A 110,214-nucleotide genomic window follows, 5' to 3' on the forward strand; every position below is an offset into this window, starting at 1 on the left:
TCGCCGAGTTCGTCGTGGCGGTCGCGGAGTTCGTGATAGATGTCCCAGAGGTACTCCGCGCGGTCGATGTAGGAGAGTTCGCGCCACTCTTCGAAGGCGGCGTCGGCCTCGGCCATCGCGCGGTCGATGTCGGCTGGGGTGCCGCGCTGGAACTCGCCGAGGCTCTCGCCCGTCGCCGGGTTCTCGCTTTCGAACGTCTCTGTGCCCTTGCCGTCCGTCCACTCTCCGCCGATGTAGTGGCGGTGAACCTGCTCGCTTGACTGTTGGCTCATGCTTGGCAAATATTGGAACATCCACAATTATAAAATCATCTAGTTCGACCGGAGGTGAGTCGACGGCGACGGAGGGATCGACCGCGGTCGTTATTTTCGACAGTCGGAACTCCTTCGTGGACTTCCCCTCACTGTCCTAACCGCGTCACGGAACGCCGACCGTCTCCTGTTCGAACCCGAGCGAACAGACATGCCGACAGAGGACTGTCAGCCGTCGAAACATCAGCCACAAGGCAAATGGTCGTGGGTCGCATCCGTATCGCTGATACGATTGCCAGGGACGCCACTCGACATATCGCCTGTTGCCGACGGCAATATCAACGTCCTGATCACGGGGACAGAGAGCGACACCGAAGTGGTGTCCTCTCTCGAACGGCGGGGAGACGGTATCACCGTTCGCGCGGCATCAACCGCCGCTACCGGGCGAGAACTGCTGTCGTCCGGCGGGATCAACTGCGTCGTCGTCGTCGGTCCGGTACTCCCGGCCGCCGCCGTGACGGAATTCCTGCGGAAGGTCCGGGACCGGCATCCCCGTCTCCCTCTACTACTGCTCGGCGGAGACGACGATCTCGTCGGCGAGGCGTTCTCTATCGGCGTTACGGGCTATATACCGAGCGCAGTCGTCCGAGACCGTCCCGGTGTCCTTGCTACCCGGGTCGAACGTGCCGTGCGGACGGCCACACGGCGCGGCGCGGAGCGTCGACGGGGGGAACTGTTCGCGAAGGCTCAAGACATCGCGGACGTCGGCGCCTGGGAGTACAACGCCGAGACTGAGACGCTGTGGTGGAGCGAGCAGGTCCGACGCATTCACGGCCTGTCGGCCGACACCCAACCGACCGTCGCGGAGAGTTTCGATCTCTACGACCCCGAGGGGCGGAAGACGATCGAAGCGGCGTTCGACCAGGCGCTACGCGACGGCGTCCAGTACGACGTCGAACTCAAACTCGACGGCTCGGACGACGAGAAGCGGTGGATCCGAACGCGGGGCGAACCGGTGTTCGAGGACGGCGAAGTCGTTTACATCCGTGGGAGTTACCAGGACATCACTGACCTGAAGCGCCGCGAGTTGCAGTTCGAGTCCCTCCACGACGCGAGCAGGGAACTGATGGAGGCGAAGACCCGGATGGACGTGGCCCGGATCGTCTCCGACGCCTCGAAGAACATCCTCGGCTACGTCATGACGACCGTCCGCCTCGCCGACGAAGACGAGGAGATGCTGCGAACGTTCGTGGCAACCGACCAGACCGTCACCGAGGCGGGCAAGCGACCGGGGTACCGGATCGATGGCGATACGCCCGCTGCACGCACTTACCGCGAGGGCGAACCGGAGATATTCGACGACCTCGACCGGACTGACGACGAGTACGACCGAGGTGCTCTGCGCTCGGGGGTCTACGTCCCCATCGGCGACCACGGCGTCCTCAGTACGGGCGATACGGAGCCATACGCGTTCGACGAACCCGACGTGGAGATCCTCGGCGTGCTGACGAAGTTGGCGACCGGCGCGCTCACCCGGATCCGTTCGGAGCAGGAACTCCAGCGACAGAACGAGCGACTGGAGGAGTTCGCCAGCATCGTCGCACACGACCTCCGCAACCCGCTGAACGTCGCTCGCGGGGAGTTGACCTTGATGGAGTCGGCGTCGGCCGACCGCATCGAATCGATCGACGCCTGTCTCGACCGCATGGAGTCGCTCATCGAGGACATCCTCTCGCTCGCGCGTCAGGGTGAACTCGTCGGTGACGCGACGAACGTCTCGCTCGACGCCGTCGTTCGGCAGGCGTGGACGAACGTCGAGACGAGGTCGGCGACACTGACGGTCGAAGACGAGGGCATCGATGTCCTCGCCGACGAGTTCCGCCTGCAGGAACTGTTCGAGAACCTGTTCCGCAACGCCGTTGAACACGTCGGCGACGGCGTCACGGTCACCGTCGGCCCCCTGTGGGACGGCGGCCGGACCTCGGACGAGCAGCGCGCCGTCGGCTTCTTCGTCGAGGACGACGGCCCGGGGATCCCCCGGAACCGAAAGGAGAGCGTACTGGAGGCCGGGTCAACGACCGCGACGGACGGCACCGGGTACGGGCTGTACATCGTCTCGGAAATCGCCGCCGCTCACGACTGGGGCCTCGAGGTCGATGACGGCCGCGACGGCGGTGCGCGGTTCGAGATCACGGGCGTCGAGACCGTCGACGGCTAGACGGCCGGTTCCAGTTCGTCGTCGCTCATGTACTCGTCCAGTTTCTGCGCCATCGCCAGCGCGAACTCCCCGTCGTTGACGTGTGTGTCCATCTCGACGAGGTCGACGTCGCCGTCGATGCTGGTCCGGAGCGCATCGAACAGCGCCTCGTCGGCGTCGGGGTCGTGGAGCGGTTCGCCGTCGACGCCGAGCATGGAGAGGCCGGCCGTCGGGAGCGCCAGCGCCGTGGGTCCCGTCGCGGCGTTTAGCTTCTCCGCGACGGTCGCACCGAGTTCCGCGCTCTCGTCGGCGTTCGTCCGCACTACCGTTACGTGCGGGTTGTGGACGTGCAGCGGCCGGTCGCGGAACTCCTCGGGAACGGTCTTTTCCGGGCCGAAGTTCACTAGATCGAGCGCGCCCACGGAGACGACCTGTGGGATCCCCGCCTCCGCGGCGGCGCTGAGGCGGTCCGGGCCCGCGCTCAGGATGCCGCCGACCAGTTCGTCCGCCAGTTCGGTGGTCGTGACGTCGAGGACGCCGTCTATCACGCCCTCGGCGACGAGGTGTTCCATCGCCCGTCCACCGGATCCGGTCGCGTGGAACACGACCGTCTCGTACCCTTGCTCTTCGAGGTATTCGCGGGCGGTCTTCACGCAGGGCGTCGTCACGCCGAACATGCTGATCCCGACAGTCGGACGGTCGTCAGCCGCGGCGTCGACGTCATTTGTCGCCATCCCGACGAGGCCGAGCGCCGCGTTAGAGATGACCGTCCGCGTGATCTGGTTCAGCCCCTCGATGTCCCCGACGGAGTACATCATCGTGACGTCGGAGATGCCGACGTACGGTTCCGTGTCGCCGGATGCCATCGTCGAGACCATCATCTTCGGCACGCCGACGGGGAGCGCCCGCATCGCCGCCGTCGCGATCGAGGTGTTGCCGGAGCCGCCGAGTCCGAGGACGCCGTCCAAAGAACCGCCTTCGTAGAGATCGGTCACGACTGCCGCCGCGCCCTCCCCCATCGCCTCGATCGCCTTCCCGCGGTCCCGCTCCTCGCGGTGACGTTCCAGGGTCGTCCCCCCGGCGGCCGCGACCTCGTCGGCCGGCGTGTCGGGGTCGAAGTCCGGTTCACCGAGCACTCCCGCGTCGACGATGTGGGTGTCCGCTCTGTGGTCCTCGATGACCTCACGAGCGAACGCGACCTCCTCTCCTTTCGTGTCTAACGTCCCGACGATAACAATTGCCATCGTGACGGAGTCGTTACGCGATGGTCGGCTTAGCCGTTCTGGCCGGTTCGCTTTCCGCTCACGCCGCGATCTTCTCGATCTCGCCTTTCAGGCGCTCGGCGTCGAAGTCGTGGTCGGGCCGGACGTTGACGAAATCGAGGAACGCGCGGGCGTCGAGGAGTTCGCTCGGGGAGTAGAACTCGCGGGCGACGGAGATGACCGTTCGGGTGCCGATAACCGGTTCGAGCGTGGCCAGCGCCGAGGCCAGGTCGTAGGCGCGGGCGTCGGCGATGCCCTCCTCGTCGACGCTTGTGGCGTCGATGAAGTAGATCTCCCCGTGGAAAACGAGGACGTTCTCACCGCGCAGGTCGCCGTGAGCCAGGCCGTCGTCGTGGAGCCGCCGGAGGCTTTCGAACAGGTCCGGTGCGAGCGTGCGGACTTCGTCCGGGGATACGTCGTCAAGCGTTCGGAAGTCGTCGAGAAACTCGAAGACGAGCACGCCCAGGCCGTCGACTTCGAAGGCCTCGATCGGTTCCGGAGCGTTCACCCCGATCTCGCGCATCCGTTCCGCGGCGTCGAGTTCTCGTTCGGCCATCTCGACGGGACTGCCGCAGTGGTCGAAAAACCCCTCCCGGCCGCTCGTGACCGCGCCGAGGTTTCTCCCCGTGGTAAACAGCGCGTGGACGATCGAGTTCTGCTGGGAGATGATCTTGACGAACCACTCGTCGTCGACCACGCAGGGCGTCGAGAGCCAGTTATCCGCGTCCAGAAACGTGACGCGGACCGCGTCGCGACCGGTCCGGTCCGCGATCTCCCGGGCAACGGCCTCCGTCTCGTCCCACCCGACGGTCCCTCGAACCAGGTCGCGTACTTCCATGTTGTTTAAGAGACAGACGCACGAGCATAAATGCCTTGGCGGCATGTGACCCGCTGCCCGCCGCCGATCGTGTGTTTCGTTCGAGCTAAATTGTGCTTGTGCCGCTGGCCTTATCGGTTCGACGGCCACGACAGTGACCGTTACCGCGCCCCTGCCTCAGTCGGCACCGCGTCCCTTGCCCCGACCCTTATCGTGTCCTTTTCCACGGCCGTTACCGCGCCCACTGCCTCGACCCTTACCGTGTCCTTTGTCGCGGCCATTTCCGTTACCCCGTCCCGGCGGGTCCGCCGCGCCGTCGTACGCGCGAAACACGTCGAACCGCCGGTTGAACGCGGTCGTGGTCGGGACGGATGGATCGTCGTTCACGTTCGCCGCTTCGTCGCGCACGCCGCCGCCGCCGACGCGGAGGTCGGTCCCGAGGCCGGCCGCGAGTGCGTTCAGGTTCTCCCGGGCGTCGGTCGGCGCGGCGGAACTGCCCAGCAAGACAACGGCACCCCCGTCCGCCGCGAACGAGCGGAGTTCGCCGACCGTCTCGTCGTCGAACGAGTCGGCGGGCGTAGTGACCACGATGGCACGGGCATCGTCGAGGCGGTCGCCGGTGATATCGTTCACCTGCTCGAAGCCGATCCCGACGCCTTCGAGATAGCGCTGGTAGTAGGCGGCGTCCTCGTTCGAGAGGGCGTAGTCCGAAGCGAACTGGCCGCGACCCCCGTCGATGAGTACCTCGTCGTCCGTCCGGTCGGCGAGCGCGTCGATCAGGTTCGTGAGGAAGACGAAGTTCTCGAACCCGGCGGTATCGACGTCGTACCCCTCCGCGGCCTCGTACGACTCGTCGATCAGGGGGCCGGCGACGAGGCCGACGCGTGACCGTTCGTCGACGGCTGCAAGGGGGATCCGGCCGTTCGTCACAGCGGTCGCACCCTCTGCGCTGTCCTCCGCGAAGACGGGGACGCGGTTGGGTGTCAGGTGTCGGCCGGTCGTCGAGATAGTGACCGGATCCGGAACGAACAGGTCGTCTACGTCGCGGTTTCGGATCTGGTCGCTGTTCTCCGGGGTGCTCTCGGCCCAGAGTCCGACGTCGTCGGCACGGGCCTCGGCCTCCGCTCGCCAGAACTCGTCGTGCCTGTCGAGCCCTGACCCGTACACGCGAGCGAGACCCCGCTCGATCAGTTCACGGTTGTACGTGGTTGCCCTGTCGCCGTCGCCGTTCGCGTCGTATCTGACGTAGCCGAGAACGCGGTTGAACTCGTCGCGGACACCCTCGTTCTCGTCGAACGAGAGTTCGACTGTCTCGCCAAGCAGCGCCTCGCGAGCGAAATCGCTCCCCTGGTCGGCCCACTCCTGTAGATACTCGATATCTTCGATCCCCTCCCACTCTTCGAGGCGCTCGGCGGCGCTGTTCGTCGCCGTCTCCGGGGTGTCGACGCCGAGGATCCGGATGCTCTCTTCGTGGCCGTCGTCGAACGTGACAGTGACCGTGTCGCCGTCCGCGACATCGACCACGTCGACCGCGTACGTTTCCTCGGGGTCGATCTCGAAGCCGATTCCGTCGCGCTCCTCGAAGTAGGGGAAGTCGTCGTTGAACTCGCCCGTCACGGGTGCGAACTCCGAGCCGAGATTGTTCTCGGGATCCATCACCTGGTCGTCGTTGAACCGGAACGACAGATCCAGCGCCGTCGCGAGCGCGTTCAGATTCGCCGTCTCGTCGAAGTCGTTGAAATCGGACTGGTCGATGAGAAACAGCGCGCCGCCGTCGTCGAGGAACTCCGAAAGCGCCGCCGTCTCGTCGTCGTCGAACGCCCGGCTAGGGGACGTGACGACGACACCGTCGGCGTCCGTCAGGGCGTCTTCGAGCGAGTCCGTCCCCTCGACCGCGTAGCCGTTTTCTTCGGCGTACTCCGTGAACACGTCGTACGCCGAGAGGTCGTAGAACTGGTCGTGTCCCTCGTCCCAGACGACGCGGTCGCCGTCGACGTGTTCGTCCCAGAGGTTGAGCACGAACTCCTCGTTACCGAGGTCGAAGTTCGCGTCGTCGTTCGCCAACGGCGCGCCGTAGCCCACGACATCGCCGTCGACTGCCACCAGCGGTATCTCGACGTCGTCCGGATAGTCGACCGCGTCGCCGTTGCCGTCCTCGTCGACGTTGTACGCGGTCGGTTCGGCCCACACTGCGACGGTCCCGCCGGCGGTCAGCGGGGTCCCGTCGGCGGCGAGGAGACTCGCCGTCGAGTAGAACCCGATATCGTCGATCCGTGACGACTGTTGGAAGGGGCTACTCGTGGCGGCGCTACGGCGTGTCGCGACGCTGGTTCCGGCGGCCGCAGTTACCAGCGTTGCGAGGAAGTTTCGGCGTCGCACGACAGGCCCCACACCGTCTCCCGGGATAAAATTATCTAGAATTGTTACACATACAACTGTTGACGTACCGAGGTCTCGGAAATAACAGGGTGTTTTTAGGAGCTAGGCGGTCGATTGATGGCGGACAGAGAGCCGCGGCGAACGGCGGACGATCCGCCGTGGGATAGATTCCCGTATTTTTATCTTCGAGTTCGGCAATTATTGCGTATGGAGTTCACCCTGTCCGACGAACACCGGATGATCCGGGACAGCGTTCGGGAGTTCTGCGAGGAGGAGATCGCCCCGATCGCCCAGGACATCGAAGACGAACACCGATTTCCCGCGGAGATATTCGACCAACTCGCGCAACTGGACGTGATGGGCGTCCCCATCGCCGAGGAGTACGGCGGACTCGGCGGTGATCAGTTGATGTACGCGCTGGTCACGGAGGAACTCGGCCGGGTGTCCGGATCCGTCGGACTCTCGTACGCGGCCCACGTAAGTCTCGCCAGCAAGCCCCTCGAACTGTTCGGCACGGACGAGCAGAAAGAGCGCTGGCTCCGACCGCTCGCGGAAGGCGACTACGTCGGCGGCTGGGCGCTCACTGAGCCGGAAAGCGGGAGCGACGCCAGCGACATGAACACGACCGCAGAGAAAGACGGGGACGAGTGGGTTCTCGACGGCACCAAGCAGTTCATCACCAACGCCAGCGAGGCCGGGTCCGTCCTCGTCAAGGCGGTTACGGACCCCGACGCGGGGTACGACGGCATCTCGACGTTCATCGTCGACCCCCGAGAGGACGACGGCTTCGAAGTGACGACGATCTGGGACAAGATGGGCCTGAACGCCTCGCCCACCTGCGAGATCCAGCTAGACGACGTCAGACTCCCCGAGGACCGCCTGCTCGGCGAGGAGGGCGACGGCTGGGACCAGACCAAGAAGACGCTCGACGGCGGACGGATCTCCATCGCGGCGCTCTCAGTGGGCCTGGCCCAGGGCGCATACGAGGCCGCGAAAGGGTACTCGAAAGAGCGCGAGCAGTTCGGCCAGCCCATCTCCAAGTTCGACGCGGTCCGCGACAAGGTGGTCGCGATGGAGCGCAAGACCGAACGCGCGCGTCTGCTCACCCACAAGGCCGCCTGGAAGTACGACCGGGGCGAGTCCGTTACGAAAGAGAGCGCGATAGCCAAACTCGACGCCAGCGAGGCCGCCCGCGAGGTAGCCGAGGAGGCCGTCCAGACTCTCGGCGGATACGGCTACACGACGGACTTCGCGCCGCAGCGGTTCTACCGCGACGCCAAGCTCATGGAGATCGGCGAGGGAACGAGCGAGATTCAGCATCTCGTCATCGGCCGAGAGCTCGGGCTGTAGAAACGGCTTCGTCGGAGGCGTTCAGCGCCCGCTACCGCAGGACCGCACCCGCAGCGACTTCACGTTCGGTTTCCAGCGTCGCCGCGAAAACCCAGTGTTACCGTGGGATGGCATTCAGCCGCCAGTCAACCGGTCCCAGAGAGACTTCAGTTCGGAGCCCTCGGAGAGCCCTTCCAGTTTCCGCAACGTCTCTTTTTCCTCTTCGAGGTTGTCTTGCAGCGGGTTCGTCACCTCGCTCCCGAGGTCGAGTTTGTCCGCAGTCGTCAGAAGCGACTGGTAACTGCTGATCTCTATCCGTTCGGTCTTCATCGCAGCACCGAGGAAATAGAGGTTTTTCAGGTCGTCGTCCCGGACCATCCCCTCGAACTGCTTGCGGTCTTTCTCGAGCGCGTCGACGAGAGGACAGTCCCGCTGGCGCGGTTCCACGCCGTACGCTTCGAACGCGTCCTCCAGTCGCTCGACCTGCGTCTCCGTCTCGTCGCGGTGCGAGTTGAACCCGCTCTCTAAGTGCCCGTTCGTCGTCGCGAGCGCCATCTCGTCCAGCGCGCTGACGAGTTTCACTTCCATGTTGTAGATCCCTTCGAGTTCGTACTCGAACAATCCCTCTAACGACTCGATGTACTGCTCTGAATCGCTCATTGGTCCACCCCACACGCAGGACGACGAGCGGATGGTTAACTGTGAGGGAGTACAGACGGAGAGCTATCGCCTGCGATCCTCGTGATTACGGCCCGGTGCTGGTTCGAGCGTATTGATACGCGAGAGTGAGGTACTCAGACGATACCACGACTATTGCAACGCGGCCGCGCTGACCTGCGCGAACGAAGTGAGTGCGGTCAGTGGACGGGGAAAGGCAGGCGATCGGAGCGTGTCCGAGCAACCGCGAGGACCACACTAAACTGGCGGGCTTGGAACGAGCGCCTGCGGCGCTTGTTGGCGTCTTCGCGAACGAAGTGAGCGAAGGCTCGGAGGGCACGAAGCGTCCTCCGGCGGACATACAAAGGGCGACGCGAGCGCTGCCAAGCGATCGCGAGGGTTTTTAGTTGATGGTTGTGTGCTCGCTCTCCTCGTTCAGCGCGAGGTTCGCGGCGATCTCGGCGTTCCGCATGGCGAACTCCGCAGTCTGCTGGAGACTGACGAGCACTTCACGGACTTCAAGCAACGATCCGTTTTCCATCTCGGGGAGGTCGGCCAGGATCTCCTGCTGGCGGTCGGCGATGTCGTGGAACAGTTCTCGGGTCTGGATCGTCAGGTCGTAATCGCGTTCGACGGCGGCTTCGACGGCGAGGGCGGTGACTTCGTCGACGTCGTCCGTGAACTCGCGGATGCGTCGCATGGTACCGCTGTCGACGTCCAGACTGTGTCCCTCCGATTCGAGGACGATTTCGGCGATGTCCTCGGCGTTGTCGGCGGTGAGTTCGAGGTTCTTCGCGATAGAGCGGTAGCCGATGAGCGGGAAGCCGTCGCCGAGCCCCACGGCGCGTGCGAGGTTGGGGTTCTGGTAGGCAGTGAAGATGAGACGGAGCAGGAGAACGAAGATCTTGTTCGCTTGTCGCTCGCGGTTCAGGGCGCGCTGGGCGAGGTCGGGATTGCCGTGAGCGAGCGATTTGACCGCTTCGCCGCGCATCGTCGACCCCGTGGATTCTAAGCGTTCGAGCAGGTTGTCGAGGGTGAAGTCCTCCGGGTCGACCGAACAGCGGATCGAGATGCTCTCGGGTGTCTCCTCGATGACTCCGAGACCCATCAGTTGCGTTTCGGCCTTGTAGACGGCGTTGATATGGTCGCTGTCGAGGGCTCCCGAAGACTGTTCGACGCGGATGACTCGACGGCCGAGCACGTACTGTGCGAGGATCGCGCGTTCGACCGCGTCGGCGTCGAGGTCGTCGGCGTGGATAATCGCCTCCGACTCGCCCGTGTTTACGGACTCCGGCATGACGGTCAGCGTCCCCTTCCCGCCCATCCGAAGAGACACCTCGTCGCCCTTCTCGACATCGTGTTCTTGCGCCCACTCCGCCGGCAACGTCATCGCCAGCGTGGACGGACCGAGTCGCTGCACTTTTCGCGTTTCCATACGCCCCTCTTCCGGCTGCGAAGACCTTAACCTTGACTATACACCCATTAATATTCCGAGGCGTATTATAATACGAATGATCGTCAGGTTCACTGCACCTGCATCATACGCTGTTCGACGCGGCCGACTCGAACCTTTCGCCAGCCGCGGAGGTACTCGTCTAGCGCCCGGTCGCCGGTGTCGACGCGAAGCACGCCGGTCGTATCGAGTTTCGCTCGGGACGCGACGACTTCGACCGCCGACTGGCGGATCACCGGCGGGGATATCTGGTCGTTGCCACGGCCGAAAATGAACCCCTGGCCGCCGATAGGGGAGACGACTATCACGGACTCCTCACCGAGAACGTCGAGGATTTCGGACTCGGTCGCGTCCCGGACGAGCAACTCGCCGTCGCGCCAGACATCGACGCCGAGGGGGGAGCCGTCGAACCCGAGTTCGGCTTTGACCGCGCCGACCGTACTCCCGGGTCCGAGGACGTAGGTCACGCCGGCATCGATGTCGGCAGCGAACCCCTCGGCCAGCGCCTCGACGGTCCCGCCGCCGAGTTGCTTGCTCGATTGCATCTCGTCGGCGACGGGGACGGGCCGGACGGCGCGTAGCTCCGTCTCGACATCGCCACCGCGATAGGCGTCCTCGTCGATGTCGTTTATCTCGCGGTCCGCCGTCGCGTCGAAGGTGGCCGCGATACGGCCGGCGTCCGCCGGTGTGACGGCGAACACCGAGGAGTACACCTTGACGCCCGCGGGAATTCCCAGCATCGGAGTGTCGCTCTGGCGCTCGTCGAGGACGTTCGCAACGTCGACTGCGGTGCCGTCACCACCCGCGAAGAGGACCAGATCGGTTCCGCGTTCGACGAACTCCCGGACGGCCTCTCGGGTGTCGGCGGCGTCCGTCTCACTGCCGGGGTCAGTGACGACTACCGGGTCGAACCCAGCCGCGCGCGCCTCGTCAGCGCCCATCGCGGCGCCCGCAGCGAGGATCTCGACGCCGTCAGCCCGCTCGGAGAGCGCGTCGAGCGCTTCCCGAGCGCGGTCCGGTGCGCGGGGTTCAGCGCCGCGTTCTCGCGCCTCGTCGACTTTCCCGTCCGTCCCCTTCAGGCCGACGCGCCCGCCCATGCCGGCGATAGGGTTCACGACCAGTCCGATCCGTCGCATGGCCGGCGGTTCGGGCGGGACGGTCAAAAGCCGACCGACCGTGGTCTCGGCCCGCTACCTGCAATCCGTTCGTCAAGAGTTAAGAGAACGGCACGGAAACGTCACCCCATGACGACGATCCTCGCCGAAACCGTGTTACCGATCGACGCTGTCGGCTACGGCGTCTTCGCAGTGAGCCTCTTGATCACCGCGGCCTGGCTGGCGTACCTGTACCGCTAGTTTTCTACCGGGTCGACGCGGTCCCGAAGCCATCCGGCAGCCGCTTCGACGACCTCCGGATCCGGTCCGGAAATCTTCACGCGTACGTATTCGCCGGGGTAGCTTCCGACGGTCACGTCGAACGTCTCCTGTAGCGCTTCGATCCGGTCAAGCAGGGCGCTCTCGGGTTCGTCCGCTTCGACGACGGTGACGTGTTTCTCGACGCCGCTGAACTCGTCGGCGACAGATTCGAACATCCCTTTCATCTCCGACGGGACTCCCGGGAGAACGTAGACCGAGTCGACGACAGCGCCGGGCGCGACGCCGACCTCGTTGTGGAGAACGCGGGCTCCCTGGGGCAGATGTGCAGTCCCCGTCGCGAGGTCCTCGCGGGTGTACCCGCCGTGTTCAGTGAGCCACGTCAGCGCTTCTTCCTGTTCGACGACCGGCCGTCCGAACGCCGCGGCGACCCCCTTCATCGTCAGGTCGTCGTGTGTCGGGCCGAGACCGCCCGTCACGATCACCGCGTCGTACTCCGCCCGGTACTCGTTGACGACGCGCGCGATGTCGGCCACGCGGTCCGGAACCACGGTGACGCGCTCGACCGAGACGCCTCTCGCGTCGAGTTCGTCGCAGAGCCAGGTCGCGTTCGTGTTCGTCGTGTCTCCCGCCAGAAGTTCGTCGCCGACAGTGACGACCGCAACGTTCATACTGCCGTTAACGGTCGGTCGAGTAAAAACCCGCGGACTACCTCATCCCCGGCGGCGGTTCGTCGTCGAACTCGTCGTCCTCGGTCTCGACGTCAAGCCCCAACTCCTTGCGCTGTGCCTCTAGTTCGCGGATCTGCCGGAGGTAGTAGATCAGTCCGCCGATCATCACTACGCCCAGTATCGCGACGAGGCCGCCGAAGATGTAGATGTCACGCTCGAGGTAGTACCGGACGAAGATGTTCTGGTCGGGGTTGTCCCACCGCAGATGAACGCGGTCATCGACGGACCGCTTCTCCGGGTTGCTGGGACTGACGTGGCTGAAGATGAAGTTCCCCGTCTGATGGTTCGGCGGGAGGACGACCTCGTGAGACCCTTCGACGAGAACGGGCGTTCCGAACTCCTTGGGCCGCGTATCGGCCGTGTACGCGACCGTACCGTTTTCCTGCGGGAGTTCGATGACCGTCTCGCCGCCCTCTTTGGACACGTCGAGTTCGGACCCGTTGACGAACGTCCCGTTGGGATACCGGTACTGGACCGCCCGTACGTTCACCGGTTCGTTGCCGCTGAACCCGCTCTGATACACGGAGAGTTTCGACTGGTCGGATACGTCGTACACCGCTTGGTACTCGGTGTCTTCGATCCGTATCGTGACTGTCGAGTTCGTCTCCCAGTCGTACTCGGCGTCTTCGTCCAGTTCCTCGTCGGAGATGTCGTCCGCGAACGGGCCGAAACTGCAGCCGGCGGTGAGCGCGACCGCGCCGACGAGAACCGTGGCGAGGACCAGCCGACGGTTCATGGAACGACGCAGCGGAGTTCGGCGGGGACGTACTCCCCGATGCTCGCGAGCAGCCCCGGCGGGTCCGTTCCCTCGCCGCAGATGATGCTCTGTTCGAGTAATCCGAGCCGCTCGACGGTGACGATGTCCTGTGCGTGTCCTGCCCGGTTGACCGTCGCGCGTACTTCGGCGCGAGTCGCGCTATTGACGTTGACGCGGCCGGTCCCGCGAGTCCATTCGTACAGCCGGTCGCGCTCCTCGTCGGCGAGACGGTGAGGCTGGTCCTCGGTACCGTACACGAACGTCATCGGAAGGTGCTGGACCAGTCCGAACCGTTCGCGGACCTGGTCGGGCGACCCCGGTCCGAGGTCGATCTCGCTCGTCGGGATACGGATCGCTTCGCCGGCGTCGAGTACGAACCCGTCGTCGTCCCAGCGTTCGAGCGTCCCGACGTACGTCTCACCGGGTTCGAACTTGCCGGTGATCTCGCCCCACTCCTCGCGCAGCAGGTTTCGCGCGACAACGGCGTCGTCGCCCTCCACCGTGATAGACGGGAAGTCGTCGTGGCGGATCCCAACGTCGTACGTGACATCGAGGTCGCCGAGGGTGTTCCCTACGAGCGACCGGAGCGAGTCTAGCGACCGTTCGCGCGCGTCGCCCTCGACGTAGAGTTTTGTTGCGAGTACAACCATTATGCCTCGACGTTTAACTCGTCGCGAAGCGCATCGATGCGTTCGTCCATCGAGTCGACGAGTCGCGTGTTCTCCATCGCTTCCAGCGGCGACCCGCACTCGGGACACTCGAAGCCGAAGTCCATCGCCTCGCCGAACTCGAACCGGATGGAGTCGACCTCGCAGAGGTAGAACTCGTGGTTACGCTCGTACTCGCGGCGGTCGTCGAGCGCGTCGAGCAGGCGGTGCATCTCCTCTTCGAGGTTTTCCGGAATGTTCTCGTACTGGAACGTCCAGAGGTAGGTCAACCACCCCGAATCCTCGTCGCGGAGCCGTCGGTACGTCGCCAGGTCGTTCTCGTAGAGTATAAATAGCGCCCGGCGAACGTCGTTGAGTTCGAGGTCTAGCTCTTCTGACAGCTCCTCGTCCGTAACCTCGCCGTCCGGCGGGGCGGCCGCGACCGGCATCCCCTTCGGTCCGACGAGCTCGTGAAGGTACTTCTGGATGACGGGGTCTTCGAGTAGATCCTCAAAAGCCATTACCAAAGAATCGTAGCGTGAATCGTTTAAACCCTCCGGAATGCTCACTTCGTTCGCATTCCGAGGCTCGCAGACCTGCGGTCTGCTCACCACCGAATCCCTCACTCGTCAGTCGGTTCGACCTTCTTGCCGGTCTCCATCGGAATCACGCGCTGGTCGGCGTCCGCCCACTCTCGGTCGAGTTCGCGACCGTCGAACAGGCGGTCGAGGAAGACGGCCAGCCCCGCGACCTCGGAGTGTGGTTGGTTGGTGACGCCGACGTTCCAGTCCGCCGCCTCATACACGTCGAACGACACCTTCTCCGCGCCGACGACGACGAGGACCGGTTCGTCGTCGTGTGCCGCCCGAACCTCGTCTTCGACGTCTTGGACGCGTTCGCCGTACATCGTCAGGTGGACGACCCGCCCGGGCCAGTCGCGGATCGTCGCCTTCGGCGAGTCGGTCAGTTCGGCCTCGAACGGACCGCCGAAGCGGTCGGTGATGTCCCGGATCGTCTCCCGGGCCTGCGACGACCGAGTGAGAACGACGCGGTCGGCACCGAGCGCACGAGCCGTCAGTCCAACGTGCGTTGTCATCCGTTCGTCGCGTCCTGGCCGGTGGCCGAGCCGCAAAACGGCGACTTCGGGTTCCCCCTGCATGGTCGGACAGTGTCGGAGCGAGGGTTAGGGGGTTTCGCTTCCGCGACGCTCCGGAGCGCTGCGACTGTCTTGTTTCCTCGTGATCCGCTGGGCCGGTCCAATGAATCGGCTCACTGATCGACGGACGACAGTATAGCACTCGGGTGCCTCGGACGACCACGAGTCGACGACATGGACAGTCTACCAGCGGGAGTAGGGACCACAAACTAATGTCCTCCAGCGGTCAAAGGCGAAGCATGGATCTCTCCGGAAAGCGAGTTCTCGTCACGGGCGGTGCCGGCCTCGTCGGCTCACACATGGCTGCGCGACTGGTCGACGACAACGACGTCCTCGTCGCGGACGACCTCTCGAACGGTCACGTCGAGTGGGTCCCCGACGCCGCATCGTTCGCGGAAGTCGACCTCACCGACCCCGAACAGGTCGCCGAAGTCCTGACGCCCGACGTCGACGTGGTCTTTCACTTCGCGGCGTCGAAAAACGTCAACACCGACCGCCCTCGCGCGCAGTTCGAGTCCAACAACGCGATGACGTACAACCTCCTCGAACGGATGGACCAGGTCGGCGTCGACAGCATCGCGTTCACGTCCTCCTCGACGGTGTACGGCGAGGCTCCCCGCCCGACGCCGGAGGACTACGCCCCCCTCGAACCGATAAGCATCTACGGTGCGAGCAAACTCGCCGAGGAGGGCCTCCTCTCCACGTACGCTACCGCCCACGGTCTGACGGTCTGGACGTTCCGTTTCGCAAACATCCCCGGCCCGGCGTTCGACGGGTCCGTCATCCCGGACTTCGTCGAGAAACTCGACGCGAACCCCGAGAAACTCACAATTCTCGGCGACGGACGACAGGAGAAGTCGTACCTCCACGTCGAGGAGTGCGTCGACGCTATTCGCCACGCCGTCGAACACGCCGACGACGCACACAACGTGTACAATCTGGGCACGCGAACGACGACGTCCGTCAACCGAATCGCTGACATCGTCGCCGACGAGATGGGCGTCGATCCGGAGTACGAGTACACCGGCGGCGACCGCGGATGGACCGGCGACGTGCCGAAGATGCGACTCTCCGTCGAGAAACTCTCCGCGCTCGGGTGGGAGCCGCCGCTCTCCAGCGACGAATCGGTCCGGAAGACGGCGCGGCAACTGGTCGACCAGTTGGACTGATTCTGTCGGCTGTACTCCCATGAAGAATTTCGGACCCTCGGGGATCCGAGTATCGCTCCGAAGTGACAGCCGACAGTATGAGATGCCGTTTCTTTGACTCGTCACTGCGCCCGGTTCGGCGTTCACTCCTGATTCGACGCTTCACCACACGTTGATAACGACGAAAGCGACGGTTAGCACCGCGGCGAGGGCGACTGACGTGACCGTCAGGGTGCGACGGTCACCGTCAGAGAGACCGAAGCGCCGACCGGCCCAAACGGTGTTGAAGATGCCCGCAAGCGCGAATGCGACTCCTATGGCGGCGATCCAGGCCCCGCCGAGTAGCGATTGCGGAACGAGCAGGAGTCCGTAGCCGACCACGAACAGTCCGATAAGGACGGCGGTAACGGAGACGTATCCGAACGACCGATCGGATTGGGGGCTAGAAGCAGGATCCATACGAACAGGTACGCGCTGCATAAATATAGCCGTAGTGTGACCAGTAATACACCGTGTTCCGGTCCCGGACGGCTATTCCATATGAGGGCGAACACCGGCCGTTACACCGAAAACTCCGCCCGGGCATCGCACTCCGTCTCGTTCGCTTCGAGCGTCGCTACTGCCGTGTACGACCCCGAGTCCGGGTCGTCCCACGTCGCCTCGTAGGTGGCGGCACCGCCGGGGTCTAACGTCTCCGACCCGAGCATCTGAGCGAACATGCGGCCCTCGCTGAAGCGCCAACGCTCCGACCCGTCGTCGAGGACGGCGAAGTCCGCTTCGAGCGCGTCGGAAAAGGAAAGGTCGACGGGGTCAGCCCCGGAGTTAGTGACGGTGAAGGTGAACTGAACGTCCCGATCCGTAGTCACGTCGAGGGAACTGTCGAGTGACATACGGCGTGGTACCGAGTGGGAGAGTATAGACTTTCTGCAGCAGGGGAAGACGGTGACCCGAAGACGGCGGCCGTCGAACCGGCAGGAGTCGCGGTGGCGATCGTACCGCAACCGATCGAGTGCCAAGCAGTACGCCTTTATTCGGCAGTCGCCTACAGCGAGCCGTGCAGATCGTCGGGTACGATACGGGTGCACCGCCGGACGGGACAGCAGACGCCGAGGGACGGCACCCAGCGTTGCTCGTCGCGACAGACAGAACGGTCCAGCGCGTTGCGCTGACCCCCGGATCGACGCTCGCGTACGCCCTCGGAACCCGCCAGTGCGCCGGCGCAGTCGACGGTACGACCCACTACGCCTGCGAGAACGACGGAGCGCCGTACTGCGACCAGCACGCGAGTACCTGGGTGTGCGCCCGCTGTACCGGTACCTGTCTCAAAGACGAGATGGACTGTTACGAGGAGCACGCGGTGTATCTGGCTGCGTTCGCCCCGACGACGTTCAAGGTCGGCGTCACTCGCTCCTGGCGGCTAGACACCCGCCTCCGAGAACAGGGGGCGGACCGCGCCGCGCACGTCCACACCGTTTCGAACGGGCGGATCGCACGCCAACTGGAGGCAGAGATAGCGAGCGGCGAAGAGGTCTCGGGGCTGGCTGTCGACCTGACCGACCGGGTGCGGGTCCCTCAGAAGGTAAACGGCCTCCACCGGTCAGTCGACGATACGGCCTGGGAGCGCCTCCTCGACGAGTTCGACGCGTTGGACAGGTTCGATTTCGACTACGGCCTCGACCTGGACGCGCGGCCGGTCGTCGAGACGCTGGCCTCGGGGGAGGTCGTCGGCGTCAAGGGGCGCGTCCTGTTGCTGACGAACGCCGGAACGACCTACGCAGTCGACCTGCGCGATCTCGTGGGCTACCACGTCAGTGCGGAGACGGCCGACCGGGATCTCCAGTCTAACCTCGGCGCGTTTACCTGACGATAGTTCGAGACGCTTACCGAACTCTTTTCGGCCCGGCGACGGAAACCCGAGGTATGTCGGACGACGAATCCACCGACCGCGAGGAACCGGGTGCAGAAGGCAACGGCGAGGAGTCGGCGGCTGAAAACAACGGCGGCGAGGAAGAAGAGAAGTCCTTCCGCGAACGCGTCGAGGAGATCCGCGAGAAACGCGCCGAGGAAGGTGAGGGCGGCGAAGGCGGTGAGGGCGGCTCGCGCGAGGAGCGCATGCAGGAGATGATGGGCGGCGGCGGCGGTCCCGGCGGGATGGGTGGCGGCGGCGGCGGGAACCCCTTCGCACAGATGATGAGCGGCATGATGGGCGGTGGCCCGGGTGCCGGTCCGGGCGGTCGCGGCCCCGGCGGTCAGGGCCCCGGCGGTCAGGAGGCCGGAAACGAGGAACTCGTCCGCGAGGTCCGCCAGCTACGCGACGAAGTTCGCGACGCGACGCGGCAGCTTCAGCGGATCGCCGACGCCCTCGAAGACGACTGAGACGCCCCGTTTTTGGCTCCCCGCACGTTTTACCGGATAGCTCCGTCGGCCGTGTCGGTTCTATCGGGTCGATGAAACTGCTGTACGTCTTCGGACCTGAGAACGGCGCTCCGAAGGGCCTCGCGTGCGGCGAAACGGCACGTGTACTCGGGCCGTCAGTATCCTTTTTCTGGGATGGAAACCGCTGAAACGGGCCGTCAATTATAAACCTTTTGCACGTTTGGCTCAACTTGATGTCGCTGACAGCGGTGTTAGTTGCCAAACTGCTCCACGACCTGCCCCGCCGGCACCAGCGAACGGCGCTCAGCCTCGCTCCGTTCGCGTTACTCGGCTACGTAAGCGTCTCGCCCGTCTACGAGACGTCTCCCTGGATGGGCGTCCTGTTGCTCGTCGCGGCGACGCTGCTCGCGACCGGGGTCGTGGTCGCCGTCATGACGGGTCTCGGCGAGTCGTTGCGGTCCTACAACACGCTGTCGTAAACGTCCGCGAGGCGTTCAACCGCCCGGTCTACGCTCACCGTTTCTCGCCGTTCCAAACAGTTCTCCCCGAGGCGCTCACGGTCCGCGAGCGCGTCCTCGATCTTCTCTCGGAACGCCGCGACGTTTCCGGGCGTGAAGTGGTAGCCGGTGACGCCGTCGTCGATAGTCTCCGACAGTGCGCCGCTGTCGACGGCGACGACCGCCGTCCCGCAAGCGTTGGCCTCCAGCGCGACCAGTCCTTGCGTCTCGACGGGACTGGGAAAGGCGAACACGTCGAGCGCAGAGTAGAACGCGGGCATCTCATCGCGGTCGAGGAAGCCGAGAAATCGCACGTCGAGGTCGGTCCGTTCCGCTTGGGCTTCCAAGTCTGCCCTCGCCGGGCCGTCGCCGCCCAGCACGACCGTGATATCGAGTCCCTCAGCCGCTTCGAGCAGGTCCGAGAGTCGCTTCTCGTACCCGTGCCGGCCGGTGTATCCGACGAGAGTCTCTCCTTCGAGCCCGTACTTCTCCCGGAAGGCCGCCGGATCGGTCGGTCGAAACCGCTCAGTGTCTATCCCGTTCGAGACGACTTCTACGTGCGAGTCGATGCCGACGGTATCGAGCAGGTGGTCCCGGATCGGTGCAGTGGGAACCAACACGGCGTCCGCACGGTTGAAAAACCAGCGTTCGTACCCTTCGACGAACCCTTCGAGACCGCTCGCGATGCCGTCAGTCGGTGCGAGATAGTCAGTGTACTCTCCGCCGGGAGTGTGATAGGAGGCGACGAGCGGTGCGTCCGTCCGCCGAGAGAGACGCATCGCACCCAACCCGAGTGCATACGGGGTGTGTGCGTGGACGACATCTACGTTCGAAACCGCAGCGGGGACTTTCGGTGTGCCGAGGCGATACCCGTCGTACCAGGGGAACGCGACACTCCTGACGGGATGTTCCCTGGGGCCGGCGGTGTGGCCGTCTGCCCGGGGGTACACTACATCCATTCGTCCCCCGTTGCGGTTCCACCGCTCGCTCCAGGTCTTTATCGTGTAGGTCACGCCGTTTACCGTCGGGAGGTACGTATCGGTAAAGGCCGCGACCTGATGATCCATTACTTGAGATTTGGTTGGGCAGTGGTTAAAAATCCCGTCATTCAGCGACAGGCGACAGTTTACCGATCACGATCCCATCTTCGTTTTGCAGAATTACGTAGCAACACGTCGCCCTCTCCAGCGGGTCGTTTCTCCCGTATCGTCAGTTCAGCCGTGACACCGTCAGAACAGAATTTGGCGTTCGTTCCGCGCCCTATATAAGATATAATAAACGATGACTGAGACAGGGGAACATTACAGAGTAGAAACAAAAAATATTTCCATTCCACCCCCAGTACATCTCAATGGGGCATTTCAGGATAACACTCTCTCTTGTCCTGATTCGCCCCGGAATCCCCCCACCCCCCATTTCCGATGACGATACCCGAAGAGCGCATTGAGCGCCTCCACTCACTTGCCTACGAGGCGGCGACAGCGTCGAACCAGGACCGAGCACGGGAGTACGTTCGTCTGGCCAGACGCATCGCGGAACGGAACCGCGTCGACCTCCCCCGACGATTCAAGCGGTTCACATGCGACCGCTGCGATAGCTACCTCCGCCCCGGGTCGAACGGGCGCGTTCGACTGCAGGACGGTCACGTCGTCGTCACGTGCGACTGCGGCGAACAGGCGAGGTATCCGTACTGACCGCGACGGGACGACCGTTCAACAACGTTGATACGGCTTCCCCATCTAACTGCTTACATGACCGACGAGGAACTCCGAAAGCGAGCACACGACCTCGACGTTACTCTCTGGGTCGGGAAAAGCGGTATCGGCGCGGTAACTGACGAACTCGACGACCAACTGAAAAACCGCGACCTGGTGAAGGTGAAGTTCCTTCGCGCGGCCCGCGGCGGAACAAGTACGGAAGAACTCGCCGACGAACTGGCCGACGCGGTCGACGCCGACCTGATAGAAACCCGCGGTAACACGGCGGTCCTTCACTGATGGCGTTCGTCGACGACCTCCTCCGGAACGCCGGCCTGCAGGACGCGTACGCGGATCCACTCGGAGCCGTTATCGAGTTCGTCGTCGCGTTCGCCGCCGTCTACGTCGTCGGAAAAACCGTCATCTACCCGCTCGTCAGGCGAGTACTAAACCAGCGGGGGATGGACGCCCACGCGCGCAAGCCCCTGATGAAAGTCACGCAGATACTTGTCCTGTTTCTCGCGCTGTCGGCGGCGTTTGCCTTCGCCGGATTCGGTAGTCTCCTCCAGTCGCTCGCGACTGTCGCGGCCGCGGCGACACTCGCTATCGGCTTCGCGCTGCAGGATGTGATCAAGAACTTCGTCGCCGGGATCTTCATCTTCACTGACAAGCCGTTCCGAATCGGCGACTGGATCGAGTGGGACGGTAACTCCGGGGTTGTCGAAGATATCAGTCTGCGAGTCACTCGCGTGCGAACGTTCGACAACGAACTCCTGACCGTGCCGAACTCCAACCTGACCGACGACGTGATCAAAAACCCCGTCGCCAAGGACAAACTCCGCCTCAAATTCCTGTTCGGCATCGGCTACGGCGACGATATTCAGGCGGCCACAGACATCATTGTCGAGGAGGCCGAGAAGCATCCTGACATCCTCGACGACCCCGCGCCGTCCGTCCGTCTGACGGAACTCGGCGACTCCTCGGTCGGCCTCCAGTCCCGCATCTGGATCGCCGACCCCAGTCGCGCCGACTACGTGGGGATCCGCGGCGATTACGTCACGAACGTCAAACAGCGGTTCGATGAGGAAGGGATCGACATCCCATACCCGAACCGAACTATCGAGGGCGGACTCGAACTGACGAACGTCGCGGACGTGGTGGAGCCAGCGGACGACTGAGAGAGACTGCTGTAAGTCACTATGAGCGGCGCAGTCGCGGTTCGGAGAAGCGTACGAATACAGTGAGCGTTTCACCGCGGGCCCAGCGTCGCTCGGGGGTTTGCGCCAGGATTTTCCTCCGAACTTTTGTAGACTCGACTCCGCTCTACGAGCGCACCGCTCGTCGAAAAAGGTCTCCGCGTATGAATAGGAACGGACGGCCGGGGTTGCCCGGCGTTCCGGACGGGGGAATCCCGGTTGCCTCCTCCACCCCGCGACCCAGCGAGCGACAGCTATCCGACGGTCCGCTGCTCGCTTCCGCGCCTGGCGGAGTGCCGCCGGTTAACCACGGCGGGACATCCCTGCGGATGACCGCCGTGGACTGCTATCCCCGATGGACGAGGCTTCCACGTTGGCTCCCGGGGCCCCGTCCGGTCAGACCGGACGAACCCGGAATTCGGTCCCCGCTAAAGGCCATAGTGCGGGTGGAGAGCAGGGCCTAACTGCCCGACCTAGTCCATCCTATGATAGCCGACCCGGTCTTAAGGTCTTTTCGCATCAGTCGGGGACGGCGGTGAGACGCCAGCGGGAGAAGCGATCAGATCAGACGCAGTTTGCGGGCGTACCAGGCGGCGCTGGCCGGAACGACGAGCGTCGCAGCGAGGAGGAGCCAGCGGTGGTGTTCGAGCCACTCCGCCGTTCCGAGTTGCAGGACGACCGACCTGTCGACTGCAAGCGCCCACTGGAACGCGAGCAGAGCCATCACCACTCCGAGGCCCAGCGTCACCCCAGCGGCCGTCTCCGCCGGAGTTCGGTCCTGTCGACCGGCGGCGAAGACGACGGCAGCGACTACCGCTATCAGAGAAACGCCCCACGGTCCGACGAAGCCGAATCCGTAGTAGACGCCCAGCCCGGAACTCTCCGTCGGCGGGAGTGCAACGAACGGCGCACCAGCGAGGACAACGACGGCCAGCGTCCCGAGCAGTCCGACCGTCGGAGGGACTCTCTCGTCAACCATACGGGAGTGCTGGTCGCGCCCGGAGCATAAGCGCGGCGTTCGAGTCCGAAAAGTCAACACCCCGGGTCGTCTTATCTCGGTCTATGGGACTAGGCAGCACCGCAAAGAAGATCCAGACGGTAGCTGACCGCGCCGAACAGCTGTACAAGCAACTCGTAGACGTCCGAAAACGGGTGATGGAGCTCGAAGAGACGACCACCGACACCAGTGACCGCGTTCGAGATATCGAGACGGAACTGGAGAAACAGCGCGCCGTCCTCGACGCGCTAGCCGAGGAACGTGACATCGACGTCGATCAGGTTCTGGCCGACGCAGCCATCGAAGACGTGGAGCCGTCAGACGCCGCTACTGACGGAGACACACCGAACACGAACGACGGGACGGCCGCCGCGTCCGCGGAAACCGACGAGAGTGCCTGAGTTGTGCCGTCGTGATACCGACCGACGAGCGGCCGGCGACGTGGATCACTGCCGACTGCGTGACGGGAACCAATAAAATATAACGGGCACGGCAACTATTGCCTACCAGATGACTTCCCACCGGGAGCCGTTCGATTCGGTGTTAGACACCGTTGGACAGACGCCACTAGTGCGCGTACAGGCGTCGCCCGACGAGGTCTCCGTGTACGCCAAACTGGAAACGTTCAATCCGGGTGCGAGCGTGAAAGACCGCATCGGCAAGTACATGCTCGAACGCATGGTCGAAGAGGGTGACGTGCCGCCCGGCGGAACGGTTATCGAACCGACCGCCGGCAACACCGGCATCGGTTTCGCTATCGCCGCCGAGCAACTCGGTCTCGACGCTATCTTCGTCGTCCCGGAGCGGTTCAGCGTCGAGAAACAGCAGCTCATGCAGGCACTGGGGGCGGAGATTATCAACACTCCCACCGAGAAGGGGATGGACGGAGCTATCGAGCGCGCACACCAGTTAGCGGACGAGCTAGGCGACGCAGTAGTCCCCCAGCAGTTCGCGAACCCCCTCAACGCCGAGGCCCACTACGAAACCACCGGCCCGGAGATATACGAGGCCCTAGACGGCGAGGTCGGCGCTATCGTCGCCGGCTGTGGCACGGCGGGAACCCTGATGGGGATCGCGCGGTACGCCAGAGAGCAAAACCCCGATACGCACGTCGCCGCTGTCGAACCCGACGGCTCCATGTACGGCACGTTGTTCGGCGATGACAGGGAGGAAGACGAGTACAAAATGGAAGGGATCGGCACGCACGACCCTACGACGAACGAGTTGTTCGACCCCGAGCTAGTCGACGAGGTGATCGACGTTACCGACCGCTCCGCACAGGACGAACTCAAGCGATTAGCGCGCGACGAGGGACACCTCGTCGCGTCGAGCGCCGGCGCAGCGAGCGTCGCGGCACAGCGCGTCGCCGCCGATATCCGCGACGGCGAGATAGAGACGCCGTACGACTCCGTCGTCACGGTGTTTCCCGACTCCAGCGAACGCTACTTGTCGAAGGGAATCTACCGGTCGTTTGAGGAGTGGGACGGCTAACAGAGCCGCTGGTGTTCGACTTTCATGCACCGATCCTGAACGACGTGGCGACCGTCCGCTTCCGCGCGTCGCGCGGCCCCGTCGTCGCGGATGCCCAGTTGGGTCCAGATCACTTTCACGTCCTCGCGTTCCAGCGCCTCGTCGACGATCCCAGCGACCTCTTCGCTCGGACGGAACACGTTGACGACATCTATCGTTTCGTCAACATCGGAGAGGGAGTCGTACGCCGTCTCGCCGAGGATTTCTTCCTCGAACGGGTTGACCGGGATCACCTCGTATCCGTTGTCCTGTAGGTATCTCGGTATCGCGTGCGCGTCTTTCTCGGGCGTGGACGAACAGCCGACGACCGCGATCCGTCGCAGGCCCAGCAACTCACGTAGCTCCGCGTCGCTCTCGACGGGCATTGAGTATCGGTGATGAGACGCGTCCGCTAAAGCCTACTGGTCAGTCCCGGTTACGGATCGATCTGCTCCGGAGGGTGCGGACGACGGCTCGCCGGACCGGATCCGGTGCTTCCGAGTCACGAGACCGAGACGACAGGGACGTTAGTTCGACACCGTCGACACGCCGACGGTCCGAACAGACTGAGTCCCGTCTTCCTCTTTGACCTCGATAACGCCGTCGAACAGCTGTTTAAGTGTGTTTAGTGTCTGCTGTTCGTGCGCCGTTGAATCGATGACGTACAGACCGAGCCCGTCGGCGCTCTGGACGCGCCCCGTAAAGACGTGCAGGAACCGAAACACCGTCTGGACGTTCGAATACATCAACAGCGTCGATACAGAGTGGAGCAAGACCCGGTTCTGTTTGATGTTTCTGGCCTCGTAGAAGTCCTGCAGGAACTCCGAAAGCTGGATCCCGATACCCGTCATATCGACGGGCGAGGAGGCGTATTTGATTCTCGACGAGTCTTCGGCGTTGCCGACGCCGCGCTGTTTCGTCACACAGTCAACGATACCGAACGGGGCGTCGTCGATAGCTGGAACGAGCTGTTCGTACTCCGTGACGAGTTTATCCGCGCTGTCCTTCGTCGTGACGACGATCGCTCCTTCGCCCTGTCGCGTTCCGTTTGCGAGGATCTCTAGGGCGATCCGCCGTTTACCGGTGAGTGGCGGCCCCGATATCAGGAGATTCGTTCCTGGGGAGAGTTCGACGTCCGATAGGACATCAGCCAAGTCATACATGCCGGATCCTCTGTGGGAACAGACGGGAGATTCCGTGCTGTTGTCTGCCCTATCGCGTTCGTATGTTATAAAGATGGCCAAGCGACCTTATACCGTTTCTGATTGATCTACCGGGTCAGATCACTGGGTTCGGGCGGGGAAAGCGGGGAGTGAACTCAGCGGTTACATCGCCAGCCGCCCTACGACGAACGCAACGGCGGCCAGAAACATGCCGTACTTGATCCGGGATTGGCCCGCAGTGGGGTCGTCGAAACTCTCGACCATCGCGTACACCATGATGAAGTCGGCTGGCCCCACTACCGTGAGATACGCCGCGCCGAACGTTCCCAGGAAATACGGGACAGGACTCGCCAGCACGGCCAACGCGAGGAACCCGGCGGCGACGTACAGCGCTCGTTCCGCGCCGATAGCGATCGGAAGAGTGTTCAATCCCTCCTCGCGGTCGCCGTCGATGTCTTCGACGTCCTTGATGATCTCTCGGGTCACCGTCGACAGCGCGGCGAGTACAAATAGAACGACTGTCGCCCGTGGCCGGCCGACCGCGGCACCGCCGAACAGGAACGTGCTCCCGCCAAGGAAGCCGACGACGACGTTTCCGACCCCCGGCAAGCCCTTGAACAGTTCAGTGTAGGCGATCAGCGCCAGCAGATTCACCGCGGCGATGCCGATAGCCAACGGCGGGAGAGCCGCCGCCAGTACCACCGCGCCAGCGAACAACGCCAGGCTAAACACGAGCGCTCCGCGCGGACTGACTGCATCGCGCGGTATCGGCCGGGCCGGTTGGTTGATCGCGTCTATCTCCCGGTCAAAGTAGTCGTTGAGGGCGTTGCCGGCACCGACAGCCAGAGTCGTCGCTCCCGCCGCGACCAGCGTCTGGACTGACGATGCTCCACTCCCGACGGCGACGAACGCTCCGACGAACGTCAGCGCGCCCGCTGCAACGGCGTTGCCCGGCCGCGTCAGTTCGACCAGGCCGCGAACGCGCTCTCCGACACTCATACCGCTCAGTCCCGATGGCTGGCGTATAAATGACGCGGACTCCGGACGTGGAAATCAGTGGGTTTAAACAGTCCCGTCGCTCTATTTTCGGCCGAGGGCGCTTAGCTCAGTCTGGACAGAGTACTTGGCTTCGGACCAAGCTGCCGCGGGTTCAAATCCTGCAGCGCCCATCCCGTCACCGCATTCTGCGAATCCAAGCGACGGCGTACGTGTCCTTAAGAACCAACCCTCATCACGGTTGAAGAGCCCAAGTCCTCGCAACTTCCGCCCCGACCGTGTACGGCGTTCCTGGAGAGCCAAACCATGGACCAACTCACACCCGACGACGCCGTATCGATGTACCTGCAGGACCGCCAAGCAAACGTGAGCGACGCCACGATCCGCAGTCACCGCTCCCGACTCTCACACTTCACCGACTGGTGCGACGGACAGTCAGACATCGAGTACATGAGCGACTTGACCGCCCGGCACTGTCACGAATACCGACTGTGGCGGCGAGACCACGGTGACCCGAACAAGGTCACGATGAAGACACAGATGGACACGTTCCGAGTCCTACTCAAATGGTGCGAGTCCCGCGGAGCGGTGACCGAGAACCTACACGACGCAGTCCTAAGCCCAACACTGTCGAACGGCGATAACGCGCGCGAATCGATGCTCGACCCCGAGGTAGGCGACGCACTCCTCGAACACCTCAATCGGTTCGAGTACGCGAGCCGCAATCACGTCGTCATGCTACTCATCTGGCGCGGACTGTTGCGCCGCGGCGGGGTGCGAGCAATCGACATTGACGACGTCGAACTCTCAGGCGACGACCCCCGCATCCGAATCCGTCACCGACCAGGAACCGACACCCCACTCAAGAACCAAGACGACGGTGAGCGCACGATCGGCATCAGACCAGGCACCGCGCAAGTCATCGAAGATTACATCGACTCAGTCAGGCACGACGTCACAGGAGACCGCGACCCACTGGTAACGACGGCGCACGGACGCCCGCACGCACAGACACTCCAAGCCGACGCGTACGCCGTCACACGCCCATGCGTAGGCCCGAGCGGGGAATGCCCGCACGACCGTGACACGGCGACGTGCGACGCCGCTACGGACCGACAGCAAGCATACGACTGTCCGAGCACCCGCGGACCGCACGACATCCGACGCGGAGCGATAACGAACTGGTTACAGGCGGACGTCCCGGCCGAGATCACTGGGGCGAGAGCGAGCACATCGCCCGGAGTGCTCGAAGAACATTACGACCAACGCACCGAGCGTGAGAAACAGCGACAACGCCGACAGTACCTGGACCGCGTGTAACCCGTCGCGCCGACTGGGGGGTCGAAGAGTTCCGGACACACCCCCTCCCCGAAAATTTGTAGTCTCGTCGCACACCACCATCGAGGCGCGGACCGCGCCGCCGGGCGGTCAAGCCCACCCACCCGGGCGACTGAATAATAACTCCGCGGGTCAATCCCGGTACACCCACCACCCTCTTCGGACGAGTCCGCGTGTATTTACCCAGTGAGTTACCCCCAACGAACGACGCAGACGCCGCGAAAAACTTTTTCGAGCCCGCAGGAACAGTGGCACGAACCCGGGTATCTACCCACCCAGTAACTCCACACCGGAGAAACCCGTCCAGAAAATACCCACCCGGGGTTCTTACCAGCATATCACCGAGTATCGAGTGTAACAATGACACGAACAGTCCTTATCGCGCGAGGCGACACCCACGACGAACGCCAGCGATGCATCGACACGATCTGCAGCTGGATCCGCGACATGCAAGCCGACGTCATCAGTACCGACGACGTCCGCAAACTGTACGAGTACACCGAAGAGAACGCATCGACCGTCGCCACCCTCGAAAGCAAAGACGCGTACCTGTACGTCCGACCGAGCGGCGACATCACGACAGACCGGCAAGGCCCCGACGAACCAGAGTTCGAAGCGCTGAAGAAAGCAGGTGCAGCCGACGGCGGATCGAACCTCATCGTCGGGAGCCTCGCACGCGCACCAGTATCAGACATCGAGACGATCGTCACAGACCACCGCGTCCGCGTGCACGACGCCACGCACGCGATCACCATCCAACCCACCCGCCACGACCGCGACGGATTCGCGCCCGCCACACGCCGCGCGCTCGAAGTGTTGACCGGGACCGCCGAGTCCGCCGACGCACTCCTCGCAGGCGTGGCGTGGCAGGGAGGACGACCACCCTTAGGCTGCACGAGCGACGGCGGGCGACTCGCACCCGACGATGACTACGACCGAGTGTGCAGGGCACTGCAGCGAGTCAAGCGAGGCGACTGGTCGAAGACAAAAGCCTCAGAGAAGCTGGGGTGCGCCAGGAAAACAATCGACAACGCGCTCGAACGACCCGAACTCTACCGGCTCGAATAGGGGCGACCGACTGCAGCGACCGCAGCCCCCGCTCACCCCCGCTGCAGTAAGGATTCCGCAGGCAGCGACGCTCTCCCGGAGGGTATCGATGGGGTCACTGCAGCGAACCGCAGGGACCGCCACACTCAGCCCTCCCACTTGATTCCGTTTTCGAGTGGACCGACTCAATATTCTAAATATCCCGTTCCCTGCAGTGGGAGTATGGAATAAAGCAGTATTGGGGGCTGTACTGCGCGTTTACTGACTGCAGCGGGGGTTCGACCCCTTTCTACTGCTGCAGTGAGATCGTAGGATAAAGTGGCGGTGCGGTGCCTGTGTGAGGACCCGGAGGTTCCGAGTTCCTGTTGGTTGTTTTGCGGTGGGGTGCGTCGCCGTCGTCGTCGCCGTGGGCGTGGCGGCGTTCAATGGTTTGTCGGTTATGGGTGTGGGTTTGGGTTGTTGGTGTGGTCGGGCTTAATCGGTTACTTAAAACTATGCTTACCTGCTGTTGTTTTGTCTATTTCTGCGTGTTTAGGATAAATCCGTGTTCGTGCGTTTCGAGGCGTGTAACGGTGTTTTGCTGTAGTCTCGTCGCAGCGATTCGTTCGTGTTCGACATCGCTGATGTTGTTCGCTCCGCGAGGTTTTATAAGGCCATAGGGGGTACTATGTAGTAACTCGGTAGCACACGACCGCGACGCAGTTTGCACCCGCCGCTCAATCTGACTGGGTGCTAGACAAAGAGGGTAAATCGGCCGCGGCGCGCTGGCACGCGCCGCCCGCGTGTCTCGTGTGCTCCGGGGAGCGGTCATACACACTATGACACGAGACAATTCAGAATACGGTTCGAGCAGTAAAGAAACCCAAGCATCCTACTCACTCAAGCCCGCGGCGGTGACAGTCGAACGGGACGGCGAACAAATCGAAATCGACGCGGTGCATCACTACAGGAACGACCGCGATACGCTCCTGTTCCTGTGCATCGAGGAGCGCGAAGGCGGGTCAGACGTCGTCGTCCCGCTGTGCAGCGACAAGCACGCGTACGCGACGTCCGAAGTCGGGCGCGAAGCGCTCGGCATGGACGGCGGTGAGTGCGAGGCACCGCAGTGCAGTAACCGCACAGACGACGCTGACGCGGTGTATTGCTCGCGTGAGTGCGCTGCAGTCGCGCAAGCTGCGCAGGAGCTCGAAGACGGTGTGAGCGAGTCGGATCTCGCGCGTGCAGGTGTCGCGCGTGACACGATTGACGCCGCAGTCGCCGCGGTGTCAGACGACGACAGCGACGACGACGGTCGTGGTCGATTGATGACGGACGGCGGGCAAGACATCCCCGGCGACGCGGACGGTGACGGGTGGGAATGGGTGAGCGAAGGCCCGCAAAACATCCGACCGCCGAAGAAGTTCGTGCACACGCAATGCGGTGGACGTGCCGCTCGCGGGCACGACGCGCACGGAGAGACGTTCTTCTGGTGCCCCGAGTGCGACGTGACAGAGTCACTGAAGAGCGGGTTCATCCGCATCGAACGCGTGGACGGCGACGACGACGACCGGCGGTTGATGACGGACGGCGGGCAAGACATCCCCGACGCCGACGACGTCACGGAGTCACTGTCAGACATGTTCGACGGGGGTAACAACACGAACAGCGGTGACAGTGACACGCCGGAACCCGCGGAAACACTTCCCGCAGACCTCCGCGACGACGACGATGACGACTACCCGCTCGCCGGCGACCCGGACGGAGCCCGGGTGGACCCGGACGACATCAAGACACCGCGGCCAGTGACGCGGACGATCGGTGCGCGGTCGCTGCACTACGACGGGCACCCGAACGACGTCCTGTACTCGAACCTCCCGGGACGGGCAACGTGCCCGGTGTGCCTGGCAGAGTGGCGCGCTGGGGATCTGGACGAGCACGAGGACGACGGCGACGACGACGACGGTGAGGTCTGGGCGGCGGCACGGTACGGCGACGACGAGGACGAGGACCCCGCGCACCTCGTGCGACGGCGAGCAGTCGCGCAGCACTGCGAGCACGACACGAACAGCGACGGAATTCAATTCGACAAGTCAGCTGCACGGCGACGACGCGTCGCGGACGCGGTCGATTACGACTACGACACTGACGACGACGGCGAAGAAGAACGCGTGTCCCTGTACGGTGTAGTCGTTGCACGGTTCGAGGACGACGGGGAGTTCGACCCGCACCTGTCCGTGAGAATCGCGGACACGACCGGCGTGGTGGACGTGGACCTGCACCCGCGCATGACCCCGCTCGCAGAGTTCGAGCCCGGCGATGAAATCCTTGTAACCGAGTGCCGGCGGCTGGACGGCGACGACAGCGAACCCGCGTTCGGCGTGACCGAGTCATCGTCACTACTCCGCGTCGCATACCGACCCGACCGCGACCCGCGCGAAGCCCTGCAGGAACAGACGCAGCTCACGGAAACACCGCGGAAGTACCAGACGATGGAGAACAAGACCGCGGTGAACAACTGGATCGCGGACGTCCTCGTGGACGAGTGGACGATCGAGACGCCACGCGGCGGTGACGAGATGTACGTGTACATCGATGACAGCGACTCCGAGCGGTACGGTGAGTTCGCCGACGAAGGCAAAACTCGAATCGAAGAGATTGTGGACCAGTACATCCCGCCGGAGAGTAACAACCCGCGGAATAAGAACCAGATCGTCAAGACCGTGCGGCACAGGACGTACGTCCCATCGGACGCGTTCCGCGGCGGTGCACCGGACACGGAAGCCCGCAGGTGGAGTGTCGGCGTGAAGAACGGTGTCATCGACCTGCGCGACGGCGAACTGTACGAACACGACCCGGCGTGGCGCTGCACATCGAAGCTCCCCATCGAGTACAACCCGGAGTACGACGAACTCGGTGACGCGTGGGACCGGTTCTTGGACGACGTGTGCAAGGACGTCGCCGACAGGGAGACGTTGCTGTACATGCTCGGTCACGCGCTCGCACGGCACTACCCGATTGAAGCGCTGTTCGCAATAATCGGCCCGGGTAAGAACGGGAAGACAGTCCTCAACAAGGCCATGTCGCCGCTGTTCGGCGACGCCAAGGGGACGACGGACATCGGGATGATGACGGACCCAGGGTACGAGTTCGGTGCAGGGTCGGTGAAAGGCCTGCACTTAGCGATTGATGACGACGCGACTGACGTCAAGGCGCAGGACATCTCACTCCTCAAGAAGCTCTCGGGTGGTGCGAAAACGCAAATGCACGAGAAGAAAGAGAAGGTCAGCGGTGCAGACTACGATAACTACGGGACGATCGTGTACCTCAGCAACGACCCGCCGTTGCTCGGAGACAAGACGGACGGTGCGACGCGGCGACTGTACCCGGTCATCATGCCGCACAAATTCACGTCGGACCCGACAGACGGTCATAAGGACGCAGTGTCGAAGGATGAACTCCTCGCAGACCTCACGTCCGACGAGGAATTGCAGCGGTTGCTCGCCGTCGCGGTGCAGTACGCGCAGGACATCCACCGTGACTGCGAGGACGAACTCCCGGTCGGTCGGTCGGAAGACGAGCGGTGGAGTTTGTACCAGCAGTACTCGGACTCGGTGCTGCAGTTCTGGACTGAGCTCATGACGCAGGAGACCGGTGCGCGCGTCCCTCGTGCGGTCGTGTACGAGATTTACGTGCAGTGGGCTGCAGAGAACGGTATCGATGCGCTGGCGTCAGGCGGTAAGAACGGGTTCTGGCAACTGTCGGACGAGTGCCCTGCGGTGAGTTACAAGCGGGATGGCGTGTACTCGGATGGTGACCGGGCGGTCGAGCACGTGATGATTACGTCGGACGCGCTCGATTACGCGCCGGAGTGGGTGCGTGACGAGTGGCGTGACGACGTCAGCGAAGACGAGTCAACGCTCGCAAACCGTCTCGACCGCGTCACCCCGATCGAAGACCTGAACAAAGGGTACTCAACGACTGCAGGAACGGTCATCGGGCGCGAGGGCTTCGAGACGAGTGACGGTTCGGCGGTCAGAGTGACGATTGAGGACTTTACGACCGCGATTGACGTGTTCGAGTGGCTCGACAGCGCGGACGCGGACGCGGCGCTCGATGGCGTGGACGTCGGTGACAGGATCACGCTGGAGCGGGCGACGCTCACGTCGGGTAGTGGTGGCGAACCGCAGCTGCAGGTGAAGAACGTGACCGAAGTCACGGTGTCCGAAGCCGGTCCGTTGAAAGACGTAGACGACCGGCATGCCGATGACACCGAGACCACCGACGACGAAGGCGACGCGGACGATGGGGGACTGTCGCAGGAAGACCGCGTTCAAGCGGTGAAGAACGTCATCGGGTCGCTGCAGAACCGCACGGACGTCCGCGGTGCTGGTGTTGATGATGTCATCGACGCCGCGGCGGACCGCGGTATCGACCGCTCGAAAGCCGAGCACGAACTCGATAAACTCCGGCGGAAAGGCGACGTGTACGAACCGCAGACCGGTCGTGTGACGCTCACAAGCGGGGGTGACTGAAATTGGTAAAACACGGCACGGCGATGAAGATACGGGCGCACCGGGCGACGATGACCGAGTTCCCACCATCGGGGCGGCGATGGGCGTGGACGGACGTGGTAGGTGACCGTGACGGCAAGGTAGACCCGAAGGCGGCGCACGCTGCGCTCCCGCTCATCGACCGGCACGAAGACGACGGGACGTACGAGGTGACGCGTCGCCTCGAAGACTACCTCGCAGAGCAGTGGAGTATCGAGTGTACGGGTACAGTCACCGCGCCGGAACAATCGACGCTCCCCGGCACCACGGGCACGGACGGTCGGGCCCGTCGCCGAAGTGACGGCGGGTCGAGTCCACGGGTGACTGGGCAGGCGACGCTCACAGGCCGCACGCTCCGCGCAGACGCGTTCGAAGACCAGGCGGGCAGTGACGCCCGGACAACGTTCGAACGCGTCATGGAGACGCGTGCGGGCGAGGCGCGTGCGCGTGGGGACGTGCCTGACTCGCAGACCACGCTCGCAGAGTACACCCGCCCGGCGTACCGGGTGCGCGAACCCGCGGGTGACGTGTACTCGTCACCGTCGCCGCGAACCGCGTAACACGCCGGCGAACACCCGTTCAAAATTTTTGTAGTTATGTGGTTGCAAAACGGCGGGTAGACCCCTTTCAACCCCCTGTAGACCGGCGTAACTGCACCCCGGGGGGTGTAACGGGGTGTTTAGACGTAGGCGGACGGGTTGAGCGACCACCACCCGCGGACCTCGCAGTGCACGTCAGACATCGACGTCCACGCGTCACTCGAATCGCGCCCGTCCCCCTTAGTCTGCAGCTTATCACCGTTCGCGCTTTCGACGCGGTGCATGACTGTTTTCCCGCGAACATCCACGGACACGATATCGCCGACCTGGACATCGTCGGGCGGCGTGCAGTGTGCGACGACGGGCGACGTCATCGTCCCGTCCATCGAGTCACCCGTCCCCACCCGTAGCCCGGGGTGCGCGGCGACGACGATTGTCGGTGCGAGGAGGACCACGGCGACGGCGACAGCGACGACGTCACCGCGGTCGAGTGTGCTACCAAGCATACTCGATGTTACCCGGCACGCTGGGATATACCCGTCAACCCCCCTGTAGGGGTATTTACCAGCAATCGGCCAAGCCCGGGTAAGGCGCTCGCAGAAATCGCAGCGAGCGCTGTAACGAATTATGGCACGAAACGAAATCGACGTTATCGACGTCGCCGGACTAGTCGCGTACCCCGTTTTCCTCGGGATTGTGCTCGGGATTTTCGGATTCTCGATCAATCTCATGAGCGGGTACGACCTGAGTCAAATCCTGTACTCAGGTGCAGGCGTGGAAGTAACACCAGCTGCAGTCGCCGCGCTCGCAGCCGGTGCGTGGGTAATCACAACGAACGAAATCGACGGGTCGAATTACGAGGACTACGAGTACGGCGCGATCGTCGGGAGTCTCGCATTCCCTGGCTTGTACATGCTCCTCGAACCCGCTCGGGCGCTTGTCGGAACGAGCGAGTTCGTCGCTCTTGCGCTGTGGGTCGCAGGGTCCGCGGTGACAGTGTACGTCGCGTACGCAGAGTAACGCGACCCCGCCCGTTACACTCATCTTTCAAACAATGACACGAACCAACGACGCAGAAAACGAAGTACAAGACACCGCGGACCCGCCCGGACGGGCGAGTCCCGACGGCGAAACACAGGCACAGTTGTACGACACTGTCGGGCCCAGCATGGACCGACGGTCTCTGTTGAAAGGCATCGGTGCAGCGGGAGCTGCAGCGACACTCGGTACCGGGACCGTCGCCGCGGACCACGGGTCCGACGACCCGATCGGTGACGCCGGCAGCGACACCAGCACCAGCGACGGCGACGACGGAGTCGGGACCGGCGAAGCAATCGCGCGCGCCAGCTCAGGCGCTGCAATCGGCGCGATGATCGCCGGACCACCCGGAGCAGTCGTCGGCAGCACCGCAGGAGCGACGACCGCGTACGTCCCAGAACTCGAAAACTGGCTGTTCGGCGACGACGAAAGCCGCCGACTCACACAACTCCAAGCGGACATCTACGCGCACGCGAACACCACGTCGAATCAGAACGCGTGGACGCTGAAAGAGCTCGATAAACGCCTCGCAGTCTCCAAGAACAACTGGATCGCGCAAGCGCAATTCGACGTCATCAACGCCATCAACAACGACGAATCCGAGGCATCCGCGACCGCCGCCGGCGTGGACGGGGTTCTCGAAGCCGCCGCGAACGTCCAGGCGAACCTCCTCGCAATCGAGTCAGCGGCGATCGTCAGGTACGCGTCGTTCGACGCCCGTGAAAACGAGGCCGGGATCACAATGCCCGACCAAGCCGTGCAACCAGTCGGGTCCGCACTCTCCGGCGAAGAAATCGTCGTGAAAGGAGTGAAACCCATCCACGTCAAACTCGTCAACGGCGACACCGCCCAGGGCTGGGCGTTACACGTCCTGCACAAAGGCACCGACGCCGGTGACGTCGAACGCATCATCCACACGCACGCCTACAAGCAACAGTCGATAATCAACACCACCGACACGAACGCACCGGCGCTCCCCATCCCGGAAACAGAGATGTGGGAGTTAGTCGATGAACTGAGTTACAACGACTCAGCCGGGCGCATCGAGTACACCGACCCTGACACCGGAACGACAATCCGAGCGGGCGGCGGGATCCCTGGCGGGAACCGGCCGTTCCACGTGTACGCGCCCGATAACATCGACGGGGTGACCGTGGACACGGCGCTCTTCGAACCAGCGGACATGGGCGAGTTGAGTGGTGTCTCCACTGAGGGGCTGATTGAGTACTGGCGGACGACGGTGTACCCGCTCATCAGTACGCTCGCGTCAGAGATCGAGACGTACGCGTCCGACGTGTACACCGCGGTCGAATCAGGGGAAATCACGACGGACGACCTGATGACGCCAGCGATTTACGCGGAGGAGCTCGCCCGTGACTGGGCGCAGAGCGGTGACACCGGGTACTCGCGCGCGCTCCTGTCGCAGCTCGGAATCGATACGGACCTCGAAACGTCGATGACCGTCACCGTCGCACCGTCAGAGTCGCCGGAAACGACGCTCAACTACGGCGCTATCGGTGAGACTGCGACGTTCGACCACATGCTCAGTAACACTGATTCCGCGTCCGTGACGGTTGTCCTCGACCCGGGTGGTGCGAGCGACGGGTCGGGGACGATGCATGTGCCGGGCGGGACGGCGACGTGTAACGTTCGCGTGCAGGGCTTCAGCGACGACCCATCGAGCCCATCATACGTCGTGCAGGATGTCACGCTCACCACGACCGCAGGCGACACCGTCACCGTCCCCGTCTCAGAGAACCAGAGCCTGGACGGCACGATCGCCAGCGGCGAAGCGTGGTACGACGATCTCGACCCGGACGGTGACGGGTCCGTAACAATCTCGGGCGTGGACGTCACGTACGCAACGCGCAGCACCGCGTCGGACGGGACGACGAGCACGTCGCAGTACACCGAAACAGCCGCGAGTGGTGCGGGCCTGGCGATTGAAATCGACGCGTCAGGTGTCGGGTGGACGTACCAGGACGCAGCAATCGCTACGGACTGGCGGCCGCACGGCGGCGACCCGGACGGCTGGTCCACGGCAGCGCGGAAGAAATGGACGTTCGCCGGCGTAACACTGACCGACACGACGAACAGCGACACGGTGGACGTGACCGCAGGCACCGCGCATGATGGCGAACCTGTGGTGAACGACTCCGCGCCAGACACGTACACCGTCCCGTCGTCACGATCCCTCACGCTGCAGCTCAGCGGGACGCTCACGAACGTGAACTCGGTCAAAGTCACGACCGCCGCCGGTGACACCTACACCGCGACGCCGTCATCAGGAGTCGCGTCAATCCCGCACACCGACATCGCCGCCGCCGGGAGTTCCTACACGATCGACACGATCTCTGTCGAGTACTCGAATTCGAGCGGTGGAACGTCCACGACGACCGCCGGCACCGTCGGCGCAGAGTTCGCCGTGACCGACGTCACCCTCCCCGAGTACGACTTCATGACCGGTCGATGGTATCACACGGACAACAAGGGCTCGGACGACCAGATCGTCATCGCCACGACCGGCGGTGACTGGGTAGACATCGAGACCGGTGACGTGTTCCGAATCGAAAGCGCCACGGACGCGCAAGGGAACTCGCTACAGGGCGTCACACTGTCGGACACGAACCGTCACTCCCTCGATGTGAGCCGGGTCGAAGAAGAGGTGACTCGGGCAATCGAGACGCAGCAAACGATCGAGGATAACACCGAGGACCCGACACCGCCGGGCGGTGGCGGCGGCGGTGCCGGCGGGTCGATGGGGTTACTCGGGGTGATACTCGGCGGTGGTGCGCTCGCGTGGGCGTACCAGCACCTCACCGACGGCGACGGGTAACACGACCCCGTCAAAATTTTTGTAGTTTGTCGTTGTAGTCGGGAACGTGGTACAGGCCTTCTACGCAGTGTTACGCGGCGTTTGAGTCGCGCATTTACTGTGAGTGCGGAGGGACTGGCTGTGAGTCCGTCCACCCCTACCTCGCAGTGTTACGCAGCACCGCCCACACCCCCTTGGCGGGTATTTACCAGCATATCGCCGAGTGTCGAGTATGCCGATACCGATACTGTTGAAAATACTCCCGACCGGGTGGCTTGGCGACGTGTTAGCCGTCGCAATCCTGACTGGAGCAGTCACGATAGTCCTCGAAGCGCTCGGGGTGCCCGTCATCGACCCCGTCATGCAGTGGGTCGATGCAACGCTCATCGACCCGCTCACGAACTGGGCAACGGACACGGTGACACCATGGTAGCGACGCGAACCGTGACTGTAGTCGTCGCAATCGCAGTCCTCGCAGTCACGGCGGGCCCGGTCGCCGCACAAGACAACACCACCACTCCGGCGAACAACACGACGACCACGGACACGGGCGACGACGTCGAATGGGGCGACAACCCCAACTCGAACAACACGACAGAGAACGCGACCGGTCCGAATGAACGCCTCGCGCAACTCGGCGACGTCACAATCACCGGGTGGGAAGACCGCGACGGCGACACCGTCGCAGTACACCTGTACGCAGAGGAACCACGCACAGTGTACATCGCCACGCCGTACGGTCACGACCTCGAAGAACCGGGCGTCGGGAAAGCAGTCCCAGTGTCACTCGATGAACACCGTCTCTCCCGCGGGGAGAACACGATCACGGTCGAAGTCCCGGATATCCGGGATAACGACCGCGTACTGTACGTCCAAGCAAACGGGCAACGATCCCCAATTCTGGTCGAGAAAGGCACCACTGAAACGCCGGTGAACAACCTCGCACCGATGGGCGCGTTACTCCTCGGTGCGTTAGTCGCGCTCACGTCAGCTGGGTACGGCGCGTACCGCGCGATCAAACGAGGGAAGGGCAAGGTTCGACGGGCAAAACCATGACACGGCACGCACCGACGTTCGACTCGAAGCGCGATTACGTAGTGTATCTCATCGGTGAGCACAAGCTCATCGTTGCAGCGACGATCGTATCGACCGGGATTATCGTCGCATTCGGCGGGTTCGACGTCACCGTCCCTGCATGGGCGCTCGCAGTCGTGACCGCGGAACTCCTCCTCGGCATCCCGGCGTACATCCTCGGGTACGGAAGCGGACGGCGGATCGACCCGAATGATTACGTCGAGGTGTACCAGACTAACGCAGCGACCGACGAACGCGGGCTGTACTTCATCGAGCGCGAGCACTGGAAGGAAAACAAGCGCGTGGAAGGCCCACCGCCACGACGGGTCAACGACGAGCAAGACTTCGAAGTCCGCGAGTTCGAAGAAATGGACGACATCGGCGAGATCCGCGTGGAAGGCGCTCGATTCGAGGGAACCATGGACGGGAAACTCGCCACGAGTCAAGCGTACGCCGAAGACATCCACGACTACCTCGAAGACGCGTACGCGCGGTACAGCGACGTCCGACGCAGAGTCTCGCAGATGGGCATGGACGTCAAGAAAGACACTGTGAACACGCTCACGGAAGCGCTCGAACGCGGTGTGCACCCGGAAGACGACTCGGTCGCGGACGCGTGGGAGCGCGCGGAGTCCGACGTCGATTCCATGGTCGATGAAGAAATCCCCGGCTTGACGCACGAACACGTTGAAGAAGACTTGAACAGGTGGGAGAAGACCGCGACGGGCACGGAAACCCCGGGTGAAAACGGTGCAGAAGCCGGTTCCGACGGTCTCGATGGAGGTGAACTGTAACAATGTCAGACTCAGGCGCAAGCGATAACGAAGTGTACGTCCCGTCGCAACTCAGGGAGTGGATGGCCGGTCACGGGCACCGTGACAATCTCGAATCGTTGCTGCACGCTGGCGTGATTAAGGATCCGAAGGTCCGGCACGCGCTCACGCTCATCGCTAACTTCTACGATCCGTACGAGTGCGAGCGACCGGACTTGATGCCGGAGCACCCGGGCGGACTCGAAGTCGTGCAGCGAACCCTCGCAGCGCACGGTACCGAAGCGATCACGGAAGCCGTCTCGACCGGCGACATCCCTACCATGCGGTACCTGATGGGTGACACGACGCAACGCGCGGACATCAGCGGTGTCCGTGCGATCGATGACCTCGATGAACAGGTGGACGTCAACGTACTCGTGTGGTACGTGTACGGGTTCATGGGTCAGGGGAAGAGTTCCTTCGCAATGTTCAGCGGGGAGCGGTGGAAACGCCACAACCCGAACGGACTCATCGGATCGAACATCCGTGATTTCACCGCGAAAGACAAGTGGCTCGATTCCTGGGGGACACTTGACCAGTGGCTCAAGCAGAACCCTGATGCGCCGAAGCTGTTCATCTTCGACGAGGCGAACAGTCACGCCGGCGGACACGGCCGCGACGGGTACGAAGCGAAGACGAAGCTCGGTCCGATGATTTACAAGATCCGGAAGTGGAATGCGAACCTCATCATCATCGGGCACGACGGGAAGGACATCACGCCGTTAGTCCGCGAACTGGCGACGATCGTGCATAAAGAGTCGAAGAAACGCGCGACGTTCTACCGGAGCATCAACAACCGCACCCCTGCCGGTGAAATCGTGTCTCTGGACGGAATCCCGGACACGAAGTGGGACTTTGACGACGAGGAGGCGACTGACTGGTCGTGGGAAGACCACCGCGACAAGGACGATCGTGATGGTGACCCGGACCATACGGATGGACCGACCGCCCGCGAAGCAGCGATTTACACCGTCATTCGAGGGAAAGAACAAGGGCAAACAAACGACGAAGTCGCCGAATTCGTCCCGTACAGTGGTGAATGGGCACGTCAACGATGGAACGAGTATAACGACGACGGCGAACACGCCGAGTTAGTTGCCAAGGTCGAGGACGAAATCAAGTGACGGCGGAGGGACAACCCATTCCAACCAACAACCCCTCCCCCACAATAGTATAGATTCACGCACCGACCGCAGGGAGGTGAGTGTAATTTGTAGTTTTGTCGTTGCAGTGCTTGTACTGTGCGGATACAGAGGAGTCAGTATATAAGACGCGCGACGCGTACGCGTGACGCGAGGTGACCCCTTTCGAAAAATTTGTAGTCTCGTCGCACCCCACGGTTCGGGGTATATCCCAGCGTACCGGTGAGTCCCAGGTACAGCATGACAGTCACACCAGCTTTCGTCGGCGGGTTACCTGGCGGGCCTGAGATGCTCGTCATCGCAGGGATCGCAATACTCCTCTTCGGCGCGGACCGTATCCCCCGACTCGCCAGATCGATCGGACAATCGACCAAGGAGTTCCAACGTGGGCGCGACGAGTTGGAGCAGGAGCTCGAAGACATCGAGGACGACGCCCGTGACACCGTGAGTGAGTCCGGAGGATCGACTGATACGGACACGAACCCTGCCCCTGCAGGTGATGAATAGTGTCGAACCAAACCTCAGGCCGGGCGGATCGCCGGAAAGCCGCCGGCACCGCGGTCGAGCGGCACGTGTGTCGAAAGTATAACCTCGAACCCGACCACTCCGGGCGCGCCGACGCCGCGTACGCCAACGGCACACCGGTGGAAATCAAAGCCGCGCTCCGCGAGAAGAGCGACGGTCGAGGAGGGACAAAGGAGGGAGAGTTCTACGTCTTTGAGGAGCCGCACCAGTGGGTGCGCAGGCACGACGGGTACTACGTATTCGCAGTGTACCGATTCAGGGGGCGAGGTGTGCAGGTGTTGAAGACGAAACGAGTCCACGCAAGCAACCTCCCGCATTTTTCGTTCCATCAGAGCGGGCACCCCGATCGGAATCACGATCGAGAGGCGCGGTTCAAGGTCTCGCAGATATTCTAACGGACACCCTCGAAAAATTTCTGTAGTCGTTACAGACACACCGGCAGGCACACGTCCGCCCGTCAGTAGGGCCGGTCGAGGAGACGGGCGGGCGGACGCCCGTACGAACGCACGGACGGACGGGTGTACGTCGCCGTGTACGTGGCGATGTACGCGCCTGTGGGCGTACCTGTGTACGTACTCGCGTCCGCCGGCATGACCGGCCGGTCGAACATACCCGTCCCGGTATTTACGAGCGTACCTGCGAGTATCGAGTATGTCAGTCACACCTCCCCAGACACCAGCTGAGCACGACGACGAACCCGGCGCGATCCGATGCGCCGAATGCGGCACAGCAGCCTCGCAAGTTCAAGACCGCCCGCCGTGGTGCGTGGTATGCGCACGACCGATCGACCCGCCAGACGAGTAAGTATCCGACCTTTGAAGAGAGTCGCAGCACGTCGACAAGATGCCGCTCGCCCGCGCGGGCGGCGTGTTCCCGAGAGAGAGAGAGAGAGAGAGAGAGTGAACGGGTCACGGTCGTGGTGGATCGTGACCCATCCGCCCGAGAATACATGGTGAGTAACCGATAGGAATACGGTCCATCGGTGAACAACCCGAACTGTGATAAATAACCTCGAATCTGAACTTTCTGACGCCGTACAGTGGTACTGGGAAACCCGATCCGGGCAAGGCGCGGAACAACGCGAATCTGAAGACTCAACGCGCGGGCGGCGTGCAGAGGTGCTCGGCGGGCAGCAAATGGACGGGTTCGCCGGTCTCATCGAGGACATCGTCGTGGAAGCGGGTGTCCCGCGTGAATCCGTGCATCATGACTACCACGCCACTCTCCCCGGTTTCTACAGGCACGAAAAGGAATGGGATACTGCGGTCGTGCACGACGGTGAGCTCCTCGCAGTGGTCGAGTACAAGTCACAAGCATCGAGCTTCGGGAACAATCTGAATAACCGCGCTGAGGAAGCGATCGGAAATAACACGGATATCATCGAGGCGTACGAGGAAGGTGTATTCGCCCCGAGCCCCCAGCCGTTCATCGGGTACCTGATGCTCATGGCTGACAACGAAGAGTCGCGGAACGTCCCGCAGGTGCGCGAGGTGAACTTCGACGTCGATGACGAGTTCCGTGATGCGACGTACGTCGATCGGATGGAGCTCTTATGCCAGCGGATGGTTCGGAAGCGGTTAGTGAACGAGTCGGCATTCATCCTTTCGGACGAGGACGCCGGGATGGACGGTGAGTACTGGGAACCGAACGAAGAACTGCGATTCGAACGGTTCGCCCGGTCGCTCGCGTCGCACGTCGCCGGGCACATCGACATGGAGCAGGATACGTTCGACGTGGACGAGTGAGTTTACAGACATTGAAGTGCGAAGCCGCTCGAATACTGAGTGAATGAAAGGCCACGTCCCCACCCCTGACGAGTTAGCTGAGAAAATGGTTCGGCGAGCGTTCCGTGACGACCCACCGGAACGCGATGATCGAATCTTGTACCCGGGGTGTGGGGACGCACCGTTCGCTGCCGCGGTCGAGACAGTGTGCGACGCGGAAGGCTGGGAGTACCCGGACGGGACCGGTATCGAAAGCAACCCGGAACACCTCACACGGGCCCGAGACCGGGGGTTGACGCACGCAGAATTCGAGGAACGCGACTTCTTAGCCGACGATATGCTCGATGCGGGCGAGTTCGACTACGTCATCGGGAACCCGCCGTACGTCCCCATCGAAGGGTTGAGCGAAGATGAGAAAGACCGGTACAAAGCCGCGTTCAGCACGGCAACCGGCAGGTTCGATCTGTACATTCTGTTCTTCGAGCGGGCCCTTTCGATGCTCGCCGAGGGCGGCGTGTTATCGTTCGTTACCCCGGAGAAATTCGAGTACGTGGACACTGCAGAGCCACTCCGCCGGTTACTGACGAGCGACGGCGTACGGGTCGAAGAAATCGAACACATCCCCGAGGACGCGTTCACGGGCCTCATCACGTTCCCCTGCGTGACGACCGTTCGACGCACCCAGGACGACGGTGACACGGTCGTGAAGCTCCGGGACGGTTCGACGCACACGACGACGCTCCCGGGCGGGGACAGCTGGGCATCGAACGTTCGAGGCGCGGACGTCGAAGACATGCAGACCGGCGCGACACTCGGTGACGTGACCGAGCGCATCAGCCCGGGGTTGGCCACGGGAGCGGACAAAGTATTCGAGATGAAGGCCGATGAAGTCCCGGACTCGATTGACGATCGGTGGGTCAGGCCGACCGTCAGCGGGAGTCAGTTACGGGAGTGCGACGGCCCGCGAACGGATTCAGTGTTCGTGTGCCCGTACAAGTCGGACGGCACGCTCGCCGACGAAGGCGAACTCGGCGGGTTCTACGACTGGTTAGAAGAGCACCGGGAGCGACTGGAGAACCGGTCGTGCGTGGAAGGCGGGAAGACATGGTACGCATGGCACGAGAACCCGCCGATGCAGGACATCCTGCAGCCGAAAATCGTATTCCGCGACATCGCTAAGGAACCCAGGTTCTGGCCCGAAGACCACGGTGACGTCGTCCCCAAACACTCGGTGTACTACGCCGTCCCGAAAGACGGTGTGCCGATGGACGATCTCATCGAGTACCTCAACTCCCCAGAAGCCAGGATGTGGATGGAAGCACACTGCCAGAAAGCGCATAACGGGTATTACCGCCTGCAGTCCCGAGTGTTACGGGACTTGCCGGTCCCGAAGGAATGGGCCGAGAGCTTCCAAGCAACGCTGTAACCCCCTCCCTCTGAAATCACCCAGTCCCCTATTTACGAGCGGCCGCGGGATTATCACATGCGGCGGCGGTGACGACGGGGACTGCTACCACCCCGACACGCTATTCTAACACCGCCGCCCGTGCGCTGGTTTTCATTTGGTATTCGCGCACCCGATGCCCCGGCGTTCCGGGTATTTACGAGCGAACCGGCGAGTATCGAATATGAGCGACACCATCACCGTGTATCGATGCGCGGAGTGCGGTGTGACCGACACATCGATCGGCGGGATCCACGGGCACATCGAGAAGCACCGGCCCGTGACACGCTTTTACAGTATCGGGAATCCCGAGTTCCTATACGAACTCACCGAGCGATATGAAATCCCGGTTGAAGACGCGGACGAGTACCGCACCGACCCGCGAGACGGGGCGACCGAGAGTATCGCAGACCGCATGGAACGACGAGCACGTCACGCGGCCGCGCAACGCCTCAAGGACGGTGAGGACCGATGAGAGAAGAGGACGTCTTCTTTGGGGCTTTCATCGCCGCTCCGTTCATCGCGCTCCTCGCCCCAACCGTTGTCTACCTCGCCGTAGGGTTTGAGGCATCAGTCGTCGTTGGCATCACTATCCTCATTTTCCTCCGGATGAGCGGCGCTGCGAGTGAGTAGTGTCCGAGAACCCACCATTCTAACCCAGTTTCCCGGCTCACACGGGCGCGAAGGGCAGGTGAACACCGATTCCTAACGAACCATTGGCGGTTATGTGGGAATCAGGGACACCCCCATCGGGGTTTATTCCTGCATTCACCCGAGTCTCAAGTGTAACGATGACACAGACCGACGGCCTCCCGCAGCTCTTCGAGGAACAGCGCGACGAGTACGACGACGCCGTGGACGCCGTCAACCTCGCAGTGCAACGCCACCCAATCCCCGCGCACCCCGACGACCCCGCCGGTCTCATCGACCAGGCGACGCGAGCACTCGGGATCGAACTCCCCAACACACGGCAAACCACGATCGGCGCGGTCGAGACCGTGATTCAACGCCGACACGGCGACGAACCCCCGGTTCGAGACGAGTAGAATCCCGAACAACCACCCTCACACAACCCTAACACGAGAACATCAACAATGCGAATGAAACCGCACCCCGAAGCCGATGGGTATCGAGTCTGGCTTAGTGACGACGACGTCGAACAACTCATAGAGACGATGCACGACCGCGGCGGGACGATGCACCGGATCGCCGCGCGGTACGGCGTGCACTGCGGTCTCCGGCGCGATGAAGCGTCGCAGACCCGGCCCGTGGACGTCACCGACAGTCACGGGCAGACGGTGCTGCGAGTCTGGGAGGACCAAGCGAAGCGCGACAAGTACCGAGAAACACCGATTCCGCAAGACCTCGCAGACCAGATCCGGATGATACCGGAGTTCCGAGACCAGTCGGTCGATGATGCAACGATCGACAAGACCGGGAAAACGTTGAATCGATGGGTCAAACGGGCGGGCGAGGAACTCGCCGCGACCACGGGCGACGAAGGGTGGCTTCGAGTCACGTACCACGACCTCCGCAGAACGTGGGGAACCCGAATGCTCGAAGCCGGAGTGTTACCCAGCGTGGTCATGTGGCACGGTGGATGGGACGACTGGGACACGTTCCGAGAACACTACCTCGGGGAGTTCTCACCGGATGCGCTCGAACGTGAGCGGAACAAGGTCGAGTGGCTGGGTGGCGACGGGCCCGCGACCGGTGACGTTGGCGCTCCGGTGACGACCGCCGCACCCCCGAGCGGGACGGGCGCGCAGTACCAGTCAGACTAACCCCCTCAAAATTTCTGTAGTTGTGTAGTTGTCGTTGCAACGGCGCGTTAGGCCCTGTACCGACAGGTGACGCGGGAGATATCCTGAGAGCCCAGCGACCGCGCTCGCAATCTGACCGCCAGGAACCCGCGACGGTACACTTACCACGACAGCGTGAGTGCACGACGATAGGACCGCCAAGCACCGATCGGGAGTGAAGAGACGAACGGAACGCGGGCAATCGGGTCGAGCTCAGAAGAGCAACGCACTGCAGACGGACCCTGCCGTGGTGGAAGCGCAGGCGACGCGGTTTGTCGCCGAGAACCGCGAAACCGCCAACGCGGCAGCGCCGGTCGCCCGGACCGTCGAACAGACGTGAGACGGCCGGACGCAAGGGTTCACAATCCTGCAGCGCCCATACAACCGCACGGTAATAATCGCCAGTCAGCTCGGCTATTTTTGGTTGACCGACCGCGATATTGCTTTCGTTCGATAGTCGCACGGACGAGAGAGCAGAAATCCGCGTAGTCAATCAGGTCCGTTCGAGCAAATCAATTAGCAGTTGACGAACAGCTATCACGTGCGTTGGAGAGGTATCTGTGGTGTAGAGTGTTTCAGACCCAGAAGGACCGTATTGTATACAGAGCGTGAGTTCTACAGCGCGTTGGCAGCTCAGATGGCGCTGAGATCCCTCAGCCGGGAAGTACTGATCCCGGGCCTGTTTCCGACGTTGTACACCTGTATTTGTACTCGCTATGCCGAGTTGATGAGGGTAGCGGCGGTTCGCTCTTCCCGTGTCGGGCACTGACCCTAATATTATATATGACAGAGGATTATAGTAATCTGCAATGGGACTCCTCAACCGCATCGGCATCGGTTCAGCTGAGATCGACACGATACTCGAAACGGAGACGGTACAGCCCGGCGACAGCATTCCGGCCCGCATAGAAATCGAGGGCGGCTCCGACGACCAGGAGGTCGACGAGATCGACCTCGCCATCATGACTCGCTACGAGGTCGAGACCGACGAGGGGAGTAGCTACTCGACCGGGAAGATTACGGAAACGGAGCTGACAGACGGGTTCACTATCAACGCTGGCGAAGAACGCACGATCGACCCCGGGTCAATACAAATCCCCGAGTCGACGCCGCCAACCATCGGCAAAACGCAGGTCTGGGTGTACACCGGTCTCGACATCAATTTGTCGGTCGATCCGAAGGACAAAGACTACTTGGAGGTACTGCCGGGGCCGTACATGGAGGCGTTGCTGGAGGCTGTGGAGAACCTCGGATTCCGTCGCAGTTCCGCCGACAACGTCAAATCACGGTCGTTCGGGCCCGGAAAGTTCGCACAGGAGTTCGAATACAAACCACACAGCGGCCCCTACAGCAGTCGACTCGACGAAATCGAGCTGTTCCCGGTCCGACAGGGGGAGCGGCTTGAGGTCGTCGTCGAAGTGGACAAGCGCGGCGGGTCACTGTTCGGAACCGACGAGAGTCACCACCGCATCACCATCGACACCACGGACACCGAGCATATCAAGCAACAACTCACCGACCTCATCGACCGACAGCTCTGAGCGGCCGCGACGTCTGTAGCCCCCTTCTCGACTCCATACCGATTCGAGAGAGAGAGAGTATGGTTGTTCACCGCCCCGGCACAGTGAAGGATCGTACCGAGACTCGCCTGTGGGATACTGAACGACAAGCAAGGTGATCCGACGGTGGTGGAATCGGGGCTACAGTTCGGACCGTTTGATGAGGGCGTACAACACCAGTCCACCGAGGATGACGCTCAAATACACCTCCAGCCCGGCAAACACGCGAGCGAGCGCCCCCTTCGGGCCGATGTTTCCGTAGCCGATTGTCAGAAACGTGATGTAGCTGAAGTGGAGGTTCTTGAACAAGATGGCCTGGCCTGCGGGGGTTGTAACCTCCCAAATTGACGAGAGTTGGCCAGCGTCCGTCCGGAACGGTTGGCCGCCGAACGCGTAGAGTACTGCGGGAATTAGCGGCGTGACGAGAAACACCGCCAGGATACGCCCGAGACGCATTCCGTACCCACAGGATACGTCGAGGAAGTAGTTCTCAACCGCTCGGCTAGCGTTCGATAGGCGGGCACGAGTGCCCGCTGCTTTGTCCCGGACAATAGCGATGTGTTTCCGTCGGGCGTAGCGCTGGCGCTGCACTCGGAACTCTCCCGCTGCCTTCACGTAGCCGCCAGCCGAGGCTGCCTTCTTGGCTTTCAGGTAGGTCGTCTCGATGTTCTCCGGAGTCATCTCCAACGCGTACTCGTAGTCGGAGCCAGCGGCCTCATCGAACGCGTGGAGGTTCCAGTCGTTGCGGTCGAGGTAGTACGTGTGCGCCGAGAAATCGAACTCGTAGCCGTCGAACTCGTTGAACTCTGTGTTACAGAAGCGAAAGTAATCGAGGATCTCGCGATGGCCACCTTTTCGCTCGGCCTTCAGCGTAATGTCTCCGAGACTGGCCTGCGTGAAGTCGTACCGGACCCAGTGGTCCGCCGGCTGAGTGATGACTCCCTCTTTGAGGACGGCGTCGGTGAAGTTAACGTAATTGTCGTCGTCGACTGCCTCGGCCATGAATTCAAACTCGTCGGTGAACTCGGCCCCGGTGAAGTCAATCACACCACCGAACTCCGTCCCGCAAAAGCCCACCGAGGTGAACGTCACATTATCGAAATCCACGTCAGTGGCGAAATGGACCTCATCGAAGACGGCGTTTTGCTCTAGGTGTTGAGTCTCGCCCTCGAACGTGGCCCCACGAAACACCGCCTGCCGTTCGAAACTGGCCGTGGAAAAGTCTGCGTCGCCGTCAAAGCGTGCCTCGTCGAAATCCGCCTCACCGGTGAACGTGGCTCCGATGAAGTCGGCATCGGCGTCGAATCGAACCTCCTCGAACAGCGCGCGCTTCCCGAACACTGCCCGTTCGAAGTTCACGGAGCGGAACTCCGCCGCCCGGAAGTTCACGTCCTCGTGGAAGGTCGCGTCCGCGAATCGGGCATCGTCCTTGAGAGTGCGGGCACCACCTTCGAACATGGTCCCCCGAAAGACTGCGTTCTGTTCGAAGACACAGTCGGAGAACGAAACATCCTCGACGAACCGCACCTCGTCGAAGTCCACCTCGCCGGTGAAGGTGCTGTCCGCGAACGTCGCGTTGCCGTCGAACTGCGCCTCCTCGAAACTCACAAGGCCACCGAAGGCCACTCCCTCAAAGCTGGTGAATCCGAAGGTAGCCTGCTGGAAGTTCGCTGTCGCCTCGAACGAGGCCCGTTCGAAACTGGCGTTGTCGTTCAGTTCGTTAGAGATCCCTGCGAACGTCGCGGCTCGGAACGACGCTGTCTGCTCAAACGTCGCGTCGTCGAAGCTCGTGTCGTCAGAGAAGGTCGCCTCATCCATCGAAACCGGTTCCGAAAACGTCACCCCGGTGCAGTCCATGTCGCTGTCGAACCGCGCTTCGAATCCGTTGACCTCGCCGCGTATCTCGGTCGCGTGGATCGCAAGGTCGTACTCGAATCGGGCCCGCTCAAGTTCGAACCCGGTGACGGTGCAGTCCTCGAAGTGAATCGGCACCCGGAAGTCAGCGTGGGCTGCGCGAATACCGCCCGGGAACGCACAGTCTCGGAACACGACGGGGCGCTTGGTTGCACTCTCGATTTCCTGATAATCGAGAACGAGTTCCGGAAACGTACAGCCTTCGAACACCTTGGCCTGCTGGTCACCTCGCTCGATGATCTCAAGGAAGGCGTCGCGCACCTCGGCAGCGGTCACGTCGCGCTGCTCGCGCTCTTCCGGGGACAGTTCGAGGATAGTCCTGCTTTCGTCAAGGGTGCGTTGAGTCATTATTTGGTATCCACATCACGACGATAAAAGTGTTCGGCGAACAGACATTGGACAATCGAGAGGGATCACTGCAGTGCGTCACTCTGCCAGCAGAGCCCTTCTTGAATAATACCATCCAAACATCCAGATACCGTGATTTATTGCGTCTGTCAGAAGGGTTGTGTTGAATACAGAGTATTATTCGGCAAGCAGTGAGATGATGTTAGTTTCTTAACCGGAGTGGTACGGCTCTCGATATATCACGTCGGATATTCCTTTGACAGTACGTAAGGAGTAGTGCCAACCACGACAACTACGGAAGATCTGGAAACCGGAAGGAACCTATGAATCGTTCGTCGAGGGCGACACCCCACAATCCTGTATTGACTGACCAAGATTCTTGTCAATCAAGATCGGGCCTTTCGCCCTCTTGCTAATCAAGGAGTAGCGAAGAAATAGTTGGACAAGCAATAGGACGATATTCTCGCCGCTATCTGCGAAATAACTGGTGCGGAACCGAAGTACTGAGCGGGCGTCTAGCTAGCTATTCGTTCGCCAGTAGCGGAAGGGACGTTTACGAGTCGACGTAGTAGTAGATATATACTGCACCGACAATCGAGATGAGAATGAACCCGAGACCGGCCGCCGCCTGTACAGTCTGAACCGCCTGTGGACCGGTCCGAGCCACCGAGACGATGAGGTCACTCTGGACGCTGGATACGGCTACAGCCGACAGGAGGAGGGCAATAGCCACTAACGACTGTTCTCGAACCATACTACAGATAAAAAAAGAGGGAAAATATGCCTTGTGACAAAGTAAGCGTCTCGAAGGAGAACACTTCTAGGGTTTCGACGTGCCTGAAGACGCGTAGAACCAATCGCCAACGGTCGCGTCCTCGTTTTATGCTCGTAAATACGGACACGATCTGTATGTCAGTCAGGAGTCCGACAACGATGTGGACGCGTAATTAGCTGTCCGGGCAGCCGAGGTCGTTGGCCCCGTATTCTTCCATCCACTCGGAGCGTTCGTCGGAAGTGGGTCCGAAGGTATCGAGTCGCTCCGTAGTTGCGTATTCAACGCGCGGAGGGAACTCATCGTACGTCGTACGAGTCAGGAGTCCAGCGACTTCAAATTCGTCAAGCCGGTATGACAGCGTATTCGGAGACAAACCGAGAGCGTCTTGCAGTTCGTTAAACCGGAATGATTCCTGCTCTTCTAAGAGAAGCAGGCTGAGCAGTTCGAGGGTGTGAACTTTCCCAAGTAACGAAAAGAGATCGGCAGACGTGATTTGGCCGGCTTGGGACGTGGTTGTCACCTGGGTTGCCATACAGTACACTTCCATTTCCAGAGTGTTCGAGCGCTGATTAGACTCGTCAGTTCATCTGGAACCGTCGGTGACCTCCTTGACGCGCCGGGCGAGGTACTGGCTTCAAACCCACAAGGGTTCATCTGAAACCGTTCGCCCCCTGTCGTTCGAGGGTTACCATAGCACCGCTTCAAACCCACAGGGGTTCGTCTGGAACTGCACCACACGCACGACAGGGACTCCCTGCGGGTGGCTTCAAACCCACAAGGGTTCCTCTGGAACTCGGTTGCTGACATTGTTGCATATCAGGCCCCGACTCTTCAAACCCACAAGGATTCGTCTGGAACGCCGCGTTTGCCCTGGATGGTGACCTGCAGGCCGCTTCAAACCCACAAGGGTTCGTCTGGAACTACTGTGAGCCGCTTCTTGGGCGCTCAAGTGCGTGCTTCAAACCCACAAGGGTTCGTCTGGAACAGGATGTCCCGGGCGGTGAGGCCGAGGCAGCGAATGCCTCAAACCCACAAGGGTTCGTCTGGAACCCGTTGGTAGAGACGACTCAGCAGGCCAGCGACAGGCTTCAAACCCACAAGGGTTCGTCTGGAACCGGCCGTCCTTCGGGCGGCACGATCCGGAACTGGGTGCTTCAAACCCACAAGGGTTCGTCTGGAACAACGCCTCACCGCGGAGGACGCCCGGAAGTTGCTGGCGCTTCAAACCCACAAGGGTTCGTCTGGAACGAGTCGGGACTGTCCTGCGGCGATTTGAGGACACAGGCTTCAAACCCACAAGGGTTCGTCTGGAACTGTCTGGCGCTCCCGTGCTTCGGTTTCGGTTTCCGAGCTTCAAACCCACAAGGGTTCGTCTGGAACGAGCGCGGATGAAGTCGAGGCGATCCCCGCCGTCGGTGCTTCAAACCCACAAGGGTTCGTCTGGAACGGGAGTCGCGGGATCGTCGTTGTTGATTTCGAGGATGCTTCAAACCCACAAGGGTTCGTCTGGAACCGGAATTTACTACGTCAGCCAGCGGTCCGGGAAAGAGCTTCAAACCCACAAGGGTTCGTCTGGAACCGTCACGGCACAGGCACAGGCGTACAAGGTCCCGACGCTTCAAACCCACAAGGGTTCGTCTGGAACCATCATCAACAATGGGGCCAACTTCCGTCCTGCACAGCTTCAAACCCACAAGGGTTCGTCTGGAACCCCATAGAGAGCAACGCTCGCGGAGCGCCCGAGCAGCTTCAAACCCACAAGGGTTCGTCTGGAACCGTCGTCAATGACGACGACAGTAATTTCGCGGTCGGCGCTTCAAACCCACAAGGGTTCGTCTGGAACGCGGTTTGGTGCGCGACTGTCCGGAGGATGGCCTGGCTTCAAACCCACAAGGGTTCGTCTGGAACGTCGTTCAGTGGCGCTCGCGGCTTGTTCTCGATGATGCTTCAAACCCACAAGGGTTCGTCTGGAACCCCGGCGGGCCTTCGCCCGGTCGACCATCTCATCGCTTCAAACCCACAAGGGTTCGTCTGGAACCCGAGGTCGACGGCACGCAGTTTGGGTCCGGTCCCGCTTCAAACCCACAAGGGTTCATCTGGAACCGGTCACCCTTTCCGCGACCGACGAGCGTGCCGTCATGCTTCAAACCCACAAGGGTTCATCTGGAACACGCTGACGACCGAGAGCCGGCCGTTCGCAGACGACGCTTCAAACCCACAAGGGTTCATCTGGAACTCGGGCGTCGACACGATACTGGCTCCCTTCGCCAGAGCTTCAAACCCACAAGGGTTCATCTGGAACGATCCGTGCGATGACTTACCGGAGGTACCGATTCGAGCTTCAAACCCACAAGGGTTCATCTGGAACCCGGAGCGTTGCGACGCCGCGACGGATCATCTCGTCGACGAACTCGGCTTCAAACCCACAAGGGTTCATCTGGAACGATCGAGTCGGCCGGTCTGGTTGGTCGACGTTGTCACGCTTCAAACCCACAAGGGTTCATCTGGAACTTGAGGTGCCAGATCCACCGACTCGCGGGTACCAGCTTCAAACCCACAAGGGTTCATCTGGAACACGGCCGCCATGAGCGCGTTGATGTGCTGGCGGTCGCTTCAAACCCACAAGGGTTCATCTGGAACCCTTGGGGCGCGTCCGGGGATGCCGCGAGTCAGTTCGCTTCAAACCCACAAGGGTTCATCTGGAACCCGCCCTGATTCGGGCGAGTGAGAGCCACTATTGCCTGCATTCGCATCAGTATTTTCATCGACCCTCAATACCCCCCAAACCCCCCGGGGGTCGATGAAGTCGGAAGCACGCACGGATATTCTGGACTCTATGAGTCCGAAAGAGGATAACCACCGACCACGACTGTGGAACACCACGTTTCCCACGATATGACCGATGCATTGCAGATGCAATGCGACCGAGGCCTTCCTACTCTGCATACAGGTCCCATGTCACGGCCGCTACCGTGTGTCCGAGTGACTCATGTGTGAACGAGAACCACGCGGGCTACAACGCCGTGGCCAGAAACCTCCGATTTCTGGCTGCCCGCCAGACTACATCTGGAGACCGCGAAGAACATCGTCTGTGCGGGATAAAAGTCTCCGAACGGAGGGGTAACACGTCACCTCATCCTGAAGTCGGGGACCCTGAACGTGAATAGGACTACTCGCCTGCCAACAGAGACAGTTAGCCAGAACGAGCGTCCACCGAGAACCCCCGTTCTTTCGGCCGGGAAAGGTGACTCTCAGAGAATCACGGCTATCCGGAAAACTACTTTTCTTCTTTGTAGCTGAGATTCAACCGTTCGACGACCCTCTCGTGCTTGCTGAGGCAGTGACGTGATTGCTCGGTAGCATCTCCCAGTGCTTGGATATGCGTCGTGGCGACAGTAGATGTTCAGCAGACCTCTCGGAATCTCGGTTCTTAGACTCTAGAAACCTGCCACATCACGGCTGAAAGGTCGATTCTCACGATAGTCGAACCGGGGCAATCAGCGCCCATTGGTTTTTCGAACGATTCACATCCGACAGATATCGTCGAGGAACCCGATGGAGTCAACTGCACTGTTCGACCGGGCCATCGTATTACTCCTCCAGTTCCAGCAAGCGCGTGTGGACGAGCAGGGATATTCGGCAGCGAGGTCGGCAGCGCGCTCCCACAACTCCCAGGTGCACAACCGGTCATCAGGCGGGCAGATCGTCGAAGAGCGAAACTATTTCATCGCTTTGAGAAGTATCAACCGATGATGAACGAGGTTCTGCACCGTTTCAAGCGCCCGTTACTGTATCTGATGGGCCCGGCGTACGTCGTCGCGGGAGTTTTGCATTTCGTCGTGCCGGAGTTGTACGTCCAGATTATCCCACCGTTCTTCCCGGCAGCGCTTGCGCTCGTCTATCTGTCCGGTATCGCCGAAATAGCCGTCGGGGTGGGGCTATTGCTTCCCCGAACTCGACAGCATGCAGCGTGGGCGACAGTCGCGTTACTCGTTGCGGTCTTTCCGGCAAACGTCTACATGGCGACTCACGGGGTCGTCATCGAGGGGATGCCGGGCGGCGGCGACCCCTCAGACATCGTTCGCTGGGGTCGACTCCCACTCCAGGGCGTGTTGATCCTCTGGGCACTCTGGTACACCCGGCCTCCGACCGAAACAGATCATCGTTGAGGCTGCCGAACGGCGGTTCCCTGCAGGGATTTCGCACCCGGAAGGGGTGCTTTCTGTCTCCCATACGTGCCGTTAGCGAAATCTATCGACCGCGGGTTGCCACAGTCCGGGCAGTCGTCGTTCAGGCCGTGCTCGTGCGTCCCGTTACTCAGCGCCGCGCTCCGCAGTCCGCGGCTTCGAAGACGCCTCTGCGATCAAACGCTGATTGAATGCGAGTTCACACAGCTACTGTAAGCCGGACGGGAATTCAGAGAGACTTACGCGTTTGTCGCAATAGATCCGGCGTTTGAACACGACCGACGGCAAATAGCAGAAGCGATGAGTTCCGCCGAGAACACCGACGACGAGACGATATTCCGAGAGACCACTGAACGGTTCTGGCTCCTGAGGCTTGTCACCGAAGTCCGGGAAGACGGGGTGAACGTCCGTCTGCATCCGGTCCAGCGCTCGTTTCGTCGGATCCCGGCAGCGCAGATTCGGGACGTGAACGCCACTTCATACGCAGGGACGACGTACGGCGGATGGCACTGGGGCGTACGGCGCACACCGAACGGGAACACGGTGTATCGACTTCGAGGAGGACAGGGGGTTGAAGTGGAACGGACGAACGGGGAACACTGGTTCATCGGATCGCAACGCCCCACAGAACTCCAGTCAGCGATAGAGCGTATCTGCACGCCTGACGAGTTCTAGCCGTTCGGTTCGCAGTTTGCCCGTGAGTTCGACCGCTCGAAGTTAGTTCATTACTTCAGACTTGACAGTATAACTACTTCGAGAATCAATGTAATTGTGTATGTCTGACCAAGACTGCAACTGCGCCGATGTAACGGTTGATACGGCGACTGATCAAACCCCGAACTCGAACGGTTGGGTCGAAGAGCGGCCAGTAAAGACTGCACAGCTACCGGTAGACGTTGCAGGGAACATGAGTCGGTTCTTCGGTGAGTCGATCGAGGCGTTCGACGATATGATTTCGGCGATCCGTACCGTGACCGAAGGGGACGGGATCGCCGTCGACGAACTCTGCCACGTCGACGGGGAAACGCCACACTCCGCTGAAACCGCCGACGAGACGTACTACTTCAGGTGCTTCTACGACGGAATCGCCCTCGCACATCTCGTCGACGAACCGGTCGAGATCCGAACGGAAACGCCCACGAACGAGCCGATCGAGATGCGGGCGTCGCCCGAGAGGGATATCGATGTCACTCCGTCGGATGCCGTCATGTCTTTCGGCGTGGCCACGGACCGAGATATCCCTGCCGGCGATGTCCCCACTACGGACGAAGTTTACGGGGCAATCTGCCCGTACGTAAAGGCGTTCCACACCCGAGAGGACTACGAAAACTGGGCGGAGGACGTGGCTGCGACGACAGTTGCCATTCCCCTCGAATCCGGAGTTCCTATCGCCGCTTCCCTGACGGCGAGCGCGTCCTCTGAGGTCGCGGGATGAGCATCGCGGGCGTCGCAGCGCTCGTCACGCAAACCGTGCTCGGACTCGTCGGACTAGTAGCGGGCGGTGCGAAAGTCACCCATCAGGAGAAACAGGTCGACGAGTTCCGCCGATACGGATATCCACAGTGGTTCCGAATCGGCACCGGCCTAACGGAGATCGGTGCCGGGATCGGACTGATCGCGGGACTCGTCTGGACGCCTGAACTAACGGCGGTCGGTGCGCTTTTGCTGAGTGGAGTCACGGCCGGTGCAGTGGTGACTCACATTCGAATCGACGACCCACCGTCGAAGACCGCCGTTCCCGCGGCCGTGTTCCTTCTGTCGGCGGCCCTACTTGCGACTCGCCCTCTGTCCCTGGTGTAGATCCGGGAAGTCAGCCCTCACAAACTGACCCGTAAATCATCCCTCTTGTGCTTTTTCTGCCCACTTGAGAAGGGGATCTAGGTGCTGACACAGTTCTTCACCGGTGTCCGTGAGTTCGTATTCGACTCGTGGCGGGATCTCCGCGTACTGTTCGCGAGCGAGGATCTCGGCCTCGACTAGGTCGTCAAGTCTCGTCGAGAGCGTCGAACTACTCACCCCGTCGAACGTCTCCTCGATCTCTCCGTATCGTGCCGGGCCGATAGCGCCGACCACGCAGATGAGTTGCATCGCGTAGCGACGGCTCAGGAGATCCATTACCCCGCCCAGTGGACAGAAGCAGTCTACGTCAGTATTCGATGAACCGGCCCCGTCGACCGCTGAGTCAGGAGTATCAGACATAGCTTTCGTTCACCACACTTCGTACTATGATTCGTCATTGACAGTATAAATAGTTCAGTGTTCAAAGTATAGCCGTATAATGGAACAGAGCGACGCGAGACGAGAGATCAGATGTACGCTAACGGAGGACGAAACCGGAGCGATCAGAGCAGGTTCGGACACGTCTCATCGGCCATTACCTCGGGTCCGAAGTGCAGACGGACGGCGGAGAGATCCGGTTCGAAGGAACCGACGAGGCACAGATCGGGCAGTCTTCCGTATCGGCGTCGGTCACGTGTAGTGTTTCCAGATAGTCGACGATGTCGTCGGATTCGTACATCGTCACGCCCCGCTGGTGATCGACGAGGAACGGGATCTGATCGTCGCCTCCGAGGGTCCGGAGTTGGTCGCGCGTCTGTTCGTTGCGCGTCTCGCCGGCGCCAGAGCGAGGATTGTGAACGACGTACGAGAGGCCAAGTTCGGTCAGGGTCTCCCGCACGGTTTCGGAGTAGCCACATCCCTCTGCCTGGTAGAGTTCTAACATTGGTCGTGTGAATGGGGTCGGTCGCTAGAGCGGGTGATCGACTCGCTCGAACAGTGGGGTAAAACGCACCTCCAACCCCCAGAAAGCGAGGTCGAATCCGCGTGACAGTTCAGGGACGCACGCGGCTTTCGAATCCCGATGTATGACATATAGGTAACAAAAACCAGTTTTGGCGGAGGTATTAATGGCTGTTACTCGGATATTCGTCACGGCATGCGAACCGAGCCAGACCGAACGGACGTCCGGACGAGCGCCGAGAAACTGTTCGATAGGTCGTCTCGATGTTCCGGACGAGGAGTCAAGACTGAACAATCACACCGCCGGCTGGATCCGACAGTCCGGGTGGGAGTTCGTTGTGGAGCATCCGGTCAGTCGGGAGGCGCGCACCCAGAAACACCGCCGACTGAACGGACGGCGGTAGAGCAATGACTGCCGACGGGATGCCCCGGGTCGGCGTCGGAACCTACGACCTGGAACCGTCGACCTGCGCCGACGCCGTCGAAACGGCACTCGACATCGGATACCGCCACGTCGATACCGCTGAGATGTACGGGAACGAGTCCGCGGTCGGACGCGGCCTCCGTACCGCGGAGGTCGAACGGTCGGACGTGTTCCTCGCGTCGAAGATCCACTCGAAAAACCTGGCGTTCGACGACGTCATCGACCACACACAGGAGTCGTGCAAGCGCCTCGGCGTCGAGAGCCTGGACCTACTGTACGTCCACTGGCCGATACGCGCGTACGACCCCGAGTCAACGCTCGCAGCCTTCGACGAACTCTACGACCGGGACGTGATAGACGCCGTCGGAGTGTCGAACTTTACGCCTTCGCTGCTCGCGGAGGCGCTCGACCGGTTAGAGACGCCGCTATTTGCACACCAGGTCGAATGCCATCCGCTTCTCCAACAGGACCGCTTGCGGCGACGCGCACGCGAAAACGGTCACTACCTCGTCGCCTACTCTCCACTGGCGAAAGGTGCCGTGACTGAGGTCCCCGAACTCGTCGAAATCGCGGAGAAACACGGGGCCACGCCCGCGCAGATCAGCCTCGCGTGGCTTCTGTCCAAAGAGAACGTCGCTGTGATCCCGCGGTCGTCGTCCGAGTCGCACCTGCGAGAGAACCACGAAGCGCGTCGGATCGAACTCGACTCTGCCGACGTAGCACGGATAGATGCCATCAACCGGACTCGCCGCCAGGTCGATTTTGACGGCGCGCCCTGGCGGGGATAACACTGGGCTACCGTTCAGTGACTACTATATCACGCGGTACGGCATACAGCGTCGCGATCCGGACAGGTCTGAGCGCCCACACTGCCCGTTTTCCGTTTCACCGTCGAACGTCGAGACATGGGTAGCCTGTCAAGCGCCGTGAGCACGGGAAAACAGGTGTTCTCTGAGTTCTCGCAGAAGAACGTGACGTTCATGGCTGCGGGAATCGCATACAACGCGTTCGTCTCGCTCGCGCCGATGCTGCTCATACTGCTGTTCGTCATTTCGGTCGCGGGGAGCGGTCTTGAGGAGCGGATCGTTACGCTCGCGCAGGACTCGCTGCCCGGTCCCATAGCCGACACCGTCGAACAGATCTTTCGGGATAACTCGGGTGCCTCCGGAGCGTCGGTCGTCGGTCTCGTCGTGCTCATCTGGGGGACGCTAAAGATATTTCGGGGGCTCGACACCGCGTTTTCGGAGATCTACGAGACGGAGACAGTGAACTCCTTCGTCGACAAACTGATCGACGGTCTGGTCGTCTTGGTGGCGATGGTCGTCGCGATCCTGGCGACGGTGGGAGTGACGGCCGTCTTCGCGCGGTACTCCGACGTGGTCCCGTTCGTCGGTTACCTGACGCCGATCGTTCTCGTCGTCGGGTTGGTCGTCGCGTTCCTGCCGATATTCTATCGCTTCCCCGACACCGACGTGGAGTGGGACCACGTGCTGCCGGGCGCGGCGTTCGCCGCGGTCGGGTGGGCCGCGTTTCAGGCGCTGTTCCAGGTGTATCTCTCCATTACGGGCGGGAGTTCGGGGAGCTTTTTCGGCAGCGTCATCGTCATTATCACGTGGCTGTACTTCTCCGGACTCGTGTTGCTTCTCGGCGCGGTCATCAACGCTGTCCTCGGCGGGCACTCGTCGGGCAAGGCCGGCGGCGTCGGACAGGGTGCGGCCGATTACGAGACGGACCGAGAGGAGACGATGTCTCGTGAAGAGTTCGGCGACTACCTCCGAGACCTGCGGAACGAACTCGTCGGTCCCGACCAGACCGCGGGCACAGCGTTTCCGGAGACCGCCCGCCGATACACGCGACCGGACTCAGATATAACGGTCATCGAGCAGTCGTTGGACGACGGGGACGGCCGAAAGCGGGAAGTCGCGTTCCGCTGGCGGGCGTCCGACGACGAGTCGGCCGAGCAGTCCACCCCGGCGACCGACTGAACAGACACGCACCGCGCGGGGGCTCTGTGCCGCTCTGACGCGACTACGTCCGGCATAGAACTAAAGGGGTGTCGAGCGGCGTCAAAGCGTTGACACTGGTTCGGTCGTCCAGCGCCCGAACGTGGAACTGCGGGAACGACGGGTGGGTGATCGCTGACCTATATGTGAACCCAGCACGCAGTAAAGACGAGATGGTCGGTAACCGAACAGGCGACGAAACAACGCTCGCAGCGATCCGCGAGGCCGATAGCCTCGCCGATCTGCACGGACTCATCGGGGTGAACTCTGACCACGATGCGTACCTGCGCGCGAAAGAAGAGTGGGAAGCAGCCAAACGCCGCCAGCAGGCAACCCAGGGTCGGTCAGACGGTATCCCAGGAAGGTGCGTCGTCGTCGACGGTACCGAGTTCCACGTCCACGGAGTCACACACGCCGGGACACCGCAGGAGCGGACGTTTCTCCGCGACCACGTCTCACGGTTTCTCGAACGGGGTGCAACCGTCTACTGCGAGCAGGGGATCAGGCAGATGTATTTCAGCGATTTCTCCGGCGTCTGCGAGATGGACGACTACCGGTGGGCGATGAACGAGTGTTCCGAACTCGATGGCGAGTCACCGCTCGACGACATCCCCGGCATGGACTTCGGATCGCTACGCGAAGACGTGACTTCGGTCGCCTCGGAGTTTCAAGCGGCCGTCTTCTCGCTCATCGAGTCCGGTAGTGAGGTGTACGGCGAGCGATTCGAGCGAGCGCTCGGTGACGTCGCCGCAGGGTTCCTGATGAACCACGGGGACCTCGCTATCGCCGACGATTTCGAATCGTACGTACTGAGCCGAGAGGCCAGCACGAACCCGGAGAAACTCGACGAACTCCAGCGCTACTACCACCGGACGTTCCTCCCGCAACCGCTGGAACGCGAGTGGCTTCGACGGCACGACCCCAAACTGGAACTCGTCTCGCACGCCCGCAACGAGCGGATGGCCGACTACGTCGTCTACCACAACGAGGACGCCGAGGAGGTGCATCTCATTGTCGGCGCGGCCCATCAGCCAGGGGTCGTCTACTATCTCGAACGGTACCGCGAGGGCCGGGAACTGCCACCGGAGTTCGAACTGTTCTGACGCCGCGGCGCTTCACTCGACCGCCCTGACGTCTATGTCCCCGTTCGTCGTCGTTATCTCGACCCGGTTCTCGCCGTCGCCGATCGACGCGGTAACCGGCGACCCCGACCGCTCGTCACCCTCGACGGTGATGTCGCCGTTTTCCGTGTCGGCTTTCACGGCCGCACCGGGCGAGGCCGGGACCGCTACGTCGACATCGCCGTTGGTTGTGTCCGCGGTCACGTCGCCGCGAACGTCTCGGAGGTCGACGTCGCCGTTCGTGGTTTCGACCCGGACGTTCCCCGCGGCGCTGGTCACGTTCACGTCGCCGTTCGTCGTCTCCGCGGTCACGTCGCCGTCGATATTCGCGAGCGTTACGTCGCCGTTGACGGTGTCGGCGTCGGCCGCGGCCACGCTCGACACGTCGATGTCCCCGCTTTGTGAATTCACGCGGACCGAACCGACCTGTTCGGGGACGGTTACGTCGAGGTGCATCCGCGGTTTCGGACCGAGACGGAACCGCGGCCCGTCCCGCTCGGCGGCGAGTTCAAGCGTCCCGTTTTCCCTCGACGCCTCCAACTGGACCGTCTCTAGGTCGTCGTCGCTCGCGCCCGTCTTCCTCGCGCGAACCGCGACCGTCTCCCGGTCGGCGCTGTCGATAGAGACGTCTCCGCTTTCGGTCGACACCGCGAGACCTGACACCTCTCCGACGTCGTACGTCTCTTCGACCGTGGTTTCCGCGCTCCGCTCGAACCCGATGGCGATACACCCGCTCAGAGACGCCGCCACTGTCGCAGTACACGCGGCAAGAAGCCGTCGCCGAGACGTTCGACCGTTCATAGCTACTGTAGCGGCCGACCGCCACTTAACCGGTTCCGTTCTGAAGAGTGACAGATCGGCTCGCGGCGCAGTTTCGACGGGGACGGACTGACCCGGTTGCCGTTCCGTATCTCTGGTATCCGCTTTCACGGATTCGGATCCTTGCCGGTGAAAACTGTCGCGGGGACGTTCCACGAACTAGAGGAGTCACTGAAACGATTTACACGCTGATCGCTTCGCTGTCGTGCGGTCAAGTGTACATTGACTTTCAGTGACTACTGTAACTGCAACTGGCTCCGACAGCCAAGAACGAAACGACCGTGACGTAAGGCCAGAGACTGGACGTGGGTTGCGTTCGTTGAGTGAGTTGCGGGACTACTGCGATCACGTGAGAATTATAACGACAGATGTCAAATCAATCAGGTATGACCTCTGAGACGAACGGCCCGTTGACGAAACACGGGATCGCTTCGTTTGTCCGCGAACTGATCAGCGTGCGCACCCTCGTGATGCTGCTCGCCGGCGTTTTAGCGGGCTACAGCATCAGCGTTCTCGGCGAGGACGCCGTCGTCGTCCCGCTCGTCGGGTCTGTTCCCGGTACTGTGTTCGGCGTTGTCGGAGTGGCTGTCGCTCTCGCCGTGTCTCAGCGGGGAGACTGCTACGATGACTGCGGTGAGAAAGCGTGTGGTTGCACTGACGAGTGCGGCGACAGTTGTTCGTACGACCCCTGAGCCCCCTCTGGATCGAGACGGTGTACTCCGTGCAGTCGTCGGGTTGCAATCTCGGGACGTCAGATGATCCCGAAGTGTTGCGCCGTCGCGATAGACAGGATCGCGGCGAGCAGTATCAACAACTGTACTCTGGAGGAGACGCCTTTGCGAAATCGGAGAGCCCAATCCATACACTACTATCGGTGGTTCCGCTGTAAATTTCTTCCCGTTTTGGCAGAATACAGCGGTTGCATCGACAGTAGCGCGGCATTTGTTCGGTTGCTGTCGTCGGTAGCTGACTGGAAAATGACACCTCGAACTGACGGGGGGAGAGTCGAACGGATGCGAACGCACTGCGACGGGTATCTCTCTCACATCGCCAGCCAGGGGTAGATACTGAGCAGCGTACCCACGACCGTCAACAGCCCGCCGAACGCGAGCGGAACGAGGCCGCCCCGCTTGCCCTCCCGAATCAACTCCGTTTCGGACTTGTCCGAGAGGACGAAATCCCCAGAGTCCGTCGGCTCGTCGATCACGTACTTCCGGTCGCCCCAGTCGGCCTGCTCCTCGCGGGCCGTCCCGAGTACGTAGACTTCTTCGTCCGGAGCGATCACCCCTTCCGAGTAGCGCCGACGCTCACCGAAACTCAACGGGCCGAGTTCGCGCCGCGTGGCCTCGTCGATATCGTCTCGGGTTTCGAGGAACCGCCGGATAGGTTCCGGGGGTTCGTCCCCGCTGCCGACTTTGGTCCGGGTCCGCTCCACGTTCAACCCGCCGTCAGCGGGGAGTTCGACCCGGACCTCGGCGGTGCCGTCGTCCACGGCTATCGGCACCGCCGTCTCCTCCTCGTGGACGGTTTCCCAGTTTCCACCGCCCTGTCCGCTGCTTTCCCACTTCTCGACCTCGACACGGGTGGCCAGCGCGTCCTCGGTCCATATGGGCGAGTCGAATACGTTCGCGTCCTCGGCCGGACGGGCGGTCCCCTTCACTTCGACCGTTCCGGGCCGGACGTTTCCGATCCGCGTCGTCTCGGTCGTGGCGATCCGTTCACTCCGGGCCCGCTGCTTGCGGCCTTTATTCATCGTATAGAGACCGACAGCCAGAAAGGGCAGGCTGAACCCAGTCCAGCCGAGTTTCACGATCAAGTCCTGAACCATCATTCAAAATGAAAACACTGGAAAAGTATAACTACCAGTCACATATCGTTGCAGGCCTCGTCCGACTCGTGTCTTTTCTCGTCGGAGCCGGATATCATCGGTTGCGGTATCGGCCGTCACTATACCCACCAAAACGATTATACATCGAAAGTGATGTGTCGGCGTATGGTGTTTTGCCAGCACGAGTACCTCTACGTAACCGCGGAGGCGATCCATCCCGGTACGACCGTCCACTACGACTATCGCACCGGTAGTTCGCTCGCGACTGTGATCGAGAAGACCGACCGTCACATCACCCTCAGCAGCGAGGACTGTCACGGGAAGTTCAACTACGACCAGATAAACTCGCTCATCGACGAGGGCCGACTACGTGTCGTCCTCGACGACGAGAGCCACGTGGATCCGGAACACATCCCCGGCCAGTGAGACGCGGCACCGCGCGACTACCGTTCCCGCAGTTCCTCCTCCTCTTCCTTGCCCGGCCAGGTGACGCCTCCGAGGAAGGGCACGCCCGTTCGTTCCGCCGACCGGGAGATCATGTGCGCGCCGGTCGGCACCGTCAGAAACAGGAACACGATGCCGATGAGCGACGGCATCCCCGCGGTACCCGGCCCGAAGTAGACGAATCCGGCGAGGAATATCGACGCCGTGCCGAGCGTCGTCGGTTTGCTCGTCGCGTGCATCCGGTTGTACACGTTCGGCAGGCGAAGCAGGCCGATGGTCCCTACGGCGAGGAAGAAACAGCCGACGGCGATCAGCGCGACGACGAGCGCCGTACGGATCACTCCGACCATCGTCTTTCCCCCGGTCTTCGTTCGTCTTTCTCGTCTGTAGCGTGCATCTGTTTCACTCTCGTCGTTCGATGATATCGCCCTCGGTCACGAACTTGGCCACGATGACGGTCGACAGGAAGCCGATGATCGCAAGCACCAGGCTTACCGTTACGAAGAGGCCACGCCCGGTTTTCAGCGCGAACAGGACGGCGATGGCGACGACGTTCGTCGCGATGGCGTCCAGCGCGACGACGCGGTCCGGAACGGTCGGACCGCGGATCACGCGGTAGCCACAGAGGACGCACAGGCCGCTGACGACGACGAGACCGACGTCGGCGGCCAGCGTCACCAGTTCGGATTCAGCGGCCACGGTCTTCACCTCCGTCGCCCTCGTCCCCGTCGCGATCGGTGCCGTCTGCGTCCGTTTCCTGGCGTGGGCCGTCCCAGTCCTCCTGGACGATCTCGCTGGCCGTAGACGGCGGGCCAGACTCCCCCGCCGGATAGACGGCGATCTCCGGGGCCGGGTCCGCCGGAGTTCGCTCCTCGTCGAAGATGACCAGCGCGTAGTCTTCCCACTCGCGGATAGGTTCGACGATACCCTGCGGGTCGCGTCCGTCTATCACGTGGACGTACAGGGCGTTCGCCTCCGAATCGTAGTCCAGCGTGATCGTCCCCGGCGTGATGGTGATGCTGTTCGCGATGGTCGTCACCCCGAGGTCCGTTTCGACCCGGAGCGGGATGAGTATGACCTCCGGTTCTATCGGGAGTGACGGGTCGAGCACGCGGTACGCCACGTCGACGTTCGCGACGACGACCTCCTTGAGGAACGCGCTGACGTACAGGGCGACGTACGGGACGGCCCGCGTCGTCCGCCCGAGATCGACCGTGTCGTCGTACAGGCGGCGGAAGACGTACGCGATCGGCAGACCGACGCCGAGGCCGAGCAGGAACTGCCCCAGAACGGCGTCGACGGCGAGTTCGACGCCGCGGACGAACAGCCACAACACGCCGAACAGGACGCCGACGACCGGCCATCGCCGGGTCACGCGTGGTCACCTCCGGACCAAATCACGACCCGTCACCTCCCGCTGGGTCGACGACGTCGACGTACCCGTTCGTGTCGACTGCCGCGTCGGCCGCCGCCGACGCGAAGCGATACACCGGGTCGAACCCGATTCCCAGGAGGATAATGGCCGCGGCGACGGCGACGAGAACCGCGACCTGTCCGCGGTCGACCGTGGCGGCCTCGACCGACGGGGTTCTCGGTCCCCAGAAGCTCCCGACCCACGCGCGGGTCGTGTAAAGTATCGTGAGGAGCGCGCCGAGTAGCAACACCAACAGGACCGCCCCTGAGCCGACAGCGGGGTCCGCAGCGTACCCGTCGGCCGCGGTCGCAAACACGAGGAACTTCCCGAAGAAGCCGGTCAGCGGTGGGACGCCGACGAGCGACAGGCTCCCGATGAAGAAGGCCCCGGCGAGGGCGGGCGAGCGGCTCGCGAGGCCGCTCAGTTCGGCCATCCGGTTCGTTCCGGTCGCGCTGCGGACGGCGGCCGCCGAGAAAAACAGCAATCCCTTCGCGAGCGCGTGGTGGAGCGCGTACACGAGCGCCGCGACGATCCCGAGATGTCTGAGTTCCTCGGACCCGGCACCCGCCGCGATGGCTACCGGGACCGCGATGAACCCGACCTGTCCGATGCTGGAGTACGCGAGCATTCCCTCGATGGTGTCCCGGCTGACCGCTCCGAGCGCGCCGACCAGAACGCTGGCGACGCCCATGATCAACAGGCCCGGAGCGAGGACCGAAAGCGGCGACCCGTCGGCGATCCACGGGACGCTGGCCGACGCCGACGTTCCCGAGAACACGGTGAAGTAGAGCCGAATGATGGCGTAGATGCCGACCTTCTTCGACGCGCCGGCGAGCATCGCCGACACGGGCAACGGGGCGGCCCGGTACGCGCCGGGGACCCAGAACTGAAACGGGACGAGACCGGCCTTGAGCGCGAACGCCGCGAACAGCAGCGCCGAGAGGCCGAACACGGGAGCGGGGTCGATACCGTACGCGCCGGGGTCGGCGAGTCGTTGCGCCATGTCCGCCATGTTGAGCGTTCCGGTGGTGGCATAGAGACCGCCAACGGCGAGCAGGAGGAAGACGCCGCCTATCACGTTGAGGACGAGATAGCGGAACGCGGCGGCGGTGTGTTGCGCGCCGCTGTAGAACGCGACCAGCACGTAACTCGCCATCAGCATCACCTCGAACCAGACGAAGAGGTTGAATAGGTCGCCCGTGAGGAAGGCACCCGCGATACCGAGCAACAGCGAGTGAAAGAGCGGGTGGTAGAACACGCGCTGGTTGTCGACATCGATGAAAAGCACTGAGAGAACGACCGCGGGAAGCCCGACTGACGCCGCGACGACGAGCATGAACGCTGACAGCGCGTCGGCCACCAGGGTGATCCCGAACGGTGCCGGCCAGCCGCCGATCTGGTACGCAACGGCCCCCGGCGCGTTCGGCGCGAGAACCACGCCCCACGCGACGAGGGCGACGGCGACGGCGTAACCGACCCCTCCTGCGACGCTCGCCGCCCGCTGGAGTCGCGGCCACCGACGCAGCGAGAGCGTGAGCACGATGCTTACCAGTGCGACGAGTACGGGCGCGGTGACGAGTTGGTCCGTCATGATCACTGCCACTCCTGGACGTCCATCGTCTCGTTTTCCTGATACGCGCGGTACGTCAGCGCCAGCGCGAACGCCGTCGTGCCGAAGCTAATGACGATAGCCGTAAGCACCAGTGCCTGAACCAGCGGGTCCGCCGTCTCGGGGACCGACTCGCCGTGGCCCGAGAGAACGGGGACGACGGAGTTCCCGCCCTCCGAGACGCCGCCCATCGCGATCAGGTAGACGTTCGCCGCCTGCGAGACGACGGCGACGCCCCAGACCACGCGGACCAGGTCGCGGCGGAGCAACAGGAAGGTGCCGAGCGCGAACAGGCCGCCGACGGCGGCGGCGAGGACGACGCTCACCGGCTCTCACCTCCTGTACGGCCGACCGCGGGACCGACAACAGTCGGAGGAACAGTAGACGAGGTCATTCGCCACCCACCACCGAGAGTATCGTGAGCAGTCCGCCGACGACGACGAAGTAGACGCCCACGTCGAACACAAGGGCGCTTGCGAGCTCTATCTCGTGGTATATCGGTACGTGCTCGACAATCGTGTACGTCTGCGTCAGGAACGGTTCGTCGAAGGCGAGCGCCGCCAGACCGCTCCCCACTGCGACCGCGAGGCCGAACACGAACGTCCGCTTGTACGCCGTCACGCTCCGGTGTTCGAATATCCCGGCACCGGACTCGACTTCGCGGCCGAGCACGCCGATCTCCAGGTAGTCAAGCCCGTACGCGACGTAGATGAGCGCGAACGCCGCCGTCGTGAGCACCCCGCCGATGAATCCGCCGCCGGGGAGGTTGTGACCCTGGAGGAGCAGCGAGACGGCGACTACGAGGACGATCGGCACGACGATACGCGCCGTGGTCTTCATGATGGTCGTCGTCACCGCCGCTCACCTCTGTTCCGCATCGTTATCAGGACGAGGACGGAGATGGCGGCGATAGTGACCACGAATATCTCACCGAGCGTGTCGAATCCGCGGAAGTCCACGAGTATCACGTTGACGATGTTCGTCCCGCCGCCCTCGGGAACCGCCTTCTCGGCGTAATACCCCGCGACAGCCGTCTGCTCGTCGTCCGCTCTGCGCCCTGCCAGAAGCACCGTGACGAACGCCGTTACGCCGACGAGAAGCGACAGCGCGGCGTCTCTCGCGACGACGAACCGCTTCACGTCCGCGTAGTAGGCCGGCAGTTCCTCCAGTACGAGAAGGAAGATGAGTAACACCAGCGTCTCGACGACTAGCTGGGTCAACGCCAGGTCCGGTGCGCTGGCCATGATGTAGAAGATGGCGACCATGAACCCGAGAATCGACAGCGTGAGAACGCCGGCCACGTGCGACGGCGCGACGGACACCGCGACGCCGGCGACGAGTGCGACCACCAGAACCAGCGTCATGGCGAGCGGGACGTCGAAAACGGACATCGCGGGCCACTGCACCGCCGCCGTCGCGTATCCGAGCAGGGAGAGACCGCTCGCCGTCCCCAGACACCAGACGACGTACGTCCGCAACAGGCCGTTGTGTACTCGCGACGCCGTGAACGAACTACCGAGTTCTACAGCCGTGAGCGACTGGTCGTACAAGTGGGTCGGTCGCAACGCGTCTCGGACGTTGACCACGGCCTCGATACCTCGTCCGAGGCGGTCAGAGTACGGATACGCGGCCACGCCGCCGACCACCGTGACCGCGGACATGAGTACCGGCGGCGTCAGATGCGACGGGAGTCCGGCGTGCATTTCGTGGGCCTCGGCGGCGGTCGCGTCCGCGGCCGCCTGAACGACGACATCGACGGCGGTTTCCGGGGTGACGCTGACGACCGCCGCGAGAGCGGCGAGGACCGCCGGTGGACCGACGAGGGCGACCGGGGCGCGGTGGACCGACGGGAGCCCCGACGGACGGTCGCCGAAGAAGATAGAGAGAAACCGGAGCGAGTACACGACAGTCAGGACGCTCGCGAGTACCGCGACGACCGGGTACGCCCACGCCAGTCCGCCGGCGGAGTGGCCCGCTTCGTAGGCCGCCTCGAAGAGGAGTTCCTTCGAGTAAAAGCCGTTAAACGGGGGGATGCCGGCCATGCTCAGCGCGGCGACGACGGTAACGGCCGCGGTGACCGGTAGGTCGCGCCAGAGGCCGCCGAGGTTCGGAAGATGGCGCGTCCCGACCTCGTGTGCGACGACTCCGGCGACCAGAAACAGCGCCGCTTTGAACAGCGCATGGTTGAGCAGGTGGAACGCCCCTGCTTCGGCACCCGCGGCTGAGCGGAAGCCGAATCCGGCGACCATCAGACCGAGGTGACTCGCCGTCGAGTACGCCAGCAGGCGCTTGATGTCGCTCGCTATCACGGCAAGCGCCGCACCGACGGTCATCGTCGCCAGGCCGAGCGTGGCGAAGAGAAGCGTCCACTCGACGCCGAGAAAGAGCGGTCGAAGGCGTCCGAGCACGTACACGCCGACTTTCACCATCGTCGCGGAGTGGAGGAACGCGGACACCGGCGTCGGCGCGACCATCGCGTTCGGCAGCCAGAAATGGAGCGGCACCTGCGCGGACTTCGCGGCGGCGGCGACGCCGATCAGGACGAGCGCCGGGACGAACAGCCCCTGTTTGCGCAGCGCCGTGCGGACGGCCTCGTCGTTCGCGAGCATCCACGCCAGGTCGAACGTCGCGGCTCCGTCAGTGACGACGGCGAGCAACAGGAAGCCGGCGAGCAGACAAAGTCCGCCCCCGACAGTCACCACCATCGCCATCCGCGCCGAGTAGCGCGCGGCGTCCTCCTCGGTGTTGTGGCCGATGAGGACGAACGAGCAGACGCTCGTCAGTTCCCAGAACAGGAACAGGGCGGCGAGGTCCGCCGCGAACGCGACGCCGATGATCGAACCCATGAAAGCAAGCAGCGTCGCGTAGTATCGGGCCAGATTGTCCTCGCCGTGCATGTACGCGGCGGAGTAGGCGAAGACGAGGACGCCGACGCCGCTTGCCAGCAGTGCGAACAGGAGCGCCCACCCGTCGACCCGGAACCGCATCGCTATCTCCAGGGACGGCACCCACGGCACCGCGACGGTCCCCTCTCGGCCGATCTGCGAGGCGACGAGGCCGAAGCAAGCGAGCGCGACAGCCGCCCCCCCGTAGCCGGTTCGCTCACCGAGCACCCGGTAGGCCAGTGGGGTCGCTATCGCAGCGACGAACGGAAGCAGTACCGAGGCAAAGATAACCTGTAGCTCCGGTTCCACACAATACGTCACCAGAGGGTTCGCCTTATCTGTTGTCTTCGCGGAACGGCGAGGCCGACGGTCGCACCGGCCCCACCCCGGTTAGTCGTTGTGAACCGGGAACGCCACGTTGACCGTCGCCTTGTACTCGGTTATCTCGCCGTCCTGTACGTCGGCCGTCCAGTCTTCGACCTCGATACCGCTGATGTCCTCGACCGATTTCTGTGCCTCGCGGAACGCTTCTTCCGCGGCGTCTTCCCAGGACGATTGCGACGTTCCCATCACCTCGATGATTTTGACTGCGGTCATGAGTTCCAGCGTACCACGTCCTGACGCTTTGTTTCTTTTCCAGTACTGGAAACTGATCACTGTTCGGACTGCTTTCTCCCAAACGCGGCGTTTGTGGGTGGTAAACGGCACCTGGCAGTTGATATGTGGCGGGTAGTAAGGGCGTAGATCGCGCGACTGTGACCGCACTGTTCCGATCAGAAAGCTTACCTTATCCGGTACGTGATTCGGTTTCAGAACTGATAACTAACCGTACCGATGAATCGACGTTCGTTTCTCAAGCTATGTGCACATACCGGAACTGTCGGAACGCTGTTGGAACGGTATGGCTCCGACGACGGGTCCCTCGACGTGCGAGTGTGGCTCTCGGAGCGCGCCGCGTCACGGGGGCCAGTCGCGGAGCGAGCGACGGGGTATCTGGACCGAACGCTTGGCGCAGTCAGGGACGACGTGACGGTGACGGCCGGCGGGACGGTGTCCGTGTCGCGCGAACACGGCTACGACGTGGTCGTAAGCGGGGAATGGCCCGGGAAACTCGCCGTCGGGGCGGCGGACGGTGACGTGTCTCCGGTCGACGACGTGAATCTGCTCGTCACAGACGGGCCGATGGACTCGGCTCCAACCGGGGGCGGACGCGCCCACATCGCCGCGGTCGGCGGTGCGCGCTACCTGGCCGCGATGCCGCCGGTGTCGGACGTATCGCCGGTCGTCCGATACTCCCGACCGGCCCGGGTAATGCAGGTACTCCTCCACGAGGCCGGACACGCGCTCGGCCTAACGCACGACCAGGGAAGCGTCCGAACGCACGGAGACGCGGCCGTGGCCACCCCGATGATAGGCAACTACGCATGGACCGAGGGATACGACCCGTCGACGGGGGCTTGTGGGACCGTCAGCGGTCTCGACGCGGACCGGCGACGCCTCTCGTTTCTGTTCTCCGAATGCGCGGCGAACGCCATTGACGCCTACGATGGCGGACTCAGCGTTCCCTCTCTGTCAGATCTCTGATCTGGGAACGCGTAAACGAAGGTTGTCCCTTTCGGTCCGATAATAAGCAACGAATTATAAAACGGGTTCGCGTGTTCTCTCCGAGTATGGCACTCATCGATTCGCTAATCGTGTTCATCGTGAGCCTGCTGATCGGTGCGCTCGGCATCTACGTCGGCGCTCGGGTCATCGCCGACTACGATGATTACACGTACGCTATCGTGACAGCACTGATCGGAGCGATAGTCTGGGCCGTCGTCGGCTTTCTCGTCGGATGGATCCCGCTACTCGGCCCGATCCTCACACTGCTTGCGTATCTGGCGATAATCAACTGGCGGTATCCCGGCGGGTGGGTCGACGCGGCGCTCATCGGCCTCATCGCGTGGATCGCCGTGCTGGCCGTGCTGTACGTGTTAGCGGCGGCCGGCCTCACCACCTTCGGCGCGGTCGGCGTTCCCGGGGTCTGATCACTCGGCGGCAAGGCCGAGTTCGTCGTTGACCAGGTCCACAGCGTTTCTGACGGCACCGACGGAACTCAAGTAACCAGCGCCGACGCTCGCTTTGAGCGCTATCGCCGCTTTGCCAGTCACGATAGACGGGCCGATCTGTGCGACTGCGCCGTCGCCGACGCTGACCAGCCATCCCGGCGAATCGAACGCGAACTGGTCGAGACGGGGAGCGAAAACGCCGTCGTCGTCGGCGACGAGTCGACGCACGTTCTCGGCGACTGAGCGGGCCTCGCGGATAGCCGACTGGGCGCTCGCGGGCACGGCCTCGCCGTCAGCGTCGACTACTCTCGCGGCGTCGCCGAGGACGAACGTCGAACCGCCCAGACGGAGTCGCCCGTCCACCTGCGGCCTGTCGCCGCCGAGCGCGTCGGGACCGCGGATGCCGCCCGTCCAGGCGAGGGTGTCGTACGGGACCGATTCGCCGCTTACGAGTTCGACCGCGTCCTCGTTTGCGCTTGCCACAGCGGTTCCCGTCCGGACCTCGACATCACGCGCCGTCAGTTCGTCTCGGACGGCCCGCCGGAACGCCGACGGGAACGACGGTGCGACCTCGTCCATCTGTTCGAGGAGCGTGACGGTGACGTCCGCCCCGTCGGCTTCGCGGGCCAGCGCCGAGAGTTCGCCCGCTAACTGGATACCGGAGAGACCGGCCCCGCCGACAACGGCCCGCCCGCCGTCCGTCAGCGTCGCCATGAAGTCCTCGCGGATCCGCTCGGCGTGGGGCAGACGCTTCAGCGGCGTCGCGTGTTCCTCGACGCCCGGGAGGCCGTAAAACTCCGTCTCCGCGCCGAGACACACCGCGCCGATGTCGTAGCCGACCGTCGACCCGTCGGAAAGCGTCGCTTCGTTCGCCTCGGGGTCGATATCGGTCACGCGGCCCCTGCGGACCCGCGCTCGTTCGACGACATCGGTCAGCGGTACGCGGATGTCGTCGGCGACGGACGGACGACGGACGGCCCGGTGGAGTTCGTGCTGGACGAGATGGTGGCCGGAGTCGTCGACCAGAAGGAGTTCGACGTTAGAGGGAAGTGCGTCCTCCAGTTGGCGCACGAGCGATACGCCGGCGTAGCCACCGCCGAACACTGCGACTTTCATCGCCGGATCGTTCGAACCGGACGGTAATGGGTTCCGGGGTCGGAACGCCGGGACTGCTTGCAGGGGAGATTCGCGGCTACGGTTCGAGACCGTACAGCGCGGACCGCACGAACACGAGCACGGGGATGATCTCCAAGCGCCCGACCCACATGTTCAGGAGGAACATCGCCTCGGTCAGTGCCGGCATGTTCGGCCCCGTGATGCCCGCGGAGAGGCCGACGTTGCCCTGCGCGCTCGCCACTTCGAACAGTGCGCTGGCGTAGGACGCGTCGGTGGCGTTCACGAGGACCAGACTGCTGACGATCAGCAGGATAACCCAGAGGATAGTCACGATGGCCGCTTCGCTGAACTCCCGTTCCATCTGGCCGCGGCCGAGCACTCGGTCGCCGATGCGCGCGTGGACGACCGCCGACGAGGGGAGGAACACGCGGGAGAACTGCCACTTGATACCGCGGGCGACGGTGTACCCGCGGACGATCTTGATCCCGCCGACGGTCGACCCCGCCGCGCCGCCGAGCACCATCGCGACGCTGACGACGAGTTTGCCGCCGGGGCTCCACTCACCGATGGGCGAGGACTGGAACCCGGTGCAGGTCAGCGCGCTGATCCACTGGAACGTCGAGTCGCGGACGGCGTCGGACGACCCGTCGAACGCGGCGGACGAAACGGGGTCGACGCCGAGGTTCTGAAGCGAGAGGGCAACGACGCCGGCGCCGAGCAGGACCAGCAGCCACCGCGTCTGCAGATCCGAGAGGAGCAGGCGCGGGTTCCGTCCGTTCAACACGCCGTAGTGGATAGGGAAGGCGATCGCGCCGAGCGTCATGATCGGCAGGAGGACGCCCTCGATCAGCGGGGAGTCGTACGTCGCGATCGAGTTGTCCGTCACGCTGAACCCGCCGGTCGCGAGGCCGGTCATCGCGTGGTTGAGCCCCTGCCAGAACGCCGTGAACACGGTGTAATCCTGCGTCCAGTAGATCGCCAGAAAGAGCGCGATGACCGAAAACAGCGTGTAGATCAGGAATATCCCCCAGACGGTCCGCACCGTCGAAACGACGCTCGGGTGGATCTTCTCCTCGCGCGTTTCGCTTCTGTACAGCGCGTAGCTTCCGCTGCCAGGCCGCGAGAGGATTGAGACGGTGAGGACGATTACGCCGACGCCACCGACCCACTGGATGAGCGAGCGCCACCACTGGAGCGCGTAGGGGAGCGACGGCTCGTGGACGGCCATCGTCAGGCCGCTCCCGGTCCACCCGCTCATGCTCTCGAAGAAGGCGTGCAGCGGGTGCTCGAAGTATTTCAGGCTGGATTCAGAGTACTCAGCACCCGCCGGGACGTAGCCGGCCGCGACACTTTCGGGCGTCAGATGGGCCGTCAGCAGGAAGCCGAGCGCACCGAACAGCGCCGTCGCGAACCACCCTCCGGCCGCGATCACCATCCCGTGTTTCATCCGGGGGTCCGGCGCGTCCGCGAAGGTGAGCCGTGCGCCTCCCCCGACGCCGGCCGTGATCCCGCCGGCGATCAGAAAGGCGAGCGCCGCGTAGAACTCCCGGAACGCGAGCGCAACGACGACGGTGAGAGTCATCAACACTGCCTCGATGAGCAACAGCGACCCGATGTCGCGGCTGATCGTCTCGACTGCCCGCGGAATTCGGCTACCGTTTCGGTTCATCTACGCGAACTCGTGGTCCTCGTAGTGACCGAACGTGTCCGTTACGTCGGGTGTCGCACCGTCCTGCGCGTACACAGTCAGCATGTCGCCGACCCGTATCTCGGTGTTACCGTGGGGTGTGATCGGGTCCGCATCGCCGTTTCGCTCGACGGCGACGATGAGAACGCCCTTCGGTAACAGCCCCTTCGAGCCGGCTGATGACAGCGTTTCGCCGGCGATGGGTGCGTCGTCGTCGACCGTGATCTCGAACACTTCGGCGGTGTCGCCGACCCGCATGTAATCCTTGATAGACGGTCGTTTGACCGCGCGGTAGAGGGAATCGGCGATGAGGCTCTGTGGGTTCTCCATCGTGTTGACGCCGATCCGCCGGAACAGGTTCATGTGGGCCGGGTCGTGAACGACCGAGACGATCGCGGGAACGTCTCTCTCTTTTCCAAGGAGACAGACCATGATGTTCGTGGCGTCCTGATCGGTCGTGCTGATCAGGGCATCGGCGCGGTCGATGCCGGCGTCTTCGAGCGTCGCCATTTCGGTCGCGTCGTCTTCGAGGACGAGACAGTCGAAATTCCGCGCCGCCTCGTCGGCTTTCGCTGCGTCGTTCTCGATGACGACGACTTCGTTCTCGTCGTTCGTGGCGATATCGATCAGCGGATAGCCGATATTACCCGCACCGACGACGATGATGTACATTCGATGTCGGCGTACTCAGTCCCCTCGTGAAAATCTATCGTTTGCCTATTCGGGCGTCTCGTAGTCGCCGCCGTACTTGAGGAAGAAGAAGGCGAGTCCGAGCGTCGACAGCATCGCGGCCATCGTGGCGATCCCCATCGTCAGCGCGCTGTCGGGGAGAGACGGGCCGCCACCGCCGCCGCTGGCGGCGGGGTTCTGGCCGGATTCGTTGACGGTGATCGTCGCCTCCATACCGAGCGACGCGTGGGGCTTGCAGAAGTAGGCGTACTCGCCCATGACTTCGAAGGTGTGTTCGTAAGTGAACCCCTCGTTCTCGATGGGTTCGTGGCCTTCCCAGTTGGCGTCGTCCGGTTGGTCATCAACGAGGATGTTGTGGCCGTCGGAGGTCCATTCGAACACGACCGTCGTGCCCGGCTGGATGTACAGTTCGGCCGGATCGAACACGTTGTCCCCGGTAAGTTCGACGGTTTCGGTTCCGCCCCCTCCACCGCCACCGCCGGCAGTCTCGTTTCCGTCGGACTCGTTTCCGTCTTCCTGGCCCGCCGCAACCCCGGCGGAACCCGCAGCGGCCGTCGCGCCCGCGCCTGCCTTGAGAAAGCCGCGACGGGACAGTCTCGCGTTCGCGTCGTCTACTGACATACCCGGGCCTAAGCGTTGGCCCGTACTGAATACTTTGGTTTTGCCGTCGAATCGGACGCCCCATTCGTGTAGCATTCGAGCGCTCTCAGTTTCACTGCTCTGAGCGAAAGCACGGGCGAACGTATTTTTTCTCCGGCGGGAGAGCTGCGGGAAGACGCTCGACGGCGGAGAGACGCCCGGCCAGTATCGCTGGGACCTGACGCCGCTGTTCGAGAGCGAGGGCGGCCTCACAGCCGAAACCTTCCGCGAGCTCCTCCGAGCCAGCGGTTCCGCGCACCCGACGGAACCGTTCACCTCGGGAAGCCGAAACGCTTAGGCGGAGTCCCGGTGGAAAGCCAGACATGACCGAGTGGATCGGCGACACCTTCACGAGCGATGTCGGGTGGGACCATCTCGAAACCCTGGTCGATGTCGGTAACCGCATGGCCGGCAGCGAGGGTGAACACCGTGCCGCGGAGGCGACGCGCGACGCGCTCGACCGTGTCGGCGCGCGGAACGCCCGTCTTGACGAGTTCGAGATACAGGGCTGGACCCGCGGCGAGAGCGCGATACGGGCCGACGGCACCGAGCAGAACTGCATCGCGCTGCCGCGCAGCCCCGCAGGCGAGACCACCGCCGAACTGGTCGACCTCGGATACGGTCTCCCCGAGGACTTCGACGACGCGGACGTCGCCGGCAACGTGGTGATGGCGCGGAGCGACGTGCCGGACCACTACGACCGCTACGTCCACCGCCGGGAGAAGTACTACCACGCGGTCGAGGCGGACGCCGCGGCGTTCGTCTACCGCAACCACGTCGAAGGGTGTCTACCGCCGACGGGCTCCGTCGGCACCGCGGACGACCCGATCGGCGAGATACCCGCGGTCGGCGTCTCGAAGGAGGTCGGCGCGCGCCTCGCGCGGCGGTTCAAGGGCGAGGACGTGACCGTCGAGGTCGAGGCCGACGCATCCGGCGCGACCAGCCAGAACGTCCACGCCGAACTCGGCCCCGACACCGACGAGGAACTGCTCGTCACCAGCCACGTCGACGCCCACGACATCGCCGAGGGCGCGATGGACAACGGCGCGGGAACGGCCGCGGTCGTCGAAGTCGCCCGAGCGCTCGCCGCGCGCGAGGCCGAACTGGACACCAGAGTCCGCTTCGTCGTCTTCGGCGCGGAGGAGGTCGGACTCGTCGGCTCCGAGTACGAGTCGGAGCGGGTCGAACGCGATACCGTCCGCGCCGTACTCAACCTCGACGGCGTCGTCCGCGGTCGGACCCTCGCGCTCTACACGCACGGGTTCGACACGCTGGAGACGGCCGCCAGGGGCGTCGCCGACCGCTACGACCACCCCATCGAAACCGTCCCCGAACTCGGCCCGCACAGCGACCACTGGCCGTTCGTCCAGTGGGGCGTCCCCGGCTACCACGTGATGAGCAAGACGGGCGACGACGGGCGGGGTTGGGGCCACACGTACGCGGACACCCTCGACAAACTCGAACCGCGCGACCTGCGCGAGCAGGCCGTCCTCCTCACCGAACTGGCGGTGGCACTCGCCGACGAGGAGTTCGACGCGGAGCGCAAGTCGGCAGACGAGATAGCCACCGCACTGGAGGCACAAGACCTCGCGGAAGGGATGAAGATCACGGGCGACTGGCCCTACGACGACTAACACTGTCGACCGACACTGTTCAAGATATCCGGACGGTCCGGGCTGTCCGGAGTTCTTCACCGACGTACAGCCGACAGTATAACCGAAACCTGCAGCCTTTTCTCCCCCGGGCCGCTACGGTTCGGCAATGGTGCGGGTTTCCAATGGCCAGTGACCCAGTCGCAGTCGTCGGCGCGGACGCCGACCGACTCGCCGACGATATCGACTCGTACACCGGCGTGGAGGTGAGCGCCGGTGCGGCGGCGGCCGACGCCGACGTGGTTCTCGCCAGCGGCGTCTCGGCGCTCGCCGACCTCGTCCGCGCCGGCACGGACGCGACGGTGCTTCCGGTCGACGCCGGGGCGGGCGTCCGTTCGGTTCCGTCGGCCGCCGCGGACGAAGCGATCGCAGACGTCGTCACCGGGGAATACGAGACCGCGACGCGGCCGGTGCTCTCCGTGAGCGTCGACGGCGCGGATCCCGTTCGCTCGCTGTTCGACGTGACTCTCGTCACGTCGGAACCGGCCCGTATCTCCGAGTACTCGGTGACGGCTGGACCGACGCGAGTCGCCGAACTTCGGGCCGACGGCATCGTGGTGGCGACCGCCGCCGGCAGTCACGAGTACGCGGAAGCGGCGGGTGGGCCGGTGCTTGACCCGGAGACGGACGCCGTCGCTGTCACGCCCATCGCGCCGTTCGTCACAGGCGCAAAACGGTGGGTCGTCCCGCACGACGACGTTACCCTCTCCGTCGAACGGGACGAAGGCGGCGTCTCGCTGCTCGTCGACGGCCGCAACGCCGGGGCAGTTCCACACGACACCGCGGTCCGCATCGCCCGGACGGACGCACTCAAACTGGCCGTCGTCGAGGCTAGTCGGTCGTTTTACTGACGAGAGAAACTGGAGCGGTCAGACGCCGCGGTCCGCGCTCACACGACGCCGTTCCAGAGCGGTTCCACGAGGTAGAACAGGCTCTGGTACGCGATATAGGAGAGCACGAACAGCGACCCGACGACGGCTGCTTTCGGCTTGTCGAGCGGTTTCTCCCTGCGGGCCTCGACTTTCCGTGCCTCGAACTCGAAGAAGTCGGTCAGGAAGGTACCTAACACGAGCATCGAGAGTATCATGCCGCCGTGGTGTTCGATCGTTAAGTAGTAGAATGCCCCGAGCACGAGCAGGACGTTCGCGAGTTCGTGCGGTACGTAGCGCGTGATCGCGTCCGCGCCGTCCCGTGCCTGACTGACGTGTGTCCGGTGAGCCAAAATCCGCGTAACCATATTGACTATCACCAACCCCAGGATGAGAAACTCCACCTGTATTTTGGTGAGAGCGTCGATGGGGCCGAACATCGATGACGGATCCATACGTCAACCTGTGTTGTTGGCGCATTAGTGTTTTTCCAATCGCTCGCCCGACGAGTGACTGTCAGACCATTGACGATGAGAACGGAAGAGAACCCCGGAGTCGGTCGTTTCGCGGCCGCAGAGCGGCTACTCGCTCGCGTACGCGGCGTACAGCTCGCGGCCGACGGGAATCACGACCCAGAACGTCAACGCGCCGAGGATGGCGAACCAGAACAGGCCGTCTTTCAGTTCGAGAGCGATAGCCGTGTACGTATCCGGATTAGCCGGATCCGGTGCGAGTAACTGTGGGTATTCCTTTGCCTCGAACGTAGGCGTGTTGAACCACCCCGCGAGCACCATCCAGATGAGCCCCGCACTGGTGAGGATCCCGAATCCTTTTGCGAATTCGTCAGCCATTATCTGATCTTTCGTCGTCGTCGTCTTTAGCGTTTCCCATTCCCGCCGCCTGGAACCGCGTGGCGAACGCGTACACGCCGCCGCCGAACACGATCGCCGCTAACCCCGCGAGGGCGAGCGGCACGTTCACCTCCGACAGCGCCACCGTTGCACGATTGGTCGCCGAGTCAAGCAGAACGAATCCGACGATGACGCCGAGCATGGCAAACAGCGTCGAGAACACTGTTACCGCCTTGTACAACCGCAGCGGTACGGTTATCTCGCGCGCTCCGCCCTGCTTGTTGTCGTCCGTCGGATCGGGCGAAGTCATGAAAAAATGAGACCGTTATTTCGGCGGCCGGAGCCGGTAATACCGGCGGTTGAGGTCGAACATGTACCCTTCGCGCATCGACTTCAGCACCGCGTACGATATCAGCGTCGCCACGATGGGCGCGAGGAACGTGATGTCGAACAGTAGGTGCGTGTCGAGTGGAAGGAGGTTCTTGATCGCCAGTGCGCTGATGGTGATGGCGAAGACGACGCCGCCGACGCCGACGGCCCCCCAGAACGGCTGTTCGACCGGTCGACGGGCGCTTCCCTTGTTGAGGAACGGGACGATGGCGATGAATCCGACCACGACGATGTTAGCGACGACGCCGTACGTACGGTCGGCCATCAGCTTCTCGCCACCTAAGATCGAGAGTTCGGGGTTGAGCGGCCCCAGCTTCAGCAGGCCGAACGACCAGTAGAGATACCAGTCCGGCAGGATGATCTCCGGCGTGGTACTCGGGTCCGCCACTGCCATCATCTCCGGCGGTAACGTCGCCGACAGGAACAGGATCATGCCGACGAAGAAACTCGTCAGCGACAGGTTTCGGATGAGTTCGTGCGGCCAGGTCGGGAAGCCGAGCACGTCGCGCTCGACGTAACTCGACTCCTGTCTGAGGTCCTGGTCCTCTCGGCGCGACCGCTCGAAGTACTCGTACGTGAGGCGGGACAGGCCTTGCGTGCGCTCCTTGCGCTCTCGCCAGGTCGGCACCTCGTCGTCGGGTGCGACGATGCCCGGCCCGCTGCCGTCCGTGCGTGTCTCGGTGTTTTCGTTGTCGTCTGCCATGGTTTTAGTGTGGTTCTGCGATGCCTTGCATCCACACGATGCCGATGTGGATGGCGATCAGTGCGGTCACGACGAAGGGCAGGAAGAACACGTGCAGGATGTACATCCGTTGCAGCGTGGGCTGCCCGAGCGTGAATCCGCCGAACAGTAGCTGTGCGGCCCACTCGCCGATCAGCGGGATCGACAGCGCCATCTCGACGCCGATCTGCCCGGCCCAGAAGCTCAGCTGATTCCAGGGGAGCAGGTACCCGGTGTAACCGAACACCATCGTCAGACTGATTAGAACGATCCCGATGAGCCAGTTCAGTTCGCGGGGTTCCTTGTACGCGCCGGTGAAGTAGACGCGGAGCATGTGCAGGAACACCGCCGCCGTCATGACCTGCGCGGACCAGCGGTGGATGCTCCGGAGCATGTAGCCGAAGTTCAGGTCCGTCATGATGTAGATGACCTGTTCGTACGCTGTCGCGGTTTCGCCGGCAGTCGCCGGTGCGAAGTAGAAGCCGAGCAAGGCTCCGCTCACCGCGGCGACGACGTACGCGATAGTCGAGAAGAACCCGAGCGAGTACAGCGGATACCAGTACCAGAACTTGTTGTCCAGATTGTACTGTTCCGTGTGACTCTTCGGCATCTGAAGGTTCGACTTGTAGTAGAGGTTCTCTAGAAGTTCCAGATAGTCGACGATCCGGAGCCGCTCGTCGAGCCACATCAGCGAGACCAGAAACGTCTTCTCGACCGGCGTCAGGTCTTTCTCCTCCATCCAGGCCTCGTGGTCGTGCTCGTCTTTCTTTTCTAAGCTCATGTGTTAGTCCTCCGCGGGGACCGGGAGCGCCGTGAAGGTCGTTTCGACGATCTCGAACGGGTCGTACACCGACTGGTGGCACGGGCAGTACACGTCGTCCTCCGCGTTAAACTGAGACGCTTGCTCGCTCGTCTTCCAGCCGGGGACGCAACAGAAGTGCGTACACTTGTTCAGATACGCCATGAAGCCCTTGTCGGTAGAGGCAGCCAACCAGTCGTTTTCCTGTGCTTTCTCTTCGATCCGTTTGCTCCTGATAAGCGTCACCGGGATGGTATTGGCGTTGTCGACATCCTGAGACCGCCAGGTCACCGCAGCGGGCTTGCCGAGGCCGCCCGAACCGATGCTGTTCTCCCAGTTCTCGTAGCCCTCGAAGTCGGAGACCTGCACGCGGTCGCCACCCGACACCTCCTCAGTCTGCCAGCCGTACGTCGGCGGCGGTGACGAGGAGTAGCGGAAGAAGTTCTCCTGGTCGGCCTCCGGTTTGAGTCCGGAGTATGACTGGACACCGCAGTACTGGAACCAGCGGGAGGAGTAGGTGACGTCGGTGCCCTTGTAGTTCTTGGTCTGAGTGATCGTGACGGTCTGGCCCTGTTGCTCGATCTCCGTTACCTCCGGCCAGACGCCTTTGATCTCGCCGTCTTCGATCTCGATGGGGATCTGGGGCATCCCGCGCGGTGCGGGACCGTCCGTGTTTTCGATCGCCATCGCCGTCGTCGCGCCGCCCCCTGCGCCGCTCTGCTCGGTTGCAGAGTTGACGGCGACGGCACCAGTGGTGCCGACTCCAGCGAGCGCTGCGCTACCGACGACACCTTTCACGAAACGGCGACGGTCCGATTCGACCGGATACTTGTCTTCGTCTTCTGGCATAGTTACTTTTTGTAGTACGGGTAGACTGCGCGTTTGACATGCTCCCATGCGTTCCCGCCGAGTTCTTCACCCTCAGCGTCCTCCTCTCGGACGTAGAGGTCCTCCCACTTTCGCCGGCGCTTCTTGACGATCATCACGTCGGGGAGAAACTCCTTGCGGTACAGCAGGAGGATAAAGGCCAGGTCGATGAAGATGACAGCGAGGATGAACCCGAGGTACATGTTCCCCGTTTCGACGTATCCCCAGCCGTTGACCAGACCGTACGTGAAGAGTCCGACGAACACGACTTCGATGACTGTCAGCAACACGATAGCTATCGCCGATGCGGTGCTCTCCCGCGCCGGTTCGTAGCGGTGAATGTCGCCGTATTTGCTTCCTTCTGATGACATGGTTTACTTCCTGTTGGGGCTACTCGTGTTCGGCGATTCGCCGTATTTCAGCACGTAGAACGAGAACACGAGCGACATAAAGATCGCGAGTATCGTCGCTATGCCGACGAAGTGCGCCTGAAACGGCACGCCGAGTTCGTGCGGGTCGACTTCGCCACCACCCTCGCCGCTGGCGGCGGGGTTCTGGCCGGACTCGTTGACGGTGATCGTCGCCTCCATACCGAGCGACGCGTGAGGCTTGCAGTAGTAGGCGTACTCGCCCATGACTTCGAAGGTGTGTTCGTAAGTGAACCCCTCGTTCTCGATGGGTTCGTGGCCTTCCCAGTTGGCGTCGGCCGGTTGGTCTTCGACGACGATGTTGTGGCCGTCGGAGGTCCATTCGAACACGACCGTCGTGCCCGGCTGGATGTACAGTTCGTCCGGATCGAACACGTTGTCCCCGGTGAGTTCGACGGTTTCGGTTCCGCCCCCTCCACCGCCACCGCCGGCAGTCTCGTTTCCGTCGGACTCGTTGCCGGCAGTCTCGTTGTCGGAAGACGTGGTTTCGTTCCCGTCGTCTTCTTCCTGCGCGACGGCCGGTGGCGCCACGCTGGCGACAGCGGCGGTACCTGTCACGCCGCTGGCTGTTTTCAGAAAGTCCCGCCTGTTCATACGCCTAGAAATTCAGGATTCAGTTCGCTTAAACCCACCGATGCTCACTCCCCCGCTTGCTATCGGTTCGCGGCCCCATACCGCCGTCTGGCGGTTCATTCGCTCTCGTTAGAATCGTCCTTTCCGTCTTCCAACGGGAGGAAATCCGGATACTCGCCGGACTCCAGACCGACCGCCCGCAGACGGTCGCGGTACTCCTCCGCGCGGAACCTGTCCGAGAGGCGTGCGTTGGCGACAGTCGTGAACAGCACGAGACTGAAGAAGAGAAAGCCGGCGGCAGCGATGACCGCCAACCCCGTGATATCCGCGAACAGCCACGCGCCGATCAGAACGAGGCCCGCGAGCAACTGGATGACGGCGATGAGTTGCAGCATTAGATTACCGAGTTCGCCGCTCCCCTCGGCCACCGATTCGGGATCAGGAAGTGAAACGCCCCCTTCCGGCGGTTCCGGCGGCGTGTAGCTCTCCATCGAGCAGAGCGCGATAGTCGGTTTGACGTCGCGAAGGACTGTGCCGAACCCCTCGACGGTGCCGTCAGGATACACCAGTGCGTAGCCGTCGTCAGAGTACGCGAGCAACCGCTGCTCTCCGTCCTGCTGTCTTCGTTCGAGAACGGCGAACACCTGACGGTCGGCGATCTGACTCGCCAGGTCCGCCTCGACCCGGTCGAGAAGGTCCCGGCCGGTGATCCACGTGTCGTCGTCGAAGGCGGCGTCCCACTCTTCGGGACTCATTTCGGCCATGTCTTGCGGCCCGAAGTCGTCGAAATCGTACCGCTCTTCCACCTGTTCGCGGAGTTCGGCCTCCGAGATCTCCGCCGTTTCATCGCCCCCGACTGACTGTTCGCCCAGCGAGTCGTCCGCGTTTGACGCCCCGTCCGTTGCCGGGACGGCGGCCTCACGGTCGTCCGGATCCTCTTCCGGCGACGATGGGGAGTCGGCCATTATGCGGCGATCGGTCCCCCACAGGCTTATACTGTTGGTTGTCCGACGACCGTCTCGGTCCCAGTGGCTGTAATCGAGACTATCTCGCTCTCGCCGGTTGATACTGTCGGCTGTAAGTACGTGAAGACTGCGAGGCAAGTATGGCCGCGTTACTTGCTTACACACCGTTTGCTGTCGAACCACTGTTCGATGAATTACAGCCGACAGTATGAGGCACTCACGTACGTTTTCGGTGCCGATCCATCGCTACGCAGGTACTTTCGGTCGTTTTAACGCGTCCCCGTCCCAACCGCGGCCTATGGCGTCGGATGTCTTCCTCGCGACCGTCGCAGCCGCCCTCGTGACGCTCAGCTTTCCGTTTTATCTCTACGGGGCGTGGATTATGATCGACACGGAGACGGTCACCTGGGGGGTACTCATCTACCATCTGAAGTTCATCGTTACCGGTCTCGTCCTCAACACGGTGCCCGTCGTCGTCTGGATGGTTCCGCGACTGTGGGACCAGCTCGGCGGCTTCGCCGCGGCTCACGCGTTCTTCGGGTTACAGGCCTACGCGATGCTCCTCGTTGCGCTTACTGGTATCGTCCGTATCCTGCAGGCGAAGCGCCAGTCCGACCTGTACGCCGAACCGAATCAGGACGTCTCGCTCTCAGACATCCACGAGCACGCCGACGACTGGCGACGCCGACTTCGCGTCGGCGTGTTCGGCTACGTCCTCTTCTGGCTCATCGCGTACGCGCTAGGTGTCGCTCGTTACCTCGTCAAGTATCAGGTGTTCTGAACCGGATTCCCGCTCGTCTGAAAAAGCGGACGGCGAAACGGCCTCAGCTCTGGAACGGCCCTTCGTCGCGGTGGTTGTCGCGGTTCTTCGTTGTCCCGCGCGCACCCGTCGTGACGGATCGTCGAGCCTTCGTCGATGTCCCGCTTGTCCGCTTTCCTCGGTGCGACGACGAGCCACCTCCTGTTTGACCTCGGCTTCGTCCTCGGCCCCCTCCGCTTCGGCGTTCTCCTCCTCGTCTTTCTCCCGTGCCAACGTGACATCGCGCTCGTGCGGGTGCCCTTCGTCTCACTCGACCGGAGTCTCGTCGTCTTCGTTTGCCATTGTGTGTCTCCCCTAATCCGGGGGTGGCCGGACCGCTGTTTATGACTGTGGTCGGGGTCAGTGAGGCGAAAAAACCCCCGACGGTAGCCCGGTCAGTTCCAGGGTTCGCCGCTCGCCAGGTCGACCTCGCCGTCGCCTTTCTCCGACGGGCAGAGGTCCGCGACCACGCAGTCGGCGCAGTCCGGGTTCTGCGCCGTACACGTCGCCCGGCCGTGGTCGATGAGCAGGTGGGTGAACTGCTGCCACTTTCGCTCCGGGACGACGCCCAGTAGGTCCTGTTCGATCGCCTCGGGGCGCTCTTCCTCGGTGATCCCGAGTCGCTGGCTGATCCGCTGAACGTGCGTGTCGACGACGATCCCCTCGACGATGTCGTGGCCGTGCTGGAGGACGACGTTCGCCGTCTTCCGGCCCACGCCTTTCAGTTCGGTCAGTTCGTCCATCGTGTCCGGCACCGCTCCGCCGTGTTCCTCGACGATGGTTCGACAGGAACTCCTGATGTAGTCGGCCTTGCTGTTGTGGTAGGTGATCGAGTCGATCAGTTCGTTTATCTCCTCGATGTCCGCGTTCGCGTACTCTTCGGGGCCGTCGAACCGTTCGAAGAGGGCTGCGGTCTCCTTGTTCACGCGTTCGTCGGTACACTGCGCCGACAGCATCACCGCGATGAGTAGCTCAAGACGGTTCGAGAAGTTCAGCGAGATCGTGCTGTCGGGGTACTCTTCCTCCAGTCGTTGGATCACTTCCTCGGCCTGCGCGTCGCGCGGCGAAAGCGGCGTTCCCATACGTCACCCTCACAGCGCCTCGTTCCTAAGCGATCCGGTACTTCGGCGTCAGACACGGCTCACGGCACCGGTCAAACTATCGCCCCCGTTCTGACACCTCCGCATCCGGGAGGTTTAAGCGGGGCCACTACACCGTGGTGTAGTATGAAAGCGACCGCGAAGGCGCATCCGATTCAGGGGATCGTCAAGTACCACGGGATGCGAGACGAACGACTGCGTCTACCGTACCACGACAGCATCAGCGTCTGTACGGCACCGAGCCACACCAAAACGACCGTCGAATTCGACATCGATTACGAGGAAGACACCTACGTCGTCGACGGCGACGAGCTGGAAGGCCACGAGTTCGACCGCCTCAAACGAGTCGTCGAGGAGGTGCGCGACCGCTCCGACGCCGCGCACGTCGTCTACCCGGTCCGCATCGAGAGCGAGAACTCCTTCCCGTCGAACGTCGGTCTCGGCTCTTCCTCGTCCGGGTTCGCCGCCGCCGCGATGGCGCTCGCCGACGCGGCCGAACTCGACGCTACTCGGCCAGAGATATCCACCATCGCACGCCGCGGGTCCTCGTCGGCGGCCCGCGCGGTCACGGGCGGGTTCTCGCACCTCTACGCCGGACTCAACGACGACGACTGTCGCTCGGAGCGCATCGAAACACCACTCGAGGACGAGGTAAAGACGATCATCGGTCTCGTCCCGTCGTACAAGGAAACCGAGGAGGCTCACCGAGAGGCCGCCGACAGCCACATGTTCGAGTCACGCCTCGCGCACATCCACGAGCAGATCGGCGAGGCCCGGGACGCCCTCCGCGAGGGGGACTTCGAGCGTACCTTCGAACTCGCGGAACACGACTCCCTTTCGCTCGCGGCCACCACGATGACCGGTCCCGCTGGATGGGTGTACTGGCAACCGGCCACGCTCAAGATATTCAACGCCGTCCGCGAACTCCGTCAGGAGGAGGATATCCCGGTCTACTTCTCGACGGACACCGGAGCGTCGGTCTACGTCAACACCACTGACGAGTACGCCGAACAGGTCAAAGAGGTCCTCGAAGACATCGGCGTTCAGACCACTATCTGGGAGGTCGGCGGCCCCGCACAGGTGTTAGCGGAGAGCGAACACCTCTTCTGAACGGCCGTTTTCTCCCGGCCAACGGACGCCGTTCGGTCAGTCACTGCGTTCCATCAGTCGGGGCGTTCCGATCAGACTGCCGGCGGCCCTGTTTCAGCTACGGTAGCCAGTGACAGCCATCACACTCGAACGTCTGCTATCGGGCGATCACGGTGTGAACCGTTTCACTGGCGACTACAGTTCGCGGAGATGTCCAATCGATCCGGAACTGGTGGATGGCTAACAGTATCAACTCCGCCAGTAGCCCGACGTGAGCAGTACCAGAACTGGGATTATCTCCAGCCGTCCGATCCACATCAGACCGACCATCAGCAGCTTCGACGATGCAGGGAAATCAATGTAACTCCCCATCGGGCCGACCATTCCCAACCCCGGACCGATGTTCCCAAGCGTCGCCGCCGACGCCGTGACGGCTTCGACCACTGATAGTTCGAGGCCGACGCGGGAGGCGTCAACGGCGAGCAGCAGCGCGCCCATCAAAAAGAGCACGAAATAAAGCAGGGAGAAGGCGTAGATCCCTCGCAGTGCGCGCTCGTCCAGCGCCTTCCCGGCGAGGCGAACGGGGGAGACGGCCTCGGGGTGGACGGTGGTGAACAGTTCTCGGCGGATCGATTTGAGGATCACCAGCCAGCGGATTATCTTGATCCCGCCGCCGGTCGACCCGGCGCTCCCGCCGACGAACATGGCGAACACGAGAACGTACTTGGCCGGGCCGCTCCAGGCCTGGAAGTCCATGCTCGCGTACCCCGTCGTCGTGACGATAGAGACGATATTGAACGCCGCGTGGCGTACTGACGACTCTCCCTGGCCGGCGACTTCGACGGGGTTCGACGGACCGAGCAGCGTCGGCCCGACGAACAGTATCACCGCGGCGATGGCAGAGAGCGCACCCATAGCGCCGGCGTAGAAGCGGAACTCGCTGTCACCGAACAGATTCGAGGACTCGCCGCGAACGACGTGCCAGAACAGCGCGAAGTTGGTTCCGGCGACGACCATGAATGGAATGATCACCCACTGGACGACCGCCGAGAACGCCTCGATGCTTCGTGCCTCCGGCGAGAATCCGCCGGTCGGCATCGTCGTCAGCGGGTGCGCAACCGCGTTATACAGTGTCATGTTCGGCGCGTGGCCTGCGAGATGGAGTCCGTACAGCAGCAGGAATTCCACGACCGTGAACCCGAGGTAGACGAGCCACAGCACCCGGGCGGTTTCGGCTATTCGAGGCGTGAGTTTCTCGATACCGGGCCCGGGCGCTTCCGCGTCCATCAACTGCGCACCGCCGACTGAGAGTTCGGGGAGGATAGCGACCGCGAGAACGACGATACCCATCCCGCCGAGCCACTGCGTCTGCTGACGCCACAGCATCAACGCTCGGGAGTGGGTGTCGAAGGAGATGTCCCCCATCACGGTCGCTCCCGTCGTCGTGAACCCGCTCATGCTCTCGAACAGCGCATACGACGGTTGCGCGACGGTGCCGTTGCCTGCGATAAGGTAGGGGACGGCACCGACGAACGCGACCGTAAGCCACGTCAGCCCGACCATCAGGAACCCTTCGCGCGCACCGAGATCGGGGTCGTCGTCGAATTGCTCCAGTGACCAACCGAACAGCACGGCGAAGAGTATAGTCGCTCCGAACGTAACCAGCCCATCGCCGTACCACAGAGCGACCAGTAGCGGCAGTAGGAGAGCGACTGCGAGATATTTCACGACGGTTCCGACGAGACTAACGCTCGCCCGCCAGTCGACGCGAACGTTCATAGGAGTGGAGAGACCTCGTCAAGTACCGTCGTGTCGACGAAGACGACCACGTGGTCACCCCGTTCGACGACCGTATCCCCGCGCGGCGTGATGAACTCGTCGTTGCGAGTGATGGCGCCGACGACGACGCCCGACGGGAACTCCGCGGTCGCCTCGCTGATCGGCTTCCCGACGAGAACACTCTCTTCGTCGATCTCGACCTCTAACACCTCCGCACGGTCTGCCTCGATGAGCGCGACGTTCTCGGTGTGTTCCTCGCGGGTGAACCGAGTTATCTCCTCCGCGGTCACCTCGCGGGGGTTGACAGCCACGTCGACGCCGACTGCTTCGAACACGTCGACGTAGTTTCCCGCTTCGACGACGGCGATGGTACGACCGGCACCCAGTCGTTTCGCGAGCAGGGAGGCGAGCAAGTTCTTCTCGTCGTTGTCGAGCGCCGCGACGACGATGTCCGCCTCGTCGACGTGTTCGCGGCTGAGGAAATCGATGTCGGTCGCGTCGCTTTCGAGTACGACGGTACCCGGCAACGCCTCCGCGATCTCTCGGGCCCGTTCCGGGTCGCGCTCGATAAGACGCGGTTTGATCCCTCGCTGTTCGAACAGGCGGGCGGTCTGAAAGCCGATCTCGCCGCCGCCGACGACGACGATCTCGTTGGCCTCCTCCAGAGCGGGGTCGGGCGTCAACGTTGCGGCGAACTTGCGGACGCTCCCCGGACTTCCGATGACGACGACCTGGTCGCCGGATCCGATCACCGTATCACCGCGGGGGATCGTCACCTCGCCGTTTCGGAGAATGGCGGCGAACGTGAGCGACTCGAAGCGGTCTGCCTCCTGTACGCTCTGGTTCGCGATGGGGCTCTCGTCGGCGACCTCGAACTCGGCCATCTGAACGCTTCCGTTCGAGAACGTGTCTACGTCCTGTGCGCCCGGGAGACCGGCGATCCGGACGATAGTCTCGGCCGTGAGAAGGTCGACGCTGACCATGAAATCGACACCGAACGCGCCGGGTGAGTTCTCCCACGTTCGCAGCAGCGAGGTCTTCTTAACGCGTGCGATGGTGAACGCGTCCGATATCGTCTCGGTCGTCGAGCACGCGACGATGTTCGTCTCGTCGTTGTCGGTGCTCGCGATGACCATGTCGGCGTCCGACGCGCGGGCTTCCGTCAACGTGTCCAGAGATGTCCCGTCCCCTTCGATAGCGAGAACGTCCAGGTCGTAGGTCAGCGACTCGACGCGCTCCTCGTCGGTGTCGATCACGACGACCTCGTGCGACTTCGAGAGACTCGCGGCGATGCTCGACCCGACTTCTCCCGCACCGATGACGATCACCCGCACGTGTGGGGCCTCCAGACCATTTTCGAATCCGTTACCGGGGCTGCCGCAAGAGATTTACTATACGTCGCTCGGTGCGCTATGGATCCGCAGATCCACGGGACGACGTTCACCCTCAAGATCCGTAACGATGCGTTCGACCACGCGTTCGGCCTCCCCCTCTATCTTGGGTGCGACTTTCCCGACCAGCCAGTCGAACGAGACGAACCGGGGCAGGCCGAGCGACCCGCCGCGTGCGGAGTCGGCGTCGAAGTCGACCCGCAGGAACACGCGCGAGGCGGTTTCGGCGTCGGCCGGCGCTTCGTCGGCGACTTCCTCGACTCGCCAGCGTCCGTCCGCGTCCAGATCCCCGACGATGGTCCAATCGATACCGTTCGGCGGGTCGGTTTCGACGACCCGCGAGCGAGCGGTGTAGCTCAGCTTCCACCAGGCGAACATCAGGTCGTACTCGGTCCCCGGTGAGCCGTCGCCGTGCTGGCGAACCTCCCGAAGGTACTCCGAGTAGTTCGCGTACCGCGGGAAGTCGGTGAGGAAGTCGAACACGTCCTCGGGCGGCAGGTGAATCACCGTACTAACCTCGACTGTATCCACGCTACCGGCTACCGCAGAACGGTAAGTAAGCCTTGCGCCGGTCGCTTTTATGATCACGGAGAGCCGACTGCGGGCGAGGCGGTCCGACCGTCGATCCGGGTTCTACTTGCCTACTCGCGTCCCACACACTCGCATGCACAGAGACGTTCTGATCGTCGGCGGGGGCGTCGCGGGACTCTCCGCGGGCATCTTCACTGCCCGTGCCGGCCTCGACACGCTCGTCGTCTCCGACGGAGAGTCGATCCTCGAACGTAACGCCCACCTGGAGAACTACCCCGGGTTCCCCGCGGGCATCGACGCTCGCCTGTATCTGCGCATGACCCGGGACCAGGCCGAACGCGCGGGCTGCGAGTTCGCGGAGGGTCGCGTGACCGAGCTAGCGGAGCGAGAGAACGGGTTCGCTGCGACGGCCGAGAGCGGCGACCGCTACACCGCCGACCGCGTCGTCGCCGCCTCGTGGTCCGACGTATCGTATCTGCGCGAAATAGATGTCGGGGTGATCGACCGCGGCAGCAAAGCGTTCGCGGACGTAGACGAGTACGGCCGAGCCGATGTCGACGGTGTGTACGCCGCTGGCCGGCTTGCGGACGAACCTCACCAGGCCATCGTCGCCGCCGGCCACGGCGCGAAAGTCGGCCTCGCCCTCGTCCAGGACTCCGAGAGCAACTTCTATCACGACTGGGTCGCCCCGGAGGGCTACTTCACCGAGCGCGGTATCGACCTGCCGCCGGCCACGGAGGAGATAGACGAAGCGGAGCGCCGCGGGCGCGAGGCCGAGAGCCGCGAGGTCCTGCGCGAGTACATCGCGGAGCCGCTGGACGCGGAACCGACGATGCATCCGAGCGTCGACGACGACGAAGACTGAACGTCAGACGACCCGTTTCGAGTGGGACCGAGCCCTGACGTTTTAACCGCCGGTATCACGAAACCGGGGACGATGCTTTCGGGAGTCAACGTCGCGCTCGGGGTTACGGGCTCCATCGCGGCGGTCAAAACCGTCGAACTCGCGCACGAACTCCGCCGGCGCGGCGCGAGCGTCCGCGCCGTGATGACCGACAGCGCGCAGGGGATCGTCCACCCCTGGGCCGTGGAGTTCGCCACCGAGAACAACGTGGTAACGGAGATCACCGGCGACGTGGAACACGTCGCGCTCTGCGGCCGCGACGGGTGGGCCGACGTCTTCCTCGTCGCACCGGCGACGGCAAACACGGTCGGAAAGATGGCGGCCGCCGTCGACGACACGCCCGTCACGACGTGTGCGACGACGGCGCTCGGCGCGGGCGTACCGGTCGTCATCGCACCGGCGATGCACGAGCCGATGTACGACCATCCCGGCGTTCTCGACGCTATCGACCGCGTCGAGTCCTGGGGCGTCGATTTCGTCGACCCCCGCGTCGAGGAGGGGAAAGCCAAGATCGCCACCGAGGACGCTATTGCGCTCGCGACGGCTCGCGCTGCGACGCCGAACCCGCTCGCTGGCGAAAGCGTCGTCATCACCAGCGGCGCGACGGCGGAGGCCATCGATCCGGTTCGGGTACTCACTAACCGCTCGTCCGGCCGGACCGGACGCGCCGTCGCCCGCGCGTGTCACGTTCGCGGTGCGGAGGTGACGCTGGTCCACGCGGCCGTCGGTCCGCACGCCGTCACTGCCGAAAGCGTAGAGGGCGACGGGATCCCCTACGCTGACCTCCGGGAGGTCGAGAGCGCCAACGAGTTACTCGACGCGACGCTCGACGCCGCCGCCGGCGCTGACGCCCTAGTCTCGGCGGCCGCCGTCGGTGACTTCACGGTCGACGCTAGCGACGAGAAGATCCGCTCCGGCGACTCGATCACGGTCGAACTTGACCCCACGCCGAAGGTCATCGACGAGGTTCGGAGCGCGAACCCGAACCTCCCTGTCGTCGGGTTCAAAGCCGAAACGAGCGGCGACGACGAGGCGATGGTCGCCGCCGCGCGCGAGACGCTGGACCGCGTCGGGCTTGCCTTCGTCGTCGCCAACGACGCGAGCGTGATGGGCGAGTCCGAGACGCGAGCGCTGGTCGTCCGGAGCGGCGAAACGAACGAGTTTTCGGGTAGTAAGGCGGGCTTAGGGGTCCGAGTAGCAGACGAACTGGCAGAAGAGGTATCGTGAATCCGCGGCCGTAAGCCCGGGGAGAAACGCGCAAGGCGAAACCGTCGCCTCGGTACGGTCGTCAGACGTACCGTGAGTGCGGCACGGGCGAGTTGTGTTCGAAGCCGGTGTCGCGGCCGAACACCCGGAGCGTCCCGTTTCTGACGAGTTGACCGAGCCACTCGTACGTCAGATGGTCGTAGTCGAGTTTATGGTCCGGGTTGCGCTCCCGGTCGCCGCGGTCGGAGATAGACTCGCGGATCCAGCGCACGACGATGCCCTGCGGTGTGACTTCGAGCACTTCGAACCCCTCGAACTCCCTGCCCGCCGGGTCGTCCCAGAACCAGAAATCGCCCTCGTCGACGCGGAACCCCTCGGCCGATCGGGTGCCGGCGGTCGGCTGGTCGTACCGGACACAGACAGACGTTGCGAGTCCGAAATCTCCTTTGAACGTTGCTTCGTGTGGTTCGGATATCGTTACGGCGACCATGTGTTCACTAAGCACGGATTACCAGCGGGTGTGTATATATGATTTTGCGCTCTTCGTGCGGGATACTTACCAGTTACGTCCCACCGCATTCAGCTCGCGATGCGGCCGATCGGCGAAGTAAGGAACGATTAGCGGAGTAAGCGGAGATTACGCGCCCTGCAACGCGGGATAGCGGACCATCGGGCCTCCCTCGGCGTAGAAGAATATAAAAATAGTTTTCCATCCGGTGGGTAAGGGTACAACGAGTAGCGACTATGCAACCGAGACACTGGAGTAGAGCGTCGGATCCGGGGGTACCATGACGACGGGTCCGAGCGGTCGTATTCTCGTTCCTATCGGCGAATCCGTCACACTCCGGAAAACGGTCGCCTACGCCGTCCGCGAGGCCAGGGAGTGCGCCGAGGCCGGCGAAGCGGCGACCGTTCATTTCGTCTATCCGATCACCGGACGCGTCGCCGACCCCGAAGAGTTCGACGAGCCGGAATCGCTCCTCGATCGGGTCGAAGTGTGGGCCCGGGAGGATCTCGGCGACGAGGACGGTAGCGCCGAAGTCCGAATAGAAACCGCCGTCCAGGCCAGCGACGTGTACCTGTTCAGCCCGATCGACTACGCCCGGACGCTGATCGACTACGCGGCGGAGAACGACCTGGACCGGGTCATCGTCGACCCCGAATACACGCCCGCCGGAAGCGCGCCGATGGTGCAACCGCTGGAGTACGAACTGTCTCGGTCGGATTTGACTATCGAAGAAGCACCGGTCGAGCGAAAGACGCGACGGGCGCGGCTGGTTCGAGGCAGCGACCTCGCGCAGTTCGCGACAGTGTTCGGCGCGTCGTATCTGTTCTATCTCGTCATCGGCGGGTTCGCCGGCACGTTCGACTACGTCACCGGCGCGTTCAGCGCCGCAGTAACGGCCGCACTGCTATCGCAGATCTCGCTGAGCGAGGCACCCGACTCGCGGACACCGCTCCGGGCCCTTCGAGCGCTCGTGTACGCGCCGTACCTCCTCTGGGAGATAGCGAAGGCGAACGTCACCATCGCCTACGTGGTCCTTCATCCGCGCCTGCCTATCGATCCGGGGATGGTGGAGTTCAAAGCGGCCGTCTGGGACGACGTTCCCGTGACGACGCTGGCGAACAGTATCACCCTGACGCCCGGCACGTTGACCGTCGACGTTCGCAAGCGACGGTTCTACGTCCACACGCTCACGACATCGGCTCGTGAGGACCTGCTAGACGGGGGTCTGGAGCGCGCCGTTCGGTTCGTCTTCTACGGCCGTCAGGCCACGAACATCGAGAGCCCAGCCGAACGCCGCGCGGACGAGGAGGTGACCGAGGAATGAGCGGGTTATCCCCGCTCGTCAGCGACGTTCTCATCGCCGCCGCAGGCGCGTTCGCAACGCTCGCGGTGGTCGTACTCTATCGGGTCGCTCGCGGCCCGACGATGCAGGACCGCGTGATAGCGGTCAACGTCATCGGGAGCAACACCGTCGTCATCATCGCACTGCTTGCGGCGGCGTTCGACGAGCCCGGATTCCTCGACGTGGCGCTCATCTACGCGCTGTTGAACTTCCTGATGAGCATCGCCATCTCCAAGTTCACCGTCGAGCGGGGGGAGATCATATGACGCCGACCGACATCGCCGTGATCGCGCTCTCGGTCGCCGGGATATTCTTCGCCATCGTCGCAGCCGTGGGCGTGCTCCGTCTGCCGGACCTCTACACCCGCGCCCACGCCGCGTCGAAAAGCGATACGCTCGGCGCGGTGCTCTCGCTCGGCGCGGCCGCGCTGGCGTTCGGTGCCGGCGTACCGACGGTCAAGACCGTCCTGTTGCTCGTGTTCATGTTCCTCACGAACCCGACCGCCGCCCACGCTATCGCTCGGGCGGCCGAGGACCAAGACATCGAACCGTGGACCGCTGACGAGGAGGGTGACGCGTGACGCTGACCCTGCTCGAAGCCGCGATCTTGCTGTTCGTCATCGGGAGCGCGGTCACCGCTGCGCTCCTTCGGGACGTACTGGGATCGATCATCGCGTTCGCCGGATACAGCCTGGGAATCGCCATCCTCTGGGTGTACCTCCAGGCACCGGACGTGGCGCTGACGGAGGCGGCAGTCGGCGCCGGCGTGATGACGCTCCTGTTCCTGCTCACCCTCGTTCGCACCGTCCGGCCGCCGAGCGACGAACTGTTAGAGTCGGTGGGGTGGCGCGGCGCGACCGCCGGCGGAGCGCTCGCCGCAGCCCTCCTGACGACCGTGCCGTCGCTGCCGGCTATCGGCGACCCGGACGCGCCGGTCGTCGCTGGCGAGGTGACGCAGTACTACCTGGACAACGCGTACGGTGAGACGGAAGTAGAGAACGTCGTCACCGCAGTGCTGGCCGCCTACCGCGGGTTCGACACGCTCGGAGAGGCGGTCGTCGTGTTCGCGGCGGGCGTCGCCGTTCTCGTTGTCCTCCGACAAGGTGAGTTCGTATGAGTTCGAACGACCGCCCTCCGTACGTCGAGAGTACCATCATCATGACCACCGTCAGGTTCGTCGCTCCGTTCGTGCTGACGCTGGGGCTGTTCATCATGTTCCACGGCGCAGAATCGGCAGGCGGCGGCTTCCAGGGCGGCGTCGTCGTCGGAACCGTCATCCTGATGCTCGCGTTCGCGTTCGGCATCGAGGCCGTCCGGGCGTGGCTGAACCCGACCGCGATCCTCGGGCTCATCGCGAGCGGCGTTCTGGTGTTCCTGGCGATAGGCTTCGGATCGGTCGCGCTCGACGGGGCCTTTCTGGAGTACCACGCCTACGAACAGCTAGGGATCCATCACGCCAGCGGCTACGGTATCGAACTCGTCGAGCTCGGTATCGGCGCTATCGTGACGGGCGTCATCATCGGTCTGTTCTTCGTCATCTCCGCCGGCTTCGACCCCGCGGAGGGAGAGGAGGAGGATCTGCTATGATAGAGGAACTGCTACTGACGAGATACAACTACGTCGTCGTCGTGCTGTTGCTCGGCATCGGGACGTACATGCTGATAGAGAACTCCAACCTCGTGAAGAAGGTGATCGGGATGAACGTCTTCCAGACGGGCATCTTCCTGTTTTTCATCACGTCTGCGTACGTCGAGGGAGGTGCCCCGCCGGTCGTCGAACACGGCGGCCATGGCAGTACGTACGTCAGCCCGCTGCCGCACGTGCTCATCCTGACGGCTATCGTCGTCGGCGTGAGTCTGACGGCGGTTGCGCTCGCGCTCGTCGTCCGGATCTACGCGGAGTACGGCACGTTAGACGAGAACGTGCTCCGGGAGGTGCGCGCCGATGAGTGACGTCGTCCCCCTGCTCGTCGCCGTGCCCATTCTGGCGGCGGTCGCGGCGCTCGTCCTCGGCCAGTGGAACGAACGCGTGTCCTGGGGCGTCGCCTTCCTGGCGAGCGCCGTCCAGGTCGGGATGGCTGGCCTGCTCGCGGCCACGGTTCTCGGCGGCGAGACGGTCCGGTACGAGGTCGGGAACTTCGGCGTCCCGTACGGCATCGAACTCGTCGTCGACGGCCTGTCGGCGTCGGTCGCTCTCCTCGTCGCCGTCGTCTCGCTCGGCGTCCTCGTCTACTCCCGAGTGGCCGGACCGCGCACGCCGGCGTTCCACGCGGAGTACCTGCTGCTCGTCGCCGGTCTCTCCGGTATGAGCGTCACCGGCGACGTGTTCAACCTGTACGTATTCCTGGAGATCACCGGCCTCGCGGCCTACGCGCTCGTCGCGAGCGGCGACTCCGGCCGGGCGGCCGTCGGGGCGCTGAAGTACCTGCTCATCGGGACGGTCGGCGCGTCGCTGTACCTGCTCGGCGTCGGCTACGCGTTCATCGCCACCGGAACGTTGAACATGGCCGACCTCTCGGAGCAGTTGGCCGATGTCGGCTACTCGGACCCGCTCGTCCTGACTGCGTTCGCGCTCATCGTCACGGGACTGGCCGTCAAGTCCGCGCTGTTCCCGCTTCACACCTGGCAGCCCGAGGCCTACGCCAGCGCGCCCGACAGCGTCAGCGCGTTTATCTCGGCGCTGGTCTCGACCGTTTCGGCGTACGCCATCGCGCGGATGGTCCTCTCCGTGTTCACCGTCGGCTTCTTCGCCGCGAACCCGGTCGCACAGAACATCGTTGTCGGCCTCGCCGGGCTCAGCGTCGTCGCCGGCAGCGCGCTCGCGGTGACTCAGACCGAGGTCAAGCGGATGCTCGCGTACTCCTCCGTCTCCCAGTTCGGCCTCGTCGTCGCCGCGTTCGCGCTGGCGACGGAGTCGGCGCTCGTCGGCGGAACTATCCACCTGCTCGGGCACGCGATAATGAAAGGCGGCCTCTTCCTGACCGCCGGCGCGATAGCGATGGCGACCGGCGCGCGCCACGTCTCGGAGTACCGCGGTCTGGCGTCGCGGCGGCCGTTCCTGGCCGGCTCGTTCGCCGTCCTCGCGCTTGCGATGGTCGGCGTCCCGCCGGCCGTCGGCTTCGTCGGCAAGTGGTACATCGCGCTCGCGGCGGTGCAGGCGGAGTCCTGGTTCATCGCGGCGGTCATCCTCGCCAGCACCCTCCTGACGCTGGCGTACTTCGCGCGCCTCGTCGAGCGGATGTACTTCGCCGGCAGTCCGCCGACGGCCCCCGAAACGGCGGAGACGCCCGGACCGACGACGGACGCGGCCGTCGCTGACGGCGGATCCGACGGTGGTGACGCCGCGGCGTCTACCGCCGTCGCACCCAGTATCGTCGCGCTCGTCGCCATCGTCGCGGTCAGCGCAGTCGCGCTCGGATTCGTCGCCACCGAGTTCGCACAGATGCTCGAACAGACCCTTCCCGAACTGCTCTTACCATGACTGAGATCCACTCAATCCGACCGCTCGCCGCGGTTCTCGTGTCCACGCTCGCTATCGTCGGAATCCTCGCGTCGCACCGCCGACCGAACGTCCGCGAGGGGTGGTCCGTCGCGGCCGCCCTCGGAACGTTCGGCGTCGTCGCCAGCATGGTTCCGGGCGTCCTCGCCGAGGACGTGTACGTCACCGAACTGGGAACGTTCGTCTTCGGCGTCGACTTCGCCCTGCACGCCGACGCGCTGGGAACGCTCTTCGCGCTGCTCGCGAGTTTCCTGTGGATCATCACGACGTTCTACAGCATCGGCTACATGCGCGGCCTCGACGAACACAACCAGACGCGCTACTTCGCCTCGTTCGCGGCGAGCGTCGCCGCCGCCGTCGGCGTGGCGTTCGCGTCGAACCTGCTCGTCCTCTTCGTGTTCTACGAGCTACTGACCGTCGCGACGTACCCGCTGGTCACCCACGACGAGGACGCGGAGGCCCGCGCGGCCGGCCGGAAGTACCTCACGTACACGTTCGGGGGCGGCGTCGCCGTCCTCGCCGGCATCGTGCTCGTCTACTGGCTGGCCGGTACCGTCGCGTTCACGCCGGGCGGCATCGACGGACTGGGCGCCGCGGATCCGATGTACGCTCGCGCCGCGTTCGCACTGCTCGCGGGCGGGTTCGGGGTCAAGGCGGCGCTGATGCCGATGCACTCCTGGCTCCCCGACGCGATGGTCGCGCCGACGCCGGTTTCGGGACTGCTTCACGCCGTCGCCGTCGTCAAGAGCGGCGTGTTCGGCATCTCGCGCGTCGTCTTGGACGTGTTCGGCCCGGAGACTGTCGCGGACCTCGGGGTCGGCGTCGTGCTGGCCGCCGTCGCGGCGTTTACGCTGCTGACGGCGAGCGTCATCGCACTGCGACAGGACAACCTCAAGCGCCGCCTCGCGTACTCGACGGTGAGCCAGCTATCGTACATCGTCCTCGGACTCGGCGTCGGGGCGTACGACAGCACGGGGTTGGCGTTGACCGGCGGACTGCTCCACATCCCCGCCCACGCGTTCATGAAGCTCACCCTGTTCTTCTGTGCGGGGGCCATTCACGTCGAGACACACACCGACGACATCAGCGACATGGCCGGGATCGGCCGGAGGATGCCGCTGACGATGGCGGCGTTCGGCGTCGCCAGCCTCGGGATGGCAGGCATTCCGCTCCTCGCCGGGTTCGTAAGCAAGTGGTACCTGTTGCTGGGAAGCGTCGAGGCGGGGTACGCCGCCTTCGCCGTCGCGCTGTTGCTGTCGGGCGTGTTGAACATCGCGTACTTCTGGCCCATTGTCTACCAGGCGTTCTTCCAGACCGCGGCGGACGCGGACACCAAGCCGCTCATCGAGAACCCGTTCGGCGGGAAGTCGACGCCCTCGGCCGTGGCGGACGGGGGACCGTCGTCGGACGACGACCGGCGGAGCGGCCCCGCTTCCGACGGCGAGTCGGACAACGGCCCGAACGCCGGGATCGCGGACGGTGAAGAGGAGTACGCCGTCGACCGGTATCCGAGCGATCATATGGAGAGTGATCCGCGAGCGGTGGAGGACCGCCAGGGCGAGGAACGCGACGACGAGAGCGACGAGCGCCCTGACGCCGGTCGCGAACACCACGGGTACGACGAGAAGGACTCTGACGCCCACCACAACCACCACGGCGGGCCGCCGGTCGGCGGGTGGGAGCGTCGCTCCGTTCGCACCGAAAGCACGTGGTTCATGCTCGGTCCCATCTCGACGGCGGCCCTCGGCGCAGTCGCGCTGGGAGTCGTGCCGCACACGGCCGTGTTCCTGCAGATCGTCGATCTGGTCGTGACGGGGGTGATGGGCTGATGGTGGAGTTCACCGCCGTTCCGCCCGCCGTGCCGGTACTCGCCGTTGCGCTCCTCCTCCCCTGGCTCTCGCGCCGGGTCGGCCACGCCCTCGGCGCGCTCGCCACCGCTGTCGTGATGGCGTGGACGTATCTCGTCCCGGCGGGGGCGTATCTCGACGTGACGTTTCTCGGATTCGAAGCCGTCCTGTTCAACGTGGACGGCTTCTCGCGGCTGATGGGGATCATCTTCGGTCTCATCGGCACCGCCGCGGTGACGTACTCGTACTTCAGCGACGCCGAGAACGTCCAGACCGCGTACGCGCTGACGTACGTCGGAACCAGTCTCGGGGCCGTCTTCGCCGGCGATTGGCTCACGCTCATTTTCTTCTGGGAGCTGATGGCTATCACCAGCACGCTACTGGTCTGGGATTACGGCGGTCCGGCGGTGCGGGCTGGCTTCCGGTACGCCCTGTTGCACGGCATCGGCGGAAGCCTACTGATGGCCGCGATCGTCTGGCACTACGCGGAAGTCGGCACCTTCCTGTTCGGATCGCTCGGGGGAGTAGACCACGCAGCGGGTATGGCCGGTGTCGTTCCGAAGGTACTCGCGGCCGTCGGGATCGGCGTCAACGTCGGCTTCGTCGGTCTGCACGCCTGGCTGCCGGACACGTACCCGCGGCCGCATATCGCCGCGAGCGTGTTCCTCTGCGTGTTCACCACCAAAACCGGCGTGTACGGCATGTACCGCGCTTTCCCGGACGGCCACCTCTGGATCGCCTACATGGGCGGCGCGATGGCCGTCTTCGGCGCGTCGATGGCGCTGCTCCAGAACGACATGCGCCGCCTGCTCTCCTACCACATCCAGTCGCAGGTCGGCTACATGGTCGCCGGCGTCGGTATCGGCGGGGCGCTCGCGACCGCGGGAGCGTTCGGTCACGTGTACAACCACATCCTATACAAGAGCCTGCTGTTCATGACGGTCGGCGCAGTCATCTACCGGACCGGAGAGGAGAACCTGAAGAAGGTCGGCGGACTCGCCCGGGAGATGCCGCTGACCTGCCTCGCGTTTACCATCGCGGCGCTCTCTATCGCCGGGTTCCCCGGCTTCAACGGGTTCGTCAGCAAAGGGATGGTTGTCACGGCGGCCCATCACGAACATCTCGACGCGCTGTGGTATCTCCTCCTGATCGGAGGCGTCGGGACGTTCATGTCGTTCATCAAACTCGGCTACTACGTCTTCTACCACGGCGAGCGAAGCCACAGCGTTCCCGACGCTAACCGCGGCCAGCAGGCCGCGATGCTGTCTATCGCCGCGCTCTGTGTCGCATACGGCCTCTACCCCGACGCGCTGTTCGGCATCCTGCCAGGCCACGGCGCGGAGGAGGCACACCCGTACACGATCCCGCACATCCAGGAAGTGCTGGTACTCGCCGTCATCGCTGTCGTCGGGTTCTTCCTCCTGAAGAAACCGCTGGCGAAACTGGCGGGCGTGCCGGATGTCGACTCGGCGTACGAACCGCTGACGTTCTACGCCACGCGCGCCACGGTCCGGTTCGTCACCGAAACGTACGCCGCGGTCGACCGCGCGGCCGTCGCCGCCGCCGAGGTCGCGATGGACACCGCACGCGACCCGCGGCGGGTGACGCGGTACTTACCAGGCAGAGAGGAGATCGGCTTCGATCCCGAACAGGGCCACGTCCCGATGGACACCACTATCGGAACCAGCGTCTTGATCCTCACTGTCGTACTAACGGCGGTGCTCGCAGTGCTTCTCGTCTGACCCGTCTCGGCATGTCGGTCGCCGGATTCTCGACCGGATTCGGCGTGGTTTATCAGTGTCCGACTACCAGTGTAGGTCATGTTAGACGACTCCGGGGACGACCACGAGGACCCGTTCGAACTGGAAGAGGGTCCGCCCCCAGAGGAGGAACTCGGTCCCGACCTGCCTTCCGTCGACGGACCTGACGTGCCGTCCGTCGATGCCGAGTACGAGGACGTTCCGTCGGACCTGCTGTGGTGGTTCTGGATACTCGTCATACTCGCTAACGCGTGCGTACTCGCGTTCAGTCTCGGAATCATGTTCGTCGCCTTCCGCGGGAACTGGAATTTCGGCGGCCGTCTGATTCTCGCCGGCGGCCTCATCGCCGTTCTCGCTTGGCGGGTCTACACCCGCTACGATCAGCGAGAAGAGTGATATGAATATTACACATATCCGATAATGTGATAATATAGTGACATCTGTTGACGGGAATAGCTTATGTAGGAGGAAGGACTGGTCGGACGTATGGTACACTGTTCGACGTTCCCCGGATCGCTCCGCCGCCGGTCGTCGATGGTGTCGACACAACAATGGCAAGCGAATCGATGAGTAGCGGCACGGAGATAGCACCGTCCGACTCGTCCACCGACGAGGACGACAATGATCTCTCCAAAACGGAGATATTCGACGTCCTTCGGAACCAGCGGCGTAGATACGTCCTCCAGTATCTGAAGCGAAACGACACGCCGGTAGAACTGGGCGACCTGGCGAGTCAGGTCGCCGCGTGGGAGTACAATACGACCATCGACGAAGTCACTTCGGCGCAACGAAAACGCGTCTACACGACGCTCCAGCAGACGCACCTCCCGAAACTGGACGAGACGGAAATTGTCGAATACGACTCTTCGCGCGGCACCATCGAGAGCACCGAAACGACCGACGATCTGAACATCTATCTGGAGATAGTGCCCGGCAACGAGTTCGCCTGGCGCGAGTACTACCTCTCGCTCGGCGCTGTCAGTTGCGCGCTCGTCGCCGCGCTCTGGGGCCATGTCTATCCGTTCACGCTCGTCTCGAACCTCGTCTGGGCGACGGTGATCGCGGTCGTCGTCACGTTCTCCGCCGTTGCACACATCTACCACGAACGGAACATGCGTCTCGGCGAACGGGAGGTCCCGCCCGAACTCGGATTCGAATCCGACGACTAGGCGAGGTTCGTCCGGATCGATGCCAGTTCCATCCGGTCGTGATCCGGCTTTCCCGTCTCTCACCGCGATAGCCGCGACCGTTTCTCCTGTACCGCGATAGCTGCGTCCGTCTCTGCCTGCTCCCGCCGCTCGTCGTTCAGACCGGCGCAGAAGCGAAAATTACGAACTCACGGACTGGTATGGGAAGTGATGTTTCACCGGATTCTGTGAAGACAACATCCAGTATTTTTTACTGGGTGGCCGAGTAGCCCCGATATGGATCAGTTACGGCGGTCCCTGCTCGATGCGCCGATCATCGAAAAAGACGGATATCACTACTTCGTTCACCCCATCAGCGATGGGGTCCCGATGCTCGAACCCGGGCTACTGCGGGAGATCGTCATCAAACTCATTCGGAAGGCCGATCTGGAAGACGTAGACAAGATCGTCACCCCCGCGGCGATGGGGATCCACATCAGCACAGCGGTGTCGCTGATGACGGACATCCCACTCGTCGTCATTCGCAAGCGCCAGTACGGCCTGGACGGCGAAGTGGCGCTGTTTCAGGAAACCGGGTACAGCGATAGCGAGATGTACATCAACGACGTCGACGAGGGCGACCGCGTTCTCGTTCTCGACGACGTTCTCAGTACGGGCGGCACGCTAAACGCTATCCTCACCTCGCTGGAGGATATCGGCGCGGACGTCGTCGACACGGTCGCCGTCATCAAGAAGGCCGGGCCGAACAAACTCGACGACACCGACCACCACGTGAAGACGCTGATAAACGTCGAGGTGCAGGACGGCGAAGTCGTCATCGTCGACGGCAACGGGGACAGTTAGGACCGGAAGAAGCCGACAATCCGTTCGAACCTGCGTGGGACTTATTCGCTTCTCCGTGGTAGTACACCCGATGACATCGGTACTGTTTGTCGTCAGTCAGGAGGGGTACTGGGGGGAAGAATGCGCGACGCCGTTTTCGATGCTATCGGACCGGGACGTCGACATCGACGTTGCCACGCCGAGCGGCGGGAAACCGGTCGTCGACGACCGGTCGATCGACCCGGACACCGTCGGCGAGGACACCGTCGAGGAGGTCATGGACGTTCACAACGACGACCGGATGGCGAATCCGAAGCCGCTCGCCACCGCGAGCGCGGACATGTACGACGCAGTCGTGTTCCCCGGCGGACACGGCGCTGTGTGGGACGTGAACCAGGACCGACACGCCCGCGCGCTGCTACGCGAAACCGTCGAGAGAGATGACGGCGTCGCGCTGGTCGTCTGTCACGCCGTCGCCATCCTCGCGTTCACGCGCGACAGCGACGGTGACTTCCTCGTCGAGGGCCGCGACGTCACTGGGTTCCCGAACGACTGGGAGAAAGACATCGTCGACGAACACGACAACATGCCCGACGGGCGCAAACTGCCCTACTGGGTCGAGGACGAGGTGAAAGCCGCCGGCGCGAACTGGGACGCCGAACTCGACGCCGAGGAGAGCGTCACCCACGACGGCGACCTGATCACCGGCCGCGGGCCCGAGTCCTCGCACGCGGCGGGAACCGCGCTCATCGAGCGTCTGGGCGTCGAAGCGAATTGACGCGGCGGAGCGGAACGGTAGCGGCGGTTTTCGTGTCTGAAGACCCGGTGTCAACGCTCCGACCGCGCCGGCAGCCTCACAACAGTCCGACTGTGGCCGTCGACGCAGTGGAGACGCTGTATCCGAGCACAGCGACGACGAGGACTGCGAGGAGCACCGACATGAACAGGTAGTGGATCGGAAAGTCCCGTTCGATAGTCGCGTACAGTCCAATGCCGACGAGACCGGGCGCGAACCCCAGGAGGAACAAAGAGACGACCCCGATGCCCCACGTGAAGTGATAGTCGCCCGTTACGTGGTCCTGACGGAGACCCATGTATAACAGATAGACGAGTCCGACAGCGGCCGTCACAACCCCGAGTCCGAAAAGCCAGACGGGGTACGGAGGTCCGGAAGCCATACTTCGTAATCACCAGTAGTTGATAAAAGCCCGTTGCCTCCGTGACTTCACGAGACGCTCGACGATGAAACGCCTCGCTGGAGGTGTGAAGTCACAAGAAGTAGCGGGAGGTAGATTTGAACCTCGGTCGTTCCGCTGCTCCACTCCCTGCTTCAAATCTACTCGTCGCATTTTCCAGAATTCAGCGGTCGCTCGGCGATTAAACGCCTCGCTTGAGAGTTGAATTCTGGAAAAGTAGCGGGAGGTAGATTTGAACTACCGGTCTGCGGGTTATGAGCCCGCCGGAATCTCCTGGCTATCCCATCCCGCTACATTCTCGTAACGCGGTTCGCTAGTTAAGGGTTGTGATTCGGTCGCCGTGTGGGAGTTTCTACCTTTCCCCCTCACGAACCTGCCACGTGAAGAGACTCTCCGCGACGTAGTTGACCAGCAGGCCCGCGGCGATGCCGAACAGGTTAGCCACGAGGAACCAGAGTTCGACCCCTGCGACCCCGATAGACACGTCGATACGCCGATATAGCTGCGAGAAGACGGCGGTGGCGACGACGACGCCGCCGGCGCGGACGAGATTAGACGTGAGGAACCGGCGGACGAAAGACGCGACACCGGGCGCTCCCTGGTCTGCGAACGTCCAGTGTTCGTTGACGAGAAACATGAGAACGATCGCCGTCTCCGCGCCGGCGAGTTTGGCCAGTTCCGGCGCGACACCGAAATGGAGTAGCGTTCCGAGGACGACGTTGTCACAGACCGCTCCGAACGCGCCGACAGACACGAACTGGCCGAAGCGGACCCCCGAGCGGAGCGCACGCAGGCGAGGGCGGATGGCATCGATCATGGGATCACTCGTTATCGGGCGAGAACCGGTCGACGAGCGCGATAGGGTCGTCGACCGTGCGTGCGATGGCGGCGTGGAAGCTATCGCCCCGAACGCGGCGGGCGCGGTGGCGGGCGCGAAAGAGCGCGCGGCCGAGTTCGAGCGCGGTTCCGACGGGCGAGACTGTCGAGTTGGGCATGTCCTCCCAGGTGACCGGCACCTCGACGATGCGGTGGTCGAAGGCGGCGGTCATCGCGATCAGTTCTACGTCCCAGGCGAAGCCCGGTTCGTACAGATGGCTTCGGACGTCCCGCCAGGCGTCGCGCGTGATGGCCTTCGCCCCGCACTGGAAGTCGTAGAGGTCGGCGGCGAGGAGCCGCCGGGCGACCCAGGCGAACACGTCGCCGAGTCGGCGGCGCGCGAACGTCTGGTGGCCGCGCACGTCGGCGTCGGGATGGCGACGGGAGCCGACGGAAAGGGAGGCGTCGCCCGCGCGAAGCGGTTCGACCACATCGGCGACAGAGGTCGCCGGCGTGCTGCCGTCCGCATCGGCGAACGCGAGGATGTCGGTGTTCAGGCGCTCGAACCCGAACGTGATCGCGCCGCCTTTCCCCCGGCGCGTAGCGACGGCGTTGACCGTCGCCGGAAGGTCCGTCAGTGCGTCCCGGACTCCGGCGTCGGGGTCGTCGAGTTCGACGCGGAGCACCTCCGGGTCGAGGCGCTCGTCGAGCGCCCGGACGTACGACCGCAGGACGTCGATGTCGGGGCGGTAGGCCGGCACGACAACGCCGAGGGACGGAGGCATCTACCAGCATGAGGCGGCCGGGATGAGTAAAATGATTCGGTAAACGCCCAGCACCGAACGCCTATCTATCGCCCGAACGACTGTGACAGTATGACACGCGTTGCGCTCATCGCACACGACGACGAGAAACCGGAACTCATCGACCTGGCGACTGAGTACGACGAGACGCTGGAATCGTTCGAACTGATCGCCACCGGGACGACCGGCAAGCGTGTGATCGAGGAAACGGGCCTCGACGTCGAACGGAAGGCGTCGGGTCCGCTCGGGGGCGATATGATGATCGGTGCCGAGGTTGCTGAGGGACGCATCGACGCGATCATCTTTCTGCGAGACCCGCTGACCGCGCAACCTCACGAGCCGGATATCACTGCGTTGCTACGGATCTGCGACGTCCACGACACGCCGCTCGCGACGACGCGCACCTCCGCGGAGTACGTCCTCGACGGTCTGCGGCGGGAGCACAGACAGGGTAGCAACAACTGAAACGATTCATACACTGATCGCCCAGCCGTCGTGCGATCAGATCTCCATCGACTGTCAGTGGCTACCGTAGCGTACCGTTCGGACGACGCCTCCTTTCACGGTCAGATATAAGATCGACCCGTACCGATCACTGGTATGAGTGGTCGAGTTCAGTCGATTCACACTGCGCCAGAGCAAGGGGCCGAACCGGAGTCGCACGGGCGAGCGGAGGCTGTCGCCGACGCCGGCCTCCGAGGCGACCGATATTTCGTCGAAGAAGGCACGTTCGCCGAACGGTCGGGAAGCGACCTGACGCTCATCGAACACGAGGCTCTCGCCGCCGTCGAGCGCGACTACGGGATCGAACTCGAAGCGGGAGTGCACCGGCGAAATATTACCACCGAAGGCGTTCGGCTCAACCACTTCGTAGACCGCAGGTTCCGCGTCGGCGAGGCGGTGTGCGTCGGGACAGAGCTGTGCGAACCGTGCTCGTATCTGGAGCGCCGCCTCGAAACACAGGGCGTCCGCGAGGCGCTCGTTCACCGCGGTGGACTGCGGTGTCGGATCATCGACGGCGGCCGGGTTCGCGTCGGCGACGACGTTCGTCCCCTGTAGCGCGTAACTGTCAAAACCGACGGATAAATGCGAGTAGAGCACCTTCAGGCAACTATGACGGGCCAGATAGTCGGTAGCCTACAGGACCAGGCAACCGTTGCGGAGCGCGTCGACACCGGCGACGCTCCCGATTGGGTCGCCGACCACTGGAACTCGTTCCGGGACGGGCTGTTGGGCGAGCGGAACGGTTCGCCGTTTCCCTGCTTTTTCGGGGTCGAATCAGTCGAAAACGGAGACCCGCTGTACACCGCAGTCCCCTCGACGACTCACAAGGACGCGCTGCTCGGTCTGGGGCGGACGCTGCTCGATTATCTCGATACCTATCAGGACCACAGCGACCGTGCGTCGCTGGTCGCGTTTTTCAGGCCACCTGAACGGGAACTCCGGGAGGCGAAGTATCACGAGCGGCTGTGGCACATCCTGCAGTTTCTCCACGTTCACGACCCGGAACCGTGGCCAGAAGATATCACGACTGACCCCGACGACCCGTACTGGGAGTTCTGCTTCGGCGGCGAGCCGATGTTTCCGACCTGCCGAGCGCCGTTCTACGAGAAGCGAAACAGCCGGTACTGTCCGGTCGGGCTGGAGATCACCTTTCAGCCGCGAGCGCTGTTCGAACAGCTGAACGTAACCCCAGAGACGGAGGCGGGGCGACACGCCAGAGACGTGATCCAGGGCCGTCTCGAAGAGTACGACGGCGTCTGTCCGCACGCCGATCTCGGCGACTGGGGCGTGGAAGGGGACCGCGAATGGCCCCAGTATATGCTGTCAGAGGACTCGGACCAGGCACCGGACGAGTGTCCTATCGACGTCACCCGCGAACATCCGAAGTCGGAGTTGTTGCTCGACCCTGCTCGGCAGTCTGAAGCCGCAACGCTTCCCGGGGGCGACCACTGATGTTCGGGACCAGTGAGCAACCGGTTCTCCTCCTCGTTGATTTCCAGCGGGGGTTCGACGACTCGCAGTGGGGGACGCGCAACAATCCGGACGCCGAAGGAAATGCCGCCCGGTTACTTGAGACGTGGCGCGAGCGCGGACTCCCCGTCGTACACGTCCGCCACGATTCCGCGGAACCGACGTCACCGCTCCGCAGTGACGAACCCGGGTTCCGGTTCAAGCGAGGACTCGAACGGCGCGACGGCGAGGTCGAGTTCGTCAAACGGGTCAACGGCGCGTTCGTCGATACAGGTCTGGAATCGTGGCTACGCGAGCGGGGGTACGAAACGCTCGTCGTCTGCGGGCTGACGACAGACCACTGCGTATCAACGACGACGCGCATGGCGGAGAACCGCGGGTTCGACGTATACCTCGTGCGTGACGCGACGGCCTCGTTCGGGCGGACGCTCGACGGCGAGCGGTTCGACCCGGAAACAGTGCATCGCACCGCCCTCGCGCATTTGCAAGGGGAGTTCGCGTCCGTCACAGAGACCGACGCAGTCGTCGAGGCTGTTTCCGACCGGGAGTAGCGCTTGTCCGAACGTGTCCGCCCGGTCGGATGAACTCGGCCGGCGCTGTTCGGAACAGACCACCCGCTGACAGACGGCGAGTACGGTTATCGGCACGGGCCCGACCACTAAGAGAAAGGGTTTACACGGAGGCCTACATTCTCCGGAGTGATGCAGTACGTCGCGGTCCTCTCGTGGATTGCGGTTTATGTCGCCCTCGGCGTCGCCGTCGGGCGTCCGTTCGTCGCGCTGTACCGGCGACTGTCGAACGACGAAGCAACCGGTCTGGCGCTGAGTGCAGTCGCCGTGGCGGCGCTCTGTTACTGGTTCGGCCTGTCGCTTCTGGCGTGGCCGGCGTTCGTCGCCGCCGTCGGCGTGCTCGCGCTCT

General features: G+C 63.1%; 120 protein-coding genes, 2 tRNA genes, 1 other RNA gene, 1 pseudogene and 1 CRISPR repeat array (1 of these 125 only partly in view). Of the genes and pseudogenes, 66 read left to right on the plus strand and 58 right to left on the minus strand.

What is annotated here, in order from left to right:
* The coding region (locus tag EYW42_RS00005; RefSeq protein WP_135533208.1) for an aldehyde dehydrogenase family protein at positions 1 to 272 on the minus strand (272 nt) is incomplete at its 3' end.
* 271 nt (positions 273 to 543) lie between these two features.
* On the opposite strand from EYW42_RS00005, the gene EYW42_RS00010 reads away from it, so the two are divergent.
* Positions 544 to 2,469: a PAS domain-containing sensor histidine kinase gene (locus EYW42_RS00010; RefSeq protein ID WP_135533209.1), complete on the plus strand. Its 1,926-nt coding sequence runs from the start codon at positions 544 to 546 to the stop codon at positions 2,467 to 2,469.
* Here the strand turns inward: EYW42_RS00010 and EYW42_RS00015 are convergent.
* From EYW42_RS00015 to EYW42_RS00025, 3 genes are all read right to left on the minus strand, one after another.
* Entirely contained in the window at positions 2,466 to 3,692 is a 1,227-nt protein-coding gene (locus EYW42_RS00015; RefSeq protein WP_135533210.1) for a Tm-1-like ATP-binding domain-containing protein, read from the minus strand. The genes EYW42_RS00010 and EYW42_RS00015 overlap by 4 nt on opposite strands.
* 58 nt (positions 3,693 to 3,750) lie before the next feature.
* Positions 3,751 to 4,548: an RIO1 family regulatory kinase/ATPase domain-containing protein gene (locus EYW42_RS00020; RefSeq protein ID WP_135533211.1), complete on the minus strand. Its 798-nt coding sequence runs from the start codon at positions 4,546 to 4,548 to the stop codon at positions 3,751 to 3,753.
* A gap of 156 nt (positions 4,549 to 4,704) precedes the next feature.
* Complete coding sequence (locus tag EYW42_RS00025; RefSeq protein ID WP_135533212.1) at positions 4,705 to 6,906, minus strand: DUF4350 domain-containing protein; 2,202 nt, start codon at positions 6,904 to 6,906, stop codon at positions 4,705 to 4,707.
* Between the two features lie 207 nt (positions 6,907 to 7,113).
* On the opposite strand from EYW42_RS00025, the gene EYW42_RS00030 reads away from it, so the two are divergent.
* Positions 7,114 to 8,256: an acyl-CoA dehydrogenase family protein gene (locus EYW42_RS00030; protein ID WP_135533213.1), complete on the plus strand. Its 1,143-nt coding sequence runs from the start codon at positions 7,114 to 7,116 to the stop codon at positions 8,254 to 8,256.
* Between the two features lie 114 nt (positions 8,257 to 8,370).
* Here EYW42_RS00030 and EYW42_RS00035 read toward each other — a convergent pair whose 3' ends face one another.
* From EYW42_RS00035 to EYW42_RS00070, 8 genes are all read right to left on the minus strand, one after another.
* A complete protein-coding gene (locus EYW42_RS00035; protein ID WP_135533214.1) occupies positions 8,371 to 8,895 on the minus strand; it encodes a YciE/YciF ferroxidase family protein in 525 nt (174 codons plus the stop codon).
* 400 nt (positions 8,896 to 9,295) lie between these two features.
* A complete protein-coding gene (locus tag EYW42_RS00040) occupies positions 9,296 to 10,327 on the minus strand; it encodes a PhoU domain-containing protein (RefSeq protein WP_135533215.1) in 1,032 nt (343 codons plus the stop codon).
* An 89-nt stretch (positions 10,328 to 10,416) separates the two neighbouring features.
* Positions 10,417 to 11,481, minus strand: a complete 1,065-nt coding sequence (locus EYW42_RS00045) for an ATP-NAD kinase family protein (protein ID WP_135533216.1) — start codon at positions 11,479 to 11,481, stop codon at positions 10,417 to 10,419.
* Between the two features lie 215 nt (positions 11,482 to 11,696).
* The gene (locus EYW42_RS00050) at positions 11,697 to 12,389 is read right to left on the minus strand and encodes a competence/damage-inducible protein A (RefSeq protein WP_135533217.1); all 693 of its coding nucleotides are present in this window, start codon (positions 12,387 to 12,389) and stop codon (positions 11,697 to 11,699) included.
* A 37-nt stretch (positions 12,390 to 12,426) separates the two neighbouring features.
* On the minus strand, positions 12,427 to 13,185 hold the full coding sequence (locus tag EYW42_RS00055) for a DUF5803 family protein (protein ID WP_135533218.1): 759 nt from the start codon (positions 13,183 to 13,185) through the stop codon (positions 12,427 to 12,429).
* On the minus strand, positions 13,182 to 13,856 hold the full coding sequence (locus EYW42_RS00060; protein WP_135533219.1) for a DUF2110 family protein: 675 nt from the start codon (positions 13,854 to 13,856) through the stop codon (positions 13,182 to 13,184). Before EYW42_RS00060 ends, EYW42_RS00055 begins: the two co-directional genes overlap by 4 nt.
* Positions 13,856 to 14,374, minus strand: coding sequence for a transcription factor (locus EYW42_RS00065; protein WP_135533220.1), 519 nt, complete (start codon positions 14,372 to 14,374; stop codon positions 13,856 to 13,858). The genes EYW42_RS00060 and EYW42_RS00065 overlap by 1 nt, the downstream gene beginning before the upstream one ends.
* Before the next feature lie 101 nt (positions 14,375 to 14,475).
* Positions 14,476 to 15,012: a tRNA (cytidine(56)-2'-O)-methyltransferase gene (locus EYW42_RS00070; RefSeq protein WP_135533221.1), complete on the minus strand. Its 537-nt coding sequence runs from the start codon at positions 15,010 to 15,012 to the stop codon at positions 14,476 to 14,478.
* 236 nt (positions 15,013 to 15,248) lie between these two features.
* On the opposite strand from EYW42_RS00070, the gene EYW42_RS00075 reads away from it, so the two are divergent.
* A complete protein-coding gene (locus EYW42_RS00075; RefSeq protein ID WP_135533222.1) occupies positions 15,249 to 16,178 on the plus strand; it encodes an NAD-dependent epimerase/dehydratase family protein in 930 nt (309 codons plus the stop codon).
* A gap of 141 nt (positions 16,179 to 16,319) precedes the next feature.
* Here EYW42_RS00075 and EYW42_RS00080 read toward each other — a convergent pair whose 3' ends face one another.
* Both EYW42_RS00080 and EYW42_RS00085 read right to left on the minus strand, forming a co-directional pair.
* Positions 16,320 to 16,616, minus strand: a complete 297-nt coding sequence (locus EYW42_RS00080) for a hypothetical protein (RefSeq protein ID WP_135533223.1) — start codon at positions 16,614 to 16,616, stop codon at positions 16,320 to 16,322.
* 101 nt (positions 16,617 to 16,717) lie between these two features.
* On the minus strand, positions 16,718 to 17,047 hold the full coding sequence (locus EYW42_RS00085; protein WP_135533224.1) for a BsuPI-related putative proteinase inhibitor: 330 nt from the start codon (positions 17,045 to 17,047) through the stop codon (positions 16,718 to 16,720).
* Between the two features lie 164 nt (positions 17,048 to 17,211).
* Here EYW42_RS00085 and EYW42_RS00090 point away from each other — a divergent pair, with 164 nt between their 5' ends.
* The 3 genes from EYW42_RS00090 to EYW42_RS00100 all read left to right on the plus strand — a co-directional run bounded on the left by EYW42_RS00090 (position 17,212) and on the right by EYW42_RS00100 (position 19,012).
* A complete protein-coding gene (locus EYW42_RS00090) occupies positions 17,212 to 18,021 on the plus strand; it encodes a DUF2797 domain-containing protein (RefSeq protein ID WP_135533225.1) in 810 nt (269 codons plus the stop codon).
* Positions 18,022 to 18,077: 56 nt separating this feature from the next.
* A complete protein-coding gene (locus tag EYW42_RS00095) occupies positions 18,078 to 18,533 on the plus strand; it encodes a hypothetical protein (RefSeq protein WP_135533226.1) in 456 nt (151 codons plus the stop codon).
* A 233-nt stretch (positions 18,534 to 18,766) separates the two neighbouring features.
* Complete coding sequence (locus EYW42_RS00100; RefSeq protein WP_135533227.1) at positions 18,767 to 19,012, plus strand: hypothetical protein; 246 nt, start codon at positions 18,767 to 18,769, stop codon at positions 19,010 to 19,012.
* Here the strand turns inward: EYW42_RS00100 and EYW42_RS00105 are convergent.
* A complete protein-coding gene (locus EYW42_RS00105) occupies positions 18,994 to 20,097 on the minus strand; it encodes a glycosyltransferase family 4 protein (RefSeq protein WP_135533228.1) in 1,104 nt (367 codons plus the stop codon). The two genes, EYW42_RS00100 and EYW42_RS00105, sit on opposite strands and share 19 nt — an antisense overlap.
* 354 nt (positions 20,098 to 20,451) lie before the next feature.
* Between EYW42_RS00105 and EYW42_RS00110 the strand changes: the two genes are divergently transcribed.
* From EYW42_RS00110 to EYW42_RS00120, 3 genes are read left to right on the plus strand one after another with little or no spacing between them, the layout of a single operon-like run.
* The gene (locus EYW42_RS00110) at positions 20,452 to 20,724 is read left to right on the plus strand and encodes a ribonuclease P protein component 4 (protein ID WP_135533229.1); all 273 of its coding nucleotides are present in this window, start codon (positions 20,452 to 20,454) and stop codon (positions 20,722 to 20,724) included.
* A gap of 57 nt (positions 20,725 to 20,781) precedes the next feature.
* Complete coding sequence (locus EYW42_RS00115; RefSeq protein WP_135533230.1) at positions 20,782 to 21,027, plus strand: YhbY family RNA-binding protein; 246 nt, start codon at positions 20,782 to 20,784, stop codon at positions 21,025 to 21,027.
* Complete coding sequence (locus EYW42_RS00120; protein ID WP_135533231.1) at positions 21,027 to 21,905, plus strand: mechanosensitive ion channel family protein; 879 nt, start codon at positions 21,027 to 21,029, stop codon at positions 21,903 to 21,905. The genes EYW42_RS00115 and EYW42_RS00120 overlap by 1 nt, the downstream gene beginning before the upstream one ends.
* 190 nt (positions 21,906 to 22,095) lie before the next feature.
* Here EYW42_RS00120 and ffs read toward each other — a convergent pair.
* Together ffs and EYW42_RS00130 are read right to left on the minus strand one after the other, a co-directional pair.
* Positions 22,096 to 22,407, minus strand: an RNA gene (gene ffs, locus EYW42_RS00125) — signal recognition particle sRNA.
* 75 nt (positions 22,408 to 22,482) lie between these two features.
* The gene (locus EYW42_RS00130; protein ID WP_135533232.1) at positions 22,483 to 22,902 is read right to left on the minus strand and encodes a DUF7548 family protein; all 420 of its coding nucleotides are present in this window, start codon (positions 22,900 to 22,902) and stop codon (positions 22,483 to 22,485) included.
* 83 nt (positions 22,903 to 22,985) lie between these two features.
* On the opposite strand from EYW42_RS00130, the gene EYW42_RS00135 reads away from it, so the two are divergent.
* Both EYW42_RS00135 and EYW42_RS00140 read left to right on the plus strand, forming a co-directional pair.
* Positions 22,986 to 23,321: a DUF5798 family protein gene (locus tag EYW42_RS00135; protein WP_135533233.1), complete on the plus strand. Its 336-nt coding sequence runs from the start codon at positions 22,986 to 22,988 to the stop codon at positions 23,319 to 23,321.
* Positions 23,322 to 23,430: 109 nt separating this feature from the next.
* Positions 23,431 to 24,411: a PLP-dependent cysteine synthase family protein gene (locus tag EYW42_RS00140; RefSeq protein ID WP_135533234.1), complete on the plus strand. Its 981-nt coding sequence runs from the start codon at positions 23,431 to 23,433 to the stop codon at positions 24,409 to 24,411.
* Here EYW42_RS00140 and EYW42_RS00145 read toward each other — a convergent pair.
* The 3 genes from EYW42_RS00145 to EYW42_RS00155 form a co-directional block, all read right to left on the minus strand.
* Entirely contained in the window at positions 24,408 to 24,815 is a 408-nt protein-coding gene (locus EYW42_RS00145; RefSeq protein WP_135533235.1) for a CoA-binding protein, read from the minus strand. The two genes, EYW42_RS00140 and EYW42_RS00145, sit on opposite strands and share 4 nt — an antisense overlap.
* Positions 24,816 to 24,956: 141 nt before the next feature.
* A complete protein-coding gene (locus EYW42_RS00150) occupies positions 24,957 to 25,592 on the minus strand; it encodes an RAD55 family ATPase (protein WP_135533236.1) in 636 nt (211 codons plus the stop codon).
* A 162-nt stretch (positions 25,593 to 25,754) separates the two neighbouring features.
* Complete coding sequence (locus tag EYW42_RS00155) at positions 25,755 to 26,591, minus strand: geranylgeranylglycerol-phosphate geranylgeranyltransferase (protein ID WP_135533237.1); 837 nt, start codon at positions 26,589 to 26,591, stop codon at positions 25,755 to 25,757.
* 95 nt (positions 26,592 to 26,686) lie between these two features.
* Between EYW42_RS00155 and EYW42_RS00160 the strand changes: the two genes are divergently transcribed.
* The 5 genes from EYW42_RS00160 (at position 26,687) to EYW42_RS00180 (ending at position 34,062) form a co-directional block, all read left to right on the plus strand.
* A tRNA-Arg gene (locus EYW42_RS00160) sits at positions 26,687 to 26,761 on the plus strand.
* 133 nt (positions 26,762 to 26,894) lie between these two features.
* Complete coding sequence (locus EYW42_RS00165; RefSeq protein ID WP_202613773.1) at positions 26,895 to 27,908, plus strand: tyrosine-type recombinase/integrase; 1,014 nt, start codon at positions 26,895 to 26,897, stop codon at positions 27,906 to 27,908.
* 378 nt (positions 27,909 to 28,286) lie between these two features.
* Positions 28,287 to 28,994, plus strand: coding sequence for a hypothetical protein (locus EYW42_RS00170; RefSeq protein ID WP_135533239.1), 708 nt, complete (start codon positions 28,287 to 28,289; stop codon positions 28,992 to 28,994).
* A gap of 797 nt (positions 28,995 to 29,791) precedes the next feature.
* Complete coding sequence (locus EYW42_RS00175) at positions 29,792 to 33,484, plus strand: DNA primase family protein (RefSeq protein ID WP_135533240.1); 3,693 nt, start codon at positions 29,792 to 29,794, stop codon at positions 33,482 to 33,484.
* Between the two features lie 50 nt (positions 33,485 to 33,534).
* Complete coding sequence (locus tag EYW42_RS00180; protein WP_135533241.1) at positions 33,535 to 34,062, plus strand: hypothetical protein; 528 nt, start codon at positions 33,535 to 33,537, stop codon at positions 34,060 to 34,062.
* Positions 34,063 to 34,181: 119 nt separating this feature from the next.
* Here the strand turns inward: EYW42_RS00180 and EYW42_RS00185 are convergent, their stop codons facing one another.
* Positions 34,182 to 34,547, minus strand: coding sequence for a hypothetical protein (locus EYW42_RS00185; protein ID WP_135533242.1), 366 nt, complete (start codon positions 34,545 to 34,547; stop codon positions 34,182 to 34,184).
* Between the two features lie 121 nt (positions 34,548 to 34,668).
* Here EYW42_RS00185 and EYW42_RS00190 point away from each other — a divergent pair, with 121 nt between their 5' ends.
* The 15 genes from EYW42_RS00190 to EYW42_RS00255 all read left to right on the plus strand — a co-directional run bounded on the left by EYW42_RS00190 (position 34,669) and on the right by EYW42_RS00255 (position 47,958).
* Positions 34,669 to 35,061, plus strand: coding sequence for a hypothetical protein (locus EYW42_RS00190; protein WP_135533243.1), 393 nt, complete (start codon positions 34,669 to 34,671; stop codon positions 35,059 to 35,061).
* 34 nt (positions 35,062 to 35,095) lie between these two features.
* Entirely contained in the window at positions 35,096 to 37,915 is a 2,820-nt protein-coding gene (locus EYW42_RS00195) for a hypothetical protein (RefSeq protein WP_135533244.1), read from the plus strand.
* Positions 37,916 to 38,126: 211 nt separating this feature from the next.
* Positions 38,127 to 38,327, plus strand: a complete 201-nt coding sequence (locus EYW42_RS00200) for a hypothetical protein (RefSeq protein WP_135533245.1) — start codon at positions 38,127 to 38,129, stop codon at positions 38,325 to 38,327.
* A complete protein-coding gene (locus tag EYW42_RS00205; protein WP_135533246.1) occupies positions 38,321 to 38,950 on the plus strand; it encodes a hypothetical protein in 630 nt (209 codons plus the stop codon). The genes EYW42_RS00200 and EYW42_RS00205 overlap by 7 nt, the downstream gene beginning before the upstream one ends.
* Positions 38,947 to 39,762: a hypothetical protein gene (locus EYW42_RS00210; protein WP_135533247.1), complete on the plus strand. Its 816-nt coding sequence runs from the start codon at positions 38,947 to 38,949 to the stop codon at positions 39,760 to 39,762. Before EYW42_RS00205 ends, EYW42_RS00210 begins: the two co-directional genes overlap by 4 nt.
* Positions 39,763 to 39,764: 2 nt before the next feature.
* Complete coding sequence (locus EYW42_RS00215; protein ID WP_135533248.1) at positions 39,765 to 40,904, plus strand: hypothetical protein; 1,140 nt, start codon at positions 39,765 to 39,767, stop codon at positions 40,902 to 40,904.
* Between the two features lie 258 nt (positions 40,905 to 41,162).
* Positions 41,163 to 41,429, plus strand: a complete 267-nt coding sequence (locus EYW42_RS00220; RefSeq protein WP_135533249.1) for a Sec-independent protein translocase subunit TatA/TatB — start codon at positions 41,163 to 41,165, stop codon at positions 41,427 to 41,429.
* The gene (locus EYW42_RS00225; protein WP_135533250.1) at positions 41,429 to 41,842 is read left to right on the plus strand and encodes a hypothetical protein; all 414 of its coding nucleotides are present in this window, start codon (positions 41,429 to 41,431) and stop codon (positions 41,840 to 41,842) included. The genes EYW42_RS00220 and EYW42_RS00225 overlap by 1 nt, the downstream gene beginning before the upstream one ends.
* 603 nt (positions 41,843 to 42,445) lie before the next feature.
* Entirely contained in the window at positions 42,446 to 43,192 is a 747-nt protein-coding gene (locus EYW42_RS00230) for a PaeR7I family type II restriction endonuclease (protein WP_135533251.1), read from the plus strand.
* Between the two features lie 43 nt (positions 43,193 to 43,235).
* Positions 43,236 to 44,597: an Eco57I restriction-modification methylase domain-containing protein gene (locus EYW42_RS00235; RefSeq protein WP_135533252.1), complete on the plus strand. Its 1,362-nt coding sequence runs from the start codon at positions 43,236 to 43,238 to the stop codon at positions 44,595 to 44,597.
* Positions 44,598 to 44,799: 202 nt separating this feature from the next.
* The gene (locus tag EYW42_RS00240) at positions 44,800 to 45,090 is read left to right on the plus strand and encodes a hypothetical protein (RefSeq protein WP_135533253.1); all 291 of its coding nucleotides are present in this window, start codon (positions 44,800 to 44,802) and stop codon (positions 45,088 to 45,090) included.
* Complete coding sequence (locus EYW42_RS19375; RefSeq protein ID WP_161972895.1) at positions 45,087 to 45,248, plus strand: hypothetical protein; 162 nt, start codon at positions 45,087 to 45,089, stop codon at positions 45,246 to 45,248. Before EYW42_RS00240 ends, EYW42_RS19375 begins: the two co-directional genes overlap by 4 nt.
* A 158-nt stretch (positions 45,249 to 45,406) precedes the next feature.
* On the plus strand, positions 45,407 to 45,661 hold the full coding sequence (locus tag EYW42_RS00245; RefSeq protein WP_135533254.1) for a hypothetical protein: 255 nt from the start codon (positions 45,407 to 45,409) through the stop codon (positions 45,659 to 45,661).
* A 48-nt stretch (positions 45,662 to 45,709) separates the two neighbouring features.
* The gene (locus EYW42_RS00250; protein ID WP_135533255.1) at positions 45,710 to 46,399 is read left to right on the plus strand and encodes a site-specific integrase; all 690 of its coding nucleotides are present in this window, start codon (positions 45,710 to 45,712) and stop codon (positions 46,397 to 46,399) included.
* Positions 46,400 to 47,226: 827 nt separating this feature from the next.
* Positions 47,227 to 47,958 carry a sporulation protein gene (locus EYW42_RS00255; protein WP_135533256.1) on the plus strand — a complete coding sequence of 244 codons (732 nt, stop codon included), beginning with the start codon at positions 47,227 to 47,229 and terminating at the stop codon, positions 47,956 to 47,958.
* Between the two features lie 159 nt (positions 47,959 to 48,117).
* Here the strand turns inward: EYW42_RS00255 and EYW42_RS00260 are convergent, their stop codons facing one another.
* The 3 genes from EYW42_RS00260 to EYW42_RS20495 form a co-directional block, all read right to left on the minus strand.
* Positions 48,118 to 50,238, minus strand: a complete 2,121-nt coding sequence (locus tag EYW42_RS00260) for a pentapeptide repeat-containing protein (protein WP_135533257.1) — start codon at positions 50,236 to 50,238, stop codon at positions 48,118 to 48,120.
* A gap of 553 nt (positions 50,239 to 50,791) precedes the next feature.
* On the minus strand, positions 50,792 to 50,992 hold the full coding sequence (locus EYW42_RS00265) for a hypothetical protein (RefSeq protein WP_135533258.1): 201 nt from the start codon (positions 50,990 to 50,992) through the stop codon (positions 50,792 to 50,794).
* A 193-nt stretch (positions 50,993 to 51,185) separates the two neighbouring features.
* On the minus strand, positions 51,186 to 51,560 hold the full coding sequence (locus EYW42_RS20495; protein WP_375137114.1) for a winged helix-turn-helix transcriptional regulator: 375 nt from the start codon (positions 51,558 to 51,560) through the stop codon (positions 51,186 to 51,188).
* Positions 51,561 to 51,644: 84 nt separating this feature from the next.
* Positions 51,645 to 53,719: direct repeats of the CRISPR family, unit length 30 nt; unit sequence GCTTCAAACCCACAAGGGTTCGTCTGGAAC.
* A 1,043-nt stretch (positions 53,720 to 54,762) separates the two neighbouring features.
* On the opposite strand from EYW42_RS20495, the gene EYW42_RS00280 reads away from it, so the two are divergent.
* The 4 genes from EYW42_RS00280 to EYW42_RS00295 all read left to right on the plus strand — a co-directional run bounded on the left by EYW42_RS00280 (position 54,763) and on the right by EYW42_RS00295 (position 57,000).
* Positions 54,763 to 55,182 carry a DoxX family protein gene (locus tag EYW42_RS00280; RefSeq protein WP_135533260.1) on the plus strand — a complete coding sequence of 140 codons (420 nt, stop codon included), beginning with the start codon at positions 54,763 to 54,765 and terminating at the stop codon, positions 55,180 to 55,182.
* Positions 55,183 to 55,500: 318 nt separating this feature from the next.
* Positions 55,501 to 55,875 (plus strand): hypothetical protein, encoded by a 375-nt coding sequence (locus EYW42_RS00285; protein WP_135533261.1) that lies wholly within the window; start codon positions 55,501 to 55,503, stop codon positions 55,873 to 55,875.
* Positions 55,876 to 55,975: 100 nt separating this feature from the next.
* Positions 55,976 to 56,635 (plus strand): organomercurial lyase, encoded by a 660-nt coding sequence (merB, locus tag EYW42_RS00290; protein WP_135533262.1) that lies wholly within the window; start codon positions 55,976 to 55,978, stop codon positions 56,633 to 56,635.
* A complete protein-coding gene (locus tag EYW42_RS00295) occupies positions 56,632 to 57,000 on the plus strand; it encodes a DoxX family protein (RefSeq protein ID WP_135533263.1) in 369 nt (122 codons plus the stop codon). The genes merB and EYW42_RS00295 overlap by 4 nt, the downstream gene beginning before the upstream one ends.
* A 36-nt stretch (positions 57,001 to 57,036) precedes the next feature.
* Here the strand turns inward: EYW42_RS00295 and EYW42_RS00300 are convergent, their stop codons facing one another.
* On the minus strand, positions 57,037 to 57,315 hold the full coding sequence (locus EYW42_RS00300; protein ID WP_135533264.1) for a winged helix-turn-helix transcriptional regulator: 279 nt from the start codon (positions 57,313 to 57,315) through the stop codon (positions 57,037 to 57,039).
* 367 nt (positions 57,316 to 57,682) lie between these two features.
* A pseudogene (locus EYW42_RS00305) lies at positions 57,683 to 57,922 on the minus strand (glutathione S-transferase N-terminal domain-containing protein); the annotation flags it as partial.
* Between the two features lie 425 nt (positions 57,923 to 58,347).
* Here EYW42_RS00305 and EYW42_RS00310 point away from each other — a divergent pair.
* The 3 genes from EYW42_RS00310 to EYW42_RS00320 all read left to right on the plus strand — a co-directional run bounded on the left by EYW42_RS00310 (position 58,348) and on the right by EYW42_RS00320 (position 61,469).
* On the plus strand, positions 58,348 to 59,151 hold the full coding sequence (locus EYW42_RS00310) for an aldo/keto reductase (protein WP_135533266.1): 804 nt from the start codon (positions 58,348 to 58,350) through the stop codon (positions 59,149 to 59,151).
* A gap of 117 nt (positions 59,152 to 59,268) precedes the next feature.
* Complete coding sequence (locus tag EYW42_RS00315; RefSeq protein ID WP_135533267.1) at positions 59,269 to 60,348, plus strand: YihY/virulence factor BrkB family protein; 1,080 nt, start codon at positions 59,269 to 59,271, stop codon at positions 60,346 to 60,348.
* A 191-nt stretch (positions 60,349 to 60,539) separates the two neighbouring features.
* Entirely contained in the window at positions 60,540 to 61,469 is a 930-nt protein-coding gene (locus tag EYW42_RS00320; RefSeq protein WP_135533268.1) for a hypothetical protein, read from the plus strand.
* A 12-nt stretch (positions 61,470 to 61,481) separates the two neighbouring features.
* Here EYW42_RS00320 and EYW42_RS00325 read toward each other — a convergent pair whose 3' ends face one another.
* The gene (locus EYW42_RS00325; protein ID WP_135533269.1) at positions 61,482 to 62,288 is read right to left on the minus strand and encodes a DUF4097 family beta strand repeat-containing protein; all 807 of its coding nucleotides are present in this window, start codon (positions 62,286 to 62,288) and stop codon (positions 61,482 to 61,484) included.
* Positions 62,289 to 62,692: 404 nt separating this feature from the next.
* Between EYW42_RS00325 and EYW42_RS00330 the strand changes: the two genes are divergently transcribed.
* A complete protein-coding gene (locus tag EYW42_RS00330) occupies positions 62,693 to 62,998 on the plus strand; it encodes a hypothetical protein (RefSeq protein ID WP_135533270.1) in 306 nt (101 codons plus the stop codon).
* A gap of 350 nt (positions 62,999 to 63,348) precedes the next feature.
* Here the strand turns inward: EYW42_RS00330 and EYW42_RS00335 are convergent, their stop codons facing one another.
* Positions 63,349 to 64,134, minus strand: coding sequence for a GIDE domain-containing protein (locus tag EYW42_RS00335; RefSeq protein ID WP_161972896.1), 786 nt, complete (start codon positions 64,132 to 64,134; stop codon positions 63,349 to 63,351).
* Positions 64,135 to 64,299: 165 nt separating this feature from the next.
* Between EYW42_RS00335 and EYW42_RS00340 the strand changes: the two genes are divergently transcribed.
* Entirely contained in the window at positions 64,300 to 64,560 is a 261-nt protein-coding gene (locus EYW42_RS00340; RefSeq protein ID WP_135533272.1) for a hypothetical protein, read from the plus strand.
* A 17-nt stretch (positions 64,561 to 64,577) separates the two neighbouring features.
* Here the strand turns inward: EYW42_RS00340 and mnhG (EYW42_RS00345) are convergent, their stop codons facing one another.
* The 8 genes from mnhG (EYW42_RS00345) to EYW42_RS00380 form a co-directional block, all read right to left on the minus strand.
* On the minus strand, positions 64,578 to 64,919 hold the full coding sequence (mnhG, locus tag EYW42_RS00345) for a monovalent cation/H(+) antiporter subunit G (RefSeq protein ID WP_135534006.1): 342 nt from the start codon (positions 64,917 to 64,919) through the stop codon (positions 64,578 to 64,580).
* Between the two features lie 61 nt (positions 64,920 to 64,980).
* Positions 64,981 to 65,277 (minus strand): monovalent cation/H+ antiporter complex subunit F, encoded by a 297-nt coding sequence (locus tag EYW42_RS00350; RefSeq protein ID WP_135533273.1) that lies wholly within the window; start codon positions 65,275 to 65,277, stop codon positions 64,981 to 64,983.
* Positions 65,267 to 65,953, minus strand: coding sequence for a Na+/H+ antiporter subunit E (locus EYW42_RS00355; protein WP_135533274.1), 687 nt, complete (start codon positions 65,951 to 65,953; stop codon positions 65,267 to 65,269). Before EYW42_RS00355 ends, EYW42_RS00350 begins: the two co-directional genes overlap by 11 nt.
* Positions 65,954 to 65,975: 22 nt before the next feature.
* The gene (locus tag EYW42_RS00360; protein ID WP_135533275.1) at positions 65,976 to 67,583 is read right to left on the minus strand and encodes a complex I subunit 5 family protein; all 1,608 of its coding nucleotides are present in this window, start codon (positions 67,581 to 67,583) and stop codon (positions 65,976 to 65,978) included.
* 2 nt (positions 67,584 to 67,585) lie between these two features.
* Positions 67,586 to 67,927: a sodium:proton antiporter gene (locus EYW42_RS00365; protein WP_135533276.1), complete on the minus strand. Its 342-nt coding sequence runs from the start codon at positions 67,925 to 67,927 to the stop codon at positions 67,586 to 67,588.
* Between the two features lie 64 nt (positions 67,928 to 67,991).
* Positions 67,992 to 68,456 (minus strand): MnhB domain-containing protein, encoded by a 465-nt coding sequence (locus EYW42_RS00370; protein WP_135533277.1) that lies wholly within the window; start codon positions 68,454 to 68,456, stop codon positions 67,992 to 67,994.
* Complete coding sequence (gene mbhE / locus EYW42_RS00375; RefSeq protein ID WP_135533278.1) at positions 68,453 to 70,795, minus strand: hydrogen gas-evolving membrane-bound hydrogenase subunit E; 2,343 nt, start codon at positions 70,793 to 70,795, stop codon at positions 68,453 to 68,455. The genes EYW42_RS00370 and mbhE overlap by 4 nt, the downstream gene beginning before the upstream one ends.
* An 81-nt stretch (positions 70,796 to 70,876) precedes the next feature.
* A complete protein-coding gene (locus EYW42_RS00380; RefSeq protein WP_135533279.1) occupies positions 70,877 to 71,083 on the minus strand; it encodes a dodecin family protein in 207 nt (68 codons plus the stop codon).
* 294 nt (positions 71,084 to 71,377) lie between these two features.
* Between EYW42_RS00380 and EYW42_RS00385 the strand changes: the two genes are divergently transcribed.
* Both EYW42_RS00385 and EYW42_RS00390 read left to right on the plus strand, forming a co-directional pair.
* The gene (locus EYW42_RS00385; RefSeq protein WP_135533280.1) at positions 71,378 to 72,070 is read left to right on the plus strand and encodes a peptidase M10A and M12B matrixin and adamalysin; all 693 of its coding nucleotides are present in this window, start codon (positions 71,378 to 71,380) and stop codon (positions 72,068 to 72,070) included.
* 86 nt (positions 72,071 to 72,156) lie between these two features.
* Positions 72,157 to 72,516 (plus strand): hypothetical protein, encoded by a 360-nt coding sequence (locus EYW42_RS00390; RefSeq protein WP_135533281.1) that lies wholly within the window; start codon positions 72,157 to 72,159, stop codon positions 72,514 to 72,516.
* Here the strand turns inward: EYW42_RS00390 and EYW42_RS00395 are convergent, their stop codons facing one another.
* From EYW42_RS00395 to EYW42_RS00410, 4 genes are all read right to left on the minus strand, one after another.
* Positions 72,517 to 73,653 (minus strand): NAD(P)/FAD-dependent oxidoreductase, encoded by a 1,137-nt coding sequence (locus EYW42_RS00395; RefSeq protein ID WP_135533282.1) that lies wholly within the window; start codon positions 73,651 to 73,653, stop codon positions 72,517 to 72,519.
* A gap of 76 nt (positions 73,654 to 73,729) precedes the next feature.
* Positions 73,730 to 75,322, minus strand: coding sequence for a TrkH family potassium uptake protein (locus tag EYW42_RS00400; protein ID WP_135533283.1), 1,593 nt, complete (start codon positions 75,320 to 75,322; stop codon positions 73,730 to 73,732).
* Complete coding sequence (locus tag EYW42_RS00405; protein ID WP_135533284.1) at positions 75,323 to 76,012, minus strand: potassium channel family protein; 690 nt, start codon at positions 76,010 to 76,012, stop codon at positions 75,323 to 75,325. It abuts the gene before it with no gap.
* 45 nt (positions 76,013 to 76,057) lie between these two features.
* The gene (locus EYW42_RS00410; protein ID WP_135533285.1) at positions 76,058 to 76,651 is read right to left on the minus strand and encodes a plastocyanin/azurin family copper-binding protein; all 594 of its coding nucleotides are present in this window, start codon (positions 76,649 to 76,651) and stop codon (positions 76,058 to 76,060) included.
* A 341-nt stretch (positions 76,652 to 76,992) separates the two neighbouring features.
* Here EYW42_RS00410 and EYW42_RS00415 point away from each other — a divergent pair, with 341 nt between their 5' ends.
* Together EYW42_RS00415 and EYW42_RS00420 are read left to right on the plus strand one after the other, a co-directional pair.
* On the plus strand, positions 76,993 to 78,303 hold the full coding sequence (locus tag EYW42_RS00415; protein ID WP_135533286.1) for a M28 family peptidase: 1,311 nt from the start codon (positions 76,993 to 76,995) through the stop codon (positions 78,301 to 78,303).
* Positions 78,304 to 78,446: 143 nt separating this feature from the next.
* A complete protein-coding gene (locus EYW42_RS00420) occupies positions 78,447 to 79,172 on the plus strand; it encodes an NAD(+)/NADH kinase (RefSeq protein ID WP_135533287.1) in 726 nt (241 codons plus the stop codon).
* 38 nt (positions 79,173 to 79,210) lie between these two features.
* On the opposite strand, the gene EYW42_RS00425 is transcribed toward EYW42_RS00420, so the two are convergent.
* The 9 genes from EYW42_RS00425 to EYW42_RS00465 form a co-directional block, all read right to left on the minus strand.
* The gene (locus tag EYW42_RS00425) at positions 79,211 to 79,645 is read right to left on the minus strand and encodes a DUF7313 family protein (RefSeq protein ID WP_135533288.1); all 435 of its coding nucleotides are present in this window, start codon (positions 79,643 to 79,645) and stop codon (positions 79,211 to 79,213) included.
* Positions 79,646 to 79,771: 126 nt separating this feature from the next.
* On the minus strand, positions 79,772 to 80,041 hold the full coding sequence (locus EYW42_RS00430) for a DUF7314 family protein (protein ID WP_135533289.1): 270 nt from the start codon (positions 80,039 to 80,041) through the stop codon (positions 79,772 to 79,774).
* Entirely contained in the window at positions 80,034 to 80,351 is a 318-nt protein-coding gene (locus tag EYW42_RS00435; protein ID WP_135533290.1) for a DUF7315 family membrane protein, read from the minus strand. Before EYW42_RS00435 ends, EYW42_RS00430 begins: the two co-directional genes overlap by 8 nt.
* A 15-nt stretch (positions 80,352 to 80,366) precedes the next feature.
* A complete protein-coding gene (locus EYW42_RS00440; protein ID WP_135533291.1) occupies positions 80,367 to 81,134 on the minus strand; it encodes a cytochrome bc complex cytochrome b subunit in 768 nt (255 codons plus the stop codon).
* 4 nt (positions 81,135 to 81,138) lie between these two features.
* Positions 81,139 to 81,933, minus strand: coding sequence for a cytochrome b (locus EYW42_RS00445; protein WP_135533292.1), 795 nt, complete (start codon positions 81,931 to 81,933; stop codon positions 81,139 to 81,141).
* Positions 81,934 to 81,936: 3 nt separating this feature from the next.
* On the minus strand, positions 81,937 to 82,800 hold the full coding sequence (locus tag EYW42_RS00450) for a QcrA and Rieske domain-containing protein (RefSeq protein WP_135533293.1): 864 nt from the start codon (positions 82,798 to 82,800) through the stop codon (positions 81,937 to 81,939).
* A gap of 2 nt (positions 82,801 to 82,802) precedes the next feature.
* Positions 82,803 to 83,189 (minus strand): DUF7318 family protein, encoded by a 387-nt coding sequence (locus EYW42_RS00455; protein WP_135533294.1) that lies wholly within the window; start codon positions 83,187 to 83,189, stop codon positions 82,803 to 82,805.
* A 3-nt stretch (positions 83,190 to 83,192) separates the two neighbouring features.
* Complete coding sequence (locus tag EYW42_RS00460; protein ID WP_135533295.1) at positions 83,193 to 83,840, minus strand: plastocyanin/azurin family copper-binding protein; 648 nt, start codon at positions 83,838 to 83,840, stop codon at positions 83,193 to 83,195.
* A gap of 95 nt (positions 83,841 to 83,935) precedes the next feature.
* Entirely contained in the window at positions 83,936 to 84,784 is an 849-nt protein-coding gene (locus EYW42_RS00465) for a DUF7319 domain-containing protein (protein ID WP_135533296.1), read from the minus strand.
* A gap of 298 nt (positions 84,785 to 85,082) precedes the next feature.
* On the opposite strand from EYW42_RS00465, the gene EYW42_RS00470 reads away from it, so the two are divergent.
* Positions 85,083 to 85,565 (plus strand): DUF7321 family protein, encoded by a 483-nt coding sequence (locus tag EYW42_RS00470; protein ID WP_135533297.1) that lies wholly within the window; start codon positions 85,083 to 85,085, stop codon positions 85,563 to 85,565.
* A 413-nt stretch (positions 85,566 to 85,978) separates the two neighbouring features.
* Here EYW42_RS00470 and nth read toward each other — a convergent pair whose 3' ends face one another.
* Positions 85,979 to 86,665 carry an endonuclease III gene (gene nth / locus EYW42_RS00475; RefSeq protein ID WP_135533298.1) on the minus strand — a complete coding sequence of 229 codons (687 nt, stop codon included), beginning with the start codon at positions 86,663 to 86,665 and terminating at the stop codon, positions 85,979 to 85,981.
* 144 nt (positions 86,666 to 86,809) lie between these two features.
* Here nth and mvaD point away from each other — a divergent pair, with 144 nt between their 5' ends.
* Complete coding sequence (gene mvaD, locus EYW42_RS00480) at positions 86,810 to 87,793, plus strand: phosphomevalonate decarboxylase MvaD (RefSeq protein WP_135533299.1); 984 nt, start codon at positions 86,810 to 86,812, stop codon at positions 87,791 to 87,793.
* A 228-nt stretch (positions 87,794 to 88,021) separates the two neighbouring features.
* On the opposite strand, the gene EYW42_RS00485 is transcribed toward mvaD, so the two are convergent.
* Genes EYW42_RS00485 through EYW42_RS00495 form a run of 3 tightly spaced genes read right to left on the minus strand, consistent with a single transcriptional unit; the run spans position 88,022 to position 91,473 of the window.
* A complete protein-coding gene (locus EYW42_RS00485; protein WP_135533300.1) occupies positions 88,022 to 89,551 on the minus strand; it encodes a TrkH family potassium uptake protein in 1,530 nt (509 codons plus the stop codon).
* Positions 89,548 to 90,885 (minus strand): Trk system potassium transporter TrkA, encoded by a 1,338-nt coding sequence (trkA, locus tag EYW42_RS00490; protein WP_135533301.1) that lies wholly within the window; start codon positions 90,883 to 90,885, stop codon positions 89,548 to 89,550. Before trkA ends, EYW42_RS00485 begins: the two co-directional genes overlap by 4 nt.
* Positions 90,886 to 90,942: 57 nt before the next feature.
* Positions 90,943 to 91,473 carry a type II toxin-antitoxin system RatA family toxin gene (locus tag EYW42_RS00495; RefSeq protein ID WP_135533302.1) on the minus strand — a complete coding sequence of 177 codons (531 nt, stop codon included), beginning with the start codon at positions 91,471 to 91,473 and terminating at the stop codon, positions 90,943 to 90,945.
* Positions 91,474 to 91,606: 133 nt separating this feature from the next.
* Between EYW42_RS00495 and EYW42_RS00500 the strand changes: the two genes are divergently transcribed.
* The gene (locus EYW42_RS00500; protein WP_135533303.1) at positions 91,607 to 92,338 is read left to right on the plus strand and encodes an FAD-dependent oxidoreductase; all 732 of its coding nucleotides are present in this window, start codon (positions 91,607 to 91,609) and stop codon (positions 92,336 to 92,338) included.
* Between the two features lie 72 nt (positions 92,339 to 92,410).
* Positions 92,411 to 93,604, plus strand: a complete 1,194-nt coding sequence (gene coaBC, locus EYW42_RS00505) for a bifunctional phosphopantothenoylcysteine decarboxylase/phosphopantothenate--cysteine ligase CoaBC (RefSeq protein WP_135533304.1) — start codon at positions 92,411 to 92,413, stop codon at positions 93,602 to 93,604.
* Positions 93,605 to 93,665: 61 nt separating this feature from the next.
* Here the strand turns inward: coaBC and EYW42_RS00510 are convergent, their stop codons facing one another.
* Positions 93,666 to 94,088: a hypothetical protein gene (locus tag EYW42_RS00510; protein WP_135533305.1), complete on the minus strand. Its 423-nt coding sequence runs from the start codon at positions 94,086 to 94,088 to the stop codon at positions 93,666 to 93,668.
* A gap of 283 nt (positions 94,089 to 94,371) precedes the next feature.
* Between EYW42_RS00510 and EYW42_RS00515 the strand changes: the two genes are divergently transcribed.
* From EYW42_RS00515 to EYW42_RS00575, 13 genes are all read left to right on the plus strand, one after another.
* Positions 94,372 to 95,415 (plus strand): monovalent cation/H+ antiporter subunit E, encoded by a 1,044-nt coding sequence (locus tag EYW42_RS00515; protein ID WP_135533306.1) that lies wholly within the window; start codon positions 94,372 to 94,374, stop codon positions 95,413 to 95,415.
* Positions 95,412 to 95,699 (plus strand): cation:proton antiporter, encoded by a 288-nt coding sequence (locus EYW42_RS00520; RefSeq protein WP_135533307.1) that lies wholly within the window; start codon positions 95,412 to 95,414, stop codon positions 95,697 to 95,699. Before EYW42_RS00515 ends, EYW42_RS00520 begins: the two co-directional genes overlap by 4 nt.
* Positions 95,696 to 96,013, plus strand: a complete 318-nt coding sequence (gene mnhG, locus EYW42_RS00525) for a monovalent cation/H(+) antiporter subunit G (RefSeq protein WP_135533308.1) — start codon at positions 95,696 to 95,698, stop codon at positions 96,011 to 96,013. Before EYW42_RS00520 ends, mnhG (EYW42_RS00525) begins: the two co-directional genes overlap by 4 nt.
* Positions 96,010 to 96,549 (plus strand): DUF4040 domain-containing protein, encoded by a 540-nt coding sequence (locus EYW42_RS00530; RefSeq protein WP_135533309.1) that lies wholly within the window; start codon positions 96,010 to 96,012, stop codon positions 96,547 to 96,549. The genes mnhG (EYW42_RS00525) and EYW42_RS00530 overlap by 4 nt, the downstream gene beginning before the upstream one ends.
* A complete protein-coding gene (locus EYW42_RS00535; RefSeq protein WP_135533310.1) occupies positions 96,546 to 97,019 on the plus strand; it encodes an MnhB domain-containing protein in 474 nt (157 codons plus the stop codon). Before EYW42_RS00530 ends, EYW42_RS00535 begins: the two co-directional genes overlap by 4 nt.
* Positions 97,019 to 97,384 carry a cation:proton antiporter subunit C gene (locus EYW42_RS00540; protein WP_135534007.1) on the plus strand — a complete coding sequence of 122 codons (366 nt, stop codon included), beginning with the start codon at positions 97,019 to 97,021 and terminating at the stop codon, positions 97,382 to 97,384. The genes EYW42_RS00535 and EYW42_RS00540 overlap by 1 nt, the downstream gene beginning before the upstream one ends.
* Positions 97,377 to 98,912: a monovalent cation/H+ antiporter subunit D family protein gene (locus EYW42_RS00545; RefSeq protein ID WP_135533311.1), complete on the plus strand. Its 1,536-nt coding sequence runs from the start codon at positions 97,377 to 97,379 to the stop codon at positions 98,910 to 98,912. Before EYW42_RS00540 ends, EYW42_RS00545 begins: the two co-directional genes overlap by 8 nt.
* Complete coding sequence (locus EYW42_RS00550) at positions 98,909 to 100,759, plus strand: cation:proton antiporter (RefSeq protein WP_135533312.1); 1,851 nt, start codon at positions 98,909 to 98,911, stop codon at positions 100,757 to 100,759. Before EYW42_RS00545 ends, EYW42_RS00550 begins: the two co-directional genes overlap by 4 nt.
* Positions 100,759 to 102,519, plus strand: coding sequence for a Na(+)/H(+) antiporter subunit D (locus EYW42_RS00555; RefSeq protein ID WP_135533313.1), 1,761 nt, complete (start codon positions 100,759 to 100,761; stop codon positions 102,517 to 102,519). Before EYW42_RS00550 ends, EYW42_RS00555 begins: the two co-directional genes overlap by 1 nt.
* Before the next feature lie 78 nt (positions 102,520 to 102,597).
* Complete coding sequence (locus EYW42_RS00560; RefSeq protein ID WP_135533314.1) at positions 102,598 to 102,933, plus strand: DUF7322 domain-containing protein; 336 nt, start codon at positions 102,598 to 102,600, stop codon at positions 102,931 to 102,933.
* Between the two features lie 155 nt (positions 102,934 to 103,088).
* On the plus strand, positions 103,089 to 103,706 hold the full coding sequence (locus EYW42_RS00565; protein ID WP_237561252.1) for a DUF7344 domain-containing protein: 618 nt from the start codon (positions 103,089 to 103,091) through the stop codon (positions 103,704 to 103,706).
* 255 nt (positions 103,707 to 103,961) lie between these two features.
* Positions 103,962 to 104,528 (plus strand): hypoxanthine/guanine phosphoribosyltransferase, encoded by a 567-nt coding sequence (hpt, locus tag EYW42_RS00570; protein WP_135533315.1) that lies wholly within the window; start codon positions 103,962 to 103,964, stop codon positions 104,526 to 104,528.
* Between the two features lie 70 nt (positions 104,529 to 104,598).
* A complete protein-coding gene (locus tag EYW42_RS00575; protein ID WP_135533316.1) occupies positions 104,599 to 105,285 on the plus strand; it encodes a type 1 glutamine amidotransferase domain-containing protein in 687 nt (228 codons plus the stop codon).
* Between the two features lie 76 nt (positions 105,286 to 105,361).
* Here EYW42_RS00575 and EYW42_RS00580 read toward each other — a convergent pair whose 3' ends face one another.
* The 4 genes from EYW42_RS00580 to EYW42_RS00595 all read right to left on the minus strand — a co-directional run bounded on the left by EYW42_RS00580 (position 105,362) and on the right by EYW42_RS00595 (position 107,304).
* The gene (locus EYW42_RS00580) at positions 105,362 to 105,685 is read right to left on the minus strand and encodes a hypothetical protein (protein ID WP_135533317.1); all 324 of its coding nucleotides are present in this window, start codon (positions 105,683 to 105,685) and stop codon (positions 105,362 to 105,364) included.
* Positions 105,686 to 105,920: 235 nt separating this feature from the next.
* A tRNA-Met gene (locus EYW42_RS00585) sits at positions 105,921 to 105,995 on the minus strand.
* Positions 105,996 to 106,055: 60 nt separating this feature from the next.
* Positions 106,056 to 106,520 (minus strand): GtrA family protein, encoded by a 465-nt coding sequence (locus EYW42_RS00590; protein ID WP_135533318.1) that lies wholly within the window; start codon positions 106,518 to 106,520, stop codon positions 106,056 to 106,058.
* 4 nt (positions 106,521 to 106,524) lie between these two features.
* Positions 106,525 to 107,304 (minus strand): glycosyltransferase, encoded by a 780-nt coding sequence (locus EYW42_RS00595; protein WP_135533319.1) that lies wholly within the window; start codon positions 107,302 to 107,304, stop codon positions 106,525 to 106,527.
* A gap of 90 nt (positions 107,305 to 107,394) precedes the next feature.
* Here EYW42_RS00595 and EYW42_RS00600 point away from each other — a divergent pair, with 90 nt between their 5' ends.
* From EYW42_RS00600 to EYW42_RS00620, 5 genes are all read left to right on the plus strand, one after another.
* Positions 107,395 to 107,787: a methylglyoxal synthase gene (locus EYW42_RS00600; RefSeq protein WP_135533320.1), complete on the plus strand. Its 393-nt coding sequence runs from the start codon at positions 107,395 to 107,397 to the stop codon at positions 107,785 to 107,787.
* 135 nt (positions 107,788 to 107,922) lie between these two features.
* A complete protein-coding gene (locus EYW42_RS00605; RefSeq protein WP_135533321.1) occupies positions 107,923 to 108,381 on the plus strand; it encodes an MOSC domain-containing protein in 459 nt (152 codons plus the stop codon).
* A 54-nt stretch (positions 108,382 to 108,435) separates the two neighbouring features.
* Complete coding sequence (locus tag EYW42_RS00610) at positions 108,436 to 109,278, plus strand: YqcI/YcgG family protein (protein WP_135533322.1); 843 nt, start codon at positions 108,436 to 108,438, stop codon at positions 109,276 to 109,278.
* Positions 109,278 to 109,847, plus strand: coding sequence for a cysteine hydrolase family protein (locus tag EYW42_RS00615; protein WP_135533323.1), 570 nt, complete (start codon positions 109,278 to 109,280; stop codon positions 109,845 to 109,847). The genes EYW42_RS00610 and EYW42_RS00615 overlap by 1 nt, the downstream gene beginning before the upstream one ends.
* A gap of 150 nt (positions 109,848 to 109,997) precedes the next feature.
* Positions 109,998 to 110,214: the beginning of a DUF2298 domain-containing protein gene (locus EYW42_RS00620; protein ID WP_135533324.1), read on the plus strand. 2,525 nt of this gene lie beyond the right edge of the window; only the first 217 of its 2,742 coding nucleotides appear in the window; it begins with the start codon at positions 109,998 to 110,000; the stop codon falls past the right edge of the window.

The organism is Halostella pelagica (assembly GCF_004762015.1).
Taxonomy (GTDB): domain Archaea; phylum Halobacteriota; class Halobacteria; order Halobacteriales; family Natronoarchaeaceae; genus Halostella; species Halostella pelagica.

Excerpts from the sequence above, each read along its gene's own strand:
- EYW42_RS00565 (WP_237561252.1), top strand. The coding sequence starts at position 103,089 with ATGGCAAGCGAATCGATGAGTAGCGGCACGGAGATAGCACCGTCCGAC.
- EYW42_RS00140 (WP_135533234.1), top strand. The coding sequence starts at position 23,431 with ATGACTTCCCACCGGGAGCCGTTCGATTCGGTGTTAGACACCGTTGGA.
- EYW42_RS00450 (WP_135533293.1), bottom strand. The coding sequence starts at position 82,800 with ATGCCAGAAGACGAAGACAAGTATCCGGTCGAATCGGACCGTCGCCGT.
- EYW42_RS00170 (WP_135533239.1), top strand. The coding sequence starts at position 28,287 with ATGACACGAACAGTCCTTATCGCGCGAGGCGACACCCACGACGAACGC.
- EYW42_RS00110 (WP_135533229.1), top strand. The coding sequence starts at position 20,452 with ATGACGATACCCGAAGAGCGCATTGAGCGCCTCCACTCACTTGCCTAC.
- EYW42_RS00245 (WP_135533254.1), top strand. The coding sequence starts at position 45,407 with ATGACACAGACCGACGGCCTCCCGCAGCTCTTCGAGGAACAGCGCGAC.
- EYW42_RS00580 (WP_135533317.1), bottom strand. The coding sequence starts at position 105,685 with ATGGCTTCCGGACCTCCGTACCCCGTCTGGCTTTTCGGACTCGGGGTT.
- EYW42_RS00065 (WP_135533220.1), bottom strand. The coding sequence starts at position 14,374 with ATGGCTTTTGAGGATCTACTCGAAGACCCCGTCATCCAGAAGTACCTT.
- EYW42_RS00190 (WP_135533243.1), top strand. The coding sequence starts at position 34,669 with ATGGCACGAAACGAAATCGACGTTATCGACGTCGCCGGACTAGTCGCG.
- EYW42_RS00165 (WP_202613773.1), top strand. The coding sequence starts at position 26,895 with ATGGACCAACTCACACCCGACGACGCCGTATCGATGTACCTGCAGGAC.
- EYW42_RS00210 (WP_135533247.1), top strand. The coding sequence starts at position 38,947 with ATGACACGGCACGCACCGACGTTCGACTCGAAGCGCGATTACGTAGTG.
- EYW42_RS00075 (WP_135533222.1), top strand. The coding sequence starts at position 15,249 with ATGGATCTCTCCGGAAAGCGAGTTCTCGTCACGGGCGGTGCCGGCCTC.
- EYW42_RS00030 (WP_135533213.1), top strand. The coding sequence starts at position 7,114 with ATGGAGTTCACCCTGTCCGACGAACACCGGATGATCCGGGACAGCGTT.
- EYW42_RS00315 (WP_135533267.1), top strand. The coding sequence starts at position 59,269 with ATGGGTAGCCTGTCAAGCGCCGTGAGCACGGGAAAACAGGTGTTCTCT.
- EYW42_RS00020 (WP_135533211.1), bottom strand. The coding sequence starts at position 4,548 with ATGGAAGTACGCGACCTGGTTCGAGGGACCGTCGGGTGGGACGAGACG.
- EYW42_RS00310 (WP_135533266.1), top strand. The coding sequence starts at position 58,348 with ATGACTGCCGACGGGATGCCCCGGGTCGGCGTCGGAACCTACGACCTG.
- EYW42_RS00470 (WP_135533297.1), top strand. The coding sequence starts at position 85,083 with ATGGCGTCGGATGTCTTCCTCGCGACCGTCGCAGCCGCCCTCGTGACG.
- EYW42_RS00440 (WP_135533291.1), bottom strand. The coding sequence starts at position 81,134 with ATGGCAGACGACAACGAAAACACCGAGACACGCACGGACGGCAGCGGG.
- EYW42_RS00335 (WP_161972896.1), bottom strand. The coding sequence starts at position 64,134 with ATGGTTCAGGACTTGATCGTGAAACTCGGCTGGACTGGGTTCAGCCTG.
- EYW42_RS00460 (WP_135533295.1), bottom strand. The coding sequence starts at position 83,840 with ATGAACAGGCGGGACTTTCTGAAAACAGCCAGCGGCGTGACAGGTACC.
- EYW42_RS00035 (WP_135533214.1), bottom strand. The coding sequence starts at position 8,895 with ATGAGCGATTCAGAGCAGTACATCGAGTCGTTAGAGGGATTGTTCGAG.
- EYW42_RS00395 (WP_135533282.1), bottom strand. The coding sequence starts at position 73,653 with ATGAAAGTCGCAGTGTTCGGCGGTGGCTACGCCGGCGTATCGCTCGTG.
- EYW42_RS20495 (WP_375137114.1), bottom strand. The coding sequence starts at position 51,560 with ATGGAAGTGTACTGTATGGCAACCCAGGTGACAACCACGTCCCAAGCC.
- EYW42_RS00400 (WP_135533283.1), bottom strand. The coding sequence starts at position 75,322 with ATGAACCGAAACGGTAGCCGAATTCCGCGGGCAGTCGAGACGATCAGC.
- EYW42_RS00185 (WP_135533242.1), bottom strand. The coding sequence starts at position 34,547 with ATGCTTGGTAGCACACTCGACCGCGGTGACGTCGTCGCTGTCGCCGTC.
- EYW42_RS00265 (WP_135533258.1), bottom strand. The coding sequence starts at position 50,992 with ATGGTTCGAGAACAGTCGTTAGTGGCTATTGCCCTCCTCCTGTCGGCT.
- merB (WP_135533262.1), top strand. The coding sequence starts at position 55,976 with ATGTCTGACCAAGACTGCAACTGCGCCGATGTAACGGTTGATACGGCG.
- EYW42_RS00545 (WP_135533311.1), top strand. The coding sequence starts at position 97,377 with ATGAGTGACGTCGTCCCCCTGCTCGTCGCCGTGCCCATTCTGGCGGCG.
- EYW42_RS00060 (WP_135533219.1), bottom strand. The coding sequence starts at position 13,856 with ATGGTTGTACTCGCAACAAAACTCTACGTCGAGGGCGACGCGCGCGAA.
- EYW42_RS00285 (WP_135533261.1), top strand. The coding sequence starts at position 55,501 with ATGAGTTCCGCCGAGAACACCGACGACGAGACGATATTCCGAGAGACC.
- EYW42_RS00575 (WP_135533316.1), top strand. The coding sequence starts at position 104,599 with ATGACATCGGTACTGTTTGTCGTCAGTCAGGAGGGGTACTGGGGGGAA.
- EYW42_RS00380 (WP_135533279.1), bottom strand. The coding sequence starts at position 71,083 with ATGACCGCAGTCAAAATCATCGAGGTGATGGGAACGTCGCAATCGTCC.
- mvaD (WP_135533299.1), top strand. The coding sequence starts at position 86,810 with ATGAAAGCGACCGCGAAGGCGCATCCGATTCAGGGGATCGTCAAGTAC.
- EYW42_RS00465 (WP_135533296.1), bottom strand. The coding sequence starts at position 84,784 with ATGGCCGACTCCCCATCGTCGCCGGAAGAGGATCCGGACGACCGTGAG.
- EYW42_RS00610 (WP_135533322.1), top strand. The coding sequence starts at position 108,436 with ATGACGGGCCAGATAGTCGGTAGCCTACAGGACCAGGCAACCGTTGCG.
- EYW42_RS00260 (WP_135533257.1), bottom strand. The coding sequence starts at position 50,238 with ATGACTCAACGCACCCTTGACGAAAGCAGGACTATCCTCGAACTGTCC.
- EYW42_RS00235 (WP_135533252.1), top strand. The coding sequence starts at position 43,236 with ATGAAAGGCCACGTCCCCACCCCTGACGAGTTAGCTGAGAAAATGGTT.
- EYW42_RS00360 (WP_135533275.1), bottom strand. The coding sequence starts at position 67,583 with ATGACGGACCAACTCGTCACCGCGCCCGTACTCGTCGCACTGGTAAGC.
- EYW42_RS00340 (WP_135533272.1), top strand. The coding sequence starts at position 64,300 with ATGGTGTTTTGCCAGCACGAGTACCTCTACGTAACCGCGGAGGCGATC.
- EYW42_RS00390 (WP_135533281.1), top strand. The coding sequence starts at position 72,157 with ATGGCACTCATCGATTCGCTAATCGTGTTCATCGTGAGCCTGCTGATC.
- EYW42_RS00425 (WP_135533288.1), bottom strand. The coding sequence starts at position 79,645 with ATGGATCCGTCATCGATGTTCGGCCCCATCGACGCTCTCACCAAAATA.
- EYW42_RS00595 (WP_135533319.1), bottom strand. The coding sequence starts at position 107,304 with ATGCCTCCGTCCCTCGGCGTTGTCGTGCCGGCCTACCGCCCCGACATC.
- EYW42_RS00205 (WP_135533246.1), top strand. The coding sequence starts at position 38,321 with ATGGTAGCGACGCGAACCGTGACTGTAGTCGTCGCAATCGCAGTCCTC.
- EYW42_RS00280 (WP_135533260.1), top strand. The coding sequence starts at position 54,763 with ATGATGAACGAGGTTCTGCACCGTTTCAAGCGCCCGTTACTGTATCTG.
- EYW42_RS00330 (WP_135533270.1), top strand. The coding sequence starts at position 62,693 with ATGACCTCTGAGACGAACGGCCCGTTGACGAAACACGGGATCGCTTCG.
- EYW42_RS00150 (WP_135533236.1), bottom strand. The coding sequence starts at position 25,592 with ATGTATGACTTGGCTGATGTCCTATCGGACGTCGAACTCTCCCCAGGA.
- EYW42_RS00300 (WP_135533264.1), bottom strand. The coding sequence starts at position 57,315 with ATGGATCTCCTGAGCCGTCGCTACGCGATGCAACTCATCTGCGTGGTC.
- EYW42_RS00420 (WP_135533287.1), top strand. The coding sequence starts at position 78,447 with ATGGCCAGTGACCCAGTCGCAGTCGTCGGCGCGGACGCCGACCGACTC.
- EYW42_RS00240 (WP_135533253.1), top strand. The coding sequence starts at position 44,800 with ATGAGCGACACCATCACCGTGTATCGATGCGCGGAGTGCGGTGTGACC.
- EYW42_RS00415 (WP_135533286.1), top strand. The coding sequence starts at position 76,993 with ATGACCGAGTGGATCGGCGACACCTTCACGAGCGATGTCGGGTGGGAC.
- EYW42_RS00500 (WP_135533303.1), top strand. The coding sequence starts at position 91,607 with ATGCACAGAGACGTTCTGATCGTCGGCGGGGGCGTCGCGGGACTCTCC.
- EYW42_RS00050 (WP_135533217.1), bottom strand. The coding sequence starts at position 12,389 with ATGAACGTTGCGGTCGTCACTGTCGGCGACGAACTTCTGGCGGGAGAC.
- EYW42_RS00535 (WP_135533310.1), top strand. The coding sequence starts at position 96,546 with ATGAGTTCGAACGACCGCCCTCCGTACGTCGAGAGTACCATCATCATG.
- coaBC (WP_135533304.1), top strand. The coding sequence starts at position 92,411 with ATGCTTTCGGGAGTCAACGTCGCGCTCGGGGTTACGGGCTCCATCGCG.
- EYW42_RS00145 (WP_135533235.1), bottom strand. The coding sequence starts at position 24,815 with ATGCCCGTCGAGAGCGACGCGGAGCTACGTGAGTTGCTGGGCCTGCGA.
- EYW42_RS00175 (WP_135533240.1), top strand. The coding sequence starts at position 29,792 with ATGACACGAGACAATTCAGAATACGGTTCGAGCAGTAAAGAAACCCAA.
- EYW42_RS00410 (WP_135533285.1), bottom strand. The coding sequence starts at position 76,651 with ATGTCAGTAGACGACGCGAACGCGAGACTGTCCCGTCGCGGCTTTCTC.
- EYW42_RS00255 (WP_135533256.1), top strand. The coding sequence starts at position 47,227 with ATGGGACTCCTCAACCGCATCGGCATCGGTTCAGCTGAGATCGACACG.
- EYW42_RS00200 (WP_135533245.1), top strand. The coding sequence starts at position 38,127 with ATGCCGATACCGATACTGTTGAAAATACTCCCGACCGGGTGGCTTGGC.
- EYW42_RS00550 (WP_135533312.1), top strand. The coding sequence starts at position 98,909 with ATGACTGAGATCCACTCAATCCGACCGCTCGCCGCGGTTCTCGTGTCC.
- EYW42_RS00485 (WP_135533300.1), bottom strand. The coding sequence starts at position 89,551 with ATGAACGTTCGCGTCGACTGGCGGGCGAGCGTTAGTCTCGTCGGAACC.
- EYW42_RS00220 (WP_135533249.1), top strand. The coding sequence starts at position 41,163 with ATGACAGTCACACCAGCTTTCGTCGGCGGGTTACCTGGCGGGCCTGAG.
- EYW42_RS00320 (WP_135533268.1), top strand. The coding sequence starts at position 60,540 with ATGGTCGGTAACCGAACAGGCGACGAAACAACGCTCGCAGCGATCCGC.
- EYW42_RS00250 (WP_135533255.1), top strand. The coding sequence starts at position 45,710 with ATGCGAATGAAACCGCACCCCGAAGCCGATGGGTATCGAGTCTGGCTT.
- EYW42_RS00520 (WP_135533307.1), top strand. The coding sequence starts at position 95,412 with ATGAGCGGGTTATCCCCGCTCGTCAGCGACGTTCTCATCGCCGCCGCA.
- EYW42_RS00135 (WP_135533233.1), top strand. The coding sequence starts at position 22,986 with ATGGGACTAGGCAGCACCGCAAAGAAGATCCAGACGGTAGCTGACCGC.
- EYW42_RS00615 (WP_135533323.1), top strand. The coding sequence starts at position 109,278 with ATGTTCGGGACCAGTGAGCAACCGGTTCTCCTCCTCGTTGATTTCCAG.
- EYW42_RS19375 (WP_161972895.1), top strand. The coding sequence starts at position 45,087 with ATGAGAGAAGAGGACGTCTTCTTTGGGGCTTTCATCGCCGCTCCGTTC.
- EYW42_RS00430 (WP_135533289.1), bottom strand. The coding sequence starts at position 80,041 with ATGGCTGACGAATTCGCAAAAGGATTCGGGATCCTCACCAGTGCGGGG.
- EYW42_RS00045 (WP_135533216.1), bottom strand. The coding sequence starts at position 11,481 with ATGCGACGGATCGGACTGGTCGTGAACCCTATCGCCGGCATGGGCGGG.
- EYW42_RS00325 (WP_135533269.1), bottom strand. The coding sequence starts at position 62,288 with ATGAACGGTCGAACGTCTCGGCGACGGCTTCTTGCCGCGTGTACTGCG.
- EYW42_RS00040 (WP_135533215.1), bottom strand. The coding sequence starts at position 10,327 with ATGGAAACGCGAAAAGTGCAGCGACTCGGTCCGTCCACGCTGGCGATG.
- EYW42_RS00115 (WP_135533230.1), top strand. The coding sequence starts at position 20,782 with ATGACCGACGAGGAACTCCGAAAGCGAGCACACGACCTCGACGTTACT.
- EYW42_RS00120 (WP_135533231.1), top strand. The coding sequence starts at position 21,027 with ATGGCGTTCGTCGACGACCTCCTCCGGAACGCCGGCCTGCAGGACGCG.
- EYW42_RS00295 (WP_135533263.1), top strand. The coding sequence starts at position 56,632 with ATGAGCATCGCGGGCGTCGCAGCGCTCGTCACGCAAACCGTGCTCGGA.
- EYW42_RS00515 (WP_135533306.1), top strand. The coding sequence starts at position 94,372 with ATGACGACGGGTCCGAGCGGTCGTATTCTCGTTCCTATCGGCGAATCC.
- EYW42_RS00405 (WP_135533284.1), bottom strand. The coding sequence starts at position 76,012 with ATGTACATCATCGTCGTCGGTGCGGGTAATATCGGCTATCCGCTGATC.
- EYW42_RS00435 (WP_135533290.1), bottom strand. The coding sequence starts at position 80,351 with ATGACTTCGCCCGATCCGACGGACGACAACAAGCAGGGCGGAGCGCGC.
- EYW42_RS00100 (WP_135533227.1), top strand. The coding sequence starts at position 18,767 with ATGTCGCTGACAGCGGTGTTAGTTGCCAAACTGCTCCACGACCTGCCC.
- mnhG (WP_135533308.1), top strand. The coding sequence starts at position 95,696 with ATGACGCCGACCGACATCGCCGTGATCGCGCTCTCGGTCGCCGGGATA.
- EYW42_RS00080 (WP_135533223.1), bottom strand. The coding sequence starts at position 16,616 with ATGGATCCTGCTTCTAGCCCCCAATCCGATCGGTCGTTCGGATACGTC.
- nth (WP_135533298.1), bottom strand. The coding sequence starts at position 86,665 with ATGGGAACGCCGCTTTCGCCGCGCGACGCGCAGGCCGAGGAAGTGATC.
- EYW42_RS00130 (WP_135533232.1), bottom strand. The coding sequence starts at position 22,902 with ATGGTTGACGAGAGAGTCCCTCCGACGGTCGGACTGCTCGGGACGCTG.
- EYW42_RS00180 (WP_135533241.1), top strand. The coding sequence starts at position 33,535 with ATGACCGAGTTCCCACCATCGGGGCGGCGATGGGCGTGGACGGACGTG.
- EYW42_RS00600 (WP_135533320.1), top strand. The coding sequence starts at position 107,395 with ATGACACGCGTTGCGCTCATCGCACACGACGACGAGAAACCGGAACTC.
- EYW42_RS00095 (WP_135533226.1), top strand. The coding sequence starts at position 18,078 with ATGTCGGACGACGAATCCACCGACCGCGAGGAACCGGGTGCAGAAGGC.
- EYW42_RS00215 (WP_135533248.1), top strand. The coding sequence starts at position 39,765 with ATGTCAGACTCAGGCGCAAGCGATAACGAAGTGTACGTCCCGTCGCAA.
- EYW42_RS00085 (WP_135533224.1), bottom strand. The coding sequence starts at position 17,047 with ATGTCACTCGACAGTTCCCTCGACGTGACTACGGATCGGGACGTTCAG.
- EYW42_RS00155 (WP_135533237.1), bottom strand. The coding sequence starts at position 26,591 with ATGAGTGTCGGAGAGCGCGTTCGCGGCCTGGTCGAACTGACGCGGCCG.
- EYW42_RS00070 (WP_135533221.1), bottom strand. The coding sequence starts at position 15,012 with ATGCAGGGGGAACCCGAAGTCGCCGTTTTGCGGCTCGGCCACCGGCCA.
- EYW42_RS00555 (WP_135533313.1), top strand. The coding sequence starts at position 100,759 with ATGGTGGAGTTCACCGCCGTTCCGCCCGCCGTGCCGGTACTCGCCGTT.
- EYW42_RS00055 (WP_135533218.1), bottom strand. The coding sequence starts at position 13,185 with ATGAACCGTCGGCTGGTCCTCGCCACGGTTCTCGTCGGCGCGGTCGCG.
- EYW42_RS00455 (WP_135533294.1), bottom strand. The coding sequence starts at position 83,189 with ATGTCATCAGAAGGAAGCAAATACGGCGACATTCACCGCTACGAACCG.
- EYW42_RS00605 (WP_135533321.1), top strand. The coding sequence starts at position 107,923 with ATGAGTGGTCGAGTTCAGTCGATTCACACTGCGCCAGAGCAAGGGGCC.
- EYW42_RS00560 (WP_135533314.1), top strand. The coding sequence starts at position 102,598 with ATGTTAGACGACTCCGGGGACGACCACGAGGACCCGTTCGAACTGGAA.
- hpt (WP_135533315.1), top strand. The coding sequence starts at position 103,962 with ATGGATCAGTTACGGCGGTCCCTGCTCGATGCGCCGATCATCGAAAAA.
- EYW42_RS00105 (WP_135533228.1), bottom strand. The coding sequence starts at position 20,097 with ATGGATCATCAGGTCGCGGCCTTTACCGATACGTACCTCCCGACGGTA.
- EYW42_RS00590 (WP_135533318.1), bottom strand. The coding sequence starts at position 106,520 with ATGATCGATGCCATCCGCCCTCGCCTGCGTGCGCTCCGCTCGGGGGTC.
- EYW42_RS00195 (WP_135533244.1), top strand. The coding sequence starts at position 35,096 with ATGACACGAACCAACGACGCAGAAAACGAAGTACAAGACACCGCGGAC.
- EYW42_RS00015 (WP_135533210.1), bottom strand. The coding sequence starts at position 3,692 with ATGGCAATTGTTATCGTCGGGACGTTAGACACGAAAGGAGAGGAGGTC.
- EYW42_RS00445 (WP_135533292.1), bottom strand. The coding sequence starts at position 81,933 with ATGAGCTTAGAAAAGAAAGACGAGCACGACCACGAGGCCTGGATGGAG.